Here is a 113,580-nt window from a genome sequence, read left to right as displayed (position 1 = left end):
TCCTTGTAGAGCAGCTCCGAGGTCCAGAGGGTGGCACGGCTGCCGTAGACGTCCTTGGCGCCGGATGCGTCGAGGCAGGTGCTGGGCGACAGATAGGTCGCGATCCCCAGATTCTCGAAGTCGTCGCGCTTGGCCACCTTGCTGTTGGGCCCGACGAGGCTGGGCAAGGCCGCCGCGACGAAGTCCGGCCGTTCGGCGAGAACGGACTCGAAGCTGGGAAACTCGGTGGACAGAAGCTTCACCTTGGCGTTGGCCTCAGCGAACTCGTCGAGAACCTTGCTCGGCCAGAACGCGGTGCCGACCATCCGCTCCTCCAGGCCAAGGGCCAGCATGATTTCCGCGCTGTTCTGACCAAGTCCCACGGCGCGCTGCGGCGCCTTCGCGTAGGTGACGGTCCGCCCACAGTTGTCGATGGTCAGCGGATAACTCGTCGGCTCGGCCAACGCCTTGGTGGGCAGGGCACCGGCAAGGGCCAGAAGTCCGGCGGCAATCAAGGCGGAGGTGTGCGTGGTCATTCTTGCTCCTTCTGGAAAACGCAGTGCTCCTTGCTCGCGTCCATAAACAGGGCGAGACAGGGACAGTCGTACTGCGGGCTTATCGGTCGGTCGGCAGTGGTGGTTTTCGGCAACTCGGCGGAGCGGCGCTCAGGCAATCCATGGGTGTTCGGATTTCCTGATTTAGGAAATCCACTTTTCGGTCATACGGATTAATGCAAATGCGAGTGAGTTGCAAATATGGATGTTGACGGATCCACCGTCGCCAATCGGGAATGGACGAGGGCGCTCACCTCGGGGCGGCGCCGGGGCTCGTCAGCATTGTCGCGTTGAGTGTCGGGATGCGCTCGAACTTGAGCAAACGCCGTCCCCCTTTGGACCAGCTTGCAAGCTGATCTCATTCGGGGAAAGCTAGAGCAGTTCCAGCAAAAGTGGGTACCGGTTTTGCGTCCGGAACTGCGTCTTAACAAGGAAATAGAGCTTTTCCGGCGAACCCGAGTTCATTGGAAAAGCTCTAGACGTGGCGATCCGCCTTGGCCATCCAGACGATAAGGCCGCCGGCAGGCGGAACCCATAGCAAGCCAGCCACCAGATAGTAGACCAGCTGCCACCAGACGTTCGCGCCGGGGAGCACCGCCACGGCGATGACCATGGCGATGAGGGCGTAGACCGGCACGGTGATCACCAGGATGACGGTGCCGATCAGCTTCCTGAGACTTGAAGACACATGCGCCTCCGCCGTTCAGTGGAGCAAAATCGGCGTTCGATCGAATGCCGATCCAAGAATCAACCAATGCAACAGCCCGACGTTGGATCGGGTCCGGCATTCTGTCGCCAATAATGGTGCCGGTGGGAGGTCAATCCCGCCGGAGGCAGACGTCAGTCGATGCGCGCGAGCGCCTGATCCAGGTCGGCGATGATGTCGGCGACGTCCTCGATGCCGATCGACAGCCGCACCACGTCCGGTCCGGCGCCGGCCGCCACCTTCTGGGCATCGGTCAGTTGCTTGTGGGTGGTCGAGGCGGGGTGGATGACCAGCGAACGGGTGTCGCCGACGTTGGCGAGGTGGGAGAACAGCTCGACGCTCTTCACGAGAGTCACGCCGGCGTCATAGCCGCCCTTGAGGCCAAAGGTGAAGACGGCGCCAGCGCCCTTGGGGGCGTATTTCTGCTGCAGGCCGTGGTAGCGGTCGCCCGGCAGGCCGGCATAGGACACCCAGGCCACCTTCGGGTGGTCGGACAGGAACTCGGCCACCGCCTTGGCATTGTCTGTGTGGCGCTGCATGCGCAACGGAAGCGTCTCGATGCCGGTCAGGATCTGGAAGGCATTGAAGGGCGAAATGCAGGGGCCGAGGTCGCGCAGGCCCAGCGCCCGGCAGGCGACGGCGAAGGCGAAGTTGCCGAAATTCTGGTGGAAGACGAGGCCGTTGTACTCGGGTCGCGGCTCGCAGAGCATCGGATAGCGGTTTTCGCGTGACCAATCGAAGTTGCCGGCATCGACGATGATGCCGCCGAGCGAGTTGCCGTGGCCGGCCAGGAACTTGGTCAGCGAATGGACGACGATGTCGGCGCCATGTTCGATCGGGCGGCAGAGATAGGGCGTCGCCAGCGTGTTGTCGACGATGAGCGGCACGCCGGCCCGCTTCGCCACGTGGGCGACGGCGGCGATGTCGGTGACGATGCCGCCGGGATTGGCGATCGATTCGATGAAGATCGCCTTTGTGCGCGGCGTTACCGCCTTTTCGAAGGACGAGGGATCGGCCGGGTCGGCCCAGACGACATTCCAGCCGAAATTCTTGAAGGCGTTGGCGAACTGGTTGATCGAGCCGCCGTAGAGCTTCCTGGAGGCTATGAACTCGTCGCCAGGCTGCAGCAGCGTGTGGAAGACGAGGAGCTGTGCGGCATGACCGGAGGCGACGGCGAGCGCCGCGACGCCACCCTCGAGTGCAGCGACGCGCTCTTCCAGCACCGCTTGCGTCGGGTTGGTGAGACGACCGTAGATGTTGCCGAAGGTTTCGAGGCCGAACAGCTTGGCCGCCTGATCGACGTCCTCGAAGACATAGGAGGCCGTCTGGTAGATGGGGGTGATGCGGGCGCCGGTGGTCGGGTCCGGAGCGGCGCCGGCATGGATGGCAAGCGTCGAGAATCCGGGGGTCTGTTCGGTCATCTGTCTCTCCCTCATCGCCTCTTGGGTTCCCCGCCATGACAACGATCGGCTCGGCACGCGACGCTGCGGGTCGGCGGCTCCATCGGCCGGCATTTTGGGCGACACCCTAATCCCTCGCATGGCGAGGAGACAAGGGCGGCGTCAGCTTCGTCGTGGGCTTGTCGAGAACCGCCTGGCCGCAAGCATCGCCACGCCGAGGAGCGCGCAAAGGAGAGCGCCGATCAGGGAGGGATGGGGCCGTCCGACCATCGCGGCGAAAAAGACGAGAGGTGGCACCTCGGTCCTGAGGCGCTTGGCGCCGCTCTCGACAGCCGCCTCATCTCCCAACCAGAAACGCTCAAGAAAATAAAGCCCGGCGTCTCCGATCGGTTGTCCCCCGATTTCGGCTCCCAGAAGGCGTCGTCCGCCATCCAATCCGTCACCGAAGGCGCAGCGAAGCCGGCCGGGTCGGCCACCGCCGGCATCGACCTTCCAGTAGCCGATCTCGACCACGTCGAAGAGGCCGCTTGAACGCTTCAGTCCGTCGACGACAAGATCACCGCGTTCCTCGAGAGCGGGCAGGGCGTTCAGGCAGGCGCGTGCGTCGCGATAGCCGTTTGCCAGCCACCACGCTTCGGTCGCGACGACCGCTCCGATGGCGGCGGCTGCGACGATCTTGAGAAGGCGGGACGGCCGCACGTCAGCCCTTCAGCTTGCGGGCCACGTCACGGGCGAAATAGGTCAGGATGCCGTCGGCGCCCGCTCGCTTGAAGGCGACCAGGCTTTCCATCATCGCCCGCTCGCCGTCCAGCCAGCCGTTGCGCGTCGCGGCCATGATCATCGCGTACTCGCCGCTGACCTGATAGGCGAAGGTCGGCACCTGGAACTCGTCCTTGAGGCGCCGGAGAATGTCGAGATAGGGCATGCCCGGCTTGACCATGATCATGTCGGCGCCCTCGGCGAGGTCGAGTTCGGCCTCCTGAATCGCCTCGTCGGAGTTGCCGGGATCCATCTGGTAGGTGCGCTTGTCGCCGCGCAAGGTCTTGCTGGTGCCGATGGCGTCGCGGAACGGGCCGTAGAAGGCGGACGCGTACTTGGCCGAGTAGGCCATGATCTGCACGTGCTCGAAACCGGCATCGTCGAGCGCGGCTCGGATGGCGCCGACGCGGCCGTCCATCATGTCCGAGGGGCCGATGATGTCGGCGCCGGCGCGGGCCTGGTTGAGCGCCTGCTGGCAGAGCACGGCCACCGTCTCGTCGTTGAGGATGACGTCGCCTTCGAGGAGACCGTCGTGGCCGTGACTGGTGTAGGGATCGAGGGCCACGTCGGTCATCAGCCCGATGTCCGGAACGGCGGTCTTGATGGCCCGGAGCGCGCGACAGACGAGGTTGTCCGGCGACAGCGCCTCGCTGCCGTTCTCGTCGCGCTTCATGGGATCGGTATAGGGAAAGAGAGCGATGGCCGGGATGCCGAGGGCGGCCGCCTCGGCGGCGTCGCGCACCGCCTCGTCGACCGACAGTCGCTCGACGCCGGGCATGGAGGCGATCGGCGTCCGTACCCCGACGCCGTCGATGACGAAGATCGGCCAGATCAGGTCGTCGACCGTGATGCCGTTCTCGCGCACGAGGCGGCGCGACCAGTCGGTCTGGCGCAGGCGGCGCATGCGGCGTCCGCTCAGAATGGAGCGCATGTCGGGCGCGACAGCGCCTTTGGAGAAAGAATTGTTCGCGGTCATTATGGGAGGTCCTGCCTGCGGAAAGCGGTGCCGCTTTAGCACGGCTCAGCCTGTGGCTCTATACGCGGGTCGCGATTTGATCGATACTCCGGCGCAAAATTGAGGCAGCCGGGCAGACTGAAAGGATCATCGGATGAGCGGCAACGGCGACACGCGGCAGTCCGAGGGGCTCGAAACCAGCCTGTGGAGCAGGTTCGACGCTCGCCTGACGCTGGTGATCTACGTCCGCTTCCTTTCGACGGTGTTCCTGGTCGCCGGCCTTTTGCGCTGGGCGACGATTCTCGGTTTCGGCGTTCCGAGCGGCAATTTCCTGACGCTATCCTCGCCGGTCATCGTGGCGACGCTGTTCTTTGCCGTTGCCGATCTCGTGGCGGCGGTCGGCCTCTGGCTGCTCGCATCGTGGGGCACGGTGGTGTGGATGATCAGCGCGCTGACCGAGACCGCTCTTTACGGTGCCTACAATCCTCAGTTCGGCCGCAACTATCCGCTGATGATCTTCCACATCGGCACCGTGATGCTCTACGCGGTGCTCTCGGCTTATTACGAACGGACGCGCGATCGTTTGTGAGGGTCAACAAAGAGTTATTACGTAAAATTTGGCAATTCGTCTCAACTGCCTTTTCCTGGCGGAGTCGGATTGATGAAAACTAGGTCGAATTTTGCGGAATCGAGCTGAAATTCCTGGGTTCGCTTGCCTTTTGGGGTCGTAAAGTACTGCTTTACCAAAGCGAAGACTCGGGTGGGTTTTGAATCGCGTTAAACTTATATTCAGCTTGCCCCTTAAGCCGATTTTCAAAGCTCTCGGCTACTGTCGTGATCAAGGCGGACAAAGAGCCGCATCCAAAAAGTACGACAGAGAGGCTTTCCACCATGGCCAACGCCAAGCGCGCCTACGACCTTTACGCCAACGAGCCCGAAGAAGAGCAGGGCCTCCAGCCGCTTTATCTCGAGGCGCTCCGTCTCGTCGAGCGCCTGCATCGACGCCTGCTGGACGTCATCAAGGATGAGTTCGACCGTTCGGGCCGCACCGACGTCAACGCCGTCCAGGCGCTCCTCCTGTTCAACATCGGCGATAGCGAACTGACGGCCGGCGAGCTCCGGACCCGCGGCTACTATCTCGGTTCGAATGTGTCCTACAATCTCAAGAAGCTGGTCGAGATGGGATACATTCACCATCAGCGTTCCCGCATGGACCGTCGTTCGGTTCGCGTCAAGCTGACCGACAAGGGGCAGGCGATCGCCGATATCGTCGGCAAGCTCTACAATCGCCACATCATCTCGATCGAGACGGTCGGCGGCATCAACCGCGACGACTTCAAGGTGCTCAACAAGTCGCTGCAGCGGCTGGAGCGCTTCTGGACCGACCAGATCCTCTATCGCCTGTAAGGGCGCGAGGCGTTCTTCGGAACGCTCGAAGCGAACCCTTTCGCGAACGTCTCTGCCACAAAGCGGCTGCCGTTACCCACGGCGGCCGCTTTTCTTCTTTAGCGAGACGCCATCGCTATTCGCCACTGCTACGAAGAGCCAAGTCGACATTCGGTATAATGTTGCTTGTTCCTCTGTCAAAACTGACAGTGACATTTTCCAAAAGTGAGTATTGGCACCTCAAAAGGAATAGGGTGAACGCCGATACAGCGCTTTTTCTGCTGCGTTAACCATTTTTTAATAATTTGCTGTCAGATGTTAAGTGTATCGAGCATGTCGGTTGGAACGCTTCCTCCCCTTTCCTCAGACCGGATGCATCGAACGTCTCAACTCCTCCCGAGACGCGCAACTTGGCCCTGAGCGCCCTCCCTGCGCTCAGGGTCTTTTCTCGTCCGTGCGTTGCCATGCCGTCCCATCGGATCTGGCCTGCATGCAAGGAGGGATGTTCACAGTCCTCGATTTTGCCATGAATTGCCGATAAACGGCGAGCCATTGGAGCTGGCTTGCGAGTCCTTCGTCGGCGGCTCATTTGTGCGGGAATCTTCCGGAAAGGCTCCGTTAACCAAGGCCATCGTCCACTGGCATTGGTTTCGGGGTCTTGTTCGATTTTCCGGTGTCCGAACGGTTCAATCTGGAGTGCGGTCGTGAAGGGATCATTTTTGTCGATGGCGGCAAGCCGCCGCGGGGTGCTCAAGGCTGGCATCGCCGGAATGACGGCGCTGGCGGCTTCCGCCTCGAAGGCTCAGACGCTGCTGGCCCAGACGGAATGGACCGAAGGCTTCGACGTTTCCGCTCCCACCGACATGACAGCACAGCCGACGCGCCCGTCGATTTCGGGACAGTCCGGCTTCTACACCGAACAGGCGATTTCCCAGTATTCATCGATCGCCGCGCAGGGCGGATGGCCCCAGGTTCCGGCAGCCGGCAAGCTTCGGCTGGGCATGGAGAACCCGGTCGTCGGCGTGTTGCGCCAGCGGCTGATGATCACCGGCGATCTCGATCAGAGCGCCGGTATCTCCACGGCCTACGACACTTTCGTCGACGGAGCCGTTCGCCGCTTCCAGGAGCGTCACGGCATCATCGCCAACGGCGTCGTCGACGACGCGACGCTGCGCCAGCTCAATGTTCCGGTCGAAACGCGTATCCAGCAACTTCAGCTCAATCTCGTTCGCCTTCAGACGCTGCCCACGCCGCTCGGAGGCAGCAGCGACCGTTATGTCATGGTCAACGTCCCCGGCGCCGAGATCGAGACCATCGATGGCGATATCGTCCATTCGCGCCATAGGGGCGTGGTCGGCAAGATCGACCGGCAGACGCCGCTGCTCAACACCAAGATCACCGTCATCCGCTTCTTCCCCTACTGGACGGTTCCCAAGAGCATCATCCTCAAGGATCTGATCCCGCAGATGCAGAAGGACCCGTCCTATCTCGACCGGCAGAAGATCCACGTGTTCGATCCGCGCTCGGGAACCGAGGTGTCCTGGCAGTCGATCGACTGGAAAACCGACCAAGCGGTCAGCTATATGTTCCGCCAGGAGCCTGGCGACCTCAACTCCATGGGCACGGTGAAGATCGATTTCCCGTCGCCGGAAGGCGTCTACATGCACGACACACCGAGCAAGGGTTTGTTCGGCGGTAACGATCGCTTCCATTCGTCGGGCTGCATACGTGTCCAGAACGTTCGCGAGTATGTATACTGGATCCTGAAGAACACACCCGAATGGCCGAAGGATCGCATCACTGAGGCCTTGACCTCGGGCGAGCGCATCGATGCGCCGGTGGCCGATCCCGTCCCGCTCTACTTCCAGTACATCACCGCCTGGGCGACGCCGAACAACACCGTCGAGTTCCGGGACGACATCTACCAGCGCGATGGTCTCGGCGTTCCGATGTCGCCTGAGGCGCAGAGCCAGGCGCAGGCCGGCTGATTTTCCAAGTGCCTCGTGTTATTTTGAGCCCGTCCGGGTTTTCCGGGCGGGCTCTGTTTTATGGTGCCGCATGGCTGGAAGCGTGGAAGAGCGGGAAGTCTATTTCGAGTTTGTCGCCCTCGGCAACGCCGTGCGCGTCTCCGCCATTTGCTCCGTTACCGGCGTGGAGGTGCAGGTGATCGGGCCGGCCGGCGCTGCCCGTCACGATCTGGAACGCCTGGCGCTGCGCAAGCTCGTGAAGCGGCTCGCCGAGACAAACGCGCCGCCACTGGCCACCAGCCCCCGCGGGGGAGGCTTCACCGTCTAGATGCGCTCCGAGCTTTCTCAGTCGCTTGCCTTCCTCGGGCATCTTGCAGAGGAAGCGCGGATCGAGCCGATCGTCTTCGGATCGACCGTTCTTGAGCTTCTCGGCATCGGCCGGTTTCAGGCTTCGGATCTGGATGTCATCGTCTCCGTCGATGCCGCCGAAGCGCTGGCGGCGGTGGCCGGCGTCGAGCCGGACGGGAAGGGTGGCAACGACAGGCTCCGTTCCCGCGTGCGTCTCCGTCTCGAAGGCGCTCCCCTGGTCATCGACGTGATGGCGGAAATGAACATTGGCTCGCCGGATGGCTGGACGCTCTATGAAGTCGCGGAGAGCGTCGAGATCGTTTCGGATGGACGGCGGGTCCGGGCGGCCTCGCTGGCCGATCTCCGGCGATTCTATTCACTGGCCGGACGACCGAAGGATTTCGCGAAGATTGCCGCAATCGACGCCGTGCCGACGTGAGACGATCGCATATTCGATTTAGGCGGGGCTGCCGGCCGCCTGGTGGCCAGCCTTCCGGTTGATGGCACCCCCCCGCCCATGATAAGCGACGCCCGTCACGGGCGCGCGTGGCGCCGGGGCATTTCGTCCCGGTCAGTCCGGCCCAAGAAACGTCCCTTGACGGAACGGAAACCCAAATGTCCAACACGACCAGCGCAGAGCTTGCCAACTTTTTCCATCGCTCCCTCGCCGAGGCCGATCCTGCGATCGCCTCCGCCGTGGCGAAGGAGCTCGGTCGTCAGCAGCATGAAATCGAACTGATCGCTTCGGAGAACATCGTCTCCAAGGCGGTTCTCGAGGCGCAGGGTTCCGTTCTGACCAACAAGTATGCCGAGGGTTACCCAGGTAAACGCTATTATGGCGGTTGCCAGTACGTCGACATCGCCGAGAACCTGGCCATCGAGCGCGCCAACGCGCTGTTCGGCAGCACGTTCGCCAATGTGCAGCCGAACTCCGGCAGCCAGGCCAATCAGGCGGTGTTCCTTGCCCTTGCCAAGCCGGGCGACACGGTACTCGGCCTCGACCTTGCCTCCGGCGGACACCTGACGCACGGCGCCCGACCCAACATGTCGGGCAAGTGGTTCAACGCGATCACCTACGGTGTCCGCGCCCAGGATCACCGCATCGACATGGATCAGCTCGCCGCGCTGGCCAAGGAGCACAAGCCGAAGATCATCATCGCCGGCGGCTCGGCCTATAGCCGCGTCTGGGACTTCGCCGCCTTCCGCGCCATCGCTGACGAGGTGGGCGCCTACCTGATGGTCGACATGGCGCACTTCGCGGGCCTCGTGGCGGCGGGTGAGCATCCCTCGCCGTTCCCGCATGCCCACGTCGTGACCACCACCACCCACAAGACGCTGCGCGGCCCGCGCGGCGGCATGGTGCTGACCAACGACGAGGACATCGCCAAGAAGATCAACTCGGCGGTGTTCCCCGGCCTGCAGGGCGGCCCGCTGATGCACGTGATCGCCGGCAAGGCGGTGGCGCTGCTCGAGGCGGCCCAGCCGACCTACAAGGCCTACATCAAGGCGGTGGTCGAGAATGCTCGCGTGCTCTCCGACGAGCTGAAGCGTGGCGGCGTCGACATCGTCTCCGGCGGCACCGACAACCACCTGATGCTGGTCGACCTTCGTCCGAAGGGGCTCACCGGCAAGGTCGTGGAAGCGGCTCTCGGCCGCGCCGACATCACCTGCAACAAGAACGGCGTGCCGTTCGATCCGGAAAAGCCGACGATCACCTCGGGCATCCGTCTCGGTTCGCCGGCCGCCACCTCGCGCGGCTTCGGCGCCGGCGAGTTCAAGGAGATCGCCAACCTGATCCTGCAGGTGCTCGATGGCCTGAAGGTCAACGGCGAGGACAAGAACGACGGTGTCGAGGCGGCGGTGAAGTTGCGCGTCAAGGCGCTGACGGATGCCTTCCCGATCTACGGCTGATTTCGGTCCTCAGTAATAAAGAGCCGCCGCGTGGGGATGCCCTCGCGGCGGCTTCGTTTTTGGATCATGCTCGGGTCGAGATCGATCAGGCGACGTCCCGGTCGCTCTTGTCGAGGCGATGCAGGAACTCGATGCTGCTGACGGCCTGCTCGACGCTGCTCCGATGGCTGGCGACGATCGACGAGAGACCGGCGATCGACCGCTCGAAGTGGCCGCTCTGGGCGAAGATCTCTTCCACGTTGCCGACGATCTGCTTGTAGCGCTCGCCTTCTTCGGAAAACTCCTGCTTGGTGGCTTCGATGATGACGCCGAGTTCCCGAAGCGACTCCTCGATGTTGGCGATGGCGGTCTGCGTGTGACCGAGGGTCGACTTGGTGTCGTTGGCGAGCTTCTTCACTTCGCCGGCCACCACGCCAAAGCCACGGCCCGCCTCACCGGCGCGCGCCGCCTCGATGGTCGCATTGAGAGCAAGCAGGTTGGTCTGGCCGGTGATGTTGTCGATGACCGCGACGACCTGGCGCAACGCGGACAGCGCGTCATTGAGGCCGCCGAAGCGTGCGGCCAGCGCTTCCGTGTTGGAGGGCTTGTCGCTCTGTTCCGGACGAGAACCGACCATGGCGGCCCGGATGCCGGACATGATCTCGCCGACATCGGAGATCTCCGAAAGGGTGCCCTCGATTTTCGATGACATTTCGAGATAGTCGGAGATCTTGTCGATGACGCCGGTTCTCAGGCGGTTGAGGATTTCGACGCGCTTCAGTCGGTTGCGTGTGAAGTAGTTGACGAAGCTGGCGTAATGGATGGCGAAGTTGTCGAGATAGTCGTCCGCGAACTCCGTCTGGACGTTCGCGAAGAAGACGATTGCCGACAGCGTCTGGTTGATGTTGATGCCGAACAACTCGCCGTAAGTCGAGAAACCTGCCACTGGCGCCGGCCAGATGCCGCCGGTCCGCGACAGCGCCTGGGCGTTGGACAGACGGCGCAGGATGCAGTCGTTCATGAGAACACCGACCGGCTTCGGCTTGCCGCGCAGATAGCGCTCGACGTCGGCGCGGGTTTGTTCGAGGAAATCGGTCTGTTCGAGCAGCGTCAGTTCGTCGCCGGGGCCGATGTCGCAATAGAAGTAGAACACTTCCTTTTCGAGATCGATTTTCGCCACCGAACGGACGAACAGCTCCTTGCCCAGCTCGACGCCGAACGCCTTGCCCTTGAGAGCCGCTTCAAGGTTGGCCGGCTCGACTTTCAGGGCGGCCGACAGGGCTTGAACCAGCGAGATCACCTTGCCGCTCTTGTCGTCGATGACGGCACTCACCGATCGGCGGTCGGTGTCGGCGTCCACGACGACGAAACTCGGTCCGGTTTTTTTGAAATTCTGGCTCTTCATGACGCCATAGCGCTGTCCTGACGCCATCTTGACGAAGGCAACGATGGCGTGGTCCTTCACGATTTGCCGGCCATCGAACAGGAGCGTTTCGGTAAAGGTCAGGGCGTCACCGGCGGAGCCACCGACGAACAGGCAGGGAAAGCGCCCGGATTCGTAGACCGCCTCCATGAAATAGCTTTCCGACATGGAAAGCCCGTCGACGAAGGTCAGCGCGAAAGTCGTCTTGGCGTCGAGGTGCATGGCCGGCTTCACGGCATTCAGCGCCGAGACGATCTTCGAGATCCGGGTCCCGTGCGACATCGACGATTTTCCAGCCCGCAGATCCTGCGAGGAGAGCGGCACCGAAAAGACCTCGGCCTTCTCGATCAACGTCGGTGAGAAGACTTGCAGGACAACGTTCTGCCAGCTGCCGTCCGTCTCGCAATAGAGTTTCTCTCCGCCTTTGGCGCAGAGTTCGCCGGCGGTCGTGGTCGCCACCACCTCGGCGGTGCGGGCGAGCGACTTGATCTTGCGGGTCACGCTGGCGAAGTCCACCTTCGGGGAAACGAAAGCTAGCACCAGACTGGCAGGATCGCCATCGAACTGGAAGTCGCTCGGGCCGATGCCGGACAGCGAGGCATCCGTTCGCAATATCCTGAGGGGCTCCGTCACCGAGGCGGATGAGCCGGGCAGTCCTTGCTCAGCCGCGCCATCAGGTGCCGTGATGGTGGCGTCTTGTGGCGGTCTGCTTGTCCGCTTCGACAGTATCTTGTCGAATAGTTTCATTCCATCCTCCAGAATTCAGCGTCCGCCCGTTTCTCTCCTTTCGCATTTTTACGCAGTAACCGTTAATGGTGCATTATTCAGAATGTTTAGTATCGAGCTTGGATAGTTTTTCTGGCGAAGGCGAACCTAGAAATGGTTTTTCCGCATTGGCGATATATTTGGCGTTCGATCGGTTCGCTTGTTGCGAACGGGCGCGTGTGTTCTGGTACTCGCCATATAGTCGTATTTATTTCCGGAAGGGCCGCGACCCTCTGGCTTGAGGGCCTGCGGACCTTTTCCGATCTGCTGATTTCCCCGCATACCGGGTGCCGTGCTCTGCCTCGGCGCCTGAGTTGATCTGACCGTTCGCCCCAAGCCACGCAACGCGGCCTTTTGCCTGTGACACCATCGGCTTTGGCGTTTACTCAGGGCCCTGCGCCATGCCAATGCAGATGTGGGGAGCCGAGCCATCTCGGCCGAGCGCCGGCGTCGACCATTGGACGGGGGATTGATGACACACTTGCCAAGGAGCGGAAGCAGGCTGGCCTGCTATCTCATCAATCTCGAGCGCGCGGTGGATCGCCGTGCCCTCATGGCCGATCGGCTGGAGGCGGCCGGGCTGGAGCACGAGATCGTCAATGCGGTGGACGGAAAGCGTCTTCAGTTTCCCATTCCCGAGTTCAGCGAGCTTTCCTTCAAGCTTCTTCATGGCCGACGGATCATTCCGGCCGAGGTCGGCTGCTACCTCAGTCACATCGAATGCGCGAAACAGTTTCTCAAGTCGGGTTCCGACTATGCGCTGATCCTGGAGGATGACGTCAGCTTTGCGGATGATTTCGTCGAAGCCATCGATCTCGCCTGCGTTCAGGGCCGACATTGGGACATCCTGCGCTTGACGACCGTCAATCGAGAGGGCGGCGTCAAGTTCAAGCCTCTCTCTGCGACGCGATCGCTTGCCGTGGCGCTGACGCGAAAGAAGGGGGCCGGAGCCTATGTCGTCAACCGCCGGGCAGCGGCCTGGATGGTCGAGAAACTGATGCCGATGCGGCTGTCCTACGATATCGCCTTCGATCTCGAGTATTTGAGCGGGCTCAAGGCCTGTTTCGTCCTTCCCCAACCGGCCAGTCAGCTGACCGAGATGGAGACGCAGATCCAGGTCAACATCAACTCGTACAAGCTGCCCCGCTACAGGTACTTTACGGTGCTGCCTTATCGCGCTTTTCTAGAAACGGCGAGGGTTCTGGTGCGGGGCTTCAACCTCGGGCGGGCGTTGCTCAGGCCTTGAACGCCGCTCGCTTTCGCAAGATGACCGACCGACGTCAGCACGGGAAGATGCAATCGGATGAAGACACCCGGTCGACTGGTCACAGCCTGCCTGATCGTTCTGTCAGTGGTGATCGCCGCCGGCATGGCTGCTGTCGTCCAGTTCCGGTCTCTGGTTGACGCGACGCCGCCGGTCGATCTCTTCGCTCCCACCTCGCAGGTCGTGACCGCACGAGACGGCGCCATATTGCGTGCCTATACGGTGGGGAATGGGCTCTGGCGGTTGCCGGTCGATCCGGAACGCGTCGATCCCGGTTATGTGGCGCTGCTTCTCACCACCGAGGACGGACGTTTCCATGAGCACAACGGCGTCGATCCGAAAGCCTTGCTCCGTGCCGGCTGGCAGTTGGTGACGCACGGGCGCATCGTTTCCGGCGGATCGACGCTGACCATGCAGGTGGTGCGCCTCTCCGAACGTCTGCACACCCGCTCGCCGGTCGGCAAGTTCGGGCAGATCGTCAAGGCGCTGGCGCTCGAACGGTTTGCCGGCAAGGACGACATTCTCGCCGCCTACCTCAGCCTCGCGCCCTTCGGGGGCAATCTGGAAGGCGTGCGCTCGGCTTCGCTCGCCTGGTTCGGCAAGGAGCCGGCTCGCCTCACGCCGGCCGAGGCGGCTTTTTTGGTCGCCCTGCCGCAGGCGCCCGAGGCAAGGCGGCCGGACCGCTATCCCGACGCTGCCAAGGCGGCGCGGGACCGGATTCTGAGGCGGGCTGCCGAGCGCGGCGTGCTGGCGCGCGCCGATGCCGACGCCGCCATCGCCGAGCCGGTGCCGACCCGGCGGCGCGACTTCCCACTGCTTGCCGCCCATGCCGCCGACCGCGCGGTGGCGGCCGATCCCAACCGCGGCGAAATCAGGTTGACCATCGACGGCAAGCTGCAGGCTTCGCTAGAGGGGCTCGCCGCCGAGCGGGCAAGCGCCATCGGTCCGAACGTCTCGGTCGCCATCATGGTGGCCGAGGAAGCGAGCGGCGAGGTGCTGGCGTCTGTCGGGTCGGCCGGGTTGTTCGACCAGAAGCGGGCAGGTTCGATCGACATGACCCGGGCGATCCGCTCGCCCGGTTCGACGTTGAAGCCCTTCATCTATGGCCTGGCCTTCGAGGCCGGCATCGCCCACCCCGAGACGCTGGTCGAGGATCGGCCGACCGCCTTTGCGGGCTATACGCCCAACAACTTCGACAAGACCTTCCGCGGCGCGGTGACCGTGCGACAGGCGCTCGCCGACAGTCTCAATGTGCCGGCCATCCAGACGCTGGAGCTGGTGGGGCCGGCGCGGCTGGTCACGCGGTTCCGCCGGGCGGGCGTCGAGGCAAAACTGCCGGATATGGCGTCCGCCAACCTCGCGGTCGGACTGGGTGGCGTCGGCCTGACGCTCGATGATCTGACGACGCTCTACATGGCCCTGGCCCGTGGTGGTCGCCCCATTGCGTTGCGCGAGCGCGTCGATGCCGTGGGACCGGCCGAGCCGCCCAAGCCGTTGATGGACGAACGCGCTGCCGCCTATGTCACCGACATCCTCGCCGGCCAGCTCGGCGCGGCCAGGGGCGACGTGCGCGTCGCCATCAAGACCGGAACGTCCTACGGCTACCGAGACGCCTGGGCGATGGGCTACGACGGCCGTTACGTCGTCGGCGTGTGGGTCGGACGCCCGGATGGCGCGCCGATGCCCGGGCTGATGGGTGTCGACGTGGCTGTGCCGATCCTGGCCGACACCTTCGTCCGGGCCGGGGGGACGACGCGCCTGCCGCCGGAGCCGCCGGGTCTGCTCAAGGTCTCCAACGCCGAACTGCCCCCGCCGCTGCAGCGGCTGCGCGGCGCACGGGCGGCGGTGGCGCTTAAGGATGCCGGGCCGGAGATCGCTTATCCGCCGTCAGGTGCGCGCGTTGATCTCGGCTTTCGCTCCGGCTCGCCACAGCCGCTGGCTCTCAAGGTCAGAAATGGCAAGGGCCCGTTCACCTGGCTCGCCGATGGGGCGCCGGTGGCGCAAGAGCCGTGGGCGCGGCAGTTCAGCTACTTTCCGAAGGGCGCCGGTTTCGTGACGCTTTCGGTCATCGATGGCGAAGGCAGGGCCGACCGGGTGACCGTTTTCGTGGAATGAGCGCGACGCATCGGTCAGCGAGCTTGCCTTTTGGTGGCCGGAAGGGCATGCCCCTCTCCGTCGATTTACGGAAGGCGGGAATGCGATGACCAGGAAGGAACGGGTGGCGCTGGTATCGCTGATCGCCAGCCTCAGCCTCACCGTCGCCAAGCTCTCCATCGGCCTGATGATCGGCTCGCTGGCGCTGGTGACCGACGCACTGCATTCGGGTACCGATGCCATCGCCACGCTAGTCACCTTCCTGGCGGTGCGCTTTGCCGACCGGCCGGCCGACGATGACCACCCTTACGGCCATGGCAAGTTCGAAGACCTCGCCGCGTTGGGGGAGGGGACGCTGCTGCTTGTGCTGGCCGGCGGCGTCGCGGTGGAGGCCTGGAACCGTTTTGCCGGCGAGGCGCCGCCGCCGTCGGTCAGCGCGATTGCCTTTGCCGTGCTGGGCGCCGAGATCGTCATCAACCTCTGGCGTGCCCACGCCCTGAACAAGGCGGCGAAGGAAACCGGCAGCCGCGCGCTGGCCGCCGACGCCATGCACTTCCTGTCCGACGTCGCCTCGTCGGTCATCGTCATCGTCGGCTTCATCGCGACCCTCCATGGCGCCGACTGGGCGGACTCGGTGACGGCGGCGGCCATCGCCGTGTTCATCGGCTGGCTCGGCCTCCGGATGATCCGCCGGACCATCGACGAGTTGACCGACCGGGTGCCGCCGGTCATTGCGCGTACGCTCCGGCGGTTGCTCCTGGGCTTGCCCGGTGTGGTCGCCATCGATCAGCTTCGCGTTCGCACCGTTGGCCCCCGGCATTTCGTCGACATCTCGGCTGGCGTCCCCCGAACCTTCAGTTTCGACGAGACGGCTGCCGTCAAGCGGGCGATGGTCGAGACCATTTTGGAGGAGATCGTCGACGCCGAGGCGACGGTCAGCCTGCGGCCGGTGCCGATCGACGACGAAAGCGTCAGGGAGCGCGTATTCCTCGCCGCGTCGCGCGAGCGCATTCCCGTTCACCACATCACCATTCAGCATCTCGGCGATCGTCTCTCCGTGTCGCTCGATTGCGAGGTGGAAGGGGCCATGCCGCTCGGAGAGGCGCATGAGGTGGCGAGCCGTCTCGAAGCGGCCATCCGGGCCGAAATCGGCGCCGAGATCGAGGTGGAGACGCACCTCGAACCTCTCTATCCCGACCTGATCCCCGGCGCGCGCTTGCCTGAGGACCGGGTTGCCGCCTACGCAGCCACCCTAAGGGCGGCGGCCGAGGAGCACGGCGTTTCGGACGTCCACAACGTCCGTGTCAGAGAGATCGACGAGGGGCTGTTCGTCGCCTTCCACTGCCGCTTCCCGGCCTCGCTCTCCGCTGCCGAAGTGCATCGCCGCGCCGACGCGGTGGAGCGCGCGGCGCGCGCCGCTTTCCCGGAGATCCGCCGCATCGTCAGCCATCCTGAGCCCATCAGGGAGTGACGGCCGGCTATGCGGCGGCGCGGGCGTCAGGCCACGCCGATGCGCAGCAGGTCGAGAGTGTGCAGGATGCCGGTCGGCTTCCGGTTCTCGACGACGAACAACACGGAAATCTTGCGGTTTTGCAGAAGGTCGAGCGCTTCGGCGGCGAAGATCTGTGGCGCGACGGTGACCGGGTTGCGCGTCATGACGTCGGCGACGGGCGTTTCCAGCTTGCTGGCGCTCAACTGCGGTCCCAGATCGGAGTGCACGAAGCGCCGGAGATCGCCGTCGGTGACGACGCCGACCAGCTGACCGGCATTGTCGACGACGCCGACCACGCCGAAACCGCCCGAGCTGATGGCCAGGATGGCCTCCGTCATCCGGCTGCCGGCATCGATCAGCGGAAGCCGTTCCGTGTGCATGATCTCGGAAACGCGCCGGAGCTGCGAGCCGAGCTTGCCGCCGGGGTGGACGATGTGGAAGTCGCTTTCCGAGAAACCCTTTCGCACCATGACGCCCATGGCGATGGCGTCGCCGATGGCAAGCTGCAGCACCGTCGATGTGGTCGGCGCGAGATTGTGCGGGCAGGCCTCCCTGACGCGCGGCAGGATCAAGGCCACGTCGGCGGCGGCGGCCAGAGTCGATTCCGCACCGGCGGTGAGCGCGATCACCGGCACGTTGAAGCGCTTGGCGAAGGCCAGGACCACCGCGAGTTCGGTGGTCTCCCCCGACCATGACAACGCCATGATGACGTCGGTGCCGTCGACCATGCCGAGATCGCCGTGGCCGGCCTCGGTGGGATGGACGTAATAGGCGGGCGTGCCCGTGGAGGAGAAGGTCGCGGCGAGTTTGCGGGCAATGTGCCCGCTCTTGCCGATGCCGGTGACGATCAGCCGTCCCTTGCCTTCGGCGACAATGCCGATGGCCTTGTCGATGGCCTCGCCGAGCGGACCGTGAAGCGCTGCCTCCTCAAGGGCGGTGACGCCCGTCCGGGTGATTTCGATGGCGTGCAGCGCTGCCGCGAGGGCTGGCTTCGGAAGGGGGCTGTCGGTCATGTCGGCGTGGATCCGCGATATCTGGGCCGGTGGCTCGACCCGACCTTTTTCTTTGCCCGAGACGATCGCCGAGCAAATATCGGAATCATGAGAGCCACTTGCGACTTCTGTTTCTCGCGAAGCCTGGAAAACTGGCACTTGATCGAAAGGCCGATGCCGCCGGTTCAAGTGGCAAGTTTGCTCCGCGAGCCGTCTTGTTAGTTCATTGCGGGCGGATGTAAAGCGGGCCTTGTGGCGGCAGCGGGGCAAAAAGGGGTGGAGAGTCGGCTTTTGCACGTTGTTTTCGTCAAGAAGCCGCAATCGTGATAGACGGCTCGCGTGATGAATGGAGGCGCACGATGGCGGACTTGTCGGCCGGACAGACTGAGATTGCCGCAAGGCCGATGGCGATGAAGGACGTCTATGCCGAAGGGCGGGGGCGGCGGCTGCTCGGTCTCGTGCTGGTGGCGGTCGCCACCCTTTTCTCGCTGACCACCTTCGCGCTGATCTCCAATCTGCTGCCCGTTCCGCCGACCACCGACCTTCTTCGTGGGGCATTGGTGATCGATGGCCTTCTCCTCCTCGCCATTCTGTTCATGGTCGGCCAGGAGGTATGGAAGCTTGGACGCGCCTGGCTGGAGGGGCGGGCGGCGGCCCGGCTTCACCTGCGCGTGGTAGCACTCTTTGCCTTCATCGCCGCCTTGCCGGCGGTGATGGTGGCGGTGGCCTTTACCGTCTCGCTCAACCAAGGTTTCGATCACTGGTTCGAATCGCGGACGCGGCAGGTGGTCGACAACGTGCTGACCGTGGCGAGCGCCTACATGCAGGAGCATGCCCGCGTGCTCAGGGCCGATCTCATCAGCATTGCCAGTTCGCTCGATGCGGCCAAGTCGCTTTACGATTACGAACCGACCCGGTTCGAGAGCCTGATGCGATTGCAGGCCTCGCTGCATGGCTTGCAGAGCGCCTATCTGCTCGACAAGAACGGCAACGTGATCGTGCGCACGGAGGTCGACCCGACCGTCAAGACGGTCATGCCGACGCCGGCGGCGATCGACGAGGCGCGCAAGGAAACGGCGGTGCTCCTGCAGCCGGGACAGTCCAATCAGGTGGGCGGACTGCTGAAGCTCAGGAGCTATGACGAGACCTATCTTTACATCGTTCGCCTTCTCGACAAGCAGGTGCTCGACAACCTGAAGCTCGCCCGCGACAGCGCCATGGAGTACCGCGAGCTGGAGAACAACCGTTCCGACGTGCAGATGGGGTTTGCCATCATCTTCGGCGGCATGTCGGTCGTCTTCCTGCTCGGCGCCATGTGGATCGGTCTGTCGTTCGCCAACTATCTCGTCGCGCCCATACGGCACCTGATCAATGCCGCCGATCGGGTGGCGCACGGCGATCTCAACGCCGCCGTGCCCGTCGGAGCCACCACCGACGACATCTCCAGCCTGGGGGCGTCCTTCAACAAGATGACCGTGGAGCTCAGGAGCCAGCGGCAAGAGCTGATCTCGGCGTCCGAGGAAGCCGAGAGGCGGCGCCGGTTCACAGAAGCGGTGTTGTCGGGCGTGTCGGCGGGCGTCGTCGGCATTTCCAACGACGGTCACGTCACCATCGCCAATGCGTCAGCGCTGTCGCTGCTCGGAGTGGAGCTTTTCGATCTGGTCGGCCGTTTGCTGGTCGACGAGGTGCCCGAACTGGCCCACCTCCTGTCGGCTGCCCTGCGTGACGACGACGAAGGACGGTCCCATCAGGCGACCATCGCGCTGGTGCGTGGCGGCCACAAGAGCACGGTGTCGGTCCGCGTGACGCCCGACCGCTCGCTCGACCGCGAGCATGGTTACGTGGTGACGCTCGACGACATCTCCGAACTGGTGTCGGCGCAGCGCACCTCGGCCTGGGCGGACGTCGCCCGCCGCATCGCCCACGAGATCAAGAATCCGCTGACGCCGATCCAGCTCAGTGCCGAGCGCATCCGGCGGCGGTTCGGCAAGCTGGTGATGGACGACGATCGTCGGGTGTTCGACCAGTGCGTCGACACCATCGTCCGGCAGGTCGGCGATATCGGCCGCATGGTCGACGAGTTCTCGCAGTTCGCGCGCATGCCCAAGCCGTCCTTCGAGGAGCGCGACCTCAGCGAGTGCGTGCGCGAGGCGGTGTTCCTGCTCGGCGTCGGCCATCCGGAGATCACCTTCGAGGCGCATCTGCCGGAAACGCCGCTCAAGGGGCGGTTCGATCACCGGTTGATCAGCCAGGCGGTTGCCAATCTGGTCAAGAACGCCGTCGAGGCGATCGAGGGCTTGCCGGAGGACGACCGCAAGGGAGCCCGCGTCGACGTCTGCGGCCGCGAGGCCGGAGACTTCAACATCGTCGAAGTGGTCGATACCGGCATCGGCCTGCCGACGACCGAGCGGCATCGGTTGCTGGAGCCCTACATGACGACGCGCGAGAAGGGCACCGGCCTGGGACTGGCCATCGTGCGCAAGATCGTCGAGGAGCACGGCGGCAGCATCGACCTTCTGGATGCGCCGGCTGTGGCCGACGGGGGACACGGCGCCATGGTGCGGATCAGCCTGCCGGTCGATCCGAACAGAACGGGCTGAATGTCGGTGGTTTACGACCGATAGGGCTTCAGATCGTGTGACATTTATGTTACTGCCGAAGCGGCCGGGGCTTAGGGCGGCCGCTCGGCGGCGGAACGGATACGCAGGAAACAATGGCGACCGACATTCTGATCGTTGACGATGAGGCCGATATTCGCGACCTCGTGGCGGGCATCCTTGAAGACGAGGGTCACGGCACACGGACAGCCGGCGACTGCGACAAGGCCCTTCAGGCCATTGCCGAGCGGCGTCCGCAACTGATTTTCCTGGACATCTGGCTGCAGGGCAGCCGCATGGATGGCCTGCAGCTCCTCGACGAGATCAAGTCCAGCAATCCCGACGTGCCGGTCGTGATGATCTCCGGCCACGGCAATGTCGAGACGGCCGTCTCCGCCATCAAGCGCGGCGCCTACGACTATATCGAGAAGCCCTTCAAGGCCGACCGCCTGGTGCTGATCGCCGAAAGGGCGCTGGAATCGTCGCGCCTCAAACGCGAAATCCGCGAGTTGCAGATCCGCTCCGATCGCCAGGAGGGCATTGTCGGCGGCTCGTCCGTGGTCAATCAGCTTCGCAATACCATCGACCGCGTCGCGCCGACCAACAGCCGCGTGCTGATCTCGGGACCGTCCGGATCCGGCAAGGAGTCGGTGGCGCGTGCCATCCACGAGCGCTCGCACCGGGCGGCCGGTCCGTTCGTCGTGCTGAACGCCGGCGCCTTCTCGCCCGACCGAATGGAAATCGAGCTGTTCGGCAGCGAGTCCGACGACGACGGCAAGCGCAAGGTCGGCGCGCTTGAAGAGGCGCACGGCGGCACGCTCTATCTCGACGAGATCGGCGACATGCCACGCGACATGCAGAACCGCATGGTGCGCGTTCTCGTCGAACAGGCCTTCGAGCGTGTCGGTGGAACGCAGAAGGTGCACGTCGACGTGCGCTACGTGTCGTCGACGGCGCGCGACCTCGAACGCGAGATCGCCGAGGGACACTTCCGCGAGGACCTGTTCCACCGTCTCGCCGTGGTGCCCGTGCGCGTGCCGGGCCTTTCCGAACGGCGCGAGGATATCCCCTTTCTCATCGAACAGATGATGCACCAGATCTCCCGGGCCACCGGCCTGCCGGTGCGGCGCATCGGCGAGGATGCCATGGCCGTGCTGCAGTCGCACGACTGGCCGGGCAATCTCCGTCAGCTTCGCAACAACGTCGAGCGGCTGATGATCCTGACGCGCGGCGATCCGGAGGCGGTGATCACAGCCGATCTGCTGCCCTCGGAGATCGGGACGATGCTGCCGTCGCTGCCGTCGGGCTCGGGTGGCGAGCATCTGATGGCGTTGCCGCTCAGGGAAGCGCGCGAGATTTTCGAGCGGGAGTATCTTAAGGCCCAGCTCAACCGCTTCGGTGGCAACATTTCGCGGACTGCCGAGTTCGTCGGCATGGAGCGTTCGGCACTGCATCGCAAACTGAAGAGCCTCGCCATCGCCGGGTGAGGTGAATTCAGTCCGTCGGTTCGCCCTCGACCAGCTCCGGCAGCGAGTTCTGTTCCCATTCCCGTTGGGGAATCGGCCGGCCGAGCTTGAAGCTGAAAGAGGCGACGCGAGTGAGATCGGCCGTTGCACCGCAGGCGAACGACAGCCGATACCATTTGCCGCCGGCGTGAACGGCCGCGCCGGGCGCTTCCATGGACGCGGCCTTCAACAGCGGGTCGGCCGTCGCGTAGGGAACGACGCTGTTGGGTACGAAGCCGGCCTTCCAGTGCTTCAGCTGTTCCATCGCTTCGATGTTGCAGAGCTGGATCAGTCGTTCGTCGCTGGTAAGCGTCGAGATCGTCTCTCGGGTCTCGCGATTGCGCGGATCGTCGAGGACGGCGGCGGCGAAATAATCGGTCGCCGTTATTCGTCCGCCCGTGGATGGACGGACCGGTAGGGGCGACGGCTTGGCGGTGCCTTCGGGTAGAGTGGCGGCGGGCTCGGAGGCGGGGCCTCCGTCGGGCACGACCTCCACCGGCGGGACCATGACCACGTCGACCGCCAACGGCTGTTGCTCGACCGTGAAATGGCGAGGCGCTTCGATGGCAAGGAGCGTGATGACCAACACGTGACCGAGAACGGACAACACTGTTGCCGGTCGCGGCTGCGCTATCCTCACAGCGGATCCTCCCACCTTCTTTCTTTCTCCATCTCTCGACTTGATGGCGGTTTGGCGGCTCCGCCGCGCGCACGATGTCGTGATCGGCGCGGCCTGTGGAAAGCTTGCCACCTTTTGCCTATTGCGAGGCTTGCGAGACTCATTTCGCACGGGAACGGCGTCCCGTTCACCGTCCTTTTACCACGTTGGTCCAGATTCCTCGGCAAGGGGCCAGGATGTTCCCGCTGCCTGCATGGGTTTGTTGCGTATGATTACCCGCCAGTACCGTCCGTCTTGGCTGCGTCGCCTGATCCTTCCGGCCGTTACCGCCGTTTTCCTGGGCTATTTCGGCTACCACGCCGTCAATGGCGAGTACGGCATGGTGGGGCGAGCCCGCTTCGAGAGCCGTACCCAGGAACTCAATGCCGAACTGGCTCGTCTCAATGCCGAAAAGGCCGCTCTGGAGGCTCACGTCAGGCTGTTGCGCCCGTCCAGCCTCGACCAGGACATGGTCGACGAACGCGCCCGCGTCCAGCTGTCGGTGGTCAATCCCAATGAAGTGGTCATCATGGATTTTGACAAGCTGGCGCAGGCAAAAAGCAATTGATATTGCTATATTTTCCATGAATTAACTTGATTTCAGTTAATCTGCCGCCTCAGTGATGCGGCTTTCGCATGATTGACATGCGTTGCAAACCTTGACTTGCTCGCCGGAAAGGGGTTCCGTCGGCGCCTCTACGGAATAATCCCGATACGGGAGGAGCAAGCAATGGCTGTTCGACCGGCGACCGAGAAGCGCGCACGCGCTTCGGCACCGACCTCCGCAACGAAGAAAACCGGCAAAGCCTCCAGTTCTGCCATCAACTACCAGATCGCCGAGTTCGACAAGGACGACGAGTTCAAGGCCTATCACGACATGCTGCTGATCCGCCGCTTCGAAGAGAAGGCCGGTCAGCTCTACGGCATGGGCCTCATCGGCGGCTTCTGCCATCTCTACATCGGCCAGGAAGCTGTCGTCGTCGGCATCCAGAAGGCGCTGCGCGAAGGCGAGGACCAGGTCACCACGTCCTATCGCGACCATGGCCACATGCTGGCCTGCGGCATGGACCCCAAGGGCGTCATGGCCGAGCTGACCGGCCGTCAGGGCGGGTACTCGCGCGGCAAGGGCGGCTCGATGCACATGTTCAGCCGCGAGAAGCAGTTCTTCGGCGGTCACGGCATCGTCGGCGCCCAGGTGCCCATCGGCGCTGGTCTCGCCTTCGCCGACAAGTATCGCGGCACCGACAACGTGTCGGTGGTCTACTTCGGCGACGGCGCCGCCAACCAGGGCCAGGTCTACGAGACCTTCAACATGGCGCAGCTCTGGAAGCTGCCGGTGATCTTCGTCATCGAGAACAACCGCTATGCCATGGGTACCTCGGTCAGCCGGTCCTCGGCCCAGACCGATTTCGCCAAGCGCGGCGAGAGCTTCAACATTCCCGGCGAGCAGGTGGACGGCATGGACGTCCGTGCCGTCAAGGCGGCGGCCGACCGGGCCGTCGAATGGGCGCGAGCCGGCAACGGCCCTTACATCCTGGAAATGCAGACCTACCGCTATCGCGGTCATTCGATGTCCGACCCGGCCAAGTACCGGACCAAGGATGAAGTGCAGAAGATGCGCGACGAGCGCGATCCGATCGAGCAGGTCAGGAAGCGCCTTGTCGAGAAGGGCTGGGCCAGCGAGGACGATCTCAAGGAGATCGACAAGAAGGTACGCGCCGTGGTGACGGACGCCGCCGATTTCGCCTCCGCCGACGCCGAGCCGGATCCGTCCGAGCTCTGGACCGACATTCTTCGCTGACAGCGCCGAAAGGTTTTTCAAAATGGCAATCGACATCCTGATGCCGGCGCTGTCGCCGACCATGGAAGAGGGTACGCTCACCAAGTGGCTGAAAAAGGTGGGTGACGATGTGAAATCCGGAGATGTTCTCGCCGAGATCGAGACCGACAAGGCGACGATGGAAATCGAAGCCGTCGACGAGGGCAAGCTGCTTGAAATCCTGGTTGCCGAGGGCACCGAGGGCGTGAAGGTCAATGCGGTGATCGCCCGCGTCGGCGAAGAGGGCGAGGCCGCCACGGGCAAGCCGGAAGCCGGCGAAGCTCCGCAGCCCGCCGCCGAGGCCGCTCCGGCTGAGAAGAAGCAGCCGATGGCGCAGGCATCGAGCACGGTGCCGGCAGCGCCGGCCGTCAAGGCCGAGGCCGATCCGGATATCCCTGCTGGCACTCAGTATGAGAGCAAGACAGTACGCGAGGCGCTCCGCGAGGCCATGGCCGAGGAAATGCGCCGCGACGAAGACGTATTCCTGATGGGCGAGGAAGTCGCCGAGTACCAGGGCGCCTACAAGATCTCCCAGGGGCTTCTGGACGAGTTCGGCGCCCGCCGCGTCATCGATACGCCGATCACCGAGCACGGCTTTGCCGGCATCGGCGTTGGCGCGGCCTTCGCCGGGCTGAAGCCGATCGTCGAGTTCATGACGTTCAACTTCGCCATGCAGGCGATCGACCAGATCATCAACTCGGCGGCCAAGACGCTCTACATGTCCGGTGGTCAGATGGGCTGCCCGATCGTGTTCCGCGGCCCGAACGGCGCCGCCGCCCGCGTCGGCGCCCAGCACAGCCAGGACTATGCCGCCTGGTACGGCATGATCCCCGGCCTCAAGGTGGTGATGCCCTATACGGCCGCCGACGCCAAGGGCCTCCTCAAGGCCGCGATCCGCGACCCCAATCCGGTGATCTTCCTCGAGAACGAGATCCTGTACGGCCATCACTTCGATGTTCCGAAGCTCGATGACTACGTTCTGCCGATCGGCAAGGCGCGTATCCACAAGGCCGGCAAGGACGTGACCATCGTCTCCTTCGGCATGGGCATGACCTATGCCACCAAGGCGGCGGAGGAACTCAGCGGTCTCGGCATCGACGCCGAGGTGATCGATCTCCGTACCATCCGCCCGATGGACATCGAGACCGTGGTCAACTCGGTGAAGAAGACCGGCCGCTGCGTGACGGTCGAAGAGGGCTGGCCGCAGGGCTCGGTGGGCTCGGAGATCGCCTATCAGATCCAGGCCAATGTCTTCGACTATCTCGACGCGCCGGTGGCCCGCGTTACCGGCAAGGATGTGCCGATGCCCTACGCGGCCAATCTTGAGAAGCTTGCCCTGCCGAACGTCGGCGAGGTGGTCGAGGCGGTGCGCGCCGTCACCTATCGCTGAGGAGAGATGAAATGCCGATCAAGATCCTGATGCCGGCGCTCTCTCCCACGATGGAGACGGGCAACCTGACCAAGTGGAACGTCAAGGTGGGGGATGCCGTGAAATCCGGCACGATCCTCGCCGAGATCGAGACCGACAAGGCGACCATGGAGGTCGAGGCGGTCGACGAGGGCACCGTCGCCAAGCTGGTGGTCGCCGAAGGCGCTTCCGACGTGCCGGTCAACGCCGTGATCGCCATTCTGGCCGAAGAGGGCGAGGACGTCGAAGCCGCCGCCTCGGCGGCCGATGGGGCGGCTCCCGCCCCGGCCAAGGCGGATGCGCCGAAGGCAGAAGACAAGGCAAAGCCGGCGGACGCCCCGAAGGCCGAAGCCGCCAAGCCCGAAGCTCCCAAGGCGGAGAGCGCCAAGGCAAGCGACGGCGAGCGTATCTTCGCTTCGCCTCTGGCTCGCCGTGTCGCCAAGGAGAAGGGCCTGGACCTCAAGTCCGTCAAGGGCTCAGGGCCGAAGGGCCGCGTCATCCTGCGCGACGTCGAGGGCGCCGAAGCGGCACCGAAGGCGGCGGCTCCTGCTTCGCAGGCTCAGGCCGCCGCGCCCGCTCCGAAGCCGGCAGGCGCCAGCGACGAGACGACGTTGAAGCTGTTCGATCCGGACAGTTACGAGCTGATCCCGCACGACGGCATGCGCAAGACGATCGCGCGCCGCCTCACCGAGTCCAAGCAGACGGTGCCGCACTTCTACGTCACCGTCGATGTGGAGCTCGATGCGCTGCTCGCCCTTCGCAAGGATATCAACGACGCCGCGCCAACCGTCGACGGCAAGCCGACCTACAAGGTGTCGGTCAACGACATGGTCATCAAGGCCTATGCGCTGGCGCTGAAGGCCGTGCCGGACGCCCACGTGTCCTGGACCGATGGCGGCATGTTGAAGCACAAGCACGCCGATGTCGGCGTCGCCGTGTCGATCCCCGGTGGCCTGATCACGCCGATCGTCCGCAGGGCCGACGAGAAGGGCCTGTCCACCATCTCCAACGAGGTGAAGGATCTGGCCAGGCGCGCCAAGGACCGCAAGCTGAAGCCCGAAGAATACCAGGGCGGCACTACTTCGGTGTCCAACCTCGGCATGTTCGGCGTCAAGGACTTCGCCGCCGTCATCAACCCGCCGCACGCTACCATCCTGGCGGTCGGCGCGGGTGAGCAGAGGGCGGTGGTCAAGGGCGGCCAGCTGGCCGTCGCCACCGTGATGAGCGTCACGCTCTCCACCGATCACCGCGCCGTCGACGGCGCGCTCGGCGCCGAGCTTCTCAAGGCGTTCAAGGGCTTCATCGAGAAGCCGATGTCGATGCTGGTGTGACGGAACACCTCCGTCGTGCGTTTCGGGAGGCGGTCGCCGGCTCTGCCGGCGCCGCCTGCTTCCGGCGCGAGGCCCGGCCCGCGCCGACCCAAGATTGAAGGCATAGACCCATGTCCCAGTATGACATCCTGATCATCGGCTCCGGCCCCGGCGGCTATGTCGCCGCCATCCGCGCCGCCCAGCTCGGCCTCAAGGTCGGCGTCGTCGAACGCGCCTATGTCGGCGGCATCTGCCCCAACTGGGGGTGCATTCCGGCCAAGGCGCTGCTGCGCTCGGCCGAGATCTTCCACTATATCGAGCACGCGGCCGACTATGGCATCAAGGCCGAGAAGCCGGGCGCCGACGTTGCCGGCATCGTCAAGCGGTCGCGCGGCATCGCCCAGCAGATGAGCCAGGGCGTCGGTTTCCTGCTCAAGAAGAACAAGGTCGACCTGATCTGGGGCGAGGCGACGATCGCCGCCCCCGGCAAGGTCAAGGTGAAGGCGGTTGATGGCGCGCCCAAGGGCTGGCTGCCGGCCGGCGACTACGAGGCCAAGCACATCATCGTGGCGACCGGCGCCCGTCCGCGCGTGCTGCCGGGCCTGGAGCCGGACAAGAAGCTGGTCTGGACCTATTTCGAGTCGATGGTTCCCGAAGAGCTGCCGAAGCGTCTTCTGGTGGTTGGCTCGGGTGCCATCGGCATCGAGTTCGCGAGCTTCTACCGGGCTCTCGGTTCCGAAGTGACCGTCGTCGAGGTGATGAGCCAGGTGATGCCGGTCGAGGATCACGAGATCGCCGAGCTCGCCAAGAAGCGCTTCGAGAAGGCCGGCATGAAGATCCTTCTGGAGGCCAAGGTCGCCTCGCTGAAGAAGGGCTCAAACGAGGTGACGGCCACCATCGAACTCAAGGACGGATCCAAGCAGGAGATCGTCGCCGACCGCGTCATCTCGGCGGTGGGCGTCGTCGGCAACGTCGAGAACCTTGGGCTCGAGGCGCTGGGCGTGAAGCTTGATCGCGGCACGATCGCGACCGACGGTCTCGGCCGCACCAACGTGCCGGGCATCTATGCCATCGGCGACGTCGCCGGTCCGCCGATGCTGGCCCACAAGGCCGAGCACGAGGGCACGCTGTGCGTCGAGGCGATCGCCGGCCTGCATCCTCACCCGATGGACAAGCTGCAGATCCCCGGTTGCACCTACTGCCACCCGCAGGTGGCCTCCGTCGGCCTGACCGAGAAGAAGGCCAAGGAAGCCGGTTTCGAGCTGAAGATCGGCCGCTTCCCGTTCATTGGCAACGGCAAGGCGGTGGCGCTCGGCGAGCCCGAAGGCCTCGTGAAGACCATCTTCGATGCGAAGACCGGCCGTCTGCTCGGCGCGCATCTGGTTGGCGCCGAAGTGACGGAGATGATCCAGGGCTTCGTCGTCGCCATGCAGCTTGAGACCACCGAGGAAGAGCTGATGCACACGGTGTTCCCGCACCCGACCGTCAGCGAAACCATGCATGAGAGCGTACTTGCCGCCTACGGTCGCGCCATCCATATTTGAGATGCGAATCGCAATTTAACGCAGAGGCCGGCGGCGATCCCGCCGGCCTTTTCATGTTCAGGAGACACCCGATGCAGGGTCATGCCTTTCTCGTCTGGGGCGCCATTGGCCTTCTTGCCGGTTGGCTCGCGAGCTTCGTGGTCGGCGGTGGTGGCCTCATCCGCTATCTCGTGTCGGGCCTGATCGGTTCGTTCGTCGGCGGTCTGGTACTGCAATGGACCGGCATCAATCTTCCCATTGCAAGTCCGTTCCTGCACGAAGTTGCCGTCGCCACCATCGGTGCGATCATCTTCGTTTTTCTGGCGCGCATGGTCGTCTGAGCGGTTTCTATGCGCGGCGCTTGCATTGCAGAGCCATTCTGCAAATAAAAACAGCAGCTCCTTATGTAGTTCCTCGATTGTTGTTTTTACTTTGTTAACGGGGTCGATGCGACTCTTCGCAAAGCAAATGCAGTGATCGGGGGATCGGATGACAGCTTCGGTTGTATCCATTCGCGATATTTCGTCAAAGTCGGCCTCCGTCCAGGAAATCGCCTTCAACAAGGTGGGCCAGATCAGGGCGATCAATCGCCGCATGCGGATCCTGGCCCTCAACGCGTTGATCGAAGCCGAGCGGGCCGGGGAGGCCGGACGCGGCTTTGCGGTGGTCAGCCAGGAAGTGCGCGGCATTTCCGAAGAGGTGGAGAAGCTGTCGACTGCGCTCGAAGCCGAGCTGGCCTCCGAGATCGGCGAGATTTCCTCTCTGGTCCAGGAGATGAGCCAGTCGTCGCAAGGACAACGGCTGGTCGATCTGGCGCTCAACGCCATCGAGATCGTCGATCGCAATCTTTACGAACGCACCTGCGACGTGCGCTGGTGGGCCACCGACTCAGCCTTTGTCGATGCCATGACGGAGCCCGGGGAGGCCGCGTTCGCCTATGCGGCCCGGCGTCTCGATGTCATTCTTCGCGCCTACACCGTCTATCTCGACATCTGGCTCTGCGATACCCAAGGCAAGGTCGTGGCCACCGGTCGAGGCGGTCGTTTTCCCGTGGCTGGCGCCGACGTCTCCTCGCGCCCGTGGTTCCGCACGGGCATGGGCCTCAGGACCGGAGACGATTTTCACGCCGAGGACATCGCCCGCGAGCCGCTTCTGGCCGACACCATGGTCGCCACCTTCGTCACGCCAGTACGAACCGGAGGCGAGGCCGACGGTCGTCCTATCGGCCTTCTCGCCATCCACTTCGATTGGGAGCCCCAGTCAAAGACCATCGTCGAGGGTGTCCGCCTGACCGACGAAGAATGGGCGATGAGTCGCGTGCTGATCGTCGACCGCGACAATCGCGTCATTGCCTCGTCGGACGGGGCCGGCCTGTTGACTGAGAAGCTCTCGGCGTTCGCTGACGCGGCGGCGGGCTGGCAGGTGCGCGACGGACGGATTGTCGCCCAGCACGCCACGCCCGGCTATGAAACCTACCGTGGCCTCGGCTGGCGTGGTGTGATCGAACAGCGGCTCGTCGCCGACAAGCCCTCGGCAACGGTGACGCCGCTCAAGGGGCGCCGCTAGCTGTCAAGGCCGACGGTAGCGTTTTCAATCCGGTGTCCAGGCGGTAAGGTCGCTCGGAGGAGGGGCGTGGCGGCATGTCCGCCCTTCGCTGGAGGATGACGCCATGCCGGTCGAGGTCAACTTTCTCAGCCTTCTCACGGGCTGCTTCGCGACACCGGTGGCCGAGAACCCGACGGTCGCCATGGTCGAGGCCGCCTATCGCGCCATGGGCCTCGACGCGCGCTACATCAACTGCGACGTGGCTCCGGCCGACTTGGGCGATGCGGTGCGTGGTGCTCGCGCCATGGGCTGGCGCGGCTTCAACTGCTCGCTGCCGCACAAGGTGGCAGTGATCGATTTCATCGACGAGTTGGCCTCTTCGGCCGAGATCATCGGCGCCGTCAACTGCGTCATCAACGAGGACGGCCGGCTGATCGGCGAGAACACCGACGGCAAGGGGTTTCTCACCTCGCTCAAAACGGTGAGCGATCCCAAGGGCAAGCATGTCGTGGTGCTCGGTGCCGGCGGTGCGTCGCGGGCGATCGCCGTGGAGACGGCGCTGGCCGGCGCGGCCTCGATCACCGTCGTCAACCGCGACGAGGCGCGCGGCAGAGCCGTGGTCCAGCTTGTGGCGGCGCATACCCCGGCTGCGGCTGAGTTCGTGTCGTGGAAGGGAAACTATGTGGTTCCCGAGGATGTCGACATTCTCATCAACGCGACGTCGATCGGTCTTTTCCCGGGTGTCGGCGATGTTCCCGCTGTCGACTTCACCACGGTTCGTCCGGGCCTTGTGGTGGCGGATGTCATTCCGAACCCTCCGCACACCGCCTTTCTCCGGATGGCGGAGACGCATGGTGCCACAACGCTCGACGGTCTCGGCATGCTGGTCAACCAGGGCGTCATCGGCATTCGCCTGTGGACGGAGCGCGAACCTGACGCCAAGGTGATGCGGGACGCGCTGGAGGCTGTGTTCGGCGCCTGAATTTTCGCTGAACGTCTGCTTGCGGCGGCTTGAGAGATTACTACATTTTCCGCGACGCCCCGCGGACGTTTATCCGCGCTTCCGGTGACTGAGGGAAACGGCCTTGACCACGACCGACATTGTGAAAACGCCCATGCAGTATCTCGACAAGGCGATGGGCGGCTTGCGCGACCTCGGCCTTTTGCCGGCCAGAACCGAGGAGGCGCCGATCGTCGGTCTTCTCGAGCGGATCACCGATCTCGACCCCGACAGGATCGCCGTCATTACCCGGACGCTCAGCCAGATGAGCGTGTTCAACGAGGTGGTGCGCGAGCAGATTTCCGAAATGTCGATCGGCGAGCGCTACGAGAAGATCACGCAGGGTTTCAACTCGATCCGCGACGACGCCAAGGCGATGGTCGACCAGATCTCCGACGGCAAGCTCGACCTGTTCGAGCGGGCCACCAACGCCTGGATGAAGATTTCGCGCGGCGATATCGCCAGCCGCTTCGACAGCATTCGCGACACCTACATAGAAGTGGCCCGCGACACCAAGACCAACATCGAGCGCGAGCAGGTGATCCTTGAAGCCTATCGCGATTTCCGGGGCGCGCTGAAGCAGGCCGAGGTGGCCGCGCTGGAAGTGCTGAAGGCGGGCGAGGCCAAGCTCGCCGTCGCCAAGGACGAACTCACCAAGGCGTCCGAAGCGGTGGCAGGATTCGCGGGTACGGACGCCTCCGAGCGGGCGCGGCTGGAGCTTACCCGCGACGAGAAGCTCCGGGCGATGCAGAACGAGGAAGGCCGATACCAGATCGCCAAGGACCTCGCCGACAACCTCACCGTCGGCTACAACACGTCCGAAGTGATCATGGCGCGCCTCCTGCAGACGACGTCGGCGAAGGAGCGCGTCTATCAGCAGTCCGTTTCCTTTTTCACGACCAACGAGTCGGTGCTGACGGCGCTGAAGGCGTCGTTCACCGGCGTGTTCGGCCTTCACGAGTCGACACAGACGCTCAACTCCATGAAGGAGGGCGTCTCGAAGTCGCTGGAAGTGCTGGCCGACATCGGCGGCAAGGTGCAGGAAGAGGCGCTGAAGGCCGGTTATGGCCCGACGGTCCGCGCCGACGCGGTGAAGAAGCTGGTCGACAGCGTGGTCAACTACCAGGAGCGCTCGACCGAGATCATCGCCGAGATGCGGACGCTGGCCACCAAGAACTCCGAGGAGATCCGGGCCGCCGTCGAGGACGGCAAACGGCGGATCGCCCGCCTTGCCGAGCAGGGCAACGCGCTGGTGCTGAATGGCTGACATCGCTCAGGGCGGCGCGGCCGCCCCAAAACTCGACGAGCTGATGCTGGCGATGGACGTGGTCGACACGCTTCGTCACCAGGAAGGGCTCGTCGAGAAGGCGCTCAGCGAGGACAGCCGCGACGCCACGCTGAAGGAAAGGCTCCGGACGCTCTACGAAGGGCAGGGGCTCAAGGTCTCCGACCGCATCCTTGATGATGGTATTCGGGCCCTGAAGGAGAGCCGCTTCACCTACGATCCGGCGCCGCCGTCCTTCGCCCGGACGATGGCGCTGCTCTGGGTCGGGCGCGCCATGGTGGCCAAGGTGGTGGCCGGCGCGCTTGTCGCCCTCATTATGCTGGGTGGCGTCACCTATTGGCGGGTCACGTCGGCCGAACGGGCAAGCGAGGCGGCGCGGATCGAGATGTCCGTGACGCTGCCCGAAACCGTCGACACGGCCGAGGCCGCGCTGGTGACCGAAGCGCTGACTTCCGATGCCAAGGCAGAGGCCGAGCAGCGCGTCGCCGCCGCCCGGGCGGCAGTCGCCGGCGGGAATGCTGCCGCGGCGCGCCAGGCGGTGGCGGCTCTGGCCGATCTGCGGGCGACACTGGCCCAGACCTACGAACTCAGGATCGTGTCGCGGCCCGGCGAGCGGACGGGCGTGTTCCGGGTTCCCGACGTCAACACCCAGGCGCGCAACTACTATCTGATCGTCGAGGCGGTGACGCCGTCCGGCGACGCCCTCAAGCTGCCGATTACCAGCGAGGAGGACGGAACGGTCAAGACGGTCGACAAGTGGGGCGTTCGCGTTCCCAAGGCGACCTATGACAAGGTGGCGGCCGACAAGAGCGACGACGGCATCGTCGAGGACAACATTCTCGGCGAGAAGCCGCGCGGCAGCCTCGCGCCCGTCTATGAGATGGATGTTCTCGCTGGCGCCATCACCAGCTGGTAAGCCCACCTAGGGCATTTCCGGCAAACCCTGGTTCGCCGAAAACGCTCTAACTATTTGTTTCGCCGCAATTTCGGACGCAAAGCCGCTTTCCACTTTTGCTGAAATTGCTCTAGAACCCAAGGAAGCAGAATGATTTCCGCGCAGCAGGCGCTCAACGACATCGAACGGGCGATCCTCGGGGTTCGGCGCGACGAAGATCGCCTTGTCGCCATGCTGGCCGACACCAAGGCCGAGGGCGACCGTCTCCGGACCGAGAAGGCCGACGCCTTTCGGGCGCTGGCCCGATTGAGGCTCGACGCCATCGCCCGTGACGAGGTGGTCGGCGAACTGGACAGCGTCGAGCGCCGGGCTCGTGTCGTGCTCGACAAGCGCAGAGACCGGCTGTCCGAGCTGAAGGCCAGCCGCGAAGGTGCCTTGCTGAAGCTCGATGCGCTGGAAGACAAGCGCGAAGAGGCCGTCAAGCTGCGCGACGAGGCAATCGATGCGGTCGAGGCGAAGACGGATGCCGTCGAGGCGCGTCTTGCAACCGAAGACGAGTGGCAGAGCCTTACCGCCGCGATCAAGGCGGCTGAGACAACGGCGACGGCAGCCGAAGAGAAGCGACGCCAGGCCGAGGAAGATCGCGCCGTGAAGGGCAAGCCCTACGAGGACGATCGGCTGTTCTTCTATCTCTGGCAGCGTGGCTACGGCACGTCCACCTACCGGGCGGGGCCGCTGACGCGCTACTTCGATGGCAAGGTCGCACGGCTCGCCGGCTATGACGCGGCGCGCGTCAACTATTTCATGCTCACCGAGATTCCCTTGCGCCTCGCCGAGCATGCGGAGCGCCTCAAGGCCGATGTCGCAAGTGCCATCGCGGCCCGCCAGGCTCACGAACGGGCAGCGCTGGAGGCCGATGGCATCGTGCCGCTCGAAGCCGCCGTGGCGGATGCCGACCGGGCGCTGGCCAAGGTGGAAACCGACATCGCCCGCGTCAGGTCCGACGTCGACAGCATCGACAAGGAAACGGCGACGGCGCTCGACGACAACGGCGATCCGGCGGTGCGCGGCGTGATCGACGACCTGGCCGGCACGCTGGCCCGCGCCGACATGGTGGACCTCGTCCGCCGCGCCGAAGCGACCCCGACGCCGGAAGACGATCGCATCGTCAAGCGGTTGCGCCAGATCGAGCGCGATCTCGTTCGCGTCGATGCCCAGGCTGATGAACTTCGGCGTACGTCGATCGATATCGCCAACAAGCGGCAGGAATTGGAGCACTCGCGCGACACCTTCCGCCGCAATGGCTATGATCGCCCCAACGGCAGCTTCTCCAATGGCGAAGTGATCGGCAACCTGATCGGCGGCATCATTTCCGGCGCCATCACGGCGGCCGTGCTGGAAGGGGCTTTCCGCGATGGTTATCGACGCGGCAGGTCTCCCCGCCGCGACGATTTCGGTGGCGGCCATTGGGGTGGCGGCGGATCCTGGGGCGGCGGCTCAGGCGGCGGCGGCTTCCGAACGGGCGGCGGCTCGGGTGGTGGCGGGTTCAAGACCGGCGGCGGCTTCTAGCCCCAGCATGACGACGGCGCAGGCCAGATGTGACGGGAGCGGCATGGCCCGTTCTCCGTAGTTTTGCTAGGAAGTTGATCATAGAAGACCGACTGAGGGTCGGCCAGAACGGGCAGAAAGCGACGGACGATGGTCACCATTCTCGATACCGTGAAGACAGCGCCGAAGGCGCGCCATCCCGAGAAGGCCAACCGCCCGGACAATCCGATCCAGCGCAAGCCGGAGTGGATCCGCGTCAAGGCGCCGGGTTCGCCGGTCTACAAGGAAACGCAGGGCATCGTGAAGGAGAACGGTCTCTTCACGGTCTGCGAGGAGGCGGGCTGCCCCAACATCGGTGAATGCTGGTCGAAGAAGCACGCCACCATGATGATCATGGGCGACACCTGCACGCGCGCCTGCGCCTTCTGCAACGTCAAGACCGGCCTGCCGGCGCCTCTGGACCCAACCGAGCCGGAGAACGTGGCGCTGGCGGTCGAGAAGCTGGGGCTCCTGCACGTCGTCATCACGTCGGTCGACCGCGACGATCTCAAGGACGGCGGCGCCGAGCATTTCGCTCAGGTGATTCGTGCCATTCGCGCCCGGTCTCCGTCGACCACCATCGAGGTGCTGACGCCCGACTTTCTCAGGAAGGAAGGCGCCCTGGAAGTCGTGGTGGCGGCCAAGCCCGACGTCTTCAACCACAATCTCGAGACGGTACCCTCGAACTACCTCACCGTTCGTCCCGGCGCCCGCTATTTCCACTCCATCCGCCTCCTGCAGCGGGTGAAGGAACTCGATCCCACCATCTTCACCAAGTCCGGCATCATGGTCGGTCTTGGTGAGGAGCGGAACGAGGTGCTGCAGCTGATGGACGACCTGCGTTCGGCCGACGTCGACTTCCTGACCATCGGCCAGTATCTGCAGCCGACCTCCAAGCATCACCCCATCATCCGCTTCGTGCCGCCGGACGAGTTCAAGTCCTATGAAACCATTGCCTACACCAAGGGTTTCCTCATGGTGTCGTCCAGTCCGCTCACCCGGTCGTCTCATCACGCCGGCGAGGATTTCGCGCAGCTTCGCGCCAACCGCGAGAAGAAGCTTGCCGAGGCAAAGGGCTGAGCCCCTCAGCATTGCGTTTCGACACGAAGTCTGAAAAGCGTAAGGCGGCCCAACCAGCCGCCTTGTTTCTTGCTGACCAACAGGACCCTATCGGACAATGCCGACCTTCGAGACCGTGCGCCACGTCAACCATAGCCCGGAGCGGATGTTCGATCTGGTGGCCGACGTCGAGAAATACCCCGAGTTCGTGCCGCTCTGCGAGCGCCTGATCGTCCGGCAGCGCCGCGTCGACGAGGCGGAGCACGAGGTGCTGATCGCCGATCTCACCGCCGGCTATGGTCCGGTGCGCGAGACCTTCACCTCGATGGTGACGCTCGATCGCGCCGCGCTTGCCATCAAGGTCGAATATATCGACGGCCCATTCCGTTTCCTCGACAACAGGTGGAACTTTACGCCGCGCGACGGCGGCGGCTCCGATATCCACTTCTGGATCTCATATGAGTTTCGCAGCCGGATGCTCGGCGCCCTGATGGGGTCGATGTTCGATCGAGCTTTCCGCAAGTTCTCCGAAGCTTTCGAACGGCGCGCCGATGCGCTTTACGGCGTCAGCGCCTGATCGAAGCGGGAGGTGAACATGGGGCTCGTCGTCAATCTTCCGATCATCCTGTCCGCCGCCTTCATCGCCACCGCCAGCCCCGGACCGGCGACACTTGGCATTGCCTCGATGTCCGCGGGTGCCGGCCGGCATCGCGGCGTCGCCATGGCGCTTGGCGTCGTGACCGGCTCGCTCACCTGGTCGGCCGCCGCCGCGCTCGGCCTTGGTGCGGTCATGCTGGCCAATGCCTGGATCCTGGAAGCAGTCCGCTACGCCGGTGCCGGCTATCTGCTCTATCTCGCCATCAAGTCGGCATGGAGCGCGCTACATCCCCAGACGCTGACACTGGGCGCGACGGGCTTGGTGACGCCGGGAGAGGCCTATCGCAAGGGCCTGCTGCTCCATCTCACCAATCCCAAAGCCATCCTGTTCTTCGGTGCCTTGTACTCGGTTGGCGTGCCTCCGGATGCTCCGTCGGTCACGCTGCTGGCGGTCATCCTGGCCGTCGGCTTGCAGAGCACGCTGATCTTCCTGACCTACGCCCTGTTGTTCTCCTCGGCGGCGGTGGCCTGCCTTTTCGCCCGTGTCCGTCGCGCGTTCGACGGACTGCTCGCGGTCGCCTTTGGCTATGCCAGCTTCAAAATCCTGACGGCGCATCTTCGGTGAGAAAGACGATGCCGGTTCTCGCGTCGCCATGCCTCTTTCCGACGCAGTGAGCGCATCTTACATTGACGGCCATGATCGATCATGGAGGCCCGGAATGGCAGGCGTCGGCATCATTGGAACCATCATCATCGGGTTGCTGGCCGGCTGGCTGGCCGAGCGCTTCACCCGCTCCGATCATGGTCTTCTGACCAATCTCATTCTCGGCGTGGTCGGCGCCGTGGCGTTTGGCTGGGCGGCCGGTCAGCTCGGCTTCTTTCCGCGCGGCTGGATCGCCAACCTGATCGGCGGCACCATCGGCGCCGTCGTCATCATCTCGCTCTATCGCCAGTTCAGGCGGTGAGGCGCGGCTGAGCCGCAGCCTCACCGGTGCGTCACGCCTTGCCGATGGCGTCGAGCTCCGCGAGCGTCGCGCCGTCGAGCTCGATGTTCGCCGCCGCGAGGTTTTCCTCGAGATGGCCAAGCGACGACGTGCCCGGAATGAGCAGGATGTTGGGCGAGCGCTTGAGCAACCAGGCGAGCGCCAGCTGCATTGGCGTGACGCCAAGCCGTTTTGCCAGTGCGCTCAGCGTGTCCGACTGCAACGGTGAGAAACCGCCCAGTGGGAAGTAGGGCACATAGGCGATACCCTCGGCGGCAAGCTCGTCGATCAGGGCGTCGTCGTCTCGTCGGACCAGATTGTAGAGGTTCTGGACGCAGACGATGTCGACGATGCGACGGGCCGCCTTGACCTGCGCCGAAGTGACGTGGCTGACGCCGATATGGCGGATGAGCCCCTGCCGCTGCAACTCCGCCAGCACTTCGATCTGCGGTTCGACCGGTCCTTCGGCCGGGTGATGCGGATCGAACATGAAACGCATGTTGACGACGTCGAGAGTCTCCAGGCCGAGGTTGCGAAGGTTGTCGTGAACGGCCGAGCGCAGTTCGTCGGGGGCATCGGCCTTGAGCCACGAGCCGTCCGCACCACGCTTGCCGCCGACCTTGGTGACGATGGTGAGATTATCAGGGTAGGGATGCAGCGCCTCGCGGATGATCTCGTTGGTGACATGCGGGCCATAGAAGTCGCTGGTGTCGATGTGATCGACGCCGGCAGCGATCGCCGCCCTGAGCACGGCTACGGCCTGCGGCCTATCCTTGGGCGGCCCGAAGACGCCGGGGCCGGCGAGCTGCATGGCGCCATAGCCGAGTCGCTTCACGGTGCGGTCGCCGAGGCGGTAGGTTCCGGATTTGTCGATGGATGACATGACTTTCTCCTGCGCTGGTGGACCTCAGAGATAACCCCTGGTCGCTGTGCGGATAACGGGCTAATGTCGGCACAAGCTGTACGGACAACCGAACAATGAGCGTGGACTTCGGCGATATCTCGGCATTCCTGGCGATCGTGAAGGCCGGTGGTTTCCGCGACGCGGCGCGTGCGACGGGCGACAGTGCCTCGCGGCTCAGCGAGGCGGTGCGGCGGCTTGAAGCGCGGCTGGGGGTGCGGCTTCTCCATCGTACCACACGCAGTGTCGAACTGACGGCCGTCGGCCGGGAGCTTGCCGACCGTCTGGCGCCCGCCATCGCCGAGGTGGACCTGGCGCTCGACGTCGTCAACGGCTATCGCGAGCGGATCGCCGGGCGGCTCAAGCTCAACGTGCCCGTCAGCGCGGCGCGGCTGGTGCTGCCGGACATCGTGCCACCCTTCCTTGCCGCCTATCCCGATATCCATCTCGAAATCGTTGCCGAGGACACCTTCGTCGATCTGGTGGCGTCGGGTTGCGATGCCGGCATCCGCTATGACGAGCGGCTCGAACAGGACATGATCGCCGTGCCGATCGGGCCGCGCCGCCAGCGGTATGCGCTCGCGGCGTCGCCTGCCTATCTCGACGGACACGGACGGCCGATCCATCCGCGCGATCTTCTTGTCCACAACTGTATCCGCAGCCGCTTTGCCAGTGGAGCCGTCGCGCCTTGGGAGTTGGAGCGGGATGGCGAAGTCTTCCGCGTCGACGCGACGGGACAACTGGTCGTCGGGACCGGAGCGTCGGAGCTGATGGTGGCCTCCGCTATCGCAGGCGTCGGCATCATGGGGCTCTTCGAGGACTGGATTCGGCCGCACTTCTCAAGCGGAGCGCTGGAGCCGGTCCTGGAGCCGTGGTGGCCGGGCTTTTCCGGCCCCTTCCTGTATTACCCCGGGCGCCGGCTGGTACCCGCGCCGCTCCGTGCGTTCATCGATTTCATCAAGGCGCGCAACGTGGCGCCGCCCGATCAGGCGGTAAGGCTCCAGTCGGCGACGGCCTCTTCCAGCATGGCGAGCGCCTGAGTTACGGCGGAATAGCGCACGGCGGCACGATCGAGGCTGCCGAAGCGTCTTTCGGCGTGGATGGTCGCGCGACCCTTTCCTGCACAGGCGAAATGCACAAGGCCAACCGGCTTGTCGGCGGTACCGCCGCCGGGGCCTGCAATGCCGGTAATGGACACGGCAAAGACGGCGCGCGAGTGGGCAAGCGCGCCTTCCGCCATGGCGCGAGCCGTCGCTTCGGAGACGGCGCCGTGGGCGACCAACGTCGCCTCCGGCACGCCGAGCATCTCGATCTTGGCTTCGTTGGAGTAGGTGACGAAGCCGCGTTCGACGACATCCGACGAGCCGGCGATCTCGGTGAGCAGGCCGGCGACCAGACCTCCGGTGCAGCTCTCGGCGGTGGCGATCGTCACGCCCTTGGCGCGCGCTTTCTCGAGGAGGTGCTGGGCGCGAGGCTGCAGGGGCGAAAGGTCGGTCATGGCGATCTCCTTTTCGGCAGTGGGGTATCGTGCAGGCATGAAGGACATATAGGTCGCCGTTCGCTTATCCGAAGGCCGGCGCCCTCTCGATCTCACCGATCGAGCGGCAGCCTGATCGTCGCCGTGGCGATGGCGGCAATACCTTCGCGCCGACCGGCGAACCCCAGCCCCTCGTTGGTGGTCGCCTTGACGCCGACCCGATCGATGGCAATGCCGCAGGCTTCGGCGATGGCCGAGCGCATGGCGTCGCGGTGCGGCCCCACCTTGGGGGCCTCGGCGATGATCGTGACGTCGCAATGGGCGAGGATGCCGCCACGCTCGGCCAAGCGGCGGACCGCGTCCTTCAGGAACAGCGTGGATGCCGCGCCGCGCCATTGCTCATCGGATGGCGGGAAGTGCTTTCCAATGTCGCCGTCACCGAGGGCGCCGAGGATGGCGTCCGTCAGGGCGTGCAGCGCGACGTCGGCGTCCGAGTGTCCCTTGAGGCGCTGGTCATGAGGAATGAACACCCCGCACAGCGTTACGCCGTCACCGGGCTCCAGCACGTGGACATCGTAGCCCGTGCCGACGCGGACGTCGGGGCAGGCGAGGAAAGCCTCGGCGGCAAGATGCTGTTCGGCCATGTCGAAATCCTCCGTGGTGGTCAGCTTGACGTTGTCGGCGCCGCCGTCGACGAGCAGCACGCGGTGGCCGGAAAGCTCGGCCACGGCGGCGTCGTCGGTCACGCCGGTGACCCCACGGGCAACGAGCGACCTGTGCGCGGCGACGATTTCCGCGTAGCGAAACCCTTGGGGCGTCGCGGCGCGCCAGAGACCCTCGCGCGGTACGGTCTCGCCCACGTAACCCGACGCATCGGCGCGTTTCACCGTGTCGATCACCGGCACGCCGCAGAGCACGGCGACCTCGTTCCCAAGCGCCTCGATCACCCGGTCGATGGCGTCTCGGCGAATGAAGGGCCGCACGGCATCATGGATCAATACGAAGTCGGGCGCGTGAGCCTCGAGTGCCGAAAGGCCGGCAAGACAACTCGCCTGCCGATCGGCGCCACCTGGAGTTGGCGGCAGAAGACGATGGTCGTCGAGGCCGGCGACCGATGCGGTATAGAGATCACGATCGTCTGGATGGATCACCGTCAGCACGCGATCGATGCCGGGGTGGGCAAGGAAGGCCTCGATCGTTCGGGCAATGACTGGCCGCCCGGCAAGCTGCCGGTATTGCTTGGGTGGCGCACCGGCGCTGGCGGCACGGCTGCCGCGCCCGGCGGCGACCAGAATCACCGCAACGGTGGCGCGAGCGGAAGAATGGGCGGGAGTGGTGCTGGATGGCATCGCCGTTCGCATAGGCTCCACTGGCGACCGAATGGCGGTCGGGGTAGAAATGTGCATTCTCGTTACGTTATTGGCCGGATGACCCGCAAGACGCTTGCGTCATTTCTTCCAAGCAGCTATCAATTGCGTAATTTGTATGCAGCGACTTTTCGTGCACAAGGTGTGAGCATGGCGGTTTCCAAGCCGGATCGCGAGGTAACGACTGCGCCGGCGCCGGAGCTTTGCGTCGGCGGCGTGACAGTGCCTTCACCGGTGTTTCTTGCGCCGATGGCCGGCATCACCGACCTGCCGTTCCGGCGGATCGCGCGCCGTTATGGCGCCGGCCTTACCGTGTCCGAAATGGTGGCATCGGAAACCTTGCTCGACGGCCATCCCGAGACGACGACGCGCGCCGAGGCGGACGACGAGGGACTGCACGTCGTGCAGCTCGCCGGCCGCGAGGCGCGCTGGATGGGCGAGGGCGCCCGCGCGGCGGAAGCCGGCGGCGCCGACATCATCGACATCAACATGGGCTGTCCGGCCAAGAAGGTCGTATCGGGCTATTCCGGCTCGGCGCTGATGCGCGATCTCGATCACGCCCTGACCCTCATCGAGGCCGTGGTCGGTGCCGTCAAGGTGCCGGTGACGCTGAAGATGCGGCTCGGCTGGGATGATAGCTGCCTCAACGCGCCGGAGCTGGCGCGGCGGGCCGAGGCGGCCGGCGTCGCCATGGTGACGGTGCACGCCCGCACCCGCAACCAGTTCTACAAGGGCTCGGCCGACTGGTCGAAGGTGAGGGCGGTGCGCGAGGCCGTGTCCATCCCGTTGGTGGTCAACGGCGATATCGTCGACGCAACATCGGCGCGCGAGGCTCTTCGCCAGTCGGGAGCCGACGCGGTGATGGTCGGCCGGGGCGCCTACGGTCGTCCCTGGCTGGCGGGGCGGATCGCGGCCGCTTTGGCGTCGGGCGGCGAGGCCGAGGCGCCGGACCGGGACGAGATCCTGGGCTCGCTCAAGGCGCAATACGCGCACATGCTCGCCCATTACGGCGAGGGACTGGGGCTCAGGATGGCCCGCAAGCACGTTGGCTGGACCTTTGAAGCGGTGCCGCGCGACGACGGGGCGGCGCCCGGGATCCGCCGGCGGGCGCTGACGGCGGAGACGCCGGAGGCGGTGATGGAAGCCGTGGACGAGTGGTTCGCCGATGGCGCGAGTTTCGAGAGGGTTGCCGCATGACGACGTCTTCATCCGCACCGGGCGCGGAGGTTCCGGCGGAGCGGGATCTCGAAGTGTCGATCCTCAACGCTTTGCCGCATCCGGTGATCATGCTCGATCCGGAAGGGCGGGTCTGCTCGGCCAATGACGCGGCGCAGAACTTCTTCCAATCGAGCGCGGCCGTTCTCGGCCGGCATTCGCTCCGGCATTTCGTGCCCTTTGGCAGCCCGCTCCTGCAACTGGTCGAGCAGGTGCGCGAACGTGGCGCTTCGGTCAACGAGTATCGCGTCGACGTTGGTACGCCGCGCAACGGCGGCGAACGCGTCGTCGATATCTACGCCGCTCCGGCCTCCGATCGCGCGGGCCATGTGGTGATCATGCTGCAAGAGCGCACCATGGCCGACAAGATGGACAAGCAGCTCACCCATCGCGGGGCTGCCCGTTCTGTCACCGGCCTTGCCGCCATGCTGGCGCACGAGATCAAGAACCCGCTCAGCGGCATTCGCGGCGCGGCGCAGCTTCTAGAACAGTCGGCCGACGATGGCGACCGGGCGTTGACGCAGCTGATCACCGACGAGGCCGATCGCATCGTCAAGCTGGTCGACCGCATGGAGGTGTTCTCCGACGAGCGGCCGATCGAGCGCGAGCCGGTCAACATTCACGCCGTGCTGGAGCACGTGAAGCGTCTGGCCCTCAGCGGCTTTGCCCGTGATATTCGCCTCGTCGAGGAATACGACCCGTCGTTGCCGCCGGTCTACGCCAACCGCGACCAGCTGGTGCAGGTGTTCCTCAACCTCGTCAAGAACGCCGCCGAGGCGCTGACCGATACCCCGGACGCCGAGATCGCGCTGACCACGGCCTTCCGTCCGGGCGTGCGGCTTTCCGTACCGGGTACGCGCGAGCGCGTCAGTCTGCCGCTCGAGTTCTGCGTGCGCGACAACGGCCCCGGCGTGCCGGAAGAGATCCAGGGGCACATGTTCGATCCCTTCGTCACCACCAAGACCAACGGCACCGGCCTCGGCCTCGCCCTGGTCGCCAAGATCGTCGGCGACCACGGCGGCGTCATCGAATGCGAAAGCCAGCCGCGCCGCACCACCTTCCGCCTCCTCCTTCCCGCCTACGTCGACAAGACCGCGGACTGAAAGGGTCTTCTCCGATGCCTACCGGCAGCATACTCGTCGCCGACGATGACTCCGCAATCCGCACGGTGCTGAATCAGGCCCTGTCGCGGGCGGGCTATGAAGTGCGTCTCACCTCCAACGCCGCGACTCTGTGGCGGTGGGTCAGCCAGGGCGATGGCGATCTCGTCATTACCGACGTGGTGATGCCCGACGAAAACGCCTTCGATCTGCTGCCGCGCATCAAGAAGGCGCGTCCCGATCTGCCGGTGATCGTGATGAGCGCCCAGAACACCTTCATGACGGCGATCCGCGCCTCCGAAAAGGGCGCCTACGAGTATCTGCCCAAGCCGTTCGACCTCAAGGAGCTGATCTCCATCGTCGGTCGGGCGCTCGCCGAACCCAAGGGCAAGCAGCGGCTCGATGTTGGCGAGGACGGCTCTGAGAACATGCCGCTGGTCGGTCGTTCGCCGGCCATGCAGGAAATCTACCGCGTTCTTGCCCGCCTGATGCAGACCGACCTGACGGTGATGATCACCGGCGAGAGCGGCACTGGCAAGGAACTGGTGGCGCGGGCGCTGCACGATTACGGCAAGCGCCGCACCGGCCCCTTCGTGCCGATCAACATGGCGGCCATTCCGCGCGACCTGATCGAAAGCGAACTGTTCGGCCACGAGAAGGGCGCCTTCACCGGCGCGCAGGCCCGCTCTGCCGGCCGGTTCGAGCAGGCCGAGGGCGGTACGCTGTTCCTCGACGAGATCGGCGACATGCCGATGGACGCCCAGACGCGCCTGCTGCGCGTGCTGCAGCAGGGCGAGTACACCACGGTCGGCGGCCGCACGCCGATCAAGACCGACGTGCGCATCGTCGCCGCCACCAACAAGGATCTCAGGCTGCTGATCAACCAGGGCCTCTTCCGCGAGGATTTGTTCTTCCGCCTCAACGTGGTTCCAATCCGCCTGCCGCCGCTCCGCGAACGCATCGAGGACATTCCCGACCTGGTGCGGCATTTCTTTACGGTCGCCGAGAAAGAGGGGCTTCCATCCAAGCAGATCGAGTCGGCGGCGGTCGAGCGTCTCAAGCGCTATCGCTGGCCGGGCAACATCCGCGAGCTGGAAAACCTCGTTCGTCGCCTTGCTGCGCTCTATCCGCAGGACACCATCACGGTGAACCTGATCGAGGCGGAGCTGGCAACGCCGACGGTGACGCTGGTGGAGGAGGAAACGCCGGCCGATGAGGACCTGTCGGAGTCGGTCGAACGCTTCCTCGCCAAGTATTTCGCCGAATTCGGCGACAACCTGCCGCCACCGGGGCTCTATCACCGGATTCTCAAGGAAGTGGAGTATCCGCTGATCGGCGCGGCGCTGGCGGCGACGCGCGGCAACCAGATCAAGGCTGCCGAGCTTCTCGGCGTCAATCGCAATACTCTTCGCAAGAAGATCCGCGATCTCGACGTTCAGGTGATCCGCAACTCGCGTTGACCCTCGGCTGAGGATTATCCGGGCTGACGCTGGCAGATGGGGATGTAGGTCTCCATCTGCTCGTCAAAGAACAGGAAATCTCGCCGAAGAAAGCTGTCGCGGGCCGTGGGGAGGAGCGCCCGAGTAATCCGCTGGCGCTGAAATCGACGCAGGGATCGTGCCGGATGAGACGGCGCGAAATGGCGGCAGAGAGACGATCCTGAAATCCAATCGCGCGCGCCTTTCTTTGGCGAACGACGTTCGAGTTGTCACAAGCGTACGCGATTACGGCAAGCCGCTCGCGGCAAGTCGGAAAAGGCGCCGACCGAGGTCGACGCCTTTTGCAAACTCCAGCTCAGTTTTCGCCTGCGGTGGCACATTTCCAGAGTTTTCGCGCCAAGTTGACAGGTCTAGTGAATTAGTCCGATAATATAGCGGACCGTTCGCTTGACGATGCTGGTTCTCTGGCAGGGATCGATCAGTTCCAGTTCGTAGTCATATTGACTCTGGTCTGGAAATGACCTTCTCTTCGGCTTCGGCTGCATGAAAAGATGGACGTATTGGTCAGGGGTCATGGCATTGCTCCCTTGTTTCGTCATCTAGATACGGCGACCGATGAATCGGTTCAATCCTTCAAGATTGCAACTTGGCATGCAGAAATGAAACACATCCCCTGGGACTCCTATCAAATCTTCCTGGCAGTCGCCCGCAGCGGCAGCCTCAGCGCCGCGGCCGAGCGCATAGGCCTTTCCAGCGCCACCATCGGCCGGCGCATGCTGGAGCTGGAACGGCAAATGGAGTGCGGATTGTTCGTCCGCAGCCAGGCCGGCTATTCGCTGACCGGCGGGGGGCAGGCGCTGCTCGACCATCTCGTCGGTATGGAGGCGGCCGGCCGCGAGGTGGAGATCTGGAACGCCGGCCTGTGCGGCGCCGTGCGCGTGCGTATCTGCGCCGGGAGCTGGTGCGCCCGCTTCCTGGCCCGCAACCTCGATGTTCTCGTTCAGCCGGGAGATCGGCATGGCATCGATCTCAGCATCGGCGAGGAAAGGGCGTCGCTCGCCCACCGCAGCGCCGACATTGGCATCCGAGCCTTCGAACCGGAGGAAAGCAATCTCGCCGCCGTGCGCCTGCCGGAGGTCGCCTACGCCGTTTATGCGGCGGTCGACATGCCGGAGGATGGCGCCGAGCGTTGGATCGCGGTGACGGAGGAGGCCGCCGTCTCCTGCTACTTGCGCTATCCGCACGAGAAATGGCCGAACAACCTGATTGCCACCGTCAGCCGGGCCGAGGGGCTCCGCCACTCGATCCTGTCCGGGGCCGGGGTCGGGGTGCTGCCGTGCTTTGTCGGCGATGGCGATCCGGAGCTTCGGCGGGTCGGGGACGAGATCGCCGAACTCCGTCACAGAAGCTGGCTGGTCATGAACAACGAGGATCGCCACAGGCCTGAGATCCGCGCGGTGGTCGATCGCATGACGGCGCTGTTCCGCCGCCATGCCGCCTTGTTCGAGGGACGCGGCGAGCGGGGCAGCGTGGCCTTGTCAAATCTGCTCGATGTGGCCACATAGGGCTCCAGTTTTCGGAGCAAGGCATGAGCGAGGCGACGCAACATTTCGACGTGGCCGTGGTTGGGGGAGGGCCGGCGGGTCTCGCCGCGGCGACGGCCGTTGCCGATGCCGGCGCACGCGTGGCCTTGATCGCGCCACGACCAAGCGTCGATGATTGGCGAACCACGGCGCTGCTGGGCGGTTCGGTCGAGTTCCTCGAACGTCATGGCGTCTGGAGCGAACTCGGCGCCGTTGCCGCTCCGCTCCGACGCATGCGCCTTGTCGATGCCTCCGGGCGCCTGTTCCGCGCCCCCGACGTGACGTTCGAGGCGCGCGAGATCGGTCGCGAGCTGTTCGGCTACAATGTTGCCAACGGTCCGCTGGTCGCGGCCCTGTCGGACGCGGTGGCCGCGCGTGCCGATCGCATCGTCCGGTTTGAGGCGTTGTTCAAGACGCTCGGTCACGGAGGGGAGGCTGCCCTTCTGGGCCTTTCCTCCGGAGAGACCGTCTCCGCCGCCCTGGTGATCGCGGCCGATGGGCGCAAGTCCGCTCTGCGCGAGGCTGTCGGGATCGACGTGAGAACCTGGGGCTATCCTCAGGAGGCGCTGGTGCTGACGCTCTCGCACAGCCAGCCGCACCACGACACCTCCATCGAGTTTCACACCGAGGCCGGCCCGTTCACGCTGGTTCCCAACGGACCGGGCCGTTCGTCGCTGGTATGGATGGACCGTCCCGACGTCATCGAGCGTGCGAGCGCTCTCGATGACGCTGCGCTCGGGCTGGAAATCGAACGCCGGTGCGGTTCCGCCCTGGGCGTCATCACAGTGGACAGTCCTCGTCAACGCTGGCCGATTTCCGGTTTTCAAGCGCGAAGGTTGGCTTCGGGCCGCGTCGTTCTTGTGGGAGAGGCTGCGCATGGCTTCCCACCTATCGGCGCGCAGGGTTTCAACCTGACCCTACGCGACATCGAAAGGGTAAGGGACATTGTCCGGGACGCGATGCGCTCATCGACAGGCAAGAGGCTCGATGGGGAGACGGCCGCCCGGACTTACGGCAAGGCGCGCCGTCTCGACGTGTTCGGGCGTGTGACCGGCGTCGACTTTCTCAACCGTTCCCTGCTCAGCGATTTCATGCCCATGCAGCTCGCTCGCGCTACGGGCTTGACGCTTGCTCGCGAGGTCAGGCCGGTCCGGCGGCTTCTGATGCGGGTGGGGCTCGGCGGGCGATAACGGCCCAGGAAGTGAGAAGCCGAGAACGAACGGCCCTTCGGCGGCGCTTCCGTTCCCGCTAAAGCAGTTCCAGCAAAAGTGGGTGCCGGTTTGCGTCCGGAACTGCGTCTTAACAAGGAGATAGAGCTTTTCCGGCGAACCCGAGTTCACCGGAAAAGCTCTAGAAAACGCGGCGCAATCCAGCTCTCATGAATTCCGTCCTGCGGGCCGAAGCTCGGCCCGCAGGACACCTATCTCATGCCGGGATCACTCCGGCTTGGGCTGTGGCAAAACGGGCTGTGCGGCGTCGCGCGGCGTTGCCCCATCGAGCAGATCCTTGGGATCGCCAGCCTTGGCGTCGGATGTCTCGCTGTCGGCATCCGGCGGCAGGTCGATGGCGTCGGGATCCTTGGTGTCCACGTCCGCCTTGCCCGCGGCGGCCTTCTCGCGCTCGATCTTGCGCCATTTGGCGACGTTGCGGTTGTGCTCGGCGAGGCTGGCGGCAAAGATGTGTCCGCCGGTGCCGTCGGCAACGAAGTAGAGGTCCTTGGTGTTGGACGGATTGGCGACCGCCTCCAGGGCGGCCCGCCCCGGGTTGGCGATCGGTCCGGGGGGCAGGCCGTTGATGTGGTAGGTGTTGTAGGGGGTCGGCTTGCCGATGTCGGCGCGGCTGATCGGGCGGCCGAGCGTGCCGGCGCCACCGACGAGTCCATAGATGATCGTCGGGTCGGACTGCAGGCGCATGTTTCTTGCGAGCCGGTTGAGGAACACCGAAGCCACGTGCGGACGTTCGTCGGCCTTGCCCGTTTCCTTCTCCACGATCGACGCCAGCGTGACGAGCTGCTTGGGCTCGGAGAACGGCAGGTCGCGGGCGCGGCCGGCCCAGATCTCGTCGAGCACCTTGGTATGGGCGGCCTTCATCTGCTCGAGAATCTGACTGCGGGAGGCGCCGCGCGTGAAGCTGTAGGTTTCCGGCAGCAGCGTACCTTCGTCCGGTACGGCGGCGACATCGCCGGTCAGGAACTCGTTCTGCTTGAGCCGGTTGACGATCTGCTGCGAGGTCAGCCCCTCGGGAAACGTGATCTGGTGCAGGATCGCCTTGCCAGAGACGAGCATGTTCATGACGCCGCGCATGCTGATGCCGGCCGGAAAGGCATACTCGCCGGCCTTGAGGCGTCCCTGCTGCTGATAGGCGCGCACGCCGCCGATGAAGATATAGTGGCCGAGCATGTCGTAGGGGCTTTCGATGACCCCCTCGGTCTCCAGGATATCGGCAATGCGGGCGACGCCGGAGTCGGCGGGAATGACGACGACCTTGTCCTCGGCGAGCGGACCGGGCTTCTCGAACTCGGCCTTGCCCCAATAGAGAAGGGCTCCCGCAGCGACGACGCCGAGCAGAAGCAGCGTCACCAGGGCGTTCATGACGACGACGATCGGGTTGCGGGCGCGGCGTGACCGCGGCAACGGTGGTGCCTGCTCCGGCGCCAGCGCCTCCCGCGGGCTCTTGGGGTTCAGCCGCGTCTTCATTTCCTGTGTGGTGTCGGCTGCGTCCTGCCTGTCGTCCATGGGTCCTAGTCTCTTCACGGGGGCGCGATCCGCCACTTCCGCCCATGATTGTGGCAGCAGCGCGGAACGGTGGCCGTCAAGGCGCCTTTCGTGAAGGTCGCGGCGTCTTTCCGGCCCGTTCGGGCGAGCTTCCAAGCAACACGCCGACTCCTGCCTTGGCAAGCGCCGCTTTGGTGATTGCCACAGCTTTTGCCTGCCGAATCAAAAGGCCTGCCGGAAAGGAGATCCGGCAGGCCAGTTTCTTCTCGTCCTCGATACCGGTGCTTATCGCGACCGAGCCACCTGCCGAAGCGTTGCTTCGGGATGAAGCGTCAGCCTTCGAAGGCCTTGACGATCAGCGAGGCGTTGGTTCCACCGAAGCCGAAGGAGTTGGAGAGCGCGTAGCGCAGCTTCTTTTCCTTGGCCTTGTGCGGCACGAGATCGATCGTCGTCTCGACGTTGGGATTGTCGAGGTTGATGGTCGGCGGCAGGATGCCGTCGCGCACGGCGAGCGTCGAGTAGATCGCCTCGATGGCGCCGGCGGCGCCGAGGAGGTGGCCGGTCATCGACTTGGTCGACGACATGGCGAGGTTCTTGGCCGCGTCGCCGAACAGTCGCTCGACCGCGCCGACCTCTATCCCGTCGGCCATGGTCGAGGTGCCGTGGGCGTTGACGTAGCCGATCTCGTCCGGCGAAATCTTGGCGTGGCGCAGGGCGGCCTTCATGCAGCGGAACGCACCGTCGCCGTCCTCGGACGGGGCGGTGATGTGATAGGCGTCGCCCGACATGCCGTAGCCGACGATCTCGCCATAGATGGTGGCGCCACGCTTCTTGGCGTGCTCCAGTTCCTCGACGACGACGACACCGGCGCCTTCGCCCATGACGAAGCCGTCACGATCGCGGTCGTAGGGGCGCGAGCCCTGTTCCGGCCGGTCGTTGAAGGTGAAGCAGAGCGCCTTCATCGACGCAAAGCCGGCCAGCGAGATGCGGCAGACCGGGCTTTCCGAACCGCCGGCGATCATCACGTCGGCTTCATCGTTGGCGATCAGGCGCGCCGCGTCGCCGATGGCGTGCGAGCCGGTCGAGCAGGCGGTGACCACCGACGAGTTCGGGCCCTTGTAGCCGTGGGCGATGGAGATGTAGCCGGCGGTGAGGTTGATCAGTCGGCCGGGGATGAAGAAGGGGGAGACGCGACGCGGCCCCTTGTCGCGCAGCGTGTAACCTGCTTCGACGATGCCGTTGATGCCGCCGATGCCCGAGCCGACCAGTACGCCGGAGCGGGCCTGATCGTCATACTCGGTCGGCTTCCAGCCGCTGTCCTCGACCGCCTGACGGGCGGCCTCCAGCGCGAAGATGATGAAATCGTCGACCTTGCGCTGGTCCTTCGGATCCATGGCGAGGTCGGGATTGAACGTGCCGTTGGTGCCGTCGCCGCGCGGAATGAGGCCAGCGATCTGACAGGCGATATCATCGACGGGGAAGGAATCGATGTGGCGAATGCCGCTTTTGCCCGCCTTGATGGCGGACCAGTTGTGCTCGACACCGCAGCCGAGCGGCGTGACCATGCCGAGACCGGTGATGACGACTCGTCTCATCGGACGAGAGCCTCCCTGTTGGTCGTCTCCGCCGGGTCCGTCGCCGTCATGGGGAGGACACGTGCGAGCGGGACGCAATTGACGGAGCGTAAGGACCGTTCAGCTGGCCGGGCCGGCCGAGAAAGCTGCCGGCCTCGCAGCCGGCACCGGTCCAGCAAACGCGTTGTCAAGCAAAGAAAGCAGTTCCTTTGTGAGGAACTGCTTCCCAGCCGAACGCGTCCGGAAATCAGGCCGTCGCCTTCTCGAGGAACTTGACGGCGTCGCCGACCGTCAGGATCGTCTCGGCGGCATCGTCGGGAATCTCGACGCCAAAAGCTTCTTCGAAGGCCATGACCAGCTCGACGGTGTCGAGAGAGTCAGCACCCAGATCTTCGATGAAGGAGGCCTCGAGAACCACCTTGTCGGCGTCCACGCCGAGATGGTCGATGACGATGTTCTTCACCTTTTCAGCGACTTCGCTCATGTTCACGGATCCTTGTTAGTCCAAATCCATTGCCGAACGGGACGTCGGCCGCTCGCCGCCTGCCTCGCATTCGCGAGATCATGGCGACGGTGACCGGCTACCGAAGGTGTCGAGCATGCCAGTGCCTGACGGCACTCCCCCGGTTGGTCCGATCGCCCGCCCCCGGGGTCGAACAAGTCCGAACCCCTCGGAAATCGTGGCGATCTCAGCCCATGCTCGTGCTCACGACCTTCGGGCGGGTCCTCGGACGGTTCCCGATCAGATCGCGGGCTTGGTAACACACTTCGCCCCTGCTGACTAGCGGCCCCCAGAGCATTTCCCGCTCGGATAAAACCGTCCGATCGGGAAGGAAACGCTCCGAAGTCAATCGTTTGGACATACTCTCGTGGCTCGGTTCATTTCAATTCGAGCCGAATATGTCCGGCGAAACCGCTGACGATCGCAAATGGTTCCTTCACCATCTGCGAAACCCTAAACGGAAGGCCGGCATCGCGCCGGCCTGCCAATCAGATCATCGCCATGCCGCCGTTGACGTGCAGCGTCTGGCCGGTGACGTAGGCGGCCTCGCGGCTTGCAAGATAGACGCAGGCGGCGGCGATCTCCTCGGAGGTGCCGAGCCGCCCCATCGGCACGTTGGCGAGCGTGCCTTCCTTCTGCTTGTCGTTGAGCGCGTCGGTCATCGCGGTCTCGATGAAGCCGGGCGCCACGCAGTTGGCGGTGATGCCGCGCGTCGCCACCTCGGCGGCCAGCGCCTTGGTCATGCCGATCATGCCGGCCTTGGCGGCGGCATAGTTGCCCTGGCCGGGGTTGCCCGTCACGCCAACGATGGAGGTGATGCCGATGACGCGGCCGAAGCGACGCTTCATCATGCCCTTGATCGCCGCGCGGGCCAGACGGAAGCCGGAGGTGAGATTGACCTCGATCACCTGGTCCCAGTCCTCGTCCTTCATGCGCATGAACAACCCGTCGCGGGTGATGCCGGCGTTGTTGATCAGAATGTCGACTTGACCGAGGGCGGCTTCGGCGTCGGCGAACAGGCGGTCGACATCGGCACGATCGGACAGGTTGCCGGTGACGATATGGGTGCGCTCGCCCAGCCGACCGGCCAGCTCCTCAAGAGGGGCGACGCGGGTGCCGGAGAGCGCCACCTTCGCACCCTGCGTATGCAGAGCAGTCGCAATCGCACCGCCGATGCCGCCGGACGCGCCGGTGACCAGTGCCGTCATTCCAGTCAAGTCGAACATGGCTTTCCACCTCGTTCATGCGTCCGGCCGGCTGTCGCCGACGGCTCGCTTGACGGCCTGACACCACGTCGGCCGCGCCGAGTCAAGCGCCAACGGCTTGTTTTCCCGCCTTTGCCGTTCACTTCGCCCATGGATCGGCCATCGACTGCTGACGGAGATTGGGGTGGGCAGGCGTAGTTTCGGGGAACAGACAGGGAGAGGACCATGACCGGAGAGATGCATTTTCCTACCGTATCGATGATTTCCCTCGGCGTTGCCGACCTTGAACGCTCGCGCGCCTTTTACGAAGCGCTCGGTCTCACGGCCGGACCCGGTTCCGGCGAACAGATCGTCTTCTTCCAACTTGCTGGGGTCGTGCTTGCGCTTTATCCGAGGGACCTGCTTGCCGAGGATGCCGACGTGGAGAACGACGGTCAGGGCTTCGACGGCGTGACGCTTGCCCGCAACTACTCCTCCGAGGAAGCGGTGGACGCCGCCATGGCGCACGCGCTCGCCTCGGGAGCGACGCTCAGGAAAAAACCGCAAAAGGTATTCTGGGGCGGTTACTCAGGATATTTCGCCGATCCCGATGGCCATCTCTGGGAGGTTGCCCACAATCCCTTCGTGAAGGTCGACGATCATGGCATAGTGACGCTTTGAACGCGCAAGAAGGAGTGTCACCGATGGCCATGGATGGAAAGACCGACGACGACATCACCCGCATCCTCGAGGAGACGCGGACCATCGCCGTGGTCGGCGCCAGCCAGAACCCGTCTCGCCCCGTCTATGGCGTCATGGGGTTCCTGATCGGGCGCGGCTACGAGGTGTATCCGATCAATCCCGGTCTCGCCGGACAGCAACTGCAGGGGAGGAAGGTCTACGCCAGCCTCGCCGAGGTGCCGGCGGAAATCGACATGGTCGACGTGTTCCGCAACTCCGAGGCGGCCGGCGACACGATTGACGAGGCGCTGGCCCTGCCGGTTCCGCCCAAGACGATCTGGCTGCAGCTCGGCGTCATCAACGAGGCGGGTTTCGAACGAGCCGAGGCGAAGGGCGTCAAGGTCGTCATGGATCGTTGCCCGGCCATCGAGGGGCCGCGACTCGGCGTCTGACGCGGCGGGTCGCCGGCGCGGGCGGTCCTATCGTCCGCGCCTCACCTTGCCCATCCGCTCCTTGCGTTCGCGGTCCTTGCGTGCCTTGGCAGCGCGCATTGCGGCGGCGCGTCCGAGCGGCCGGCCGGCGCTGCCCTCCGAGACCATCTCGAAGCGCAGGGCGCCGGCGAACGGGGCCGCCTCAATGAGGCGGACCTCGACCCTGTCGCCGAGCCGGTAGGTTTCGCCACTCCGCGACCCGATCAGCGAATGCCGCGCCTCGTCGAAGGCGAAGTAGTCGGCGCCCAGTGTCGAGATGGGAATGAAACCGTCGGCGCCAGTCTCGTCGAGGCGGATGAACAGCCCCGCCTTGGTGACGCCGGCGATGCGCCCCTTGAAGATCGCACCGACGCGATCGGCAAGCCAGCCGGCGATCAGTCGATCGATCGTCTCGCGCTCGGCTTGCATCGCGCGCCGTTCGGCCGCCGAGATCTCCTCGGCGACGCGCGGCAACACGTCCTCGGCGCCATTCGGAAGTCCATCCTCGCCAAGGCCGAGCGCAGTGATCAACCCGCGATGAACCACGAGGTCGGCGTAGCGGCGGATCGGCGAGGTGAAGTGGGCGTATTTCCTTAAGTTTAGGCCGAAGTGGCCGATGTTGACAGGTGAGTACTCGGCCTGGCTCTGCGAGCGCAGCACCACCTCGTGGACGAGGTAGGCCTGCGGCGTGCCGTCCACCCTCTCCAGGATGCGGTTGAACAGCTCCGGTTCGATGTTGCCTTGCTTGGCCAGTTTCATGTCGAGCGTCGCCAGGAACTCGCGCAGCGACTCCAGCTTGGCGAGCGAGGGCTGATCGTGCACGCGATAGAGCAGCGGTGTCCGGCGCTTTTCCAGGGTTTCGGCGGCCGCCACGTTGGCCTGGATCATGAACTCTTCGATCAGCCGATGGGCGGTCAGCCGTTCAGGCGTGACGATGCGGTCGACGGTGCCGTCGGGTTTCAACAGCACCTTGCGCTCGGGCAGGTCGAGTTCGAGCGGTCCTCGCGCATCGCGTGCCTCGGCGAGAATTTCATAGGCCGCCCAGAGGGGGCTCAGCGCACTGTCGAGGATCGGTCCGGTGCGCTCGTTCGGCGAGCCGTCGATCGCCGTCTGTGCCTCGATGTAGGACAGCTTGGCCGCCGAGCGCATCATGATGCGGTGGAAGGTGTGGCTCTTCTTGCGGCCGTCGGCCCCGAACACCATACGGACGGCGAGGGCGGGCCGGTCGACGCCCTCCTTCAGCGAGCAGAGGTCGTTGGAGATGCGCTCCGGCAACATGGGAATGACGCGGTCGGGGAAGTAGACCGAGTTGCCGCGCTTCAGCGCCTCGCGATCAAGGTGGGAATCCGGGCGAACATAGGCGGCAACGTCGGCGATGGCGACGGTGACGACATAGCCGCCGACATTTGCCGAGTCCTCGTCGGCGACGGCGTGGACGGCGTCGTCATGATCCCTGGCGTCCGGCGGGTCGATGGTGACGAGGGGGAGAGTGCGCCAGTCCTCGCGGTTCGTCATTGTCGCCGGCTTGGCCGCGTCGGCTTCGCGGATCACCGCCTCCGGGAACACGTGCGGGATGTCGTTGGCATGGATGGCAATCATCGACACCGCTTTTTCCGAGCGGAGATTGCCGATGGTCTCGCGCACCCGCGCGCGGCTGAGGCCGAAGCGACCGGAGCGGATGACGTCGACGGAGACGAGATCGCCGTCCTGCGCCGAGCCGAGATCGGCGGCGTCGACGACGAGTTCTTCGTACTGCTTCTTGGAAATCGGCATCAAGCGGGCGCCGCCGTCGGTCACCCGAAGGATGCCGAGCACGCCCTCCGGCTTCTTTTCCAGCACCTTCATGACGCGAAGGCCTGCCTTGGCCAGACCTTCGTAGCCATCCGGCAGATCGACGACGCGGGCCAGTATCCGGTCGCCCAGCCCGGCCGCCGGGCCGTGCTCGCCGCGTCGGCGGCGCACGGCGACGACCACGAAGCGGGGCCTGGGGCCGCGATCGGGATCCCATTCGGCCGGTTCGGCGTAAAGATCGCCGTCACGGTCGCGGCTGACGATGTCGCAGGCCAGCACCGCCGGGAGAGAACCCGGCTCGGCAAAGCGGCGGTGCCGGCGCTCGATGAGGCCTTCGCCCTCGAGCTCCTTCAGGATGCGCTTCAGAACGACGCGGCCTTCACCATGCACCTCGAAAGCGCGGGCGATGTCGCGCTTCGTTCCCTTGCCGGGATGCTCCGAAACGAAACGGAGGATCGCCTCACGGGTCGGCGTGGCTGGTTCATCGATCGGTCGGGGCTTGCGAGCCAAGCGGATGTTCCCTGTGGCTTGAGAATGTGGCGACATAGACCACAGATGGCGATGCAAGGCCAGCCTCGCAATCGGACGGCGGACTCACGGGGTCTGCGGCGCGATGTCAGGAGCGATGGGAGCGGCCGCGCTTGGGCGGGGGAGGCAAGTCCGAGCTCCAGACGACTTCGTCGCCCTCGACGATACCGGGCGCGGCGGGTTCCGAGGCGAGGCAGACGCGGCTCCGGCCCGTGGCCTTGGCGGATTCGAGCGCGGCGTCGGCGGCTGCGAAGGCCTGCGTAAAGGTGGTCGCGGCCGGTGCCTCGGCGATCCCGGCAGATGCCGTCAGGCAAACCGGCTTTTCCAGGGTGCCGAAGTTACTGCCCTCGATTCGGGCAAGAAGGGCCAGGACCTGGGTCTTGGCTTCGGCGACGGCATACCCGACCGCAAGCACGGCAAACTCGGTGCCGTCGGTACGATATATGCTGCCGAGATTGCCGAGTTCCTCGGCGATCGTACGAGCGGCGCGGATCAGAACCCGATCTCCGACCACGTGACCATATCGCTCGTTCACCGCCTTGAAGCGGTCGAGCGAGACAAGGATCAGGAGCCGGCGGCTTTCCGGCGCGGCATCGTAATCGATGGGCAGGGAGGTGCGGTTCCTCAGACCCGTGAGACTGTCGGCGAGGTTCTTCTCGTTGAGCTTGAGCTTGGTGCGGTGGTGCTCCAGGCGCGTCGTTCCGACGTACCTGCCGATCGGATAGGCAACCAGCGCGATAACGACGATCGTGATCGCCCACCCGCGCAGCAGGTTCAGCCAGCCGTGAAAGGCGATGAGCTGCAGGGCGGAATCGGCGACCATGGCGATGACGAAGCAGATCGCAGCAAGGCGGAAGGCAAAATACCTGACGTCGCGCTCGGATTGGACGGGCCTGTTGAGGAGCGTCCGCAGGATCTCACCGTACATTGTCGTTCTTCTAGACCATTGAACGAGGCGAAGGCCGTCATCGTTCAACAGTATAGGAGGAATGTAAGGATTTAGGCAATCAAAACGATAAAATTGTAAATGATCGGTGGCCAGACCGATCCGACGGCGAGCCCCCCGAGCCTCAGGCTCAGGTGGGCTTTGCCTTCGACGCCTTGGGCTTGGCTGCCGCCTTCTTGGCGGCTCCACCCGCCTTGGCCTTCGCCGGCGCTTTCTTCTTGCCTTCGTCGTCGCTCCCGGCCGTCGCCTTCGCTGCGGCCTTGGACGCCTTGGCTGGTTTTGCTTTCGGCGCCTTGCCCGCCTTGTCGGCGATCAACGCCACGGCTTCCTCGATCGTCACCGACTGAGGATCCTTGCCGCGCGGCAGGGTGGCGTTGATCTTGCCCCATGCGACATACGGTCCATAGCGCCCGTCGCGCACGGTGATCTCGCCTCCGGATGCCGGATGCTCGCCGAGGCTCTTGAGAGCGGCCGGCGTGGCGCGCGTCCGGCCGCCACGCTCCTTCTTCTCGGCGAGAACCGCAACGGCGCGATTGAGACCGACGTCGAACACCTCGTCGACCGACGAGAGATTGGCGTAGGTGCCGTCATGGCTGACATAGGGGCCGTAGCGTCCGATGTTGGCCTCGATCGGCTTGCCGGTTTCCGGATGGTCGCCAACGGTGCGCGGCAGCGACAGCAGGCGGCAGGCGCGTTCGAGGTCGATGCTTTCGACCGTCCAATCCTTGGGCAGGGAGGCGCGTTTCGGCTTGCCCTCTTCGCCGAGCTGGACATAGGGACCGAAGCGGCCCGAGCGCAGCGTGACGTCGAGGCCGGTCTCCGGATCGGTGCCGAGCAGCTTGACGCCGTTCTCGCCGAGAGCGGCGTCCGCTTCGCCGTCGCCGCCGAGCTGACGGGTGTAACGGCATTCCGGGTAGTTGGAGCAGCCGATGAACGAGCCGAAGCGACCAAGCTTCAATGACAGCCGACCAGTGCCACAGGTGGGGCAGGAGCGCGGATCGGACCCGTCGCCGCGATCGGGGAAGATGTGCGCGGCGAGGTCTTCGTTGAGGGCGTCGATGACCTCGGCAACCCGGAGCTCCTTCACCTCACCGACGCGGGTGTTGAAGTCGGTCCAGAAGCGCCGCAGCACCTCGCGCCATTCCGCTTCGCCGGCCGAGATGCGGTCGAGGTCTTCCTCAAGGCTGGCGGTGAAATCGTACTCGACGTAGCGCGTGAAGAAGCTTTCGAGGAAGGCGGTGACGATCCGCCCCTTGTCGGAGGGAACGAGCCGCTTCTTGTCGATCGTCACGTAGTCGCGATCGCGCAGCGTGGCGAGCGTCGCCGCATAAGTGGAAGGACGGCCGATGCCGAGCTCTTCCATCTTCTTGACCAGCGTCGCCTCGGTGTAGCGCGGCGGCGGTTCGGTGAAGTGCTGGCTGGCCGTTACGGACTTGCGCCCCAGCGCGTCGCCGACGGAGAGCGGCGGCAGGCGGGAGCCATCCTCGTCTTCCTCGTCGTCGCGGCTTTCCTGATAGAGGGCGAGGAAGCCGTCGAACTTGAGCACGGAGCCGGTGGCCCGAAGGCCGGCCGAGGCCGAACCGCTCTTGGCGGTAATGTCGACGGTGGTGCGCTCGAAGTCGGCGCTCTGCATCTGGCTGGCGATGGTGCGCTTCCAGACCAGTTCGTAGAGACGCGCCTCGTCGGCTTCCAGGTAGCGGGCCACTGTATTGGGCAGGCGGGCGAGATCGGTCGGACGAATGGCTTCGTGCGCTTCCTGGGCGTTCTTGGCCTTGGTGGAATAGAAGCGCGGCTTCTCTGGAAGATAGCGCTCGCCGTATTCCTTGACGATCACCTGGCGGGCGGCATTGACTGCCTCAGGGGCGATCTGGACGCCGTCGGTACGCATGTAGGTGATGAGGCCGACCGTCTCGCCGCCAATGTCGGCGCCTTCGTAGAGGCGCTGTGCCACCTGCATGGTGCGCTGGGCCGAGAAGCCGAGCTTGCGCGAGGCCTCCTGCTGCAGCGTCGAGGTGGTGAAGGGCGCGAAGGGATGACGCTTCTGGGGCTTCTGCTCGGCGTCGGTCACCGAGAACGAAGCGCTGTTCAGGAAAGCGCGGATCTCGTTGGCGGTGACTCCGTCCGTCACATCGAGACGGCCGATCTTCTTGCCCTTCCACTCGGACAGGCGGGCGTCGAACTCGTCGCCGGCCGGATTGGCGAGGCGCGCGAGAACCGACCAGTATTCCTGCGGCTTGAAGACTTCGATCTCGTTCTCGCGGTCGCAGACGAGGCGCAGGGCCACCGACTGCACGCGGCCGGCCGAGCGCGCGCCCGGCAACTTGCGCCAGAGGACCGGCGACAGCGTGAATCCGACCAGATAGTCGAGCGCACGGCGGGCGAGATAGGCTTCCACCAGCGGCTGGTCGACGTCTCGCGGTTTGGCCATGGCATCGAGCACGGCCTGCTTGGTGATGGCGTTGAAGACCACGCGCTGAATGGTCTTGCCTTTGAGAGCACCGCGCCGGGCGCCGAGCACTTCAAGCACGTGCCAGGAAATCGCCTCGCCCTCGCGGTCGGGGTCGGTTGCGAGAATGAGTCTGTCGGCCCCCTTCAGAGCGGCGGCGATATCGGCCACGCGCTTGCCCGATTTGCCATCGACTTCCCAGCTCATGGCAAAATCGTCATCGGGGAGGACGGAACCGTCCTTGGCCGGAAGGTCGCGGATGTGGCCGTAGGAAGCCAGCACCGTATAGTCGCGGCCGAGGTACTTGTTGATGGTTTTCGCCTTGGCAGGCGACTCCACGATCACGAGGTTCATTCAGGTGCGCCGGACAATTTCTGGAAAAAAAGCTTCGCCCTCTTTAAGTGCGACCTCCGGATTAAGCAAGGGTCGAGCCAGAGATGCCGTCGGCGGCGTGCCGCCCATCGGCACGATGCCAGCCTGGCGCCGAGGGGAGTTCGGCTGCTTGAGGCAGGCAAGATCGGCGCTCTTCTTGAAATGGATCGGCCGCCATGGTGGCAACTACCGGGTGTGTTGTCGCCGCTGCCTCTTGGCGGCCGGCCTTTCAGCGTATCAGCGACACCAACTGACCGCCGTGCCGCTCGATGCGCCCGGCCAAATCGAGTTCGAGCAGGATCACGGACACGACAGCGGCCGGCAATCCGGTATGCAGGATGACCTCGTCGATTGCGACCGGCGCCGGGCCGAGCGCGTTGATCACCGAGGCGCGGCTTTCGGTGCCCACACTGTCCGGCGCCACGCCGTCATTGCCGCTTTCCCGCAGTTCCAGGAAAGAGGGCGCGTCGTTTTCAAGCATTGGCCGGAGTACGGCGATGACATCGTCGGCAGAACGGGTCAGCGTGGCGCCATCGCGGATCAGCCGGTTGGTGCCCTCGGCGCGCGGGTCCATCGGCGAGCCGGGAACGGCGAACACTTCGCGACCCTGATCGAGGGCGTAGCGCGCCGTATGCAGCGTGCCGGATCGGGCGGCGGCCTCCACCACGACGACGCCGAGGCTCATGCCGGAGACGATGCGGTTGCGGCGCGGGAAATCCTTGGCGCGCGGATTCCAGCCGAATGGCATTTCGGTCAGGACGGCGCCGCCCCGGTTGACGATCTCCTCCATCAGCGGGCCATGCTCTTCGGGATAGACGTGGTCGATGCCGCCGGCAATCACCGCCACGGTGCCGGTGTCGAGAGACGCCCTGTGGGCGGCGCCGTCGATCCCGCGTGCAAGGCCGGAGACCACCACGAAACCGGCCTCGCCAAGGCCCCGGCCGATGCGCTCGGCCATCTTGTGACCGACCAGGGAGGCGTTGCGCGAGCCGACGATGGCGGCCGTCGGCCGCGCGAATAGTTCTCGGGAGCCGCCGCGTATGGTGACGAGCGGCGGCGGTGCGGCGATCTGGCGCAGATAGGCGGGGTAGAGAGGCTCGGAAATGGCAACGAGCCGGGCGCCGTGGGCCAGCGTTCGTTCGATTTCGCCCTCGGCCTGGGCGACCGAGGGAATCGAAAGCGCAGTCGATCCGCCGCGCCGGGCAAGTGCCGGCAGCGCTTCAAGCGCCGCCTCGGCCGAGCCAAAGTGGTTTATCAGGCTGCGGAATGTGGCAGGCCCGACGTTCTCCGAGCGGATGAGCCGTAGCCAGCAGACACGCTGAGAGTCGGATAGTTCGACCGCGCGTTCCGACGCTTTCATCCCTTGTGTCCGATCTTGCCCTCGGTGCCGGAGAGAAGGCGTCGGATGTTGGCGTGATGCTTGATCCAGACGATGACAGTGAGCAGGGCGAGCACGGTGGCCAACATGGTCTCACCGAGGCCCCAGAGGGAGAGGGGCACCACCACGGTGGCGATAAGGGCGGCAAGGGAGGAGTAGCGGCTGAAATAGGCGACGGCGATCCAAGCGCCGGCGAAGATTAGAACCGCCGGCCAGAACAGGCCAAGCAGCACGCCGATGTAGGTGGCGACACCCTTGCCGCCCTTGAAGCCGAGCCATACGGGGAAGAGGTGGCCGAGGAAGGCGGTGACGCCGGCGAGCGTGGCCGCCTCCGGCACGGTCGGCATCAACGCGCGCACGATCAGGACCGCCGCCGTTCCCTTGAGCAGGTCGAAAATCAGCGTTGCGGCGGCCAGCTTCTTGTTGCCGGTTCTCAGAACGTTGGTGGCGCCGATGTTGCCCGAACCGATGGCCCTGACGTCGCCGAGACCGGCGGCCCGCGTCAGCAGCAGACCGAAGGGAATGGAACCAAGGCCGTAGCCGACAAGCGCAGCGACGAGGTAGGCGACCCAGGGAGAGGCTGACTCGAACATGATGCCCTCGGCAATCTTGAATATAGGTGACCGGTTACCGGGTGTGCGTCACTCTGTTGGGATCTCAGCGCTCGAACACCAGCGAACCGCCGACATAGGTGCGGCGGACGCGTCCGGTGAAGCGGGCGCCGTCATAGGGCGTGTTCTTCGCCTTGGAGAGAATGTCCTTGGCGTTGAGTACCCAGGGTTCCTCCGGGTCGAATACGACGACATCGGCGGGCGCTCCCTTCCGGAGCGTTCCGGCGTCGAGACCGGCGATCTCGGCCGGGCGCGTCGACATGGCGTCGATCAGCCGCAGCAGCGTCAACGATCCTCCATGCACCAGCCGGAGACCGGCCGACAGGAAGGTTTCGAGGCCTATGGCGCCGTCGGCGGCCTCGGCAAACGGAAGACGCTTGGTCTCGACGTCTTGCGGATCGTGGTTGGAGACGATGACGTCGATGGCGCCGGTCTTCACCGCGTCGACGAGGGCGAGCCGATCGGCTTCGGCGCGCAGCGGGGGCGACAGCTTGAAGAAGGTGCGGTAGGCCCCGATGTCCAGTTCGTTCAGCGTCAGGTGCGCGGCCGAGACGGAGGCTGTCGCGGCGATCCCCCGGTCCTTGGCCCAGGCCATCAGCTCCGGCGACTCGGCGGCCGACAGCAAAGATGCGTGGTAGCGACCGCCGGCGAGGCGGGCGAGACGCAGATCGCGGGCGAGCATGGTGGTTTCGGCTTCGGCGGGAATGCCTTGCAGGCCGAGGCGGACCGCCGTCTCCGACAGGTTCATGACGGCGGCGCCTTTCAGCGTCGCGTCCTCCGGCCGATTGCAGACGAGGGCGCCGAAGTCCTTGGCATAGGTCAGCGCACGGCGCAGGACCTGAGCATTGGCGATGGCGCCGCGCCCCGAGGTAAAACCGACGGCGCCGGCTTCGCTCAGAAGGCCGAACTCGGTGAGTTCGCCGCCGGCCTGTCCCTTGGTCAGAGCCGCCATGACGCGTACGCGCACGGCCGACGTCCGGCGGGCGCGCGTCGCCACGAAATCGACCAGGGCCGGATCGTCGATGCAGGGATCGGTGTCGGGCATGGCGATGAGCGTGGTGATGCCACCGGCTGCTGCTGCCCGACCGGCGGAGGCGAACGTCTCGCGGTGTTCGTGGCCGGGTTCGCCGACATGGGCGCGAAGGTCGACGAGGCCGGGCGCGACCACGAGGCCGCGACAGTCGACGGTCTCGGTGTCCTCGGGAGCGCCGTTGTTGTTGGCCGACGGGCCGGCGGCAACAATGCGGCCTTCGACCATCAGCACTGCGCCGAGGCCATCGAGACCTTGCGAGGGGTCGACGACGCGAGCGTTCTTGAGCAGCAGCGGGCGGGCTTGCGCCATCCGGCTCATGGGAAAGCCTCCCCACCGTTTCCTCGGGCATTCACGACCGCGTCGAGCACCGCCATGCGGATGGCGACGCCCATCTCCACCTGTTCCCGGATGAGGCTTTGAGGACCGTCGGCGACGGCCGGATCGATCTCCACGCCCCTGTTCATCGGGCCGGGATGCATGACGAGGGCGTCGGGCTTGGCATAGGACAACTTCTCCTCGTCGAGGCCCCAGTAGTGGAAGTATTCGCGTACCGACGGCACGAAGGAGCCCTGCATGCGCTCGCGCTGCAGGCGCAGCATCATGACGATATCGGCATCCCGAAGTCCCTCGCGCATCGAGGTGAAGGTTTCGAGGCCCATCTCGCGGAAGGCGCCGGGCACCAGGGTCGACGGGCCGACGAGGCGGACGCGGGCGCCGAGGGCGGTCAGCAGCAGCACGTTGGAGCGGGCGACGCGGCTATGGGCGACGTCGCCGCAGATGGCGACGACGAGGCCGTCGATGCGCTGCTTGTGGCGGCGGATGGTCAAGGCGTCGAGGAGGGCCTGGGTCGGGTGTTCATGACTGCCGTCACCGGCGTTGACCACGGAACAGTCGACCTTCTGCGCGAGCAGGGCCACCGCTCCCGAGGCGTTGTGGCGGACGACGATGACGTCGGGGTTCATGGCGTTGAGCGTCATGGCCGTGTCGATCAGCGTCTCGCCCTTCTTCACCGACGATTGGCCGACCGCCATGTTCATCACGTCGGCGCCGAGCCTTTTGCCGGCCAGCTCGAAGGACGACTGCGTGCGCGTCGAGTTCTCGAAGAAGAGATTGATCTGAGTACGACCCAGAAGGCTGTCGCGCTTCTTGGAGGGTTGCCGGCCGAGTTCGATGTTGTCTTCGGCGCGGTCGAGGAGGTCGACGATCTCCGGCGGGGAAAGACCTTCGATCCCGAGGAGGTGCGGGCGGCTGAATCCGTAGGGATTGGCGGCTTTCGTTATCATAAGCCCCCCTGATAGAGGCGTTTTGCGGCTCCGGCAAGGGCAGGGAATCCGAGTGAACAGGAGAATCCCCGTCATTGATGCAAAGGGGCGTTCACTCAAGCGAAAGCCCGACCGTTATGAGCGGCCGGGCCACAGGTTTCAGTCGGGGGCGAAGGCTCAGGCGGCGTCGATTTCGGCGAGGAAGCTTTCCACCTTGTGCCCGAGGTCGACCGAGGAGGCTTTCAGCGAGGTGACCGCGTCGAGCACCGTGCGCGCCTCGGAACGGGTGGTCGCGGCGCCGTTGCTGAGCTCGACGATGGTGCGCGACAGATCGCTGTTGCCGCGCGCGGCTTCCTGCATGTTGCGGGTAATCTCGCCGGTGGCGCCGGTCTGCTGGGTGACGGCCGAGGTGATGCTGGCGGAGACGCTGTTCACCTCCTCGATGATGGCGCCGATCTCGGCGATGGCATTGACGGTGTTGTCGGACACCAGCTTGATCTCGCCGATCTTGCGCGAGATGTCCTCGGTGGCCTTGGCCGTCTGGTTGGCGAGCGACTTCACCTCGGCGGCGACGACGGCAAAGCCCTTGCCGGCTTCGCCTGCTCGCGCCGCCTCGATGGTGGCATTGAGGGCGAGAAGGTTGGTCTGCTCGGCGATGGCGGTGATCAGGCTGACGACCTGATTGATCTGGTCGGTGGCGGCGAGCAACTGGCCGACTGTTTCGCGCGTCTCGTGGGCCGAGGCGCGCGCCTTGCCGGCAACGGCCTGAGACGTGCCGACCTGACGGGCAATCTCGTTGGTCGATGCTTCAAGCTCCTCGCAGGTGGCGGCAACGGAACGGACGTTGCCCGAAGCCTGCTCGGCGGCGGCGGCCGCTACCCCGCTGCTGCGTTCGCTGCCTTCGGCGGTGGCCATCAGTTCCTCGGCCGACCCCTCAAGACGCTGGGCGGCGTCGACGACCATGCCGATGGTTCCAGACACCTCGGAGCGGAAGTGTTCGATCAGCGCCTCGGCGCGCGCGGCCCGACGTTCGCGTTCCTCGACGGTAGCCCGCTGGCTTTCTTCCAGACGATCCCTCTCTTCGGCATTGGACCGGAAGACGGCCACGGCGGCCGCCATGTGTCCGATCTCATCGCGGCGATTGAGGCAAGGGATGTCGGTCTGGAGATTTCCGGCGGCCAGCGAGCGCATGGCGGCGGTCATGGCCGTGATAGGCTCGGCGACGACGCGCTTCAGGACCAACCCGAGGGCAAGCAGCAGCAGGACCGTAGCGGCGATGGTCGCCACAAGCGCGGTGATTCCCAGCCGGTTCAGGCTGGCATAGGCCATGTCGCTGTCGACGGCGACGCCGACATACCACTTGACCGGCAGGCCCTCGATGGCGACGAAGCTGGCGACGTGGTTGCGGCCGGCGAACGTCGTTTCAACCATGTTGCCGGTGGTTGGCGCCGATAGGCCGGCAAAGGCGTCCGACAGCGGCTTGCCCACCAGGCTTGCCTCGGGATGCACGAGTATCTTGCCATCCGCGGAGACCAGGAACGCCTGGCCGATACCGCCGAAGTTGGACGCCTTGATGCGATCGATCAGCGCGTCGAGCGCGAAGTCGCCGCCGAACACGCCGATCATCTTGCCGTCGGCGCTGACGGGAACGCAGGCCGAGATGACCACCTTGTTGGTCGCCAGGTCGACATAGGGTTCGGTCAGCTGGGTCGACATCGCCTTGGCGGTATCGATGTACCAGGGACGCTTGCGCGGGTCGTAATCGGCGGGCATTTCAGCCTTGGGCGAGATGGTAAAGGCGCCGTTTTCCTCGCCGAGATAAACCGACAGGAACTCCGAGCTCAGCGTCTTGCCCGAGAGAACCAGACCGAGCACCTCCTTGGAGCCGCCGATGGAATCGGCGGCCTGGGTGGCGATCAGCAGACGGCCCTGGAACCAGTTGCCTGTGCCGGAGGCAACGCTGGCCCCGGTCGTTGCCAGCGTGCGGGCGACGTTGTCCCTCAGATCCTGTCTCTCCAGCACGTAGATGGTCGTGGAGAAGAGAGCAAAGCTCGCGATCACGATCAGCGACGCGATGAAGATAATGCGATGCAGGAGCTTGCCGCGGGTGTTGAGGAGGGGCATGTCAATTAGACTCTTGGCGATTGGTGGCAAAGAAAGCTAATCGCCCATCCATTTATGAAAGGTAACTTCCGCAGCCTTTTGCTTGCCGGTCTGAAAATGTAACAGTGCGATGACGTACAATAAAAACTGTCACCACAGAGTAAGGTTATTGGCAATACTAGGGGGAAGTTGAATCGACCGGTCCTGCACTCTCAGAGATGGTCAAGATGCCCTGCGGAGCTGCCATTCTGAATCGAGAGTGGTCGAGGCCATGATGGAGGGTGTAGCGCTGGTCGAAGAAGGAAACTTTCCGGCATGGCGTCGCTCAGGTGGCGACCGGCCGCCACCCACTCTCACGCCGGATCGGTATCGTTGATGTTCCTCCCGCGGCCGGGTTCCGGCTTTCATGCCCAGGCCGTTCGCTGGGCTGTTCTGCTCTCGGCGTCGGTTGCCATCAGCGTCGCCTTCGAGATGGCCCACCTGCCGGCGGCGCTGCTGCTCGGGCCGATGCTCGCGGCCATTCTCCTCGGTGTTAGCGGACGGGCTGTGGCGATGCCTCGGTCGGCGTTCATGATGGCTCAGGGCGTGGTCGGCACGATGATGGCGCGGGCGATGCCGCCAACTGTTCTGGGCGAGATTCTCTCGGCCTGGCCGGTCATCCTGTTCGGCGTGGCGTCGGTGGTGGTCACCGCCAACGTGATCGGCTACGTGCTTGCCCGCTTTCGTGTGCTGCCCGGCACGACCGCCGTCTGGGGAGCGTCGCCGGGCGCGGCCACCGCCATGGTGATCATGGCCGAGGCCTATGGCGGCGACACGCGGCTCGTTGCCGTGATGCAGTATCTTCGCGTTCTGATCGTCGCCACCATGGCGTCGCTGGCAGCACGTTTCTATCTCGGCGCGACGCTGACCGGTGGCTCGGCGGCCGACTGGTTTCCGCCGACGCATTGGGCGAATCTCGCCGGCACGCTGGCGGTCATCGCCGCCGGGCTCGGGCTGTCGCGCATCTTCAAGCTGACGACGGGCGCGATGATCCTGCCGATGCTGTTTGCCATCGGCCTGCAGGGTGCCGGCCTGCTCACCGTCGAGCTGCCGCCGGCGCTGCTTGCGTTATCCTATGCGGTTTGCGGCTGGGCGATCGGTGGCCGGTTCAACCGGGAAATCATCGCCTACGCGGCAAGGGCTCTGCCGACCATCCTCCTGGCCATCCTGGTGCTCGTCGCCATCTGCACCGTCTATGCCGGTGTCCTGTCAGCCGTGACCGGCGTGGATTTCCTGACGGCCTATCTCGCGACTTCGCCGGGCGGCGCCGACTCGGTTGCCATCATCGCCGCGTCGAGCAACGTCGACATGTCCTTCGTCATGGCCATGCAGACCATGCGCTTCTTCATGGTGCTGTTCACCGGACCGGCGACGGCGCGCTTCATCGCGGGGCTGGTCAATCGCCGAGACGTTCCTTTCGACCGATGACCACGGCGCGCGCCGCCGCGAGACGGGCGATCGGCATGCGGAACGGCGAACAGGAGACGTAGGACAGGCCGGCTTCCTCGCAGAAGGCGATGGAGGCCGGATCGCCACCATGCTCGCCGCACATGCCGAGGCTGATGTCGGGGCGCGATTTCCGGCCACGCTCGATGGCGATGCGGATCAGCTCGCCGACACCGTCGCGATCGAGGCTGACGAAAGGATCGCGGGCGAGAACGCCTTTCTGCAGATAGGTCGGCAGGAAAGATGCCGCGTCATCGCGGCTGATGCCGAAGGTGGTCTGGGTGAGGTCGTTGGTGCCGAAGGAAAAGAAGGCGGCCGACTGGGCGATGTCCTCGGCCATCAGCGCGGCGCGCGGCAGCTCGATCATCGTGCCGACCTTGTAGTTCACCGGCCGACCGGCCGCCTCGGACACCTCGACGGCGACGCGGGCGATGATCGCCTTGACGTAGTCGAGTTCCTTGCGGGCGGCGACGAGCGGCACCATGATCTCCGGCACGACCGGTTGGCCGAGCTTGTCCGAAGCGGCAATGGCCGCCTCGAAGATGGCGCGGGCCTGCACTTCGGCGATCTCCGGAAAGGACACCGCGAGACGGCAGCCCCGGTGGCCGAGCATCGGGTTGTACTCTTCCAGATTGGCAATGCGCCGACGCAGCACCTCGGGCGACACGCCGGCCGTCTCTGCCAGCTCCGCCACCTCCCGCTCGGTGCGGGGCAGGAACTCGTGCAAAGGTGGGTCGAGCAGGCGGATGCAGACCGGCTGCCCCTCCATGATCTCGAACAGCTCGGCGAAATCCTGCCGTTGCATCGGCAGTATCTTCTCCAGCGCCGTCCGGCGGCTCTCGGGCGTTTCGGCGAGGATCATCTCGCGCACGGCGGAAATGCGCGAGTGCTCGAAGAACATGTGTTCGGTGCGGCAGAGGCCGATGCCCTCGGCGCCGAACTGACGGGCGATGCGCGCCTCGAGAGGCGTTTCCGCATTGGCGCGGACTTCGAGGCGGCGGATGGCGTCGGACCAGGCCATGATCTCGGCAAAGGGGCCGGACAGCTCGGGCTCCTTCATCGGCACGCGGCCGGCCATCACCTGTCCGGACGAGCCGTCGATGGTGATGATGTCGCCGGCCCGAAGCTCGCGCTTGCCCACGGTCACGATGCCCCTCACCGGATCGGCCTTGAGGGCGCTGACGCCGACCACGCAGGGTTTGCCGAGGCCGCGGGCGATGACGGCGGCGTGCGAGGTCATGCCGCCGCGCGCCGTGACGACGCCGACCGCCGAATGCATGCCGTGCACGTCGTCGGGGCTGGTCTCGGCACGAACGAGAATGACCTTGATGCCGCGCTGACGGGCCTTCTCGGCCTGTTCGGAGTTGAAGGCGATTTCGCCGACGGCGGCGCCGGGCGAGGCGGGAAGACCGGTGGCGAGAATGTCTCGCGGCGCATCGGTCTCGATGGTCGGGTGCAGGAGCTGTTCCAGCGAAGATGGATCGATGCGCTCGATCGCCTCCTCGCGGGTGATCAGGCCCTCGGTGGCCATGTCGACGGCGATCCTGAGCGCTGCCTCGACGGTGCGGCGACCCGATCGCGTCTGCAACATCCAGAGCTTGCCGCGTTCGATGGTGAACTCGAGATCCTGGATGTCCTTGAAGTGGCGTTCGAGCTTCTGGCAGTAGCCGATGAACTCGCGATAGGTGTCGGGCATCAGCGCTTCGAGCGATGGCCGATCGGAGCGGCTGGCGAGCCGGGCCGCCTCGGTGATGTCCTGCGGCGTCCGGAGGCCGGTCACCACCTCTTCGCCCTGTGCGTTGAGCAGGAACTCGCCGTAAAGCTGGCGTTCGCCGGTCGACGGGTTGCGCGTGAAGGCGACGCCAGTTGCCGAGCGCTCGTCCATGTTGCCGAACACCATGGCCTGGACGTTGACCGCCGTGCCGGAGTTCGACGAGATGCCGTGCAGCTTGCGGAAGGTAACGGCGCGCCGATTGCTCCATGAGCCGAAGACAGCGCCGATGGCGCCCCAGAGCTGTTCGCGCGGGTCGAGCGGGAAGGGCTTCCCGGTCTCGTCGGCGATCAGGTCCTTGAAACTGGCGATGACCTTGCGCCACTCGTCGGCGGCAAGTTCGGTGTCGTTGTAATAGCCCTCGCGTTCCTTGAGGTCGTCGAGAATCTCCTCGAAGGCCTGGCCGTCGACGCCCATCACCACGTCGCCGAACATCTGGATGAAGCGGCGGTAGCTGTCGAGCGCGAAGCGGGCGTCGCCGGACTCGGCCGCCAGCGCCTCGACGGTCACGTCGTTGAGGCCGAGGTTGAGCACCGTGTCCATCATGCCCGGCATGGCGGCCAGCGCGCCGGAGCGGACCGAGACCAGAAGCGGGCGCTCGGGGTGGCCGAAGGCGCGGCCCGTACGCCGGCTGAGCAGGTCGAGCGCGGCGTTGACCTGCCGCTCCAGATCGAGCGGGTACTGGTGGTCGTTGGCGTAATAGTGGCGGCAGACCTCGGTGGTGATGGTGAAGCCGGGGGGGACCGGCAGGCCCAGGCTGGCCATCTCCGCCAGGTTGGCGCCCTTGGTGCCGAGAAGGTGGCGAAGCCGGATGCCACCGTCCGCCACGCCGTCGCCGAAGCTGTAGACCCACGTCGGCATGCTGCCGCTTTCCAGTTGCGTGTCGCGAGTATCCATGACCTGCCTATAGCACGGAAAACCGGGGCGCGCGTCCGTTGAGACGCTCAGTCGTCTTTCGGTTGCCGATCAACGCGTCGCTTCGATTTCGAGCGCGAATGGCGTGCCCTCGAAGGCGTCGGCGCCGCGCCCGATGGCATCGATCGCCGCGACCATGCGGCCGTCGCGACCGAGGAGGCGGTCAGCGATCTCGACGATGCGACGGTTGGGCGTTGCCGACGGTGCGCGCTGGCGCAGCAAGGTGGCGAGGGCCACTTCGTCGCGCCATGGATTGAGCGCCGATACCAGCGTGTAGGCGGCGGCCGTCGACCGGGAGATGCCGGCAAAGCAGTGGACGACGAGCGGCGTCGTGCGGTCCCAGTCGTTCACCCATTCCAGCATCTGCGCCACGTGCGTCTCGCCCGGCGGCGTCATGCCGTCGACCGTTTCGACGATATCGTGCATGGCGAGGAAAAGATGGTTGTCGTGGCCGATGGTTGCCGGCAGACGCATGGGCGTTCCGGCATTGATCAGCGTGATGACGTGGCGGGCGCCGGTGAGCGCCACCGTTTCTTCGAGCTTGGTGAGAGAGCAGACATGGATGGTCGTCGCGGTCATCGCTGGCTTTCAAGCTGTTGGAATCTGTTGAGGAAAGCCTCTTCCGCCGAAACGGTCGGCAGCGGATCGAGGCCGAGTACCGGGCCGGTGGGGGTCTGGCGGCCGATGCCGCGCGGGACTCCGAAGATGCGCTTCGCTTCATCGGCCGTGAAGCCGGCGAGTTCCACCGCCTCGAAATAGGCCGAGATCAGATCGGCCTTCTTGGCGAGTTTCTTCAAACGCTCGGTATCGTGTTTCTCAAGCCCGAACCTGCGGTGAATGGCGTCGGCAAGACGCTTCTCGACCACCTTGTAATCGCCGCCCATCACGGACTTGAACGGCGAGATCATGTCGCCGATCACGTATTCGGGGGCGTCGTGCAGCAGGACGACGAGGCGTTGGCACACGGTCAGTTCCGGCTCCAGAAGGCCGGCAATGTCCTCGACAACCAGACAGTGCTGGGCCACGGAGAATGCGTGGTCGCCAACGGTCTGTCCATTCCAGCGGGCAACGCGGGCGAGGCCGTGGGCGATGTCGGTGATTTCGACGTCGAGCGGTGAGGGATCGAGAAGATCGAGCCGCCGTCCCGACAGCATGCGCTGCCATGCACGGGGCGGAGAGCCGGCTTTGTCGGCCATTTATGTCAGTCGTCCGGTTTGGATGCGTCGGGCTTTTGGATGTCCGGCCAGCCGTAGTCGGCCCAGGCCGGAAGCGCAACCGAAACCGGCAGCCCGTCCACGGTGATGGTCTCGTTCGCTGTCTGCGCATCCTGGACCCGGTCCAGCCTCAGGATGGCGATTCCTCGGGTGCCGCTCGCCGATCCGAGGTGACCGGCGACCCGACCTCCGATCAGGATCTCGGCGCCGGCCGGCGGCAGGTCGGTTTCTGCCGAAAGCGTGACCGGCCGGCGGCGAGCGGTGCCGCGATAGCGCATCCGGCTCACCACTTCCTGACCCACGTAGCATCCCTTGTCGAAGTCGACGCCGTGCAGACTGTCCATGGCGAGGTCGTGCGGGAAGGCGTCGAGAAGCGGCAGGTCGGCGCCGGCCTCCGGTATGCCGAGCGCTACGCGATGGGCTTGCCACACGGCTTCGTCGGCGTTGGTGGCGACACTTCCCTCAGCCGCGTAGAGGCGCCAGCCGAGGTCGGGATGGCGCGGATCGAGGGCAACGAGGCCGGCGTCAGGCGGCGCGCCGGTACCGGCATAGACGACCAGCGGCGAAGCGCCGATGGTCACGTCGGCGCGAAGCTTGAACATGGTCAGGCGCTTTCGAAGATCGGCGGCGCCTGCCGCGGGGGTATCGAGCAGAAATCCGCCATTATCCTGACGGACAACCAGAAAATCCGAGATGATCTTGCCCTGCGGGGTCAGGAGGGCGCCGAAGGCGGCGGTTCGTCCGTCGGCGGCCTCGGTGTTCTGTGTGATCATCCGGTCGAGAAAATCGGAGGCCTCTGGACCGGTGACGTCAACGAGGCTACGGCTTTCGAGGCGGCAAAGGAAGGAATCGGCCATGTCGGATCTTTCCGGGGAACGGCGGCGCATGATCGCTACGTAGTTTCCGATTGGTAGCCGGCTGCCGGGGGCGAGGCAAGCCTGCCGCCGTCGTCAATGATGTTTCCGGCCATTCCGGCGTTGCGCTGGCGAGGCTCGTTCAGGGAGGGCGCCGACATAGCGGGGACCGGCAGCGACGAACAGACGCCGAAGCGACGAACGCGCTGGTGGGTACGTGCCCTTCGGTTCGCGGCGATCCTGCTCGTCGCGGCTGGGATCGCTGGTGCGTTTCTCGTTTGGCGCCTGTCGCAGGGGCCGCTTTTCCTGCCGTTTCTCGCCAGCCGGATCGAGGCGACCGTTGTGGCCGCATCGCCTGATGTCCACATCGACGTCGGACTTGCGGGTGTCAGGCTCGGTGATGATCTCAATCCCGAACTGATCGTCCGCGACATTCGGCTTGAACGGCCGAACGACATCGTGGTTTCGATCAACGAGATGCGGATTGCCGTCCGATGGCCGAGGCCGGTTGCCAACGACGTTCCCGTCGAGGGCGTCGTGCTGGATCACGTCCTGGTCAGCGACATCGGTCCCCAGATGAAACTGCCGCCGATAGACCAGGTGATTCTGGCGATCCGGCGGGCGATCACCGAAAATGGGCTTCGCTTTTTCGAAATCCGCTCCTTCGGCTTCGGCGTCGAACGGCCGGGCAAGGCGCGGCGCGACGTCGTCTCCGACGTGTCGGTGACGGGAACCGCCAAAGACGGTCACCTCGTGGAGGCGCAGGCCATCGGCCTTGGGACCAATGGTGCCGTTTCGCTGCGACTCACCTCGGATCTGCCGCCGCCGGGCGATCCGATCCTGCTCAAGGTCGAGACACGTGGCTTCGATCTGGCCGACATCGCATCTGCGACGGGGCGTGACGATCTCAACCTGTCGGGTTCGATCAGTCTGTCCGGCTCGGTTACGGTCGGTGCCGAACAGGGGATCACGGCAGCCGCATGGCAGGTCGTTCTCGGTTCGTCGCTTCGTTTCGGCGACACCGAGATGGACGCCCTCGCAGCGCCTGTTCGTCTCGATTTCGAGTGGAACCCCGAGAAAGAGCTGATCACGCTCAACCCTTCGCCTGTCGTGCTCAACAATGGCTATCTGCTCGCCCATGGCGAAGTCGCGCCGCCACGGCGCGACAAGCTCTGGACCTTCGATTTCAAGTTCGAGGGACAAGACGTGTTGAGCGGCATCAGGACCAGCGACGGGCGCATTGCCGGCAGCTACGATCAGGCCGAGTCCCTGCTGGTCATGGATGACATGCACGTCGAGGGCGCCGGCATCAGCTTCACGGCGGCGGCCCGCGCGTCGCATCGCGATGGCGGCACCTTCGCGGTCCTTTCCGGCGTATCGCCGCGCCTTCCAGCCGCCGCGCTCAAGGCGCTCTGGCCAGTCACGGTCGCCCCCGACGTTCGCAGCTGGATCGGTACGCACATTCATTCGGGCCAGATCACCAACGCGACGGTCGACCTTGCCATGCGTGGTGACGCACCGGCGGGCGGCGGCATCATCGCACCGGAAGCGTCCCTTGCCTTCGACTTTTCCGAAGCCGCGTTCACGCCTTTCGATGATGCCCCCCTGATCCGCGACGCGGTCGGCCGGGGTACGCTTTCCGGCAATCGCTTCGAGATCACCGTGGCCAGCGGATGGGTCGATCTTGGGCAGGGGCGCCGCCTCGACGTGGGGCCTGCGACATTTACGGTGCCGGTGGTGGATGCACCGGTGCCGGATGGTGAGGTGACGTTGCGTCTATCCGGATCGGCTTCCGCCGCCATCGCCCTCTGGAATCGTCTTCCGTTCGCCGAGGAGGCCGATTTCTCCCTCGACCCGGCCAAGGCAGCGGGCTCGGCGACGGCCGATCTCTCGATCCGCCTGCCGCTGGTCGAGGAGGTTGCCGACAGCGATATCGTCTATGGCGGCCGGATCGATCTCGCCGGGTTCTCTCCCGGTACGCCGATCAACGGCCGCGCCGTCACGCGCGGGAATCTCGCCATAGAGCTTCGCGACGGCGCCGCCCATCTCAGCGGAACGGCGCAGATCGACGGCTCGCCGGCCGACCTGTTCCTGACGCTGCCGCTCTCAGGCGAGGGCGAGACAAAGTCGGTCTTAAAGCTCGATCTCGATGCCGCCGCCGCCAAGGCCTATGGCCTCGATCTCGGTGAAATGTTCACGGGCAATGTGTCGGTTGAGATGACCGACATCGGAACATCGCGCCACGTGTCGGTCAATCTTGCCAAGGCGGAGATCAACCTGCCGCTGGTCGGCTTCCGCAAACCGGCCGGTAAACCCGGTACCTTGACCTTCGATCTGGCGGAGAGCTCCTCCGGTACGAGCATCACCAATCTGTCTCTCAAAGCTGGCTCGGCTCAGGTGGAGGGGCAGATCACGCTCGATGGCGAAGGCGATTTCATCGGCGCCAACCTCAGCAAGTTCAACTTCTCCGCCACCGACCGTCTGACGCTGAAGGCCTCGACCGGCGAGGGCGGTCTCAAGGTTTCGGTCAACGGCTCGCGGCTCGATGCGCGTGCTCTGGTCGGCAACGTCCTCCGGCGAACGACGGGAACAGGCGTTCCGAGCGACATGCCGGTGACCTTGTCCGCGGCCATTGCCAACGTGACGGGCGAAGGCGGAGAGCAGCTCGACGGGCTCAACCTGTCGGCCGCAATCGCCGGCGGACGGATCAACGAGTTGTCGCTGACGGTGCAGACCTCCGGTGGCGGTTCGGCGTCGGCGACGGTGCGGCCGGCCGCCGAGGGACGGGACATCAGGGTCGAGGCCGGCGAAGTCGGTCGCCTCCTGCGCTTTCTCGGCGTCTATCGGCGCGTCTATGGCGGGCGAGCGACTCTTGCCGGCTCACTCGACGACCGGGGCTTCCTGGGTGCCCGGATCGACGGCAATCGTTGGAAGGTGGTGGAGGAGCCGGCGCTGGCCCAGCTCTCCACCGCCTCGCGCGACGGTCCGACCGAGGGATTGTCGACGGCGGAGATCGGCCGGCTGGTCTTCGACATCAAGTTCGGCAATGGTGTTCTGACGATCGGCGAGGGCTTCATCCGAACCGGCACGGCCGGCCTCACCATGGCCGGCGACGTCGATTTCTCCAAGAACGCCATGCGCCTTGCCGGCAGCTATTTGCCGGCCAACCAACTTGACAGCGTGCTGGCGTCCATCCCCTTGCTCGGACAGACGATCTTCGCCGGAGGCGGCCGCTCCGGCCTGCTCGGTGTGTCCTACCGTCTCAGCGGACCGATCGACGCGCCATCGCTCTCCGTCAATCCTCTTTCTGCGATCGCCCCGGGCATTTTCCGTCGGTTGTTCGAGCTGAAGTGACGGCGGTCTGATGAGGATTTGGCGTCGGTGTGAGAGCCGATGTCGGCTTTTGTCGTCTCTCTCTTCGGTTGATGTTCATCTGACGGCCTTGAAGCCTCGTACTGTCGCTAATGGTTCGACCGAGACATTTGCATCCGCGTGATACTGGCCTCAGAGCAAATGTCTCGGTCAAGAGAACCACTAGCAAGTTATTGGGTTAGTGGAGCTTTTGAATTTGACATTTGAGCGAGCGCTCTATGTCAGGCGGGACTCAAATGTCAAATTCGCTCCACTAGACTTTCTGATAGTCGGCAACGTCAATAGTTTCGTATGAGAATCCACGGGCCTGATGTTAAGCTTTCCGGAACAACTGCATACAAATGCAAGAGGCGGGTTGGGCATTCCTGTCGTTCGGGCGCATGCGGTTCGGCCATGAATAAAAAGGCCTGACTGTGTCGACCTCCTGAAGCTTTCGGATCGGACGCAAGCGATCGGATGCTCGGGTGATCTGGAGTGCAGCGTGTCGTATCGTTGCTCGGTGTCACAAGCGCGGGTTGGCTATCATGTTTGCTTTGCTCGTTTTGCAGATAGCCGCCTTCTCCGTATTTCCGCTTTACTTTACAACGCTTTCTGGTCCTGTGCGGCAGGTCCATTTCTACGTTTACATATCTCTTGTTCTCCTGATCGGTGGATTCTGGGGGAACATCTATTCTCTCCAGGTTGCCGACGGTATCGTCGTATCGGGCGGAAATCTTTGCTACGGCGCGTTCATGATGACGGCGGTCATGTTCGTCTGGATCGAGCGAGATGCTTTCATCCTGCGTCACCTGGTTCGGCTGGTCTTCGTCGTCGATGTCTTCAACATCATCATTTCCTTTCTTACGCAGTCGATCCTGAAGACGGACGGCGTCATCAACCCGCATAACGTCCCCCCGGCGTTGTTTGAGGTTTCGACGGCACTGATTGCGCTCGGAGGCGTTCTCATCGTCACCGAACTCTTGATTTTGTTGTATATTTTCGAGTTTACCAAGAGAAGAAAGCCGCCACTCCCCATCACCGCGGCGATCTACATCTTCTCCTTTGTCCTTGTCCTCGTGCTGGACGGTATCGCATTTCCGTTCATCGCCTTCGGAATGAATTCGGAAATCGCCGCGATCGTCTTCGGAGGTCTTTCGGGCAAGATCCTGATTGCGGCGACCTTCGGGGTTCCGCTCGCCCTGTTCGTGCTCTGGAAGCGACAGGCTTTCGTCGACTATCTCGAAGCCGATACGGTCCGTTGGCGCCTCCTGGCATCCAGCAGCGCCGCCCTGATCAAGGAAATGGCTCGAAAGGATCAGGATGTCCGGCGTGGTGACGTGGTTTTCAAGAACTCGACCGAAGGGCTCGCCATTGTCGACAATGCCGGGTCCATGCTCAAGGCGAACGCGGCCTTCCGGCGGATGCTGAACATTGCCGGGGTTGAGAATGGTCAGCGGTCCAGTCTGAAGGACGCGTTCTGGAGCGATGGAAAGCCGGTTCCTATTCCGCAGAACCCGAAGGACATGTGGCGCCGCGAGATCATGTTCGGGCCGGGTGGGAGCCGCCCCGGCATCCTGTCGATAACGCCCGCCGGGGAGGACGCCGAGGGCGGGGAGACCTATGTCTATTCGCTGATCGACATTACCGAGCAGAAGAGTGCTCAGGACAGACTTGCGTATCTTGCCTCGCGCGACCAACTGACCGGCTTGGTCAACCGACGCGCGCTCGATCAGCGTCTTGCCGGCCTGCGAGACACGCCCTTTACGCTCATCATCGTCGATCTCGACCACTTCAAGGACGTCAACGACAGCTACGGGCATGGCGCCGGCGACCGGGTTCTGCAGGTCGTTGCGAGCCGTCTCGATACCGTCCGGCAGGAACTCCTGAAGCCGGAGGATATTCTGTGCCGTATCGGCGGCGATGAGTTCGCGCTTCTCGTCCATTCCGGCGATGGTGGCTTCATAGAGGAGGTCATCGGGAGGATTCAGCAGGCTCTCGGGCAAACCGTTCGCATCGACGATGGGCTCGAGGTCTTTTCCTCCGCGACGCTTGGCGTCAGCTACCAATCCCGGCCGGGCGATCATGACGCTCTTCTTGAAGCGGACGCAGCTCTCTACGAGGCAAAGCGCAACAGGCGGGGCTCAGTCGGCATCTACGAGGACAGGCTGACTGCCGAGAGCCAGAAAAAGATGAAGCTGGGTTTGAAGCTGAAGAATGCTTTGGAGAACAACATTCTGGAGGTCCACTATCAGCCGCAGTTCGATGCCGTGAGCCATGAGCTGCGCGGTGTCGAGGCCCTCGCGCGGTGGACCGACCCGGAGCTCGGCGTGGTGCCGCCATGCGACTTCATTCCCGTGGCGGAGGGTACCAGCCTCATCGAGGCCGTCGGCGAGTATGTTCTCGAAAGAGCCTGTCGCGACGGGCAGGAGTGGCTCCAGAATGGCCATGCGCCCATCACGGTGTCGGTCAACATATCGGCGAGCCAGGTCCGGTTCGGCAGTTTCATATCCGTCCTGTCGAAGACACTGGCCGAGACCGGCTTCCCCGCCCACAATCTTCAAATCGAAATAACGGAATCCTCCTACATCGAGCGCGAGAACGAGGTCACTCCCATTCTCAGGGAACTGAAGGACATGGGTATCAGTATCGCGATCGACGATTTCGGTACGGGATACTCGTCCTTCTCCTATCTCAGGGAGATGCCGTGGGACTGCATCAAGATCGATCGCAGCTTCATCACGGGTATTCCCCGCGACGCCCAACAGTGCGGACTGGCCTCGACGATCATCAAGCTCGCGAAGGTGATGTCGTTCAAGGTGGTGGCGGAAGGCGTGGAGACACGAGAGCAGTTGGATTCGCTGACCGGCTGGGGCTGCGACCTGATCCAGGGCCACTACTTCTCAAAGGCGCTTCCGAAGGACAGCCTCGTGTCCATGCTGCCGCGCCGAAGCGAGAGCATCGATCTGATTCAGTCGGATTGAACAACGCTATAGTTCACGTCACAGATGCACACCCCGACGGGAAGCCGGGGTGGACCTAGAGTTTTTCCGGTGAACTTGGGTTCGCCGGAAAAACTCCATCTCTTTGTTAAGACGCAGTTCCGGACGCAAAACCGGTACCCACTTTTGCTGGAACTGCTCTGGTGCATCAGCGAGGACGTTCCGCCGATCAGACCGGCTTCAGCAGTATGTGCTTCTTCTTGCCGAGCGACAGCTTGATGACCCCGTCGTCGTTGAGGCTCTGGAGCGTCAGGACTTCCTTGGGATCGGTCACCGCGCGGTCGTTGACCTTGAGGCCGCCGCCCTGGGCAGAGCGGCGCGCATCGCCGTTGGAGGCGGCGAGCCCGGCCTGAACGAAAGCGGTGAGCACGCCGACGCCGGCTTCAAGGTCGGCCTTCGGCACCTCGACGGTCGGCAGGTCGTCGGCATGGACGCCTTCCTCGAAGGTCAGGCGGGCCGTTTCGGCGGCCGCTTCGGCTGCTTCCCGGCCATGGACGACGGCCGTCGCCTCGGTGGCGAGGATCTTCTTGGCCTCGTTGATCTCGGCGCCGCCGAGCGCGCCAAGCCGAGCGATCTCGGTGAGCGGCAGGCGGGTGAAGATCTTCAGGAAGCGGACGACGTCGGCGTCCTCGGTGTTGCGGAAATACTGCCAGAAATCATAGGGGCTGAAGAGGTCGCCATTGAGCCAGACGGCGCCATTGGCGGTCTTGCCCATCTTCTGACCCGACGACGTGGTCAGAAGCGGCGTCGTCAGCGCGTAGAGCTGCGGGCCGCCCATGCGGTGGCTGAGGTCGACGCCGTTGACGATGTTGCCCCACTGGTCGGAGCCGCCCATCTGCAGCACGGTACCGTAGCGGCGGTTGAGCTCGACGAAGTCGTAGCCCTGCATGATCATGTAGTTGAACTCGAGGAAGGACAGCGACTGCTCGCGGTCGAGGCGCAGCTTGACGCTGTCGAAGGACAGCATCCGGTTGACCGAGAAGAAGCGGCCGACGTCGCGCAGGAACTCGACGTAGTTGAGCTTCATCAGCCAGTCGGCATTGTTGGCCATGATGGCGTCGGTCGGGCCGTCGCCGTAGCGCAAGATGCGCGAGTAGACCTTCTTGATGCTGGCGATGTTGTCGGCGATGGTCTCCGGCGACAGAAGCTTGCGCTGGTCGTCGCGGAAGGAGGGGTCGCCCACCATGGAGGTGCCGCCGCCCATCAGGCTGATCGGGCGGTGCCCGGTCTCCTGCAGCCAATAGAGCATGGTGACGGTGATGAGGTTGCCGATGTGGATGGACGTCGCGGTGGCGTCATAGCCCACATAGGCGGTAATCGGACCCTTCATGCACTCGGCGTCGAGACCCTCGGGGTCCGAGATCTGGTGGATGAAACCGCGCTCGTCGAGCGTGCGCAGGAAATCCGACTTGAAGCCGCTCATCTTTCTGTACCTTTGGTTTGTCCGCGGACCCGAATTGACGTATCAGTCCGCTGGGCTTCCTATCAGGATCGAAACCGGATTTCACGGGGTATGAGGTCAAAAATGTCTGGCGATTCGGCCATGTGGGCACTCGGACTGATGAGCGGCACGTCGATGGACGGCGTCGACGCGGCGCTGATCCGCACCGATGGAGAGGGGATCGCCGAGTTCGGGCCGACGCTTTTCCAACCTTATGGGGATGAGGAACGGTCGGTTCTGCGGGCGGCGTTGAAGGATGCGGTCGGCATGTCCGCCCGCGAAGACCGCTTCGGCCGGCTTGCCGAGGCGGAAACGGTCGTCACCGACGCGCATGCGCATGTGGTGGCGGTGCTGCTGATCGCTGCCGAGAAGAAGGGCATCCGACCCGAGGTGATCGGGTTTCATGGTCAGACGGTGCATCACGCGCCCGACCGAGGCTTTACCGCCCAGATCGGCGATGCCAGCGTGCTGGCCGAACGCTTCAACCTGCCGGTCGTCCATGATTTCCGGTCGGCCGACATTCGGGCTGGCGGGCAGGGCGCGCCGCTCGTGCCGGTCTACCACCGGGCGCTGGCCCGCAAGGCGGGGCTCACCCCGCCGGTGGCCTTCCTCAATATCGGCGGCGTCGCCAACGTCACGCTGATCGGAGAGGACGGCGAGCTCATCGCCTTCGATACCGGTCCCGGCAATGCGCTGATCGACGATCTTGTGTTCAACGCCACCGGGGCCCGATTCGATGTCGATGGCGCCATAGCCGCGCAGGGGCGGGTGGACGAGAGCGTGCTCGGCCAACTGATGGACCATCCGCACTTCGAGACGCCGGCGCCCAAGTCGCTGGACCGCAACACGTTCCGCGCCGACGCGGCCGCCCGTTTGCCGTTCGCCGATCGCGTGGCGACGCTCACCGCCTTCACCGCCGAAGGAGTTGCGGCTGGTCTGCGCCTTGCCGGTGCGCCGATCCGCACGGTCATCGTGTCGGGTGGCGGCGCCCGCAATCCGGTGATGGTGCGAATGATCGCCGAGCGGTCCGGTGTCGAGGTGGTGCCGGCCGGTAACGTCGGCTTCGACGCCGATTTCGTCGAGGCGCAGGCGTTCGCCTATCTCGCGGCGCGGCGCCTGAAGGGGCTTCCGTCATCGTTTCCGGCTACGACGGGGACGCCGGTGCCTGTGGTTTGCGGCGAAATCGCCTGAGTTTCGAGCGGCGCGCGTTCCCCGAGAAGGCGGGTGTCGCTCTTAAATGTCGCAAGGTTTGCGGATGTGACTCCGCGTGAAGAACCAGCCGGATACCGCGCATGCTCGCCGAGGCCCTCCTGTTTGCCGTCACCCGCCTGATTTCACCCAGGAGCCGCCCCAGCGCCGTCCGGGACGCCATCGGCCTCCGGGCGCGGGCCAGTCGGCGGCATGCCGCCTGGGGCGACCACGAAGCACGAACACGAGCGGCCATCGACCGCGCCATCGATGGCGTCGCCGTTCGTCGCACGGCCGTGGTGCTGGGATCGGGATTGCTCAGAGACGTGCCGATCGCGCGGTTGTCGAGCATGTTCAACAAGGTCGTGCTGGTGGATATCGTTCACCTGCCGACCGTTCGGCTGAAGGTGTTCCTTCGCCGCTATCCCAACGTCACCTTCCTCACCCGGGACATATCCGGCTACGACCGGCTCGCCGAGCAGTCGCGCATCAAGCTTGCGACCGGTCAGGAGGATCTCGGCGTTCGCCTCGACCCCCTGGGTTTCCTCCGCAAGATCGATGAGGTCGATCTCGTGATCTCGGCCAACGTTTTGTCGCAGATCGCCGTGGGCGCGGCGGCTCGCTTGCGCGAGAAGGACGGCAATGCGCGGATCATGCCCGATGATGCGGTGACGCAGCTGGTCGCCGGCCATCTCGACGGATTGGCGCAACTGCCGTGCAAGACGGTCATCGTGACCGATGTCGCCTATGTGCGGCGGCGGCGAGATGGCGTGATCGTCGAGAACCGCGATCTTCTGTGCGGCGTCACTCCGCCGTTTCCCTTCGATACCTGGGACTGGCCCGTGGCACCCTTCGGGGAAGAGGCGGTAGATGAGGAGCGCATCCATCGCGTGATCGCCGCCGAGGATGTAGCCGTCGATCTCTAGGCTTTTCCGAGAATGCTCTAGAAAGTGGCCGCTGCCGGTTCAATCCACCAGTCCGGATGCTCGCGCGCAAGCTTCAGCGCAGCCCTCTCTGCCGAGGTCTTGTCGTCGAACAGGCCGAAGCAGGTTGCCCCCGATCCCGACATGCGGGCCAACCGGATGCCCGGCAGATCGGCGAGGGCGGCGAGAACGTCGCCAATGACCGGTGCGATGGTGCGTGCCGGCGGCTCGAGGTCGTTGCGAGTCTCACCGGCCAGAAAGCCCGCAAGTCGCTCCACGGTATCGAAAGCAGGCAGCGGCGGCAGTGGCGGGTTGTCGCGGCGCTCCAGCGCCCGGAACGCCGCGGGCGTCGATAGGCCGACGCGCGGGTTGACCAGCAGAAGGCCGAACGAAAGCTGTCCAGTCGTCGGTGTGATGCGGTCGCCGACGCCGCCGACGTGAGCGGGCGTACTGGCGATGCACATCGGCACATCCGCTCCCAACGACAGCACCAGAGCGGCAAGGGCGGGATCATCGGCCGGGAGGCCGTGCAGCCGGCAGAGGCCGCGCAGCGCGGCCGCCGCGTCGGCCGAGCCGCCGCCAATGCCGGACGCGACGGGCAGGCGCTTGGTCAGCTGGATGGCCAGAGGCTCCGTCCGTCCGGTCACTTCGCGGAAGCCGTTCAACGCGCGCAACACGAGATTGTCGGCATCCGCGGACAGGCCGGCGGCCATCGGGCCGTCGATGAGGAAGCGTTCCGCCTCGCTTGCTGCCAGCGTCAGGCTATCGCCGATGTCGGCGAAGACGACGAGCATGTCGAGGTCGTGGTAGCCGTCGGGCCGGCGTCCGGTGACGTGCAGCGCCAGATTGACCTTGGCGCGCGCCTCTTCGACGATCGGCATTGCCTCAATCCCCGGCGTCTGTCAGGGCGTTGCCCGGCCGGGCTTTGGCTCCGCAACCTCGGCGGCCTTGCCGACATTCTCCTCGATGAGACCGTGTTCGATCTTGGCCTCGATCTTGGTCAGGTCTTCCGGTTCGGGCTTGCTGGCCTTGGCGTGGTTCCATTGGAAGCGCGCCTCGAGCCGGCGGCCGACCTGCCAGTAGGCGTCGCCGAGATGGTCGTTGATGGTCGGATCGGAGGGCATCAGCGAAACCGCCCGTTCCAGCTCTTCGACGGCCTGGTCGTATTCGCCGAGCTTGTAGTGGGCCCAGCCGAGACTGTCGACGATGTAGCCGTCCGAAGGCGCGAGACTGACGGCTTTCTCGATCAGCCGCATGCCCTCCTCAAGGTTCATGCCCTTGTCGATCCAGGAGTAGCCGAGATAGTTGAGCACCAGAGGCTGGTCGGGCCTGAGTTCGAGGGCCTTCTTGAAGTCGGCTTCGGCTTCCGGCCAGCGGTCGGTCCGCTCGTAGGCGATGCCGCGATTGTAGAACACCTGCCAGTCCTCGGCCTGCGGCTTGTCGCCGATGGCCTTGATGGTCCGCGTATAGATGTCGGCCGCCTCGGCAAACATCTTGCGCGTCCTCAGGATGTTGCCGAGGCCGTTCAGCGCTTCCTTGTCCTTCGGATTCTTGCGAATGACGCGCTTCAGCGTGGCGCGCGCCTCGTCCACCTGGTCCATCGCGTTGTAGTCGAAGGCAATCATGATGTCGGCGTTTCGCCGGAGCGGCGAGTGGGCCGGAACCTTGTCGAGAATGGCGATCGCATCGTCCGGGCGGTTCAGGCGCTCGAAATTCTCGGCGAGCGTGATGCGGCTCATGTCGTCGCTGGGGTCGAGCGCCAGCGCCAGCTGCAGGAAGATGACGCCGAAGTCGTTGGCGTCCTCGCGAACCACGGCCGAACCGAGGCCGGAGAGGATTTCCGCCGCACCTTCGTTGACGTTGCGGGCCCGCGGGGCCGGGCGGCGCTTGGCGTTGACGATGGCCGCGACATCCTTGAGCAGCGGATGTCCGGGCGCCGAGGCCAGAGCCTTGTCGATGGTGGCCTTGGCGGTTTCGAAATCGCCGTTACGGGCGAAGGCGCGGGTCGCCGCGTCGATCACCGACACCGGGCCGTCATCGATGGCAAGGGCTGCCTTGAACTCTTCGGCCGCCGCCTCGCCGCGGCCGGCGACCGAGGCGATGAGGCCAGCGTGATAGTGGCGGAAGAAAAGGTACCATTTCTCGCCGTCAAGCTTGCCGAGGCGGGCGAGCGCATCGTCGGTCCTGCCGGCTCCCTGTTCGGCCCAGGCCGAGAGAATCTCCACCGCCAGCGTCAGGAGCGGTCCGGAGCGCGCGTGCTGGAACGATGCGATCGCCTCGTCCCAATGAGCGGACTGAAAATCGTCGATGCCGATGGTCATCGCGGCAATCGGGCTGTCGGCATCGAGATCGCGCAGCCGTTCGGCGAAGGCACGGACTTCCGTCAGCTCACCGGCGGCGATGTAAAGCGACAACGCACGTTCGAGCAGGAACTTGTCGTCGGGTGCGTCGAGCAGGGCCGAGGCGAAGTAGTCGGCCGACGCGCGGTAGTCGGCAATACTGCCGGCAAAGCGTCCGGCCAGATAGTTGCCCTCGAGCGAAGAGGCCACCGGCAGTCCATTGTCCGGTTGCGCCGTCGCACTGCCGCGCGCCATCGCCGGAAACGGACCGACGAAGGCGAGTGTGACCAGCGCCGCTCCGAGAAGGGATCTCATGGCGAGGCGTCGGAGGGTCGGCTGGCAAAGCATCATGTGCGAAGCATCCCGTCATCGGTTTGTGGCAGCGCGCAAACAATAGCGGCGTTCGAGATGCCTCGCCCGCCGACTCCACTCAAAGGCAAAATGGCGGCAAAGGCATGGCGCTTCAAGCGCGGCGTGGTCTTCTCCGCCAATAAAGTCCTACGGCGCCCATCGCCATTGCATTCCAGCCGGCAAAGTTCGAAATGAAGCATCGAACACCCCGCAACCCGGACGCGCCTTCCCATGAATGTGGCCTTCACGCTGGTACTGCTTCTTGCCCTGGGCGCCTGGTTGGTTCGCTGGCGCGGCGCCCGACTTCGGAGCGATATCGACTCCATCGTCGGCAATTACAGCCTGCTTGCAGGGCTTGGCGTTGTCGCGGCGCTCGCCGTAACCGGCCGGTTGGCTTTCGCCGCGGTCGGCGTCGCCGCCTTGATCGCTCTCCATCGGGCGGGGCTGCTTCGGTCCCGGCGGAGGGGACGACGCGGACAGCCGGTCTTTCGGTCGCCCATGGTCGAGGTGGTGGTCGATGGCGAGGCCATAGGTGGTCGGGTCACCGCGGGAGCGTATCGCGGACGGGACCTCAACCGCATGGGGGCGACCGAACTGTCCGCCCTGCATGCCGAGACGGCAAGGGATCGCCGCAGCCGCGCGACCCTAGAGATTTACCTCGACCGCCGAATGCCCGGATGGCGTGAGAACATGCAGGGTGAGGCCGCAGCGGGGGGCCGTCGAACGACGAATCCGGGCGCCATGAGCGAGCAGGAGGCGTACGAGATCCTTGGGCTTCAGCAAGGCGCCGGAGAGGCCGATATCCGGGCCGCCCACCGCAGGCTGATGAAGCGGGTGCACCCCGACCAGGGCGGCTCCACTTTCCTGGCGGTACGTATCAACCAGGCCAAGGACCGGCTTTTGTCCAAACATGTCTAGCTCCCGTTACGCAAAACAGTGGGTGCCGTTGACTGACTGTGCTTGCCGCGCCGCCTGAAAGGCGAAGAGATACCTTGCGGGTTGGGCGCGGGTCGCTCCGACCGCCGACAGGGCGGTCAGAGCCTGATTGTGAAACAGGCGAAGTCGTTCTTCTTGAGGGCCGCACAGGCTCTGTTGGCGGCCTTTTCGTTTTCGAAGCCGCCGAAGCGGGCTCTCACCATCGTTGAACCGCCCTTCTTCACCGGTTCGGCAAAGGGGTTGGCGGCGGAAAGCACCGGAGCTGCCGACTTTGCCTTATCGAGAAGGTCCATGGCAGCGGCCTCCGACCCGACGGCGCCGATCTGGATGACCCAGCCGCTCCGGGGGCGAGCGGGCGACGCATCGGTCATCACGACGGTTGGAGCGGCGGATGCCACCTCGACGGTCCTGGCGGCACGGCGCGAATGGGCGTCGACGCGGGCGACAAGATCGGCCATCGGGTCGCCCTGCGGAGCCGGGCCGATGTCGGCGAAGGCTTCGGCGGCGGAGGACGGCAAGTGGGCGTTGGCAAGGCTCGACGGCAGCGTCGCCGTTGCAAGGCTGACCGGCTCCGACGAGGGGGGCAAAGCTGGCGCCGGTGCTTCGGCGACCTGCTCGGGCGCGGCGGGAGCAACCGGAGGCACCGGCACCATGGGCGCAAGCGAGGCGACGACAGCCGGATCCGGATCGACGGCATCGACACCGGCCATCATCGGTCGCGGCAGAGGCTTGGGATGGGGCGGCAGAGCCGACGCCGTGGCGGCGGCTACCTTCGGCGCGCTCATGATATCGGCGACGAGTTCGTCATCATAGCCACCGGAGCGCGACGCCTTCGGCAGATAGGCGTTGATCAGCTGCACCATATGGGCATCGCGCTGGGCGGCGGTCTTGCCACCCATGACGACCGCGACGAGCTTGCGTCCGTCGCGCTTCACCGAGGTGACCAGATTGTAGCCCGAAGCGTTGACGTAGCCTGTCTTGATGCCGTCGACGCCGTTGACGCGACCAATCAGGTTGTTGTGGCTGCCGATCGTCCGCCCGCGGAACGTGTAGGAGCGGATCGAGAACAGCGGATAATACTGGGGAAAGCGAACTTGCAGCGCCACGCCGAGCTTCATCATGTCGCGCGCGGATGTGTACTGCCCCGGATCGGGCAGGCCGTTGGCGTTGCGGAAGCGGGTGTTGGTCATGCCGATGGCGCGGGCCGTGCGCGTCATGCGATCGGCGAAGGCCGGCACCGAGCCGGCGATGTTTTCGGCGATGACGGCGGCGGCATCATTTGCCGAGCGGGTGATGAGCCCCTTGATGGCGTCTTCCACGGTGATCGTCTCGCCGGCGCGCAAGCCGAGCTTGGTCGGCGCCTGACGTTGGGCGAGTGCGGAGACGCGCAGCGGGGTCGACATCTTGAAGCGACCCCGATTGAGCTCTTCGAACATGACGTAGAGCGTCATCATCTTGGTCAGCGAGGCGGGGTAGCGCTTGGCGTCCGGATTGGCCTGGTAGAGGACCTTTCCGGTGGCCGTATCGACGACGATCGCCGCATATTTCGAGGGAACAACCTGGCTCGGCACCCCTTTCGCAGCAACCGCGGCGGTCGAGACGCCCGCCACGATGAGCACGGCCGCCGCCGGGGCCGCCATTTGGTGCAGAACCTTTGAGACCAGACTACGCAAACTCGACAATGGACCGCCCTCACAACGCCAACTTCTGGGGTTCGCTCCTCGCTCTTCGGCCGGATACGAAGCCCACTCGACCTGTTCTCTCCAATCCCGTGCGCCCAACGGGCAACGGTCGCAAAATTAGCGGCAACGCGGTTACGGAACCGTAAAGTTTGAATCGACTTTTCCAGATTTGCACCGTCCCGAAATTGGACTCCGCATTTTTGAGGAGCCGTCGGGCGGGGGCAGACCGTCATGCGAAAAGCAGGGGGCTGCCAGCGATTCACCATATTGCATCGCGTCTTGACCTAAGCGAAACTCCTTACCAGATACAGACAGGCCTCTCACAAGTGCGTGGAGTGTCGACCCTGAATCCAGATTGGAATTGCGCCCCCGTTGTCCCTGATTCAATATGACCCCAAGGCCCGCAAGATCGGGGCAAGCAATCGGAGGGAAAAGGTGGTCGAGGCGGTTCAGGTTGGCGTGACGGGAATGGCACCGGCGGATCTGTCTTTCGATCTGCCCGACACTTGCCTCATGTCCAACCGATGGACCGAGGGGAGAATGGAGGACAAGACGCGCCGTTCGGTCCTATCGGCCGACGACGATGACGGGGAGAGTGGGAACGGGTCGGATTCGGGAACCGGAGTAGCCTCCAAGGTCCTGACCAAGACCAAACGACCGAGCATGTATCGCGTTCTGATCCTGAACGACGACTACACGCCGATGGAATTCGTGGTGCACATCCTGGAGCGTTTCTTCAACAAGGGGCGTGAAGAGGCAACCCAGATCATGTTGCACGTCCACCATCATGGGGTGGGGGAGTGTGGTGTCTACACCTATGAAGTCGCCGAGACCAAGGTGACGCAGGTTATGGACTTCGCGCGCCGCCATCAGCATCCGCTTCAGTGCGTCATGGAAAAAAAGTGAGGGTCCATCGTGCCATCCTTCTCGCGCAGTCTCGAAAAAGCCCTTCACCAGGCCCTCGCGTTCGCCAATGAACGTCGCCAGGAATACGCGACGCTCGAACATCTGCTTCTGTCGCTGGTCGAAGATCCCGATGCGGCTGCGGTCATGCGCGCCTGCTCGGTCGATCTCGATGTGCTGAAGCGCAACCTCGTCGAGTATATCGACACCGAGCTCGACAACCTCGTGACGGAACTCGGCGAGGAGGCAAAACCCACGGCCGGCTTCCAGCGCGTCATCCAGCGCGCGGTGATCCATGTCCAGTCGTCTGGCCGCGACGAGGTGACCGGCGCCAACGTGCTCGTGGCAATCTTTGCCGAGCGCGAGAGCCACGCCGCCTATTTCCTGCAAGAGCAGGACATGACCCGCTATGACGCCGTCAACTACATCAGCCATGGCATCGCCAAGCGCGCCGGCATGAGCGAAACTCGGGCGACGCGCGGCGTGGACGAGGAAGCGCCGTCGCAGGAGACGCCTCCGCCCGGCGGGCCGGCGGCCGACAAGAAGAAGGCCGACGCGCTCGATGCCTATTGCGTCAACCTCAACGACAAGGCGCTGAAGGGCAAGATCGATCCGTTGATCGGCCGGGCCGACGAGATCGCCCGCACCATTCAGGTGCTGTGCCGTCGTTCCAAGAACAACCCGCTTTATGTCGGCGATCCCGGCGTCGGCAAGACGGCCATCGCCGAGGGCCTCGCCCGGCGCATCGTCGATGGCGACGTGCCCGGCGTTCTCAAGGACTCGACCATCTTCGCCCTCGACATGGGCGCGCTTCTGGCTGGAACCCGCTATCGCGGCGACTTCGAGGAGCGCCTCAAGCAGGTGGTGAAGGAGATCGAGAACTACCCCGGCGCCATCATGTTCATCGACGAGATCCACACGGTGATCGGCGCGGGCGCGACCTCCGGCGGCGCGATGGATGCGTCGAACCTTCTGAAGCCGGCGCTGTCCAGCGGCACCGTTCGCTGCATCGGCTCGACCACCTACAAGGAATATCGCCAGTTCTTCGAGAAGGATCGGGCGCTGGTGCGCCGCTTCCAGAAGATCGATGTCAACGAGCCGACCGTCAACGACGCCATCGATATCCTGAAGGGACTGAAGCCTTATTTCGAAGAGTTCCACAAGGTTCGCTACACCCAGGACGCCATCAAGTCGGCGGTGGAGCTCAGCGCGCGCTACATCAACGACCGCAAGCTTCCCGACAAGGCGATCGACGTGATCGACGAGACCGGCGCCAGCCAGATGCTGCTGCCGGAGGGCAAGCGCAAGAAGGTGATCGGCGTCAAGGAGATCGAGGCGACCATTGCCACCATGGCCCGCATCCCGCCGAAGTCGGTGTCCAAGGACGACGCCGAGGTGCTGGAAAGCCTGGAGACCAACCTCAAGCGGGTCGTCTACGGCCAGGACAAGGCGATCGCCGCCCTGTCGTCGGCGATCAAGCTGGCCCGCGCCGGCCTCAGGGAGCCGGAGAAGCCGATCGGCAACTACCTGTTCTCCGGCCCGACCGGTGTCGGCAAGACCGAGGTGGCGCGCCAGCTCGCTTCGATCCTGGGCGTGCCCATCCTGCGCTTCGACATGTCGGAGTACATGGAGCGGCACACCGTCAGCCGGCTGATCGGCGCGCCTCCGGGCTACGTCGGCTTCGACCAGGGCGGCCTTCTGACCGATGGCGTCGACCAGCATCCGCACTGCGTGCTGTTGCTGGACGAGATCGAGAAGGCGCATCAGGATCTGTTCAACATCCTGCTGCAGGTGATGGACCACGGCAAGCTGACCGACCACAACGGCAAGCAGGTCGATTTCCGCAACGTCATCGTGATCATGACGACCAACGCCGGTGCCGCCGATCTCTCCCGCGAGCCGATCGGCTTCAACCGGGCGCGTCGCGAAGGAGACGATACCGAGGCGATCAACCGCATGTTCACGCCGGAGTTCCGCAACCGTCTCGATGCCATCATTCCGTTCGGCGCTCTGCCGCCGGAGGTGGTTCGCTCGGTGGTTCAGAAGTTCGTCATGCAGCTGGAGGCGCAGCTCGCCGACCGCAACGTCACCTTCGAGCTGGACGACGCGGCGATCGAATGGCTGGCGACGAAGGGCTACGACGAGCACATGGGCGCCCGTCCGCTCGGCCGCGTCATCCAGGAGCACATCAAGCGCCCGCTCGCTGATGCGGTGTTGTTCGGCGTGCTCAAGAAGGGCGGGACCGTCAAGGTGTCGGTCGAGACCAACGAGGCCGGCGAGCTCGGTCTCAAGCTCGACTGCCTGCCCGATCCGGCGCTGAAGCGCAAGGTGGAGGAGGTCGACGCCAAGGCAGCCGACACGCCCAAGCCCCGCAAGCGCAGCTCGAAGCAGAACGCCAAGGCGGAGTGAGGACGGCAATTCCCGCCGGAACAGTTGAACGCGGCGCGGCCCCAGTGGTCGCGCCGCTTTCTCATTGCCCGAAGAAGGCCGAGACGCCGTCCTTGAACACCTTGTCGCCCGTCGCCCGCATATGATCCCGGTTGGGGATGTCGAGCACCTCGGCGCCCGGAATCATCGCGGCGAGTTCGGCGGGCGATCCGGCAACGGCGTCCTTGGTGCCCGCCGCGACGAGAGTCGGCACGGACACGCTGGAGACCTCCGCTTCATCCACCGGGCGGCCGTAGCCGCGTATGCATGCGGCGAGCGCCTGCCGGTCGGATCGCGTCTGGTCGGCGAACTGGCGGTAACCGCGACCGACCGGGTCATCGACGTCGTCCAATGTCGGAGCGAGAAGGGCGGCCGCGATAGGCTCCCGGTCGAGGCCGGCCTTCGCCATGGTGCCGCCGATGCCGCCGAGCACCAACCGCTCCAGGCGGTCGGAATGGCGGCTTGCGAAGTCGAGCAGGATGCGGGAGCCCATCGAATAGCCGATGGCTCTCACGCGCGGAAGGGCGAGGTGATCGATCAGCGCCAGGACGTCTCCCGCCATTTTCTCGAGACGATAGTCCTCTGCATCGTGAAGCTTGACCGAGCCGCCATGTCCGCGGTTGTCGAGAGCGATCACCCGGTAGCCATCCTGGACGAGCCTGTCGATCCAACCGGTATCGAGCCAGTTGACGCGGGCATTGGACGCAAAGCCGTGAACGAGCACGACAGGCTGGCCGTTCCCCTTGTCGAGATAGGCGAACTCGCCATCGGCGGTCGAAAAACGCGTCACGAGCAAACCTCCCTTGCGCTGTTGGCGCCATTGAGAAAAGTCCCACTGCTTTCGCTGCAAAGGGACTGTTCTTGCTGTCATCTTGCCGGTATGCTTCCCGAAGTCAGGACTTTAAACAAGGGTATCGTGCATGGCTGACGCTTTCGTTCCTCATTTCGCCAACGACGCCGGGGTGACGACCATCCGGATTGGCGCGAAGGAATTCATGTGCATCGGCGCCAAGCCGCCCTTCGACCATCCGCATATCTTCCTGGAAATGGGGGATGACGCCGAGGTGGTCTGTTCCTATTGCTCGACCGTCTATCGCTACGATCCGTCGCTCAAGCCGACCGAGTCGGAACCCAAGGACGCCGCGTGGCAGCCGAAAGCGGCCTGAGCCACGCCAAGGATGGAGCTATGCCGGATCACTTACCGGTGGTGGTGGTCGGGGCCGGAATAGCCGGCCTCACGTTATCGTTGTGCCTTGCGCGAGCCGGCGTGCGGGTCACCGTGATCGACAAGGCGCCAGAGCTGAGAGAGGTCGGAGCCGGCCTGCAGCTTTCGCCCAACGCGTCGTCGATTCTCTTTCATCTCGGTCTTGGTTCGGCGCTCGATGCCACCGGCATCCGTCCGGAGGCTGTGAGCATCCGTGATGGCGCGAGCGGTCGCCTCATCCTGCGCATGCCGCTTGGAGAAGCGATGGTCGAGCGCTACGGCGCGCCCTACATCGTGATCCACCGCGCCGATCTTCAGGGCACACTCCTGGCCGCCGTCGAACAGGAGCCGCGCGTCACCCTGCATCTCGATGTCCAGATCGCGTCCATTGACGAGGACGCGGCCGGCGTGGTGGTCGAAGGGACGGAAGCCGGCCAACCGGTTCGCTTTGCCGGCAGCGTTCTCGTCGGCGCCGACGGCGTCCGCTCCATGGTGCGCGAGACGGTGATCGGCGGCGGTCCCGCCCGCTATACCGGGCGAACCGCATGGCGGGCCACCTTCGAAGCGGAGGGCTTCTTCGCCCAGTCCTTCCGGCACAACGAGACGGGTCTTTGGCTCGGGCGCCATGCGCATCTCGTCCATTATGCCATCGATGCCGGACGCGAGATCAATCTCGTTGCCGCCATCGACGACGCCTGGAACGAAGACGGCTGGGACGTGCCGGGCGATCCGGTCCAGATCCAGGCCGCGTTCAAGGATTGGCCGGAGCCGGTGAGGAAGCTGGTCGCCATGCCGGACAGCTGGCGCAAATGGGCTCTCTGCGAGGCGCCGCGCGACACGCCATGGACCAGGGGGCGGACAGTGCTGATTGGCGACGCCGTTCACGGCATGCCGCCCTTCGTGGCGCAAGGCGCGGCGATGGCCATCGAGGATGCGCGCGTCCTGGCCGGGGTTCTGGCGGCCGGCCTGGGCGATGATGTCGAGGAACGGCTTGGCGTGTTCGCCGAAGGGCGCAAGGCGCGCACCGACAAGGTGGCGGCCGCCGCGCGTCGCAACGGCTTCATCTATCACCTGGGCGGGGTGCCGGCGAAGGCGCGCAATCTCGGCATGCGCCTGATCGGTGCCGAGCGGCTGGCCGACAACATGGATTGGATTTACGGCTGGCGTCCGCTAGAAGGCTAAGCCCTCTTTCGGACAGCCCACATGACATTGTTTTCCGACGACCGTTTCGACCGGCGCCGCGTCGCCGGCCTAGCCGCTGCGATCGGAGCGATCTCGGCGGTCGGCACCTCGCTTTCGCTCGGCATGCCGCTTCTGGCCGTCATCCTCGAGCAGCGCGGACATTCCAGCTCGGTGATCGGCCTCGTGACGACGGCCGCCGGCGTCGCGGCGATTCTCAGCACGCCCTTCGTTCCGATGCTGACGCGCCGGTTCGGCGCGGCCTGGGTGCTGCTGATGGCGGTGGTTCTCGGAACGCTCACCTTCCCGCTGTTCTACGTCTTCGATTCGATCGCCGTGTGGTTCGTGTTGCGGTTCGTGTTCTCGCTCTGTCTCAACACGGCCTTCATCGTCTCGGAGTTCTGGATTAACGCGCTGGCTCCGACGGAAAAGCGCGGCTTCGTGATGGGCCTCTACGCCACCATCCTGTCCATAGGCTTCGCGGTGGGGCCGGCGATCCTGAGTCTTGTCGGGTCCGAGGGGTGGTTGCCCTTTGCCATCGGCACCGGCCTGATGGCCGTCTCCATCCTGCCGATCATCGCCGGCTTCCGGGCCGATCCGCCGATGCACGAGGGCAGGGGAGGAAACTTCCTGCACTTCCTCACCGTGGTGCCGCTCGCCACCTTTGCCGCCTTCACGGTCGGTGCGGTCGAATCGTCGGTGATGAGCTTCTCGCCGGTCTACGGTCTGCGTCTCGGCTACAGCGAGCAGGTGGCCGCGCTCTTGGTCATGGCGGTGGCGGTGGGCAACATCGTGGCGCAACTGCCGCTCGGCATGCTGTCCGACCGCATGGATCGGCGGCGCCTTCTGCTCTACATCGCCGTCGGTGGAATCGTGTCGGCCGTGGTGGTCGCTGCCGTGTCGTCGAGCATGCTGTTTCTGATGGTCACGATCGGCCTTTGGGGCGGGCTCGTGGCCGGACTTTACGCCGTGGGGCTGACCCATTTGGGCGCGCGTCTGTCCGGAAGCGACCTCGCATCGGCCAACGCGGCCTTCATCTTCATGTACTCGGTCGGCATGCTTGCCGGCCCGGCGGCAACCGGGATCGGCATGGATGCGATGGGCCCGCAGGGGCTGGTCGTGGTCACCGCCCTGATCCTCGTCGGCTATGCGGTTTTTGCCTTTCGCCGCATCCGCAAAGTGCCCGAACCGGGTGCTGAAGGTTCAACAAGCTCATCTTGACTTTCAGGCGCTTTCGACTAGGGTGCGCGCCGAACGAACGACGCTTCCCGCGTGGGGCGTCCAGCCGCTTTGGCTGTCACCGTCAACAAGCACAAGGAATCGGATGCCATGGCCAAGGCAACGACCATCAAGATCCGGCTCGTCTCGACCGCCGACACCGGGTACTTCTACGTCACCAAGAAGAACTCCCGCACGATGACCGAGAAGATGACCAAGACCAAGTACGATCCGGTCGCGCGCAAGCACGTCGAGTTCAAGGAATCCAAGATCAAGTGATCCGGTTCGGCCGGATGCGCCGCAGGGCGCCCGGCCTGGACGAAGATCCACGCAAGAGGCACCCGACCGGGTGCCTTTTTTGCTTTTGGGCACACGGAAGGGAATCGGCACGCGCCGATGCTGCTGCGGACATGTTTTGACGTCGGGCTGCCTATAGTCCGCCGCCTGACTTTTCAGGACGCCGCAGATGATTGCCTCCCATCGTTCCGCCCCGATCACCGCCTCTCAGGCGCGCCGGGCCACCATTTTCGCTCTGGTCGCCGTATTTCTCGATGTGGTCGGCTTCGGCTTGATCATTCCCGTGTTGCCTCGCCTGATCGAAGAGGTCGGGCATACCGGGCTTGACGATGCGGCCCGGATCGGCGGCTGGCTGTTTGCCGTGTTCAGCCTGGCTCAGTTCGTGTTCGCGCCGCTCGCCGGTGCCCTGTCCGATCGCCTCGGCCGGCGGCCGCTCCTGCTGTTGGCGATCTCGGGTCTCGCCGTCGACTACGTCGTGCAGGCCCTGGCGCCGACGGTGCTCTGGCTGTTCGTCGGCCGTTTGATCGCCGGCGTTTGCGGCTCCTCGCACGTCATCGCCGGCGCCTGCCTTGCCGACGTCAGCTCGCCCGAGAATCGCGCCCGCTCCTTCGGCCGGATGACGGCGGCCTTCGGTCTCGGCTTCGTGCTGGGGCCGGCGATCGGCGGGCTGCTCGGCGAGTTTGGCACCCGCGTGCCCTTCTGGTGCGCCGCGGCATTGGCCGGGGTCAACTTTCTGTTCGGCGTCTTCGGACTGCCGGAAACCCTGGCCCGCGAGAATCGCCGTGCCTTTCGCTGGCGCGAAGCCAATCCGCTCGGCGTACTCTCGGTGTTCGGGCGATACACCGGAGTGCTGCCCTATGCCCTGGTGCTGACGATCTTCTTCTTCGGCACGTCGATTTATGCGGCGATCTGGGCGTTCTGGGGCATGGCAAAATACGGCTGGCCCGGCACCACGGTCGGCCTGACGCTCGCGGCTTCCGGCATCACGGTAGCGCTCATGCAGGGGCTCGGAACCGGTCCGGCGGTGGCGCGATGGGGCGAGAAGCGGATGGCCGTGGTCGGCCTCGCCGGTGCGGCGGCGACCTGTGTCGGTTTCGCCCTGTCGCCGACGACATTCGTCGTCGTCGTGATGCTGGTGATCAATGCCGTGGAAGGCTTCGCGCATCCGATGCTGTCAGCGCTGATGTCGAAAGCCGTGCCCGAGGACACGCAGGGGGCGCTGCAGGGCGGCATTTCCGCCCTGATGAACCTTGCCATGCTGGCCGGCGCGATCTTCTACACCCAGGTCTTCGGCTATTTCCTGTCGGGTGCCGCGCCGATCCGCAGCCCCGACGTGCCGTTCTTCATTGCGGCAGCGCTGATGCTGCTGGCCCTCGGCCTGTTCATGCGGCACTCGCGGCGAACGATCGGATAGCGCGTCACTCGCCGGGTTTTGTCTCGGGTTCGGATGGCGCCGTCGGCGCCTTCTCGGCCGGCGGAGCATCCGACTTTGCCGGAGCATCGCCTTTCGGCTCACTGGCGGAGTCGCCATCGCTCTCCGGCTTGGGCGGAGCGACAATGGCGGGCCGGTCCTCGGCCGGCGGCGTCGTGGCGGGCGCGACGGTGGATGTCGGCGTCTTGGCGCACGCCGTCTCGGGCAAGAGTTCCAGGTGGACGATCTTGCCGTTGAGGACGAAGTCGCCATAGTCGAGGCGCATCTTGGAGGAGACGCCATTCTCCCACAGATCGAAGGAGATCGAGTAGTCCGGCGGCTGGTCGTCGCCGGCCTCGGTCCCGAAATAGGAAACCGTCACCGGCCAGCGCCGGAAGTCGCCGATCGCCTTCTCGCTTTCGTCCGGGGGCGTGGTCCGGGCGGAGCCGATGACCGTCGAGGTGTGGAAGACGTGCTGGCCGCCGTCCGAACCGTCGTAGATGTCGTCGGAGAAAACGGTGGTGCCTTTCTCGGCCTCGGCGATCGTCTTGATGAGCTGGGCGGTCGGAAAGATCACCGGCTTGTCGATGGTGAACTCGGTATCCTCCGTCAGCTTCAGCTTGACGTCGACCTTGTCACCATCTCGGACGGCTGTTCCGTTGACGTCCTCGGTCTGAACCTCGTTGACGAAGGTCTGGGAACGAAACTCGAAGCTGCGGCCGTCGCTGCTTTCGAAGTTCCTGTTGCGCAGGTCGGTGATCGCCGAATTACCCTCATTATCGCCGGTTTCGAGCACGAAGCGGAAGTTGACCGTGTAGCCCTGACACGCGTCGCCGGTGAACTCGTAGACCATCCGGCCTTTCATGTTGATGGCGGCCTCGCTCATCTGGGAGTTGCTCTCGAGAGCGAGGTCGTAGGCAACGCGATGCGGCACCAGACCGCCGGCAAGCGTCGGCTCGACCAGCGCCGAAAAGGCGCAGGCGATCGTTGCCGATCGGAAAAGCGATTTCATCATGGGGGCTCCCCGGCGTCTCAAAATGGCTTCGTTGAGTATCTGTATATGGAAAGGCGTCGCAGGATATCACGTATCCTGTCCGATAAATCCAAACTCAGAAGGCAGCCTCAAGGCAAATGGCGACAACGCACGCCTTCCGAGCCGAACCGATTGTTGCGCGAGTAGAGTGAACTGGCCGTTAACGGTCGCCAGGATGCAAGGCGTGCCCGTGACCCTCGCTTGCGGCAAGGATCGAACGTGCGTTCTTTCCGTTCGCTCCGCCGCAGTCCTTCATCGGCGCTTCGGTTCGCCGAGTTGCGCCGACTGCCTCCATGGGGCATGACTCCACGCGTTCAGTATGGAGGTTTCCGAACATGACCAGTTCCGTCGAATCCGCGCTCAACGGCCTCGGCCTGACGCTGCCGGAGGCGATCGCGCCCGTTGCCACCTATGTGCCTTATGTCCGTACCGGCAACCTGCTGTTCGTCTCGGGGCAGATTTCCAAGACGGCGGCCGGCGAGGCCGTCACCGGCAAGCTCGGGGTCGATGTCGACGTGGCCGGCGGTCAGAAGGCTGCCGAGCTTTGCGCCCTGAACATCCTGGCTCAGGTGAAGGCGGCCGTCGGCGATCTCGATCGCATCGCGCGCATCGTTCGCCTCAACGCCTTCGTCAACTCAGCCCCGGAATTCACCGATCAGCCGCAGGTCGTCAACGGAGCGTCAAATCTCTTCGCTAACGTGCTGGGCGACAAGGGCAAGCACAGCCGCACGGCCGTCGGCGTCGCTGCCCTGCCGCTCGGCGTCGCGGTGGAAATCGACGCCATCATCGAGGTTTCCTGAGGCAAATGACGGATTTTTCCTGGCTGACCGCTCGCCCCATCGCCCACCGTGGCCTGCATGATTCCAAGGCAGGTCGCATCGAGAACACGCTTTCGGCTTTCGACGCCGCGGCGCGGGCGGGATTTCCAATGGAGATGGACGTCCATCTCTCCGCCGATGGCGTCGTCTATGTCTTCCACGACGACGTGCTCGACCGCCTGACAACCGGGGCCGGCCCTGTGGCCGGCCGGACGATGGCGGAGCTCAAGGCGATCCCCATGGTCGGCACCGACGACCGCATCCCGACGCTGAGGGAGGTGCTCGACCTGGTCGGCGGCAGGACCGGTCTCGTCATCGAGATCAAGAGCTACTTCGCCGAGCGGCAACGCGACCTCGTCGAGGCAACGGCCCGCGAGCTTGCCACCTATGGCGGGCCGGTGGTGGTCGAGTCCTTCGATCCGCGCCAGATCCAGGATCTGGCGGAAATCGCTCCCGAGCTGCCGCGCGGCATCGTCGCCGACGACGCGTCCAGCGCCAAGGACTACAATGACTATCGCTTCGTCCGGCAGGACGAACTGGCGACGCTGTCGCACCATTCCTGGTCGAAGTTCCAGTTCGTGAGCTACTGGGTCAAGCTGCTCGGCAATGATGTCAGCCGCCGCGTTCGCGACGAGCTGGCTTTGCCGATCACCGCATGGACGATCCGCAAGCCCGAGGAGCGTCAAGCGGCGTCGGATTTCGGCGCCCAACTGGTGTTCGAGGGTTTCGATCCGGACGCGTGATGCGTTGTTTCTTGATGGATGGAGGCGCCGCGACTGGCGCCTCCTTTCCGATCAGGCCGTCAGGGCAGCCTTGTTGGCTTCGAAGAAACTGGCGAATGTGCGCGGCTTGCGGCCGGTCAGCTCCTCCACCGCCTTCGACGGCTTGGACAGCAGGCCGGCGCTGTTGGTCGCGTCCATGGAAAGCGTCAGCTGGACCACGAAATCCGGCACGCCGGCCGCCTTCATGCCGCCTGCCAGGACATCGGGCGACAACCGGACCACGTTGATCGGCTTGCCAAGAATACTCGAAGCCAGGCTGGCGATCTCCTCCGTGGTCAAGGCCTCGTCGCTCGTGATGTCGTAGACGGTCTTGTCGTCGGACCACGGCAGCGTCAGGGCCGCGGCGGCGGCGCGGGCGCAATCCTCATGGGCGACGCTGGAGACCCGCGTACCCGGCGTTTCGGAGGTGTACCAGGTGCCCTGCTTCAGGATCGCCGGCAGGCTCATGAACAGGTTTTCGTGGTACCAGTGGTTGCGCAGGATGCGATAGGGAAGGCCGCTGTCGAAGATGGCCGTCTCCGTCCCTGCGTGTTCGCCGGCGAAGAACAGCGGGTGGTTGGCGCCATGCGGATTCGGAGCGGAGGTGTAGACGATACCCTTGACGCCCGCATCCTTCGCAGCCGCAACGGCCGCCTTGTGACCCTCAAGGCGGTTGCCGATTGCATCCGTCGACACGATAAGCAGCCGGTCGATACCCGTGAAGGCCGCGACCAGTGTTTCCGGCTTGCTGAAATCGACCGCCTTCACCGTGACGCCGCGCGCGGCCAGGTCGGTCAGTTTGCCGGGATCCCGGGTGCCGACGACGAGGTTGGCGGGCTCGACGCCGAGTTCGTCGAGAAGGTGCTTGACCACGCTTCGGCCAAGCTTTCCGGCAGCGCCCGTGACCATCAGTTTCTCGCTCATGAATGATCCTCTATCCGGTTTGGCAACATTGTCTCTTTTTGAGATCATGCCTAAGATAGAGACGTCATTCCGGCGAGCAAGACGGCAGTTTGTCCTGCGTTAGTTACTTGGAGGGAACCGGTGACGACGGCGATTTCAGAAGAGGTCGAGGCCATGCTCGACGGTTTTCAGCGGGCGATTGGGGTCGAGCCGAGCTTCGACAACTGCCCGGTTCGTGGCGTTCTCGACCGCATCGGCGACAAGTGGAGCACGCTGATGGTGCTGACGCTGGCGCTCAGGCCGCATCGCTTCGGCGAGCTGAAGCGCGCCATTCCCGACATTTCCCAGCGCATGCTGACGCAGACGCTGCGCGATCTGCAGCGCGATGGCTACGTGTCGCGAAAGGTGTTTCCAACCACGCCGCCGGCGGTCGAGTACAGGTTGACCGATCTCGGGCGGTCGCTGACGGTGCCACTGGCGGGGCTCGTCGACTGGGCGGTGAGGACGCGCGGCGAGATCGAGGCGGCGCGCGCCGCCTTCGACCGCGAGAACCTGTGAGGGTGCCGCTTACTCGGCCAAGGCGGCCTTGAGCTTCTCGGCCTGGCTGGCGAGCAGTGCGCCGTCGGCCATCTTGCCGGTATGCGGGCGGAGCGGTGTGCCGATGTAGCGCGGCACGACGTGGAAATGAAGGTGGAAGACGGTCTGTCCGGCCGGCGCCTCGTTGTACTGCATGACGACCGCGCCGTCGGCCTCGAAGGCCTTCACCGCCGCCTTGGCAATCTTCTGCGTGACCTTGATGACCTTGGCGAGAACGTCCGGCTCCACGTCGAGAATGTTGCGCGCCGGCGTCTTGGGCAGGATCAGCGTGTGGCCGTCCGACTGCGGCATGACATCCATGAAAGCGAGGGTGTCGTCGTCTTCGTAGACCTTGTACGAGGGAATGTCGCCGCGCAGGATCTTGGCGAAGATGTTGTCGGCGTCATAGGCAGTCATCGTGTTCTCCCGAAAGGATCTGTCGGGCCGCAAGGTGGTCCCTCGCGTCCGGCCGGTCAATCCCGTTCCTGCAACGGTCCGCGGCGGAAAGGCCCCAGGCCCTCGAGCACCGTCTCGGCATTGAGCACGGCTCGCCTTTCGCGGGCCAGAAAGTCGGCGACCGCCCGGCGGAAGCCCGCATCGGCGATGTAGTGGGCCGAGCGGGTGGTCTCGGGCAGGTAGCCGCGCGAGAGCTTGTGTTCGCCTTGGGCGCCGGCCTCGACAACCGCCAGGCGATGCTCGATCGCATAGTCGATGGCCTGATGATAGCAGACCTCGAAATGCAGGAAGGGGTGGTCCTCGATGGCGCCCCAGTTGCGGCCGTAGAGTCGGTCGGACCCGATGAGATTGAGAGCGCCGGCGATGTAGCGGCCGGCGCGGCGCGCCATGACGAGAAGGACGCGGTCGGCCATCTTCTGAGAGAGCAGAGAGAAGAAGAGCCGGTTGAGATAGGGTGTGCCCCACTTGCGGCTTCCCGTATCCATGTAGAAGGCGAAGAACGCGTCCCAGTGGGCTTCCGTCAGGTCGCTCCCTGTCACCCATTCGATGGTGATGCCGTCCTGAAGCGCCTCCCGCCGCTCGCGTTTCAGCGCCTTGCGCTTGCGCGAGGCAAGGCGATCGAGAAAATCGTCATAGCTTTCATAGTCGTCGTTGCGGAACTGGAACTGCTGGTCCAGCCGTTCGAGCCAGCCCTCGGCGGCAAGGGCGCTCGCCCCTTGCTCGTCGACGAAAGTGACGTGGGCCGACGACAGCTCGTAACGGTCGGCGACAAGCTTCATGCCGCGCGCGAGGGCTTGGCGCGTCGTCGCGTCAGAAGCGAAGAGACGCGGACCGCCGACCGGCGTAAAGGGGACCGACGACTGGAGCTTTGGGTAGTAGCGGCCGCCGGCCCGCTCCCATGCGTCCGCCCAGCCATGATCGAACACATACTCGCCGGCCGAGTGTCCTTTCAGGTAGGCGGGCGCGGCTCCGATGAGGCGATCGTTCTCGTCTTCGAGCAGCAGGTGGCTTGGCAACCAGCCGGTTTCGGCGGCCGCGCATCCCGACTCCTCGCAAGCGAGCAGGAAGTCGTGACTGACGAAAGGATTGAAGGGCGAGGGCGATCCTTCGCCCATCCAGCGGATGGCGCCGCGCGGTCCGGTTTCCCAGCCGGGATTGGCAAGGCCATCCCACGCGGCCTTGTCGACGGCTGAGAGGGTGTCGATGGTTCGCAGCGAAAGCGATTGGGGCATGAACGGGCGAGTCGGCCTCGGTAGGGGTATGTCCTTAAGATAGCCTTGCCCCATGCGTCGATGCAAACGCCGGATTTCCCTGCCCGCGAGCAATGAGGGGATTGAACTCGGGAAACGAAGGATTAACGGGCAGCGTTCTATCTAGAATTGTTGCCAATGACGGATTTTCCGACGTGCACAGAAGCCAAAAGTTGTCGAAGCGGGAAATGGCGGAGCTGATCGCCCGCCTGCGCAACCCCAACGTCAGGGTCGGTGAACAGCGGCGGGCCGAGCGCCTGAACTGTCACTGGCCGGCTCTCGTTCACTCCGAGCCGCGCGATATCGCCTGCGTCGTCGAGAACATCAGCCACAGCGGCTGCCGCGTTCGCACCGTCGGGATGCTGTTTGCACCGGGAGATACGGTGATCGTCCGCATCCCCTCGCAGAAGATGGTGCTGGATGGCGTGGTCGCCTGGGCGCGCGCCGAGGAGGCCGGCATCCAGTTCAGCTTCGGCGACGAAAGCCACAATCTGACGGTCTGAGGTCGGTTGGAGAGATCCCCGGCGGCCGATCCTGTGACCACAAGGCCCGGAGCGACGCGGCTCCGGGAACCAGGTGCGGAAGCGACGGCCGGCTCAGTGCTTGTGGCCGTAGACCTCATCCGGGTCAAACCGGCGCTCGCCGCCGATATGCTCAAGCCGCACCTGGCCATTTGCTGCCTTCTGGCCGAGCGGCACGTTCCGATAGAAGCAGGACACCTGCCCTGTGTGACAAGTTGCACCGGCGCCGTCCACGCGCACGCGCAGGACCAGGGCGTCCTGGTCGCAGTCGGTCAAAAGCTCCACCACCCTTTGCACGTTCCCGGACGTGGCGCCCTTGTGCCAGAGCTCGCCCCGCGACCGGCTCCAGTACCAGCCTTCCCCGGTTTCGATGGTGAGTGCGAGGCTTTCCGCGTTCATGTATGCGACCATCAGCACCTGGCCGCTGTCGGCATCGACGGTGACGCAGGCGATGGTTCCGTCCGCGCCGAAGCGCGGGGTCAGCACCTCGCCCGCCTCAAGCGACTCCTTGCCGCCGGGGAGGGGGAACAGTCTGGTCTCTGAGGTCATGTCTCGATCACTTGCTGTCGCCGCGCACCATCATCATGAAGCGGGCCTGTTCGCTGGGGTCGGTTTTGAAGCAGCCGGTGAAACGGGCGGTCACCGTCGAGGCGCCGGGTTTCTGCACGCCACGCATGGTCATGCAGAGGTGCTCGGCCTCGATCAGAACGGCGGCGCCGCGCGGCTTCAGAACCTTGTCGATGGCGTTGCTGACCTGAGCGGTCATCGTCTCCTGCGTTTGCAACCGCCGCGCGTACATCTCGACGATGCGGGCAAGCTTGGACAGGCCGACGACGCCGGTCGTGGGGTAGTAGGCGATGTGCGCCTTGCCGATGAACGGCACCATGTGGTGCTCGCAATGGGAATAGAAGGGAATGTCGCGCACGAGGATCAGTTCCTCGTAGCCGGCCACTTCGGTGAAGATGCGATCGAGCACGTCCTCGTCGGTCTGCCCGTAACCGGAAAACAGCTCGGCATAGGCCTTTACCACGCGTTTCGGCGTGTCTCGCAGCCCCTCGCGCTCGGGATCCTCGCCGGCGTAGGCGATCAGCGTCCGCACGGCGGCCTCGGCTTCTTCGCGGCTGGGCCGGCGGACCTTGCGAGCGCTTGCGGTGAAGATGGCATCGTCCATGCTTGATCCTTCCTGGGGCTTGCCGCCTCCGGTGGCGGCGAGCGCGACGGTTCGAAGTGCCGCCACGCTTGGCGGCAAGGCCTTCTCAGGCCTATATACGCGCCACGGACCGGAGTTCAAAGTGGCCTGCGTTCCATGGGATGATAGGCCGGGCTCGCCCGCCGAAGGTGTCAGCATGCTCGACGAGATCTACAACGCACGCATTCTCGATTTGGCCGGCAACATAGGCCGTGTTGGCCGACTTGCAGCGCCGGATACCACGGCGACCCGCCACTCGCGTCTGTGCGGATCGAAGATCACGGTCGACATTCGCCTGGAGGGCGACGTTGTCGCCGACTATGCGCATGAGGTGAAGGCCTGCGCCCTTGGGCAGGCCTCCGCCGCGGTGATGGCAAAACACGTCGTCGGCGCCACGACGGCCGAGCTCAGACAGGCGCGGGACGGCATGCTCGCCATGCTGAAAGAGGGCGCCCCGCCACCGACCGGCCGCTTCGCCGAGCTGAGCTGCCTGGAGCCGGTGCGCGACTTCAAGGCGCGGCATGCTTCGACCATGCTGGTGTTCGAAGCGGTGGTCGCCTGCCTCGACGATATCGCCGCGGCGCGTGCCGGCGGCTGAGGGACTGATCATGTGCGGATGCGGAAAAGGGCATGCGGACGAGGCGCGGGGTGCCATCTCAAGCCCGCCCCCGCGTCGGGCGACGCCGGGTCGGCTCGTCGGTCGTGCGCTGATCCGCGTCTATCAGGTGGTTCTGTCGCCGCTGATGGGGCAGCAGTGCCGCCATCTTCCCACCTGTTCCAGTTATACCGACGAAGCGATCGGCCGCTTCGGCCTGTGGGCCGGCGGATGGATGGGGCTTGCCCGCATCCTGCGCTGCAATCCCTGGGGCTCGTCGGGTTTCGATCCGGTGCCGGAGACGCTCAACCCCAGATATCGATGGTGGCGGCCCTGGGCCGGTGCCCGCTGGACAGGCGCCCACATCGATCCGACGACCCGGCTGAACTGACCGTCACTCGGCGGCTTGAGCGCGGTGACCCGATACCTCCGCGCCGGCGCTCGGCGACATGCGGGCGTAAATCGGAATGCAGAGAAGGCCGATCACCGCCAGCGCCAGAAAGGCCGGCACGAAGTCGCCGGGCAGCACGGCCATGTCGCCGCGTATCGACCGGGTGATTTCGAGGACGGCTGCGCCGACCGCGACGCCGAGGGCGGCCGAGATCTGCTGGCCGACGGAGGAGATCGACGTGGCGTGGCTCATGCGTCGGTTGTCGATCTCGGCGAAGGCGAGGCCGTTGAGCGCGGTGAACTGCAAGGAGCGGAAGAAGCCGCCGACCAGCAGTACCGTGAAGATCGCCGCGTGCGGCGTGTCCTTGGTGAAGGAGACGATGGCCAGCAGGAAGACGGTGGTGAACAGCGTGTTGACCATCAGCACCATCCGGAAGCCCCAGGCCCTGACGATGCGGGGCGCGGTGAACTTCATCAGTACCGCGCCGGCGGCGGTGGCGAAGGTGAGCATGCCGCTTTCGAAGGGCGACATGCCGAAGCCGAGCTGCAGCATCAGGGGGAGCAGGAAGGGAATGGCGCCGACGCCGATGCGAAACAGAAGACCGCCGAGCACCGAGACGCGAAAGGTCGGCAGACGGAAGAGCGCCAGATCCATTAGCGGCTCGGGCGTCCCGAGTGCGTGACGGGCATAGGCGTAGAGCGCGGCGGCGCCGACGATGACGAGGGCGATGTCGATCCAGGACGGCAGCACGCCGATGCCGCTCGCGGCGATGCCGAAGACGAAACCGGCAAGGCCTATGCCGGACAGTACGAAACCGCGCGTGTCGAGCGGCGGCAGGTTCTCTTCCTTGTAGTTCTTGATGAAGATGCTGACGAGGATCAGGCCGACGATGCTGATGGGTATGTTGATCCAGAAGATCCAGCGCCACTCGAAATAAGTGGTGATGAAGCCGCCGAGCGGCGGCCCGAGCACCGGCCCGATCATCGCCGGAACCGTCAGCCAGCTCATGGCCCGCAGATAGTCGGACTTCTTGACCGAGCGCAGCATCACCAACCGTCCGACCGGCACCATCATGGCGCCGCCGGCGCCCTGCACGATACGGGCGGCGACGAAGCCCTCGAGCGATGACGACAGCCCGCAGAACACTGAGCCCGTCACGAAGACCAGGATGGCCAGGCGAAAGATCGTGCGGGCGCCGAAGCGGTCGGCCATCCAGCCGGAAATCGGCAGGAAGACGGCGACCGAAATGAGATAGCTGGTGAAGGCCAGCTTCAGGGAAATCGGGTCGACGCCGAGATCGATGGCGATCTGCGGCAGCGAGGTGGAGACCACCGAGCTGTCCAGATTTTCCATGAAGAGCGCGCAGGCGACAATCAGCGGAATAAGCATGGCTTTCTCGTATTCGCCCGGTTTATGGCCGATGCGGGGCCACAGGTCGAGGGGACGCCGTTCACATGTCGGAGAACATGACTGTCATGCGTCTGGAAACGATGTGTCGCCTTTGATTTCGGAGGCTTGCTGCATTAATGTCCGTCCCGTCGGCGCGGTTCCCACGCCGGCACCATTCTCGGGGCGGGGCGAAATTCCCCACCGGCGGTAATGGCGGCGAAATCCGTCTAGCCCGCGAGCGCTCCCGTCTCACGGCGGGAGGTCAGCAGATCCGGTGTGATTCCGGAGCCGACGGTATAGTCCGGATGAAAGAGAAGGGTGTGCTGAAAATCCCGTTCGCGGCCGGCTTCCGCCGATCGCGACCGATTGTCTCCATGTCCCGATCGCCCTGATTCCGCGTCGTTCCTTTTCTGAAGGACCCGTACCTTGAATCAGAGCCCGAACAAGTCCGGTTCGTTCCCCGTTCTCGGGGCAACCTACATGGTGTCCGCCGGCGTCGTCTTCGCCGCCATCAACGTTCTCACCCAGTGGGTGACCGGCACCTATCATTTCTCATCGCAGGCGCTCGCCTTCTGGCAGTACGGACTGTCGCTCGTCTTCTTCCTGCCGATGCTCCTGAAGCTCGGGGCAGGGGCCTTCCGCACCGCTCATCCCGTCGCGCATGTCGTCCGCGTCATTTTCGCGACGTTGGGCGTGCAGTTCTTCGTCGGTGCTCTGGCCGCTGGCGTGCCCATCGCCCAGGTGGTGGCCATCGACATGACGTCGCCGTTCATCGTCATCGTGGCCGCCCGGCTCATCCTTGGCGAGCGCATCGGTCCGCATCGGGCACTGGCCACTCTGGTCGGTTTCGTTGGCGGCATGCTGATCCTGGCGCCCTGGTCGGACAGCTTCTCGGTCTACAGCCTGTTGCCGCTCGGCGCGGCGGCGATGTGGGCGGGGTCGTCGGTGATGACCAAGCAACTCGCCGCCGTCGAACGGCCGGAGTCGGTCACGGTCTATCTTCTGGCCCTGCTCACGCCGATCAACGCCGCCTTCCTGCTCACCTCAACGGGGTTCGACGTCGGCGCCGCCTTCGCGTTGCCGGGCGGTACGGTGCTCTGGGTGATCGTGGCGCTCGCCGCGCTGACCGCCGCCGCGCAGTATCTGCTTACGCTCGCCTATGCGCGCGCCGACGCGTCTTACCTTCAGACCTTCGACAACGTTCGGCTGCCGCTCAACACGCTGGCAGGCTGGCTGGTATTCGCCTACGCACCCGATGGCTACCTCTGGATCGGGGCCCTGATGATCATCGGCGCGTCGCTTTACCTCTTGCGTACGGAAGCCGGAAAGCCGGTCGGCAGCGAGCCGCTGCCCGCCTGATCCGGAGGAGATCGCAGGAAAGCGCTCGTCTTCCATTTCTCTGTCCACGGCTGGCGGAAGGCCCGTTCCGCCGGCCGTGTTTTTCCTGAAAGCGGTGTGAACAACTGACATGCAGTGGCAACCGCCTTTGCATGTGTCGGCCTTTCGTGCGAAAAGTCCGTCTCTCTCAGCGGGTTTCCCCCGCCGTTCCACGGGTCAAACAACATGTCGGTGCTGAAGTCGATCCAGAACGCCGTGCCGCCGATCCATCCGGAAGGGCACAAGTTCATCCTCGTTTTCCTGGCGGGCACGGTGCTGCTCGGCTGGCTGTTCGAGCCCCTGTTCTGGATCGGGCTGGCGCTCACCGTCTGGTGTGCGCTGTTCTTCCGCGATCCGGTGCGGGTGACGCCGGTTTCGAATTCGTTGGTCATTTCTCCGGCCGACGGCCGGATCTCCGCGGTAGGGCTTGCCGTGCCGCCGCGCGAGCTCGGCCTCGGCCCGGAACCGCTTCTGCGCATCTGCGTGTTCATGAACGTGTTCGACGTCCACGTGAACCGCGCGCCGGTCACCGGTCGTGTCGTGCGCATCGCCTACAAGGCGGGCAAGTTCCTGAACGCCGAGCTCGACAAGGCCAGCGAGGACAACGAGCGCAACGGCCTCGTCATCGAGCGGCCGGACGGTCGTGTCGTCGGCGTGGTCCAGATCGCCGGTCTCATCGCCCGCCGCATCCTGTCCTTCACGCGCGAGGGCGAGAGCCTGACCGTCGGCGACCGCTTCGGCCTCATCCGCTTCGGCTCGCGCGTCGATGTCTACCTTCCGGCGACGGCGACAGCGCTGGTGTCCGAAGGGGCTCGGGCCATCGCCGGCGAGACGGTGCTTGCCGATATCGACGGCACGACCAAGACGCCGTTCGTGCGCGTAGCCTGAGGCGGACGGCAATGCCCGGACTTTTCCCGCCGTTCGATCCGGAACCGGAAGCCGTTGAGCGTCCGAGGCGGCTGAGCCGCATTCCGATCCGCGCCGTGATCCCCAACCTCGTGACGCTTCTGTCGCTCTGCGCGGGGCTGACCTCGATCCGCATGGGCTTCGAGGGCCGCTTCGACATGGCGGTCTACGCCATCCTGATCGCCGCTGTGCTGGATGGTCTGGACGGTCGGCTCGCCCGCTATCTGGGGGTTACCTCGAAGTTCGGGGCGGAACTCGATTCCCTCAGCGATTTCCTGAGCTTCGGCGTCGCGCCGCCGCTGCTCCTTTTCGTGTGGAACTTCCACGACATCAACTCCTTCGGCTGGGTCGCGGTGGTGCTGTTCGCCATTGCCGGCGCCCTGCGCCTTGCGCGTTTCAACACCATGCTCGGCGAGGACAAGCCCGCCTGGCAGGGCAACTTCTTCACCGGCGTGCCCATTCCGGCCGGCGCGCTCGCCGTGCTCCTGCCCGTCTATGTCGATCGCGTCGGCATCGACGTGCCCCAGGCGGCGGCGCCGGCGGTGGTCGCCTATGTGGTGCTGATCGCCGCGTTGATGGTCAGCCGCGTGCCGACCTTTTCGGGCAAGAAATACGGCGGCCTTCGGCGGGAATGGGTGGTGCCGATCCTGATCGGCGTTGTGATCCTGGCCATGTTGCTGGTCAGCTATCCGTTTCACGTTCTCAGCATCCTGACCATTCTTTATCTCGCCTATATTCCATTTGGCTGGCGCGCCTGGAATCGGCTGGCGCGCACGCACGGCACCAAGGATGACGAGCTGACGCTTGATGTCGGCGGTCCCTTTCCCGACGACGAGACCTCACCCTGAGCCGGTCTTGCCGTCGTTCGCCTTTCCGGCGCACTGCCGCCGGTCGCCCGACAACCAGACGAGGTGATGCGACATGATCGACAAGACCTATCCCCGCGACATGGTCGGTTACGGCCGCAACCCTCCCGACGCGGCTTGGCCCGATGGCGCCAACATCGCGGTGCAGTTCGTCGTCAACTACGAGGAAGGCGGCGAGAACTGCATTCTGCACGGTGACGCCGCCTCCGAGGCCTTCCTGTCGGAGATCGTCGGCGCTAAGCCCTGGCCGGGCCAGCGGCATGCCAACATGGAGTCGATTTACGAGTACGGCTCGCGCGCCGGTTTCTGGCGGCTGCACCGCCTGTTCACCTCGCGCGCCGTGCCGGTGACCGTCTATGGCGTCGCCACCGCGCTCGCACGCAATCCGGAGGTGGTGGCCGCCATGAAGGAGGCGGACTGGGAGATTGCCAGCCACGGCCTCAAGTGGATCGACTACAAGGACTATACCCGTGAGGCGGAACGCGAGCACATGCTCGAGGCGATCCGCATCCACGAGGAGGTGACGGGGTCGCGGCCTCTCGGCTGGTATACCGGCCGCGCCTCGATCCACTCGACGGACCTTGCCATGGAGGAGGGCGGCTTTCTTTACTCGTCGGACTCCTATGCCGACGATCTGCCTTACTGGATCGAGGGCCCCAACGGCCCCCACCTCATCATTCCGTATACGCTCGACACCAACGATATGCGTTTTGCGACAAATCAAGGCTTCAACTCGGGCGATCAGTTCTACACCTACCTCAAGGACGCGTTCGATGTGCTCTACGAGGAGGGGCGGAACGGAAGTCCGAAAATGTTGAACGTCGGACTGCATTGCCGCCTCGTTGGCCGCCCGGCCCGCATTGCCGCGCTTCAGCGCTTTCTGGACTACGTGCTTTCGCATGATAAGGTCTGGGTACCGCGCCGGATCGACATTGCATGGCACTGGATCGCCCAGCACCGGCCCGGCGGCTGAAGGCTGGCTGAGAACAAGGAAACAACCGGCAATGTCCGGCAATAAAGGTGCCTTTGGATCACTGGCAAGCAAACCAACGATAACCAAGTTTTTCGGCGATTGGCGGTCGTGCGCCCCATCGTCGCACCTATAGGCAGGAGGCTCGAGAGATGAACACACCCCGTGTATTTCGCGCATTGTCGGCGACGCTGATCGCCGGTTCGATGCTGGCCGTGCTGGCGACGCCGTCGCTCGCCGAAGTGGTCATCCGCCGCGGTAACGGCGGCGAGCCGCAGACGCTCGATCAGGCTCACATCTCGATCGACGTCGAAGGCTTCATCGTCCGCGACATGTTCGAGGGGCTCACCATCTTCGATCCGCATGGCAAGGTCATTCCGGGCGTCGCCGAGAGCTGGACGCTGTCCGATGACGGCACCGTCTATACCTTCAAGCTGCGGGCGGATGCCAACTGGTCGGACGGAAAGCCGGTGACGGCCGACGACTTCGTGTTCGCCTACCGCCGGATGGAAGATCCGAAGGAAGCGGCCGAATACGCCAGCATCCTCTATCCGATCAAGAACGCCGAAGCGATCAATGGCGGCAAGGCCGCGGTCGACACCCTCGGCGTCAAGGCGATCGATCCCAAGACGCTCGAGATCACGCTTGAGCGCCCGACGCCTTATTTCATCGAGTTGCTCGCCCATTACGCCGCTCTGCCGGTGCCGAGCTGGGCCATCGAGAAGTTCGGCGGCGAGTGGATCAAGCCGGGCAACATCGTCTGCAACGGCGCCTTCTGCATGACCGAGAACGTGCCGAACGACCACATCACGGCGATCAAGAACGACAAGTACTGGGACGCGGCCAACGTCAAGATCGACAAGATCATCTACAATCCGTCGGAAGACCAGGCGACGACCGAGCGCATGTTCGAAGCCGGCGAGCTCGACCTCGTCTACAACTTCCAGACCGATCAGATGAAGTTCCTTGAGGACAAGCTGGGCAAGGACCAGGTTCTGGCCTTCTCGGACCTTGCTTCCTACTACTACGTCTTCGACAATCGCAAGCCGCCGTTCGACGACGCCCGGGTTCGTCAGGCCTTCTCCATGGCCGTCGATCGCGAGTTCCTGTCGGAGAAGATCTTCTCCAATACGCAGATGCCGGCCTACTCCTTCGTGCCGCCGGGCATTCCCGGCTACGAGTCGGCGACCGTCAGCTGGGCCGATCTCGACCAGCTCGATCGCGAGGACAAGGCCAAGGAGCTGCTCAAGGAAGCCGGTTACGGCGAGGGCGGCAAGCCCCTCAAGATCGACATTCGCTTCAATACCAACGAGAACCACAAAAAGGTCGCGACCGCGATCGCCGACATGTGGAAGGCGATCGGCGCCGAAGTGACCATCCAGAACCTCGACGTGAAGTCGCACTACGCCTACCTGCAGGAAGGCGGCGCCTTCGACGTGGCGCGTGCCGGCTGGACGGCCGACTACTCCGACCCGGAGAACTTCCTCAACCTGCTCGTCTCCTCCAACACCACCTTCAACTACGGTCATTGGAAGAACGAGAAGTTCGACGAGCTGATGAAGGCCTCCTACGAGGAGCGCGATCCGGCCAACCGGATGCAGCTGCTGCACGATGCCGAGCGCATTGCCATGGACGAGCAGGCGCTCGCTCCGCTGATGGTCCATGCCTCGACCTGGCTCGTGTCCAACAAGGTGCAGGGCTTCGCGCCCAACCCGTCCAACGAGCACCTGACCAAGTTCCTCTCCTTCAAGTAAGGGTGCCGACGACATCCGAATGTGGCGACGCTTTCCTGCCGGGAAGCGTCGCCCGTCGGGCTATCCGGATGTCCGCTCGCGGACCAACCGCCGGTAGGTCGTTCTCGCCTTCCGTGACCAATCCAACGGGGACGGGTCCATGTTACGTTTTGTCCTGCGACGGCTGATGTCGGCCCTGCCGACCATCTTCATCGTCGTCACGCTCTCCTTCTTCCTGATGCGCGTCGCGCCCGGCGGCCCGTTCAATCTCGAGCGTCCGCTTGAGCCGCAGGTTCTCGAAAGCCTCAAGCGCGCCTTCCTGCTCGACCGTCCGCTGATCGTGCAGTACGGGCACTATCTGTGGAATCTCCTGCACGGCGATCTCGGTCCGAGCTTCATCTACCGCGACTTCACGGTGGCTGAACTGATCGCCAAGAGCCTGCCTTACTCGCTGACCCTCGGCGCCTGGGCACTTCTGGTCGCGGTATTCGGCGGCATTGCCATCGGCTCCTACGCCGCGCTCAAGCAGAATTCCTTCGTCGACTATGCGGTCATGAGCGTCGCGAGCTTCGGCATCACCGTGCCGAACTTCGTGCTGGCGCCCATCCTGTCCTTCGTTTTCGCCGTGGTGCTGCGCTGGCTGCCGGCCGGCGGCTGGGGCGACGGTGGTCCGGCCAACCTGCTGCTGCCGGTGATTTCGCTGGCGCTGCCGCAACTCGCGGTCTTCGCGCGCATCACCCGCGGCTCGATGATCGAGACGCTCAGGGCCGACCACATTCGTACCGCCCGCGCCTACGGCCTGCCGACCCGCGTGGTGGTGATCGTTCACGCCATGCGCGCCGCCTTGGTTCCGGCGGTCAGCTATCTCGGTCCTGTCGCGGCCGCCGTTCTGACCGGTTCGGTGGTGGTCGAGACCGTTTACGCGCTGCCCGGCGTCGGCCGTTATTTCGTCCTCGGCGCCCTCAACCGCGACTACACGCTGGTGATGGGCACCGTCGTGCTGATCTCGGTGTTCATCGTGGTGTTCAACCTTATCGTCGACATTCTCTATGCCGTTCTCGATCCGAGGGTCCGTTATGAGTGAGATGACGCAAGCCCTCAGCGAGCCGACGGTCGCGGTGCACGGCACCAGCCTGTGGGCCATGGCCCGCCATCGCTTCGTTCGCAACAAGGCGGCGATGGCCAGCCTCGTCGTGCTGATCGTCGTCGCGGTGTTCAGCTTCGGCGGCACGTGGGTCTATCCGCACAAGTATGACCAGATCTTTTCGTCCTACGTGGCAGTGCCCCCGTCGCTCGATCCCTATCCGCTGGAAGATACGCTGGAGCAGGTGATGCA

Annotated in this window: 99 protein-coding genes and 1 riboswitch (2 of these 100 running past the window's edge); of the genes, 60 read left to right on the top strand and 39 right to left on the bottom strand. The window is 64.7% G+C overall.

The annotated features are described in order from the left end of the window. The 5 genes from M4J39_RS04965 to hemB form a co-directional block, all read right to left on the bottom strand. A protein-coding gene (locus M4J39_RS04965) for an ABC transporter substrate-binding protein (protein ID WP_251726673.1) crosses the window boundary here: on the bottom strand, positions 1-515 show its 5' portion. Its footprint begins 511 nt before the window's first position; 515 of the gene's 1,026 nt are visible here — the first part of the coding sequence; its start codon is at positions 513-515; its stop codon lies off the left edge, out of view. A 493-nt stretch (positions 516-1,008) separates the two neighbouring features. Then, positions 1,009-1,221 carry a DUF2842 domain-containing protein gene (locus tag M4J39_RS04960; protein ID WP_251726672.1) on the bottom strand — a complete coding sequence of 71 codons (213 nt, stop codon included), beginning with the start codon at positions 1,219-1,221 and terminating at the stop codon, positions 1,009-1,011. Positions 1,222-1,373: 152 nt separating this feature from the next. Continuing rightward, a complete protein-coding gene (locus M4J39_RS04955) occupies positions 1,374-2,660 on the bottom strand; it encodes an O-acetylhomoserine aminocarboxypropyltransferase (RefSeq protein ID WP_251726671.1) in 1,287 nt (428 codons plus the stop codon). 141 nt (positions 2,661-2,801) lie between these two features. Further along, positions 2,802-3,338, bottom strand: a complete 537-nt coding sequence (locus M4J39_RS04950; protein ID WP_251726670.1) for a hypothetical protein — start codon at positions 3,336-3,338, stop codon at positions 2,802-2,804. Position 3,339: 1 nt separating this feature from the next. Then, a complete protein-coding gene (gene hemB, locus M4J39_RS04945; protein ID WP_251726805.1) occupies positions 3,340-4,329 on the bottom strand; it encodes a porphobilinogen synthase in 990 nt (329 codons plus the stop codon). A 178-nt stretch (positions 4,330-4,507) separates the two neighbouring features. Here hemB and M4J39_RS04940 point away from each other — a divergent pair, with 178 nt between their 5' ends. The 6 genes from M4J39_RS04940 (at position 4,508) to glyA (ending at position 9,965) form a co-directional block, all read left to right on the top strand. Further along, complete coding sequence (locus M4J39_RS04940; protein WP_251726669.1) at positions 4,508-4,942, top strand: DUF6163 family protein; 435 nt, start codon at positions 4,508-4,510, stop codon at positions 4,940-4,942. 302 nt (positions 4,943-5,244) lie between these two features. Further along, the gene (gene ldtR / locus M4J39_RS04935) at positions 5,245-5,760 is read left to right on the top strand and encodes a transcriptional regulator LdtR (RefSeq protein WP_026792781.1); all 516 of its coding nucleotides are present in this window, start codon (positions 5,245-5,247) and stop codon (positions 5,758-5,760) included. Positions 5,761-6,443: 683 nt separating this feature from the next. Next, positions 6,444-7,727 (top strand): L,D-transpeptidase family protein, encoded by a 1,284-nt coding sequence (locus tag M4J39_RS04930; RefSeq protein ID WP_251726668.1) that lies wholly within the window; start codon positions 6,444-6,446, stop codon positions 7,725-7,727. 70 nt (positions 7,728-7,797) lie between these two features. Continuing rightward, entirely contained in the window at positions 7,798-8,034 is a 237-nt protein-coding gene (locus tag M4J39_RS04925) for a serine hydroxymethyltransferase (RefSeq protein ID WP_251726667.1), read from the top strand. Beyond that, positions 8,035-8,493 carry a hypothetical protein gene (locus M4J39_RS04920; protein ID WP_251726666.1) on the top strand — a complete coding sequence of 153 codons (459 nt, stop codon included), beginning with the start codon at positions 8,035-8,037 and terminating at the stop codon, positions 8,491-8,493. Positions 8,494-8,669: 176 nt separating this feature from the next. Then, positions 8,670-9,965: a serine hydroxymethyltransferase gene (gene glyA / locus M4J39_RS04915; protein ID WP_251726665.1), complete on the top strand. Its 1,296-nt coding sequence runs from the start codon at positions 8,670-8,672 to the stop codon at positions 9,963-9,965. 85 nt (positions 9,966-10,050) lie between these two features. On the opposite strand, the gene M4J39_RS04910 is transcribed toward glyA, so the two are convergent. Beyond that, positions 10,051-12,114, bottom strand: coding sequence for a methyl-accepting chemotaxis protein (locus M4J39_RS04910; protein WP_251726664.1), 2,064 nt, complete (start codon positions 12,112-12,114; stop codon positions 10,051-10,053). 490 nt (positions 12,115-12,604) lie between these two features. On the opposite strand from M4J39_RS04910, the gene M4J39_RS04905 reads away from it, so the two are divergent. The 3 genes from M4J39_RS04905 to M4J39_RS04895 all read left to right on the top strand — a co-directional run bounded on the left by M4J39_RS04905 (position 12,605) and on the right by M4J39_RS04895 (position 16,961). Beyond that, entirely contained in the window at positions 12,605-13,378 is a 774-nt protein-coding gene (locus tag M4J39_RS04905) for a glycosyltransferase family 25 protein (protein WP_251726663.1), read from the top strand. Between the two features lie 57 nt (positions 13,379-13,435). Then, positions 13,436-15,511, top strand: coding sequence for a penicillin-binding protein 1C (gene pbpC / locus M4J39_RS04900; protein WP_251726662.1), 2,076 nt, complete (start codon positions 13,436-13,438; stop codon positions 15,509-15,511). An 85-nt stretch (positions 15,512-15,596) separates the two neighbouring features. Further along, positions 15,597-16,961: a cation-efflux pump gene (locus M4J39_RS04895; RefSeq protein WP_251726661.1), complete on the top strand. Its 1,365-nt coding sequence runs from the start codon at positions 15,597-15,599 to the stop codon at positions 16,959-16,961. Between the two features lie 26 nt (positions 16,962-16,987). Here the strand turns inward: M4J39_RS04895 and M4J39_RS04890 are convergent, their stop codons facing one another. Beyond that, positions 16,988-17,995 carry an SIS domain-containing protein gene (locus M4J39_RS04890; RefSeq protein ID WP_251726660.1) on the bottom strand — a complete coding sequence of 336 codons (1,008 nt, stop codon included), beginning with the start codon at positions 17,993-17,995 and terminating at the stop codon, positions 16,988-16,990. 338 nt (positions 17,996-18,333) lie between these two features. Here M4J39_RS04890 and M4J39_RS04885 point away from each other — a divergent pair, with 338 nt between their 5' ends. Next, positions 18,334-20,574, top strand: coding sequence for a PAS domain-containing sensor histidine kinase (locus tag M4J39_RS04885; protein ID WP_251726659.1), 2,241 nt, complete (start codon positions 18,334-18,336; stop codon positions 20,572-20,574). A 113-nt stretch (positions 20,575-20,687) separates the two neighbouring features. Continuing rightward, entirely contained in the window at positions 20,688-22,058 is a 1,371-nt protein-coding gene (locus M4J39_RS04880; protein ID WP_251726658.1) for a sigma-54 dependent transcriptional regulator, read from the top strand. A 7-nt stretch (positions 22,059-22,065) separates the two neighbouring features. Here M4J39_RS04880 and M4J39_RS04875 read toward each other — a convergent pair whose 3' ends face one another. Next, complete coding sequence (locus tag M4J39_RS04875) at positions 22,066-22,683, bottom strand: DUF930 domain-containing protein (protein WP_251726657.1); 618 nt, start codon at positions 22,681-22,683, stop codon at positions 22,066-22,068. Between the two features lie 265 nt (positions 22,684-22,948). Here M4J39_RS04875 and M4J39_RS04870 point away from each other — a divergent pair, with 265 nt between their 5' ends. From M4J39_RS04870 to M4J39_RS04800, 15 genes are all read left to right on the top strand, one after another. Beyond that, on the top strand, positions 22,949-23,302 hold the full coding sequence (locus M4J39_RS04870) for a septum formation initiator family protein (protein WP_251726656.1): 354 nt from the start codon (positions 22,949-22,951) through the stop codon (positions 23,300-23,302). A 162-nt stretch (positions 23,303-23,464) separates the two neighbouring features. Beyond that, positions 23,465-24,535, top strand: a complete 1,071-nt coding sequence (gene pdhA / locus M4J39_RS04865) for a pyruvate dehydrogenase (acetyl-transferring) E1 component subunit alpha (RefSeq protein WP_251726655.1) — start codon at positions 23,465-23,467, stop codon at positions 24,533-24,535. 22 nt (positions 24,536-24,557) lie between these two features. Beyond that, positions 24,558-25,943 (top strand): pyruvate dehydrogenase complex E1 component subunit beta, encoded by a 1,386-nt coding sequence (locus M4J39_RS04860; RefSeq protein ID WP_251726654.1) that lies wholly within the window; start codon positions 24,558-24,560, stop codon positions 25,941-25,943. An 11-nt stretch (positions 25,944-25,954) separates the two neighbouring features. Beyond that, entirely contained in the window at positions 25,955-27,292 is a 1,338-nt protein-coding gene (locus tag M4J39_RS04855) for a pyruvate dehydrogenase complex dihydrolipoamide acetyltransferase (RefSeq protein ID WP_251726653.1), read from the top strand. A 110-nt stretch (positions 27,293-27,402) separates the two neighbouring features. Beyond that, positions 27,403-28,815, top strand: coding sequence for a dihydrolipoyl dehydrogenase (gene lpdA / locus M4J39_RS04850; RefSeq protein ID WP_251726652.1), 1,413 nt, complete (start codon positions 27,403-27,405; stop codon positions 28,813-28,815). A 71-nt stretch (positions 28,816-28,886) separates the two neighbouring features. After that, entirely contained in the window at positions 28,887-29,135 is a 249-nt protein-coding gene (locus M4J39_RS04845) for a GlsB/YeaQ/YmgE family stress response membrane protein (RefSeq protein ID WP_251726651.1), read from the top strand. A gap of 148 nt (positions 29,136-29,283) precedes the next feature. Continuing rightward, positions 29,284-30,360 carry a methyl-accepting chemotaxis protein gene (locus M4J39_RS04840; protein WP_251726650.1) on the top strand — a complete coding sequence of 359 codons (1,077 nt, stop codon included), beginning with the start codon at positions 29,284-29,286 and terminating at the stop codon, positions 30,358-30,360. 103 nt (positions 30,361-30,463) lie between these two features. Further along, the gene (aroE, locus tag M4J39_RS04835; RefSeq protein WP_251726649.1) at positions 30,464-31,321 is read left to right on the top strand and encodes a shikimate dehydrogenase; all 858 of its coding nucleotides are present in this window, start codon (positions 30,464-30,466) and stop codon (positions 31,319-31,321) included. A 133-nt stretch (positions 31,322-31,454) separates the two neighbouring features. Continuing rightward, the gene (locus M4J39_RS04830; protein WP_251726804.1) at positions 31,455-32,606 is read left to right on the top strand and encodes a cell surface protein; all 1,152 of its coding nucleotides are present in this window, start codon (positions 31,455-31,457) and stop codon (positions 32,604-32,606) included. Beyond that, entirely contained in the window at positions 32,599-33,540 is a 942-nt protein-coding gene (locus M4J39_RS04825) for a DUF6384 family protein (protein WP_251726648.1), read from the top strand. The genes M4J39_RS04830 and M4J39_RS04825 overlap by 8 nt, the downstream gene beginning before the upstream one ends. Positions 33,541-33,669: 129 nt before the next feature. After that, on the top strand, positions 33,670-35,088 hold the full coding sequence (locus tag M4J39_RS04820) for a hypothetical protein (protein WP_251726647.1): 1,419 nt from the start codon (positions 33,670-33,672) through the stop codon (positions 35,086-35,088). Between the two features lie 129 nt (positions 35,089-35,217). After that, a complete protein-coding gene (gene lipA / locus M4J39_RS04815; protein WP_251726646.1) occupies positions 35,218-36,186 on the top strand; it encodes a lipoyl synthase in 969 nt (322 codons plus the stop codon). Between the two features lie 97 nt (positions 36,187-36,283). Then, on the top strand, positions 36,284-36,742 hold the full coding sequence (locus M4J39_RS04810; RefSeq protein WP_251726645.1) for a type II toxin-antitoxin system RatA family toxin: 459 nt from the start codon (positions 36,284-36,286) through the stop codon (positions 36,740-36,742). 18 nt (positions 36,743-36,760) lie between these two features. Continuing rightward, a complete protein-coding gene (locus tag M4J39_RS04805; RefSeq protein ID WP_251726644.1) occupies positions 36,761-37,387 on the top strand; it encodes a LysE family translocator in 627 nt (208 codons plus the stop codon). 94 nt (positions 37,388-37,481) lie between these two features. Next, complete coding sequence (locus M4J39_RS04800) at positions 37,482-37,727, top strand: GlsB/YeaQ/YmgE family stress response membrane protein (protein WP_251726643.1); 246 nt, start codon at positions 37,482-37,484, stop codon at positions 37,725-37,727. Between the two features lie 31 nt (positions 37,728-37,758). Here the strand turns inward: M4J39_RS04800 and M4J39_RS04795 are convergent, their stop codons facing one another. Beyond that, on the bottom strand, positions 37,759-38,628 hold the full coding sequence (locus M4J39_RS04795) for an aldo/keto reductase family oxidoreductase (protein ID WP_251726642.1): 870 nt from the start codon (positions 38,626-38,628) through the stop codon (positions 37,759-37,761). A 95-nt stretch (positions 38,629-38,723) separates the two neighbouring features. Here M4J39_RS04795 and M4J39_RS04790 point away from each other — a divergent pair, with 95 nt between their 5' ends. Next, positions 38,724-39,686, top strand: coding sequence for a LysR family transcriptional regulator (locus tag M4J39_RS04790; protein ID WP_251726641.1), 963 nt, complete (start codon positions 38,724-38,726; stop codon positions 39,684-39,686). On the opposite strand, the gene M4J39_RS04785 is transcribed toward M4J39_RS04790, so the two are convergent. Together M4J39_RS04785 and M4J39_RS04780 are read right to left on the bottom strand one after the other, a co-directional pair. Next, entirely contained in the window at positions 39,632-40,144 is a 513-nt protein-coding gene (locus tag M4J39_RS04785; protein ID WP_251726640.1) for a CinA family protein, read from the bottom strand. The genes M4J39_RS04790 and M4J39_RS04785 overlap by 55 nt on opposite strands. A 92-nt stretch (positions 40,145-40,236) precedes the next feature. Then, positions 40,237-41,472, bottom strand: a complete 1,236-nt coding sequence (locus M4J39_RS04780; RefSeq protein WP_251726639.1) for a bifunctional 2-C-methyl-D-erythritol 4-phosphate cytidylyltransferase/2-C-methyl-D-erythritol 2,4-cyclodiphosphate synthase — start codon at positions 41,470-41,472, stop codon at positions 40,237-40,239. Positions 41,473-41,640: 168 nt separating this feature from the next. On the opposite strand from M4J39_RS04780, the gene dusB reads away from it, so the two are divergent. The 5 genes from dusB (at position 41,641) to M4J39_RS04755 (ending at position 48,017) form a co-directional block, all read left to right on the top strand. Beyond that, positions 41,641-42,687 carry a tRNA dihydrouridine synthase DusB gene (gene dusB, locus M4J39_RS04775; protein ID WP_251726638.1) on the top strand — a complete coding sequence of 349 codons (1,047 nt, stop codon included), beginning with the start codon at positions 41,641-41,643 and terminating at the stop codon, positions 42,685-42,687. Further along, positions 42,684-43,808, top strand: a complete 1,125-nt coding sequence (locus tag M4J39_RS04770; protein WP_251726637.1) for a nitrogen regulation protein NR(II) — start codon at positions 42,684-42,686, stop codon at positions 43,806-43,808. The genes dusB and M4J39_RS04770 overlap by 4 nt, the downstream gene beginning before the upstream one ends. 14 nt (positions 43,809-43,822) lie before the next feature. Next, positions 43,823-45,265 (top strand): nitrogen regulation protein NR(I), encoded by a 1,443-nt coding sequence (ntrC, locus tag M4J39_RS04765; RefSeq protein WP_251726636.1) that lies wholly within the window; start codon positions 43,823-43,825, stop codon positions 45,263-45,265. 638 nt (positions 45,266-45,903) lie between these two features. Then, a complete protein-coding gene (locus tag M4J39_RS04760) occupies positions 45,904-46,809 on the top strand; it encodes a LysR family transcriptional regulator (protein ID WP_251726635.1) in 906 nt (301 codons plus the stop codon). Between the two features lie 23 nt (positions 46,810-46,832). Continuing rightward, the gene (locus M4J39_RS04755) at positions 46,833-48,017 is read left to right on the top strand and encodes a UbiH/UbiF family hydroxylase (protein ID WP_251726634.1); all 1,185 of its coding nucleotides are present in this window, start codon (positions 46,833-46,835) and stop codon (positions 48,015-48,017) included. A 246-nt stretch (positions 48,018-48,263) separates the two neighbouring features. On the opposite strand, the gene mltG is transcribed toward M4J39_RS04755, so the two are convergent. The 4 genes from mltG to fabG form a co-directional block, all read right to left on the bottom strand. Then, positions 48,264-49,562 carry an endolytic transglycosylase MltG gene (mltG, locus tag M4J39_RS04750; RefSeq protein ID WP_251726633.1) on the bottom strand — a complete coding sequence of 433 codons (1,299 nt, stop codon included), beginning with the start codon at positions 49,560-49,562 and terminating at the stop codon, positions 48,264-48,266. Positions 49,563-49,873: 311 nt separating this feature from the next. Continuing rightward, entirely contained in the window at positions 49,874-51,136 is a 1,263-nt protein-coding gene (gene fabF, locus M4J39_RS04745; protein ID WP_251726632.1) for a beta-ketoacyl-ACP synthase II, read from the bottom strand. 226 nt (positions 51,137-51,362) lie between these two features. Further along, positions 51,363-51,599 carry an acyl carrier protein gene (locus tag M4J39_RS04740; protein ID WP_026792810.1) on the bottom strand — a complete coding sequence of 79 codons (237 nt, stop codon included), beginning with the start codon at positions 51,597-51,599 and terminating at the stop codon, positions 51,363-51,365. 506 nt (positions 51,600-52,105) lie between these two features. Then, positions 52,106-52,843 (bottom strand): 3-oxoacyl-[acyl-carrier-protein] reductase, encoded by a 738-nt coding sequence (gene fabG, locus M4J39_RS04735; RefSeq protein ID WP_251726631.1) that lies wholly within the window; start codon positions 52,841-52,843, stop codon positions 52,106-52,108. Positions 52,844-53,047: 204 nt separating this feature from the next. On the opposite strand from fabG, the gene M4J39_RS04730 reads away from it, so the two are divergent. Continuing rightward, on the top strand, positions 53,048-53,482 hold the full coding sequence (locus tag M4J39_RS04730) for a VOC family protein (RefSeq protein WP_251726630.1): 435 nt from the start codon (positions 53,048-53,050) through the stop codon (positions 53,480-53,482). Between the two features lie 23 nt (positions 53,483-53,505). Further along, entirely contained in the window at positions 53,506-53,934 is a 429-nt protein-coding gene (locus M4J39_RS04725; protein ID WP_251726629.1) for a CoA-binding protein, read from the top strand. A gap of 27 nt (positions 53,935-53,961) precedes the next feature. Here the strand turns inward: M4J39_RS04725 and rnr are convergent, their stop codons facing one another. The 8 genes from rnr to M4J39_RS04685 form a co-directional block, all read right to left on the bottom strand. Then, complete coding sequence (gene rnr, locus M4J39_RS04720) at positions 53,962-56,289, bottom strand: ribonuclease R (RefSeq protein ID WP_371875397.1); 2,328 nt, start codon at positions 56,287-56,289, stop codon at positions 53,962-53,964. 70 nt (positions 56,290-56,359) lie between these two features. Further along, positions 56,360-57,199, bottom strand: a complete 840-nt coding sequence (locus tag M4J39_RS04715; protein WP_251726627.1) for a GGDEF domain-containing protein — start codon at positions 57,197-57,199, stop codon at positions 56,360-56,362. 148 nt (positions 57,200-57,347) lie between these two features. After that, entirely contained in the window at positions 57,348-60,017 is a 2,670-nt protein-coding gene (topA, locus tag M4J39_RS04710) for a type I DNA topoisomerase (RefSeq protein WP_251726626.1), read from the bottom strand. A 247-nt stretch (positions 60,018-60,264) separates the two neighbouring features. Then, positions 60,265-61,395, bottom strand: a complete 1,131-nt coding sequence (gene dprA, locus M4J39_RS04705) for a DNA-processing protein DprA (protein ID WP_251726625.1) — start codon at positions 61,393-61,395, stop codon at positions 60,265-60,267. Beyond that, entirely contained in the window at positions 61,392-62,006 is a 615-nt protein-coding gene (gene plsY, locus M4J39_RS04700; RefSeq protein ID WP_251726624.1) for a glycerol-3-phosphate 1-O-acyltransferase PlsY, read from the bottom strand. The genes dprA and plsY overlap by 4 nt, the downstream gene beginning before the upstream one ends. A 64-nt stretch (positions 62,007-62,070) precedes the next feature. After that, on the bottom strand, positions 62,071-63,375 hold the full coding sequence (locus M4J39_RS04695) for a dihydroorotase (protein WP_371875384.1): 1,305 nt from the start codon (positions 63,373-63,375) through the stop codon (positions 62,071-62,073). Then, complete coding sequence (locus tag M4J39_RS04690) at positions 63,372-64,340, bottom strand: aspartate carbamoyltransferase catalytic subunit (RefSeq protein WP_251726623.1); 969 nt, start codon at positions 64,338-64,340, stop codon at positions 63,372-63,374. Before M4J39_RS04690 ends, M4J39_RS04695 begins: the two co-directional genes overlap by 4 nt. Positions 64,341-64,496: 156 nt before the next feature. After that, entirely contained in the window at positions 64,497-66,443 is a 1,947-nt protein-coding gene (locus M4J39_RS04685; RefSeq protein ID WP_251726622.1) for a methyl-accepting chemotaxis protein, read from the bottom strand. A 354-nt stretch (positions 66,444-66,797) separates the two neighbouring features. Here M4J39_RS04685 and M4J39_RS04680 point away from each other — a divergent pair, with 354 nt between their 5' ends. After that, positions 66,798-67,889 (top strand): AbrB family transcriptional regulator, encoded by a 1,092-nt coding sequence (locus tag M4J39_RS04680; protein WP_251726802.1) that lies wholly within the window; start codon positions 66,798-66,800, stop codon positions 67,887-67,889. Here the strand turns inward: M4J39_RS04680 and ppdK are convergent. From ppdK to M4J39_RS04660, 4 genes are all read right to left on the bottom strand, one after another. Then, positions 67,858-70,539 (bottom strand): pyruvate, phosphate dikinase, encoded by a 2,682-nt coding sequence (gene ppdK / locus M4J39_RS04675; RefSeq protein WP_251726621.1) that lies wholly within the window; start codon positions 70,537-70,539, stop codon positions 67,858-67,860. The genes M4J39_RS04680 and ppdK overlap by 32 nt on opposite strands. Before the next feature lie 105 nt (positions 70,540-70,644). Continuing rightward, positions 70,645-71,172, bottom strand: a complete 528-nt coding sequence (locus M4J39_RS04670; RefSeq protein WP_251726620.1) for a tyrosine phosphatase family protein — start codon at positions 71,170-71,172, stop codon at positions 70,645-70,647. Further along, positions 71,169-71,789 (bottom strand): YfbR-like 5'-deoxynucleotidase, encoded by a 621-nt coding sequence (locus M4J39_RS04665; RefSeq protein ID WP_251726619.1) that lies wholly within the window; start codon positions 71,787-71,789, stop codon positions 71,169-71,171. The genes M4J39_RS04670 and M4J39_RS04665 overlap by 4 nt, the downstream gene beginning before the upstream one ends. Positions 71,790-71,794: 5 nt before the next feature. Beyond that, the gene (locus M4J39_RS04660; protein WP_251726618.1) at positions 71,795-72,664 is read right to left on the bottom strand and encodes a folate-binding protein YgfZ; all 870 of its coding nucleotides are present in this window, start codon (positions 72,662-72,664) and stop codon (positions 71,795-71,797) included. A gap of 96 nt (positions 72,665-72,760) precedes the next feature. On the opposite strand from M4J39_RS04660, the gene M4J39_RS04655 reads away from it, so the two are divergent. Together M4J39_RS04655 and M4J39_RS04650 are read left to right on the top strand one after the other, a co-directional pair. After that, on the top strand, positions 72,761-76,015 hold the full coding sequence (locus M4J39_RS04655; RefSeq protein WP_251726617.1) for a DUF3971 domain-containing protein: 3,255 nt from the start codon (positions 72,761-72,763) through the stop codon (positions 76,013-76,015). Between the two features lie 542 nt (positions 76,016-76,557). Then, positions 76,558-78,993 (top strand): putative bifunctional diguanylate cyclase/phosphodiesterase, encoded by a 2,436-nt coding sequence (locus tag M4J39_RS04650; RefSeq protein WP_371875383.1) that lies wholly within the window; start codon positions 76,558-76,560, stop codon positions 78,991-78,993. A 187-nt stretch (positions 78,994-79,180) separates the two neighbouring features. On the opposite strand, the gene tyrS is transcribed toward M4J39_RS04650, so the two are convergent. Further along, positions 79,181-80,434: a tyrosine--tRNA ligase gene (gene tyrS, locus M4J39_RS04645; RefSeq protein WP_251726615.1), complete on the bottom strand. Its 1,254-nt coding sequence runs from the start codon at positions 80,432-80,434 to the stop codon at positions 79,181-79,183. A gap of 102 nt (positions 80,435-80,536) precedes the next feature. On the opposite strand from tyrS, the gene M4J39_RS04640 reads away from it, so the two are divergent. Together M4J39_RS04640 and M4J39_RS04635 are read left to right on the top strand one after the other, a co-directional pair. Further along, positions 80,537-81,643: an anhydro-N-acetylmuramic acid kinase gene (locus tag M4J39_RS04640; RefSeq protein WP_251726614.1), complete on the top strand. Its 1,107-nt coding sequence runs from the start codon at positions 80,537-80,539 to the stop codon at positions 81,641-81,643. A 101-nt stretch (positions 81,644-81,744) separates the two neighbouring features. After that, on the top strand, positions 81,745-82,566 hold the full coding sequence (locus M4J39_RS04635) for a hypothetical protein (protein ID WP_251726613.1): 822 nt from the start codon (positions 81,745-81,747) through the stop codon (positions 82,564-82,566). A gap of 17 nt (positions 82,567-82,583) precedes the next feature. Here the strand turns inward: M4J39_RS04635 and M4J39_RS04630 are convergent, their stop codons facing one another. Next, on the bottom strand, positions 82,584-83,444 hold the full coding sequence (locus M4J39_RS04630; RefSeq protein WP_251726612.1) for a 4-(cytidine 5'-diphospho)-2-C-methyl-D-erythritol kinase: 861 nt from the start codon (positions 83,442-83,444) through the stop codon (positions 82,584-82,586). Positions 83,445-83,465: 21 nt separating this feature from the next. Beyond that, positions 83,466-85,217, bottom strand: coding sequence for a lipopolysaccharide assembly protein LapB (locus tag M4J39_RS04625; protein ID WP_251726611.1), 1,752 nt, complete (start codon positions 85,215-85,217; stop codon positions 83,466-83,468). 267 nt (positions 85,218-85,484) lie between these two features. Here M4J39_RS04625 and M4J39_RS04620 point away from each other — a divergent pair, with 267 nt between their 5' ends. Further along, positions 85,485-86,171: a DnaJ domain-containing protein gene (locus M4J39_RS04620; protein ID WP_251726610.1), complete on the top strand. Its 687-nt coding sequence runs from the start codon at positions 85,485-85,487 to the stop codon at positions 86,169-86,171. Between the two features lie 116 nt (positions 86,172-86,287). On the opposite strand, the gene M4J39_RS04615 is transcribed toward M4J39_RS04620, so the two are convergent. Continuing rightward, positions 86,288-87,829, bottom strand: a complete 1,542-nt coding sequence (locus tag M4J39_RS04615; RefSeq protein WP_251726609.1) for a D-alanyl-D-alanine carboxypeptidase — start codon at positions 87,827-87,829, stop codon at positions 86,288-86,290. A gap of 582 nt (positions 87,830-88,411) precedes the next feature. Between M4J39_RS04615 and clpS the strand changes: the two genes are divergently transcribed. Together clpS and clpA are read left to right on the top strand one after the other, a co-directional pair. Then, complete coding sequence (clpS, locus tag M4J39_RS04610) at positions 88,412-88,777, top strand: ATP-dependent Clp protease adapter ClpS (RefSeq protein WP_251726801.1); 366 nt, start codon at positions 88,412-88,414, stop codon at positions 88,775-88,777. Between the two features lie 9 nt (positions 88,778-88,786). After that, on the top strand, positions 88,787-91,183 hold the full coding sequence (gene clpA, locus M4J39_RS04605; protein WP_251726608.1) for an ATP-dependent Clp protease ATP-binding subunit ClpA: 2,397 nt from the start codon (positions 88,787-88,789) through the stop codon (positions 91,181-91,183). 61 nt (positions 91,184-91,244) lie between these two features. On the opposite strand, the gene M4J39_RS04600 is transcribed toward clpA, so the two are convergent. After that, entirely contained in the window at positions 91,245-91,991 is a 747-nt protein-coding gene (locus M4J39_RS04600; protein WP_251726607.1) for an alpha/beta fold hydrolase, read from the bottom strand. 130 nt (positions 91,992-92,121) lie between these two features. Between M4J39_RS04600 and M4J39_RS04595 the strand changes: the two genes are divergently transcribed. The 5 genes from M4J39_RS04595 (at position 92,122) to M4J39_RS04575 (ending at position 96,513) form a co-directional block, all read left to right on the top strand. After that, positions 92,122-92,367, top strand: a complete 246-nt coding sequence (locus M4J39_RS04595; protein WP_251726606.1) for a zinc-finger domain-containing protein — start codon at positions 92,122-92,124, stop codon at positions 92,365-92,367. Between the two features lie 20 nt (positions 92,368-92,387). Further along, positions 92,388-93,587: an FAD-dependent oxidoreductase gene (locus tag M4J39_RS04590; RefSeq protein WP_251726605.1), complete on the top strand. Its 1,200-nt coding sequence runs from the start codon at positions 92,388-92,390 to the stop codon at positions 93,585-93,587. 21 nt (positions 93,588-93,608) lie between these two features. Continuing rightward, positions 93,609-94,805 carry an MFS transporter gene (locus M4J39_RS04585; RefSeq protein WP_251726604.1) on the top strand — a complete coding sequence of 399 codons (1,197 nt, stop codon included), beginning with the start codon at positions 93,609-93,611 and terminating at the stop codon, positions 94,803-94,805. Between the two features lie 108 nt (positions 94,806-94,913). Next, the gene (gene rpmG / locus M4J39_RS04580) at positions 94,914-95,081 is read left to right on the top strand and encodes a 50S ribosomal protein L33 (protein WP_026782960.1); all 168 of its coding nucleotides are present in this window, start codon (positions 94,914-94,916) and stop codon (positions 95,079-95,081) included. Between the two features lie 187 nt (positions 95,082-95,268). After that, positions 95,269-96,513 (top strand): MFS transporter, encoded by a 1,245-nt coding sequence (locus M4J39_RS04575; RefSeq protein WP_251726603.1) that lies wholly within the window; start codon positions 95,269-95,271, stop codon positions 96,511-96,513. A gap of 4 nt (positions 96,514-96,517) precedes the next feature. Here M4J39_RS04575 and M4J39_RS04570 read toward each other — a convergent pair whose 3' ends face one another. Further along, a complete protein-coding gene (locus M4J39_RS04570; protein WP_251726602.1) occupies positions 96,518-97,525 on the bottom strand; it encodes an EipB family protein in 1,008 nt (335 codons plus the stop codon). Between the two features lie 353 nt (positions 97,526-97,878). On the opposite strand from M4J39_RS04570, the gene M4J39_RS04565 reads away from it, so the two are divergent. Next, the gene (locus M4J39_RS04565) at positions 97,879-98,343 is read left to right on the top strand and encodes a RidA family protein (protein ID WP_251726601.1); all 465 of its coding nucleotides are present in this window, start codon (positions 97,879-97,881) and stop codon (positions 98,341-98,343) included. A 5-nt stretch (positions 98,344-98,348) separates the two neighbouring features. Next, on the top strand, positions 98,349-99,104 hold the full coding sequence (locus tag M4J39_RS04560) for a glycerophosphodiester phosphodiesterase family protein (RefSeq protein ID WP_251726600.1): 756 nt from the start codon (positions 98,349-98,351) through the stop codon (positions 99,102-99,104). A gap of 51 nt (positions 99,105-99,155) precedes the next feature. Here M4J39_RS04560 and M4J39_RS04555 read toward each other — a convergent pair whose 3' ends face one another. Next, a complete protein-coding gene (locus tag M4J39_RS04555) occupies positions 99,156-100,046 on the bottom strand; it encodes an SDR family oxidoreductase (RefSeq protein WP_251726599.1) in 891 nt (296 codons plus the stop codon). A gap of 153 nt (positions 100,047-100,199) precedes the next feature. Between M4J39_RS04555 and M4J39_RS04550 the strand changes: the two genes are divergently transcribed. Beyond that, entirely contained in the window at positions 100,200-100,583 is a 384-nt protein-coding gene (locus M4J39_RS04550) for a helix-turn-helix domain-containing protein (protein WP_251726800.1), read from the top strand. Between the two features lie 9 nt (positions 100,584-100,592). Here the strand turns inward: M4J39_RS04550 and M4J39_RS04545 are convergent, their stop codons facing one another. Together M4J39_RS04545 and M4J39_RS04540 are read right to left on the bottom strand one after the other, a co-directional pair. Continuing rightward, positions 100,593-101,018, bottom strand: a complete 426-nt coding sequence (locus tag M4J39_RS04545; RefSeq protein WP_251726598.1) for an HIT family protein — start codon at positions 101,016-101,018, stop codon at positions 100,593-100,595. Positions 101,019-101,074: 56 nt separating this feature from the next. After that, positions 101,075-102,289 (bottom strand): GNAT family N-acetyltransferase, encoded by a 1,215-nt coding sequence (locus M4J39_RS04540; protein WP_251726597.1) that lies wholly within the window; start codon positions 102,287-102,289, stop codon positions 101,075-101,077. A gap of 173 nt (positions 102,290-102,462) precedes the next feature. Between M4J39_RS04540 and M4J39_RS04535 the strand changes: the two genes are divergently transcribed. Beyond that, positions 102,463-102,810 carry a PilZ domain-containing protein gene (locus M4J39_RS04535; protein ID WP_251726596.1) on the top strand — a complete coding sequence of 116 codons (348 nt, stop codon included), beginning with the start codon at positions 102,463-102,465 and terminating at the stop codon, positions 102,808-102,810. A 93-nt stretch (positions 102,811-102,903) separates the two neighbouring features. On the opposite strand, the gene hisI is transcribed toward M4J39_RS04535, so the two are convergent. Further along, positions 102,904-103,377: a phosphoribosyl-AMP cyclohydrolase gene (hisI, locus tag M4J39_RS04530; protein ID WP_251726595.1), complete on the bottom strand. Its 474-nt coding sequence runs from the start codon at positions 103,375-103,377 to the stop codon at positions 102,904-102,906. 7 nt (positions 103,378-103,384) lie between these two features. Next, positions 103,385-103,999: a GTP cyclohydrolase I FolE gene (gene folE, locus M4J39_RS04525; protein ID WP_251726594.1), complete on the bottom strand. Its 615-nt coding sequence runs from the start codon at positions 103,997-103,999 to the stop codon at positions 103,385-103,387. Positions 104,000-104,174: 175 nt separating this feature from the next. Here folE and M4J39_RS04520 point away from each other — a divergent pair, with 175 nt between their 5' ends. Beyond that, positions 104,175-104,615 (top strand): iron-sulfur cluster assembly scaffold protein, encoded by a 441-nt coding sequence (locus M4J39_RS04520; protein ID WP_251726799.1) that lies wholly within the window; start codon positions 104,175-104,177, stop codon positions 104,613-104,615. Positions 104,616-104,625: 10 nt separating this feature from the next. Further along, complete coding sequence (yidD, locus tag M4J39_RS04515) at positions 104,626-105,003, top strand: membrane protein insertion efficiency factor YidD (RefSeq protein WP_251726593.1); 378 nt, start codon at positions 104,626-104,628, stop codon at positions 105,001-105,003. A 3-nt stretch (positions 105,004-105,006) separates the two neighbouring features. Here the strand turns inward: yidD and M4J39_RS04510 are convergent, their stop codons facing one another. Further along, positions 105,007-106,392, bottom strand: a complete 1,386-nt coding sequence (locus M4J39_RS04510; protein WP_251726592.1) for a DHA2 family efflux MFS transporter permease subunit — start codon at positions 106,390-106,392, stop codon at positions 105,007-105,009. Positions 106,393-106,562: 170 nt separating this feature from the next. Then, positions 106,563-106,713, top strand: a riboswitch (FMN riboswitch). Between the two features lie 105 nt (positions 106,714-106,818). Here M4J39_RS04510 and M4J39_RS04505 point away from each other — a divergent pair. From M4J39_RS04505 to M4J39_RS04475, 7 genes are all read left to right on the top strand, one after another. Then, on the top strand, positions 106,819-107,751 hold the full coding sequence (locus tag M4J39_RS04505) for a DMT family transporter (RefSeq protein WP_251726591.1): 933 nt from the start codon (positions 106,819-106,821) through the stop codon (positions 107,749-107,751). A gap of 204 nt (positions 107,752-107,955) precedes the next feature. Beyond that, positions 107,956-108,657, top strand: a complete 702-nt coding sequence (locus tag M4J39_RS04500; protein ID WP_251726590.1) for a phosphatidylserine decarboxylase — start codon at positions 107,956-107,958, stop codon at positions 108,655-108,657. Positions 108,658-108,668: 11 nt separating this feature from the next. Then, positions 108,669-109,523, top strand: a complete 855-nt coding sequence (pssA, locus tag M4J39_RS04495; protein ID WP_251726589.1) for a CDP-diacylglycerol--serine O-phosphatidyltransferase — start codon at positions 108,669-108,671, stop codon at positions 109,521-109,523. A gap of 73 nt (positions 109,524-109,596) precedes the next feature. Then, the gene (gene puuE / locus M4J39_RS04490; protein ID WP_251726588.1) at positions 109,597-110,514 is read left to right on the top strand and encodes an allantoinase PuuE; all 918 of its coding nucleotides are present in this window, start codon (positions 109,597-109,599) and stop codon (positions 110,512-110,514) included. 149 nt (positions 110,515-110,663) lie between these two features. Continuing rightward, positions 110,664-112,265, top strand: coding sequence for a peptide ABC transporter substrate-binding protein (locus M4J39_RS04485; RefSeq protein WP_251726587.1), 1,602 nt, complete (start codon positions 110,664-110,666; stop codon positions 112,263-112,265). A 139-nt stretch (positions 112,266-112,404) separates the two neighbouring features. Continuing rightward, positions 112,405-113,328 carry an oligopeptide ABC transporter permease OppB gene (gene oppB / locus M4J39_RS04480; RefSeq protein WP_251726586.1) on the top strand — a complete coding sequence of 308 codons (924 nt, stop codon included), beginning with the start codon at positions 112,405-112,407 and terminating at the stop codon, positions 113,326-113,328. After that, positions 113,321-113,580, top strand: partial view of an ABC transporter permease subunit gene (locus tag M4J39_RS04475; RefSeq protein WP_251726585.1) — the beginning only. Its footprint extends 874 nt past the window's final position; only the first 260 of its 1,134 coding nucleotides appear in the window; the start codon lies at positions 113,321-113,323; its stop codon lies off the right edge, out of view. The genes oppB and M4J39_RS04475 overlap by 8 nt, the downstream gene beginning before the upstream one ends.

The sequence above is a fragment of the Pleomorphomonas sp. NRK KF1 genome, from assembly GCF_023721755.1.
Lineage (GTDB): Bacteria > Pseudomonadota > Alphaproteobacteria > Rhizobiales > Pleomorphomonadaceae > Pleomorphomonas.
Note: the sequence above shows the minus strand (reverse complement) of the source record. Positions and strands in the feature narration are given on the sequence as shown.

What these genes read in the sequence shown, in the direction of transcription:
- fabG (WP_251726631.1), bottom strand. Translation starts at nt 52,843, where the DNA reads ATGTTCGACTTGACTGGAATGACGGCACTGGTCACCGGCGCGTCCGGC.
- pssA (WP_251726589.1), top strand. Translation starts at nt 108,669, where the DNA reads ATGCCCGGACTTTTCCCGCCGTTCGATCCGGAACCGGAAGCCGTTGAG.
- M4J39_RS04555 (WP_251726599.1), bottom strand. Translation starts at nt 100,046, where the DNA reads ATGAGCGAGAAACTGATGGTCACGGGCGCTGCCGGAAAGCTTGGCCGA.
- M4J39_RS04870 (WP_251726656.1), top strand. Translation starts at nt 22,949, where the DNA reads ATGGGTTTGTTGCGTATGATTACCCGCCAGTACCGTCCGTCTTGGCTG.
- M4J39_RS04575 (WP_251726603.1), top strand. Translation starts at nt 95,269, where the DNA reads ATGATTGCCTCCCATCGTTCCGCCCCGATCACCGCCTCTCAGGCGCGC.
- dusB (WP_251726638.1), top strand. Translation starts at nt 41,641, where the DNA reads ATGGCGGTTTCCAAGCCGGATCGCGAGGTAACGACTGCGCCGGCGCCG.
- M4J39_RS04655 (WP_251726617.1), top strand. Translation starts at nt 72,761, where the DNA reads ATGATGTTTCCGGCCATTCCGGCGTTGCGCTGGCGAGGCTCGTTCAGG.
- M4J39_RS04540 (WP_251726597.1), bottom strand. Translation starts at nt 102,289, where the DNA reads ATGCCCCAATCGCTTTCGCTGCGAACCATCGACACCCTCTCAGCCGTC.
- M4J39_RS04895 (WP_251726661.1), top strand. Translation starts at nt 15,597, where the DNA reads ATGACCAGGAAGGAACGGGTGGCGCTGGTATCGCTGATCGCCAGCCTC.
- M4J39_RS04595 (WP_251726606.1), top strand. Translation starts at nt 92,122, where the DNA reads ATGGCTGACGCTTTCGTTCCTCATTTCGCCAACGACGCCGGGGTGACG.
- M4J39_RS04590 (WP_251726605.1), top strand. Translation starts at nt 92,388, where the DNA reads ATGCCGGATCACTTACCGGTGGTGGTGGTCGGGGCCGGAATAGCCGGC.
- M4J39_RS04725 (WP_251726629.1), top strand. Translation starts at nt 53,506, where the DNA reads ATGGCCATGGATGGAAAGACCGACGACGACATCACCCGCATCCTCGAG.
- M4J39_RS04635 (WP_251726613.1), top strand. Translation starts at nt 81,745, where the DNA reads ATGCTCGCCGAGGCCCTCCTGTTTGCCGTCACCCGCCTGATTTCACCC.
- M4J39_RS04670 (WP_251726620.1), bottom strand. Translation starts at nt 71,172, where the DNA reads ATGACCGCGACGACCATCCATGTCTGCTCTCTCACCAAGCTCGAAGAA.
- M4J39_RS04780 (WP_251726639.1), bottom strand. Translation starts at nt 41,472, where the DNA reads ATGCCATCCAGCACCACTCCCGCCCATTCTTCCGCTCGCGCCACCGTT.
- M4J39_RS04785 (WP_251726640.1), bottom strand. Translation starts at nt 40,144, where the DNA reads ATGACCGACCTTTCGCCCCTGCAGCCTCGCGCCCAGCACCTCCTCGAG.
- M4J39_RS04690 (WP_251726623.1), bottom strand. Translation starts at nt 64,340, where the DNA reads ATGATAACGAAAGCCGCCAATCCCTACGGATTCAGCCGCCCGCACCTC.
- aroE (WP_251726649.1), top strand. Translation starts at nt 30,464, where the DNA reads ATGCCGGTCGAGGTCAACTTTCTCAGCCTTCTCACGGGCTGCTTCGCG.
- M4J39_RS04660 (WP_251726618.1), bottom strand. Translation starts at nt 72,664, where the DNA reads ATGGCCGATTCCTTCCTTTGCCGCCTCGAAAGCCGTAGCCTCGTTGAC.
- M4J39_RS04695 (WP_371875384.1), bottom strand. Translation starts at nt 63,375, where the DNA reads ATGAGCCGGATGGCGCAAGCCCGCCCGCTGCTGCTCAAGAACGCTCGC.
- M4J39_RS04665 (WP_251726619.1), bottom strand. Translation starts at nt 71,789, where the DNA reads ATGGCCGACAAAGCCGGCTCTCCGCCCCGTGCATGGCAGCGCATGCTG.
- M4J39_RS04940 (WP_251726669.1), top strand. Translation starts at nt 4,508, where the DNA reads ATGAGCGGCAACGGCGACACGCGGCAGTCCGAGGGGCTCGAAACCAGC.
- M4J39_RS04620 (WP_251726610.1), top strand. Translation starts at nt 85,485, where the DNA reads ATGAATGTGGCCTTCACGCTGGTACTGCTTCTTGCCCTGGGCGCCTGG.
- M4J39_RS04730 (WP_251726630.1), top strand. Translation starts at nt 53,048, where the DNA reads ATGACCGGAGAGATGCATTTTCCTACCGTATCGATGATTTCCCTCGGC.
- M4J39_RS04760 (WP_251726635.1), top strand. Translation starts at nt 45,904, where the DNA reads ATGAAACACATCCCCTGGGACTCCTATCAAATCTTCCTGGCAGTCGCC.
- M4J39_RS04925 (WP_251726667.1), top strand. Translation starts at nt 7,798, where the DNA reads ATGGCTGGAAGCGTGGAAGAGCGGGAAGTCTATTTCGAGTTTGTCGCC.
- M4J39_RS04890 (WP_251726660.1), bottom strand. Translation starts at nt 17,995, where the DNA reads ATGACCGACAGCCCCCTTCCGAAGCCAGCCCTCGCGGCAGCGCTGCAC.
- hisI (WP_251726595.1), bottom strand. Translation starts at nt 103,377, where the DNA reads ATGACCTCAGAGACCAGACTGTTCCCCCTCCCCGGCGGCAAGGAGTCG.
- glyA (WP_251726665.1), top strand. Translation starts at nt 8,670, where the DNA reads ATGTCCAACACGACCAGCGCAGAGCTTGCCAACTTTTTCCATCGCTCC.
- ppdK (WP_251726621.1), bottom strand. Translation starts at nt 70,539, where the DNA reads ATGCCGACGTGGGTCTACAGCTTCGGCGACGGCGTGGCGGACGGTGGC.
- M4J39_RS04805 (WP_251726644.1), top strand. Translation starts at nt 36,761, where the DNA reads ATGGGGCTCGTCGTCAATCTTCCGATCATCCTGTCCGCCGCCTTCATC.
- M4J39_RS04510 (WP_251726592.1), bottom strand. Translation starts at nt 106,392, where the DNA reads ATGCTTATTCCGCTGATTGTCGCCTGCGCGCTCTTCATGGAAAATCTG.
- ldtR (WP_026792781.1), top strand. Translation starts at nt 5,245, where the DNA reads ATGGCCAACGCCAAGCGCGCCTACGACCTTTACGCCAACGAGCCCGAA.
- M4J39_RS04820 (WP_251726647.1), top strand. Translation starts at nt 33,670, where the DNA reads ATGATTTCCGCGCAGCAGGCGCTCAACGACATCGAACGGGCGATCCTC.
- M4J39_RS04845 (WP_251726651.1), top strand. Translation starts at nt 28,887, where the DNA reads ATGCAGGGTCATGCCTTTCTCGTCTGGGGCGCCATTGGCCTTCTTGCC.
- lipA (WP_251726646.1), top strand. Translation starts at nt 35,218, where the DNA reads ATGGTCACCATTCTCGATACCGTGAAGACAGCGCCGAAGGCGCGCCAT.
- folE (WP_251726594.1), bottom strand. Translation starts at nt 103,999, where the DNA reads ATGGACGATGCCATCTTCACCGCAAGCGCTCGCAAGGTCCGCCGGCCC.
- M4J39_RS04910 (WP_251726664.1), bottom strand. Translation starts at nt 12,114, where the DNA reads ATGAAACTATTCGACAAGATACTGTCGAAGCGGACAAGCAGACCGCCA.
- M4J39_RS04650 (WP_371875383.1), top strand. Translation starts at nt 76,558, where the DNA reads ATGTTTGCTTTGCTCGTTTTGCAGATAGCCGCCTTCTCCGTATTTCCG.
- pbpC (WP_251726662.1), top strand. Translation starts at nt 13,436, where the DNA reads ATGAAGACACCCGGTCGACTGGTCACAGCCTGCCTGATCGTTCTGTCA.
- M4J39_RS04790 (WP_251726641.1), top strand. Translation starts at nt 38,724, where the DNA reads ATGAGCGTGGACTTCGGCGATATCTCGGCATTCCTGGCGATCGTGAAG.
- tyrS (WP_251726615.1), bottom strand. Translation starts at nt 80,434, where the DNA reads ATGAGCGGCTTCAAGTCGGATTTCCTGCGCACGCTCGACGAGCGCGGT.
- M4J39_RS04880 (WP_251726658.1), top strand. Translation starts at nt 20,688, where the DNA reads ATGGCGACCGACATTCTGATCGTTGACGATGAGGCCGATATTCGCGAC.
- ntrC (WP_251726636.1), top strand. Translation starts at nt 43,823, where the DNA reads ATGCCTACCGGCAGCATACTCGTCGCCGACGATGACTCCGCAATCCGC.
- M4J39_RS04560 (WP_251726600.1), top strand. Translation starts at nt 98,349, where the DNA reads ATGACGGATTTTTCCTGGCTGACCGCTCGCCCCATCGCCCACCGTGGC.
- M4J39_RS04585 (WP_251726604.1), top strand. Translation starts at nt 93,609, where the DNA reads ATGACATTGTTTTCCGACGACCGTTTCGACCGGCGCCGCGTCGCCGGC.
- rnr (WP_371875397.1), bottom strand. Translation starts at nt 56,289, where the DNA reads ATGTCGCCACATTCTCAAGCCACAGGGAACATCCGCTTGGCTCGCAAG.
- M4J39_RS04615 (WP_251726609.1), bottom strand. Translation starts at nt 87,829, where the DNA reads ATGGCGGCCCCGGCGGCGGCCGTGCTCATCGTGGCGGGCGTCTCGACC.
- M4J39_RS04955 (WP_251726671.1), bottom strand. Translation starts at nt 2,660, where the DNA reads ATGACCGAACAGACCCCCGGATTCTCGACGCTTGCCATCCATGCCGGC.
- yidD (WP_251726593.1), top strand. Translation starts at nt 104,626, where the DNA reads ATGTGCGGATGCGGAAAAGGGCATGCGGACGAGGCGCGGGGTGCCATC.
- M4J39_RS04500 (WP_251726590.1), top strand. Translation starts at nt 107,956, where the DNA reads ATGTCGGTGCTGAAGTCGATCCAGAACGCCGTGCCGCCGATCCATCCG.
- M4J39_RS04920 (WP_251726666.1), top strand. Translation starts at nt 8,035, where the DNA reads ATGCGCTCCGAGCTTTCTCAGTCGCTTGCCTTCCTCGGGCATCTTGCA.
- plsY (WP_251726624.1), bottom strand. Translation starts at nt 62,006, where the DNA reads ATGTTCGAGTCAGCCTCTCCCTGGGTCGCCTACCTCGTCGCTGCGCTT.
- pdhA (WP_251726655.1), top strand. Translation starts at nt 23,465, where the DNA reads ATGGCTGTTCGACCGGCGACCGAGAAGCGCGCACGCGCTTCGGCACCG.
- M4J39_RS04640 (WP_251726614.1), top strand. Translation starts at nt 80,537, where the DNA reads ATGTCTGGCGATTCGGCCATGTGGGCACTCGGACTGATGAGCGGCACG.
- clpS (WP_251726801.1), top strand. Translation starts at nt 88,412, where the DNA reads ATGGAGGACAAGACGCGCCGTTCGGTCCTATCGGCCGACGACGATGAC.
- M4J39_RS04755 (WP_251726634.1), top strand. Translation starts at nt 46,833, where the DNA reads ATGAGCGAGGCGACGCAACATTTCGACGTGGCCGTGGTTGGGGGAGGG.
- M4J39_RS04715 (WP_251726627.1), bottom strand. Translation starts at nt 57,199, where the DNA reads ATGTACGGTGAGATCCTGCGGACGCTCCTCAACAGGCCCGTCCAATCC.
- lpdA (WP_251726652.1), top strand. Translation starts at nt 27,403, where the DNA reads ATGTCCCAGTATGACATCCTGATCATCGGCTCCGGCCCCGGCGGCTAT.
- M4J39_RS04810 (WP_251726645.1), top strand. Translation starts at nt 36,284, where the DNA reads ATGCCGACCTTCGAGACCGTGCGCCACGTCAACCATAGCCCGGAGCGG.
- M4J39_RS04905 (WP_251726663.1), top strand. Translation starts at nt 12,605, where the DNA reads ATGACACACTTGCCAAGGAGCGGAAGCAGGCTGGCCTGCTATCTCATC.
- M4J39_RS04860 (WP_251726654.1), top strand. Translation starts at nt 24,558, where the DNA reads ATGGCAATCGACATCCTGATGCCGGCGCTGTCGCCGACCATGGAAGAG.
- M4J39_RS04570 (WP_251726602.1), bottom strand. Translation starts at nt 97,525, where the DNA reads ATGATGAAATCGCTTTTCCGATCGGCAACGATCGCCTGCGCCTTTTCG.
- M4J39_RS04485 (WP_251726587.1), top strand. Translation starts at nt 110,664, where the DNA reads ATGAACACACCCCGTGTATTTCGCGCATTGTCGGCGACGCTGATCGCC.
- fabF (WP_251726632.1), bottom strand. Translation starts at nt 51,136, where the DNA reads ATGAGACGAGTCGTCATCACCGGTCTCGGCATGGTCACGCCGCTCGGC.
- hemB (WP_251726805.1), bottom strand. Translation starts at nt 4,329, where the DNA reads ATGCGCTCCATTCTGAGCGGACGCCGCATGCGCCGCCTGCGCCAGACC.
- M4J39_RS04885 (WP_251726659.1), top strand. Translation starts at nt 18,334, where the DNA reads ATGGCGGACTTGTCGGCCGGACAGACTGAGATTGCCGCAAGGCCGATG.
- M4J39_RS04545 (WP_251726598.1), bottom strand. Translation starts at nt 101,018, where the DNA reads ATGACTGCCTATGACGCCGACAACATCTTCGCCAAGATCCTGCGCGGC.
- M4J39_RS04795 (WP_251726642.1), bottom strand. Translation starts at nt 38,628, where the DNA reads ATGTCATCCATCGACAAATCCGGAACCTACCGCCTCGGCGACCGCACC.
- topA (WP_251726626.1), bottom strand. Translation starts at nt 60,017, where the DNA reads ATGAACCTCGTGATCGTGGAGTCGCCTGCCAAGGCGAAAACCATCAAC.
- M4J39_RS04770 (WP_251726637.1), top strand. Translation starts at nt 42,684, where the DNA reads ATGACGACGTCTTCATCCGCACCGGGCGCGGAGGTTCCGGCGGAGCGG.
- M4J39_RS04740 (WP_026792810.1), bottom strand. Translation starts at nt 51,599, where the DNA reads ATGAGCGAAGTCGCTGAAAAGGTGAAGAACATCGTCATCGACCATCTC.
- M4J39_RS04840 (WP_251726650.1), top strand. Translation starts at nt 29,284, where the DNA reads ATGACAGCTTCGGTTGTATCCATTCGCGATATTTCGTCAAAGTCGGCC.
- M4J39_RS04625 (WP_251726611.1), bottom strand. Translation starts at nt 85,217, where the DNA reads ATGAGATCCCTTCTCGGAGCGGCGCTGGTCACACTCGCCTTCGTCGGT.
- M4J39_RS04800 (WP_251726643.1), top strand. Translation starts at nt 37,482, where the DNA reads ATGGCAGGCGTCGGCATCATTGGAACCATCATCATCGGGTTGCTGGCC.
- puuE (WP_251726588.1), top strand. Translation starts at nt 109,597, where the DNA reads ATGATCGACAAGACCTATCCCCGCGACATGGTCGGTTACGGCCGCAAC.
- oppB (WP_251726586.1), top strand. Translation starts at nt 112,405, where the DNA reads ATGTTACGTTTTGTCCTGCGACGGCTGATGTCGGCCCTGCCGACCATC.
- M4J39_RS04830 (WP_251726804.1), top strand. Translation starts at nt 31,455, where the DNA reads ATGCAGTATCTCGACAAGGCGATGGGCGGCTTGCGCGACCTCGGCCTT.
- M4J39_RS04630 (WP_251726612.1), bottom strand. Translation starts at nt 83,444, where the DNA reads ATGCCGATCGTCGAAGAGGCGCGCGCCAAGGTCAATCTGGCGCTGCAC.
- M4J39_RS04520 (WP_251726799.1), top strand. Translation starts at nt 104,175, where the DNA reads ATGCTCGACGAGATCTACAACGCACGCATTCTCGATTTGGCCGGCAAC.
- M4J39_RS04680 (WP_251726802.1), top strand. Translation starts at nt 66,798, where the DNA reads ATGTTCCTCCCGCGGCCGGGTTCCGGCTTTCATGCCCAGGCCGTTCGC.
- dprA (WP_251726625.1), bottom strand. Translation starts at nt 61,395, where the DNA reads ATGAAAGCGTCGGAACGCGCGGTCGAACTATCCGACTCTCAGCGTGTC.
- M4J39_RS04855 (WP_251726653.1), top strand. Translation starts at nt 25,955, where the DNA reads ATGCCGATCAAGATCCTGATGCCGGCGCTCTCTCCCACGATGGAGACG.
- M4J39_RS04825 (WP_251726648.1), top strand. Translation starts at nt 32,599, where the DNA reads ATGGCTGACATCGCTCAGGGCGGCGCGGCCGCCCCAAAACTCGACGAG.
- M4J39_RS04565 (WP_251726601.1), top strand. Translation starts at nt 97,879, where the DNA reads ATGACCAGTTCCGTCGAATCCGCGCTCAACGGCCTCGGCCTGACGCTG.
- M4J39_RS04685 (WP_251726622.1), bottom strand. Translation starts at nt 66,443, where the DNA reads ATGCCCCTCCTCAACACCCGCGGCAAGCTCCTGCATCGCATTATCTTC.
- mltG (WP_251726633.1), bottom strand. Translation starts at nt 49,562, where the DNA reads ATGGACGACAGGCAGGACGCAGCCGACACCACACAGGAAATGAAGACG.
- M4J39_RS04550 (WP_251726800.1), top strand. Translation starts at nt 100,200, where the DNA reads ATGCTCGACGGTTTTCAGCGGGCGATTGGGGTCGAGCCGAGCTTCGAC.
- rpmG (WP_026782960.1), top strand. Translation starts at nt 94,914, where the DNA reads ATGGCCAAGGCAACGACCATCAAGATCCGGCTCGTCTCGACCGCCGAC.